The organism is Clostridium hydrogenum (assembly GCF_021432385.1).
In the GTDB taxonomy this organism is placed as follows: domain Bacteria; phylum Bacillota; class Clostridia; order Clostridiales; family Clostridiaceae; genus Clostridium_S; species Clostridium_S hydrogenum.
This window is the reverse complement of the sequence record NZ_JAEACT010000004.1, coordinates 749729-865071: the sequence shown is the minus strand read 5'-3', so window position 1 is coordinate 865071 and position 115343 is coordinate 749729. Positions and strand designations below refer to the sequence as shown.

General features: G+C 30.3%; 100 protein-coding genes, 1 pseudogene and 1 riboswitch (2 of these 102 running past the window's edge). Of the genes and pseudogenes, 72 read left to right on the top strand and 29 right to left on the bottom strand.

Annotated elements, in window-relative coordinates:
- A protein-coding gene (locus CUEA01_RS22215) for a GGDEF domain-containing protein (RefSeq protein ID WP_234124363.1) crosses the window boundary here: on the top strand, positions 1–1029 show its 3' portion. It extends 141 nt beyond the left edge of the window; only the last 1029 of its 1170 coding nucleotides appear in the window; the start codon falls outside the window, past its left edge; it ends in the stop codon at positions 1027–1029.
- A gap of 27 nt (positions 1030–1056) precedes the next feature.
- On the opposite strand, the gene CUEA01_RS22210 is transcribed toward CUEA01_RS22215, so the two are convergent.
- Complete coding sequence (locus tag CUEA01_RS22210; protein WP_234124362.1) at positions 1057–1602, bottom strand: TetR/AcrR family transcriptional regulator; 546 nt, start codon at positions 1600–1602, stop codon at positions 1057–1059.
- A gap of 154 nt (positions 1603–1756) precedes the next feature.
- Between CUEA01_RS22210 and CUEA01_RS22205 the strand changes: the two genes are divergently transcribed.
- Positions 1757–3196 carry a zinc-binding metallopeptidase family protein gene (locus tag CUEA01_RS22205; protein ID WP_234124361.1) on the top strand — a complete coding sequence of 480 codons (1440 nt, stop codon included), beginning with the start codon at positions 1757–1759 and terminating at the stop codon, positions 3194–3196.
- Here CUEA01_RS22205 and CUEA01_RS22200 read toward each other — a convergent pair.
- Positions 3193–3840 (bottom strand): TetR/AcrR family transcriptional regulator, encoded by a 648-nt coding sequence (locus tag CUEA01_RS22200; RefSeq protein WP_234124360.1) that lies wholly within the window; start codon positions 3838–3840, stop codon positions 3193–3195. The two genes, CUEA01_RS22205 and CUEA01_RS22200, sit on opposite strands and share 4 nt — an antisense overlap.
- Before the next feature lie 580 nt (positions 3841–4420).
- Here CUEA01_RS22200 and CUEA01_RS22195 point away from each other — a divergent pair.
- From CUEA01_RS22195 to CUEA01_RS22175, 5 genes are all read left to right on the top strand, one after another.
- Entirely contained in the window at positions 4421–6124 is a 1704-nt protein-coding gene (locus CUEA01_RS22195) for a molecular chaperone HscC (protein ID WP_234124359.1), read from the top strand.
- Positions 6125–6350: 226 nt separating this feature from the next.
- Positions 6351–6983, top strand: coding sequence for a TVP38/TMEM64 family protein (locus tag CUEA01_RS22190; protein WP_234124358.1), 633 nt, complete (start codon positions 6351–6353; stop codon positions 6981–6983).
- A gap of 82 nt (positions 6984–7065) precedes the next feature.
- Positions 7066–7623, top strand: a complete 558-nt coding sequence (locus CUEA01_RS22185) for a class I SAM-dependent methyltransferase (RefSeq protein ID WP_234124357.1) — start codon at positions 7066–7068, stop codon at positions 7621–7623.
- Between the two features lie 59 nt (positions 7624–7682).
- The gene (locus CUEA01_RS22180) at positions 7683–8366 is read left to right on the top strand and encodes a response regulator transcription factor (protein WP_234124356.1); all 684 of its coding nucleotides are present in this window, start codon (positions 7683–7685) and stop codon (positions 8364–8366) included.
- Positions 8363–9445 carry a sensor histidine kinase gene (locus CUEA01_RS22175; RefSeq protein WP_234124355.1) on the top strand — a complete coding sequence of 361 codons (1083 nt, stop codon included), beginning with the start codon at positions 8363–8365 and terminating at the stop codon, positions 9443–9445. The genes CUEA01_RS22180 and CUEA01_RS22175 overlap by 4 nt, the downstream gene beginning before the upstream one ends.
- A 26-nt stretch (positions 9446–9471) precedes the next feature.
- Here the strand turns inward: CUEA01_RS22175 and CUEA01_RS22170 are convergent, their stop codons facing one another.
- Complete coding sequence (locus tag CUEA01_RS22170) at positions 9472–10353, bottom strand: AraC family transcriptional regulator (protein ID WP_234124353.1); 882 nt, start codon at positions 10351–10353, stop codon at positions 9472–9474.
- A 113-nt stretch (positions 10354–10466) separates the two neighbouring features.
- Between CUEA01_RS22170 and CUEA01_RS22165 the strand changes: the two genes are divergently transcribed.
- The 5 genes from CUEA01_RS22165 to CUEA01_RS22145 all read left to right on the top strand — a co-directional run bounded on the left by CUEA01_RS22165 (position 10467) and on the right by CUEA01_RS22145 (position 17886).
- Positions 10467–11393 carry a glycoside hydrolase family 113 gene (locus CUEA01_RS22165; RefSeq protein WP_234124352.1) on the top strand — a complete coding sequence of 309 codons (927 nt, stop codon included), beginning with the start codon at positions 10467–10469 and terminating at the stop codon, positions 11391–11393.
- A gap of 67 nt (positions 11394–11460) precedes the next feature.
- Positions 11461–12801: a glycoside hydrolase family 30 protein gene (locus CUEA01_RS22160; protein ID WP_234124350.1), complete on the top strand. Its 1341-nt coding sequence runs from the start codon at positions 11461–11463 to the stop codon at positions 12799–12801.
- A gap of 20 nt (positions 12802–12821) precedes the next feature.
- On the top strand, positions 12822–13949 hold the full coding sequence (locus tag CUEA01_RS22155; protein ID WP_234124348.1) for an SGNH/GDSL hydrolase family protein: 1128 nt from the start codon (positions 12822–12824) through the stop codon (positions 13947–13949).
- Between the two features lie 635 nt (positions 13950–14584).
- A complete protein-coding gene (locus CUEA01_RS22150; protein ID WP_234124346.1) occupies positions 14585–16228 on the top strand; it encodes a glycoside hydrolase family 43 protein in 1644 nt (547 codons plus the stop codon).
- 395 nt (positions 16229–16623) lie between these two features.
- Positions 16624–17886, top strand: a complete 1263-nt coding sequence (locus CUEA01_RS22145) for a glycoside hydrolase (protein ID WP_234124345.1) — start codon at positions 16624–16626, stop codon at positions 17884–17886.
- 209 nt (positions 17887–18095) lie between these two features.
- Here CUEA01_RS22145 and CUEA01_RS22140 read toward each other — a convergent pair whose 3' ends face one another.
- The gene (locus tag CUEA01_RS22140) at positions 18096–18980 is read right to left on the bottom strand and encodes a DUF2225 domain-containing protein (RefSeq protein WP_234124343.1); all 885 of its coding nucleotides are present in this window, start codon (positions 18978–18980) and stop codon (positions 18096–18098) included.
- 414 nt (positions 18981–19394) lie between these two features.
- Here CUEA01_RS22140 and CUEA01_RS22135 point away from each other — a divergent pair, with 414 nt between their 5' ends.
- Positions 19395–20639 (top strand): hypothetical protein, encoded by a 1245-nt coding sequence (locus CUEA01_RS22135; protein WP_234124341.1) that lies wholly within the window; start codon positions 19395–19397, stop codon positions 20637–20639.
- 257 nt (positions 20640–20896) lie between these two features.
- Here the strand turns inward: CUEA01_RS22135 and CUEA01_RS22130 are convergent, their stop codons facing one another.
- Complete coding sequence (locus tag CUEA01_RS22130) at positions 20897–21778, bottom strand: DMT family transporter (protein ID WP_234124340.1); 882 nt, start codon at positions 21776–21778, stop codon at positions 20897–20899.
- Between the two features lie 154 nt (positions 21779–21932).
- Between CUEA01_RS22130 and CUEA01_RS22125 the strand changes: the two genes are divergently transcribed.
- Positions 21933–22373, top strand: a complete 441-nt coding sequence (locus CUEA01_RS22125; protein WP_234124338.1) for a pyridoxamine 5'-phosphate oxidase family protein — start codon at positions 21933–21935, stop codon at positions 22371–22373.
- 421 nt (positions 22374–22794) lie between these two features.
- On the opposite strand, the gene CUEA01_RS22120 is transcribed toward CUEA01_RS22125, so the two are convergent.
- The 3 genes from CUEA01_RS22120 to CUEA01_RS25220 form a co-directional block, all read right to left on the bottom strand.
- Entirely contained in the window at positions 22795–23571 is a 777-nt protein-coding gene (locus tag CUEA01_RS22120) for a DeoR/GlpR family DNA-binding transcription regulator (RefSeq protein WP_234124337.1), read from the bottom strand.
- Positions 23572–23767: 196 nt separating this feature from the next.
- On the bottom strand, positions 23768–24175 hold the full coding sequence (locus tag CUEA01_RS22115; protein WP_234124336.1) for a DUF3021 domain-containing protein: 408 nt from the start codon (positions 24173–24175) through the stop codon (positions 23768–23770).
- A gap of 10 nt (positions 24176–24185) precedes the next feature.
- Positions 24186–24626 (bottom strand): LytTR family DNA-binding domain-containing protein, encoded by a 441-nt coding sequence (locus CUEA01_RS25220; protein WP_234124335.1) that lies wholly within the window; start codon positions 24624–24626, stop codon positions 24186–24188.
- 568 nt (positions 24627–25194) lie between these two features.
- On the opposite strand from CUEA01_RS25220, the gene CUEA01_RS22105 reads away from it, so the two are divergent.
- The 3 genes from CUEA01_RS22105 to CUEA01_RS22095 all read left to right on the top strand — a co-directional run bounded on the left by CUEA01_RS22105 (position 25195) and on the right by CUEA01_RS22095 (position 28808).
- On the top strand, positions 25195–26592 hold the full coding sequence (locus tag CUEA01_RS22105; RefSeq protein WP_234124334.1) for a hypothetical protein: 1398 nt from the start codon (positions 25195–25197) through the stop codon (positions 26590–26592).
- Positions 26593–26658: 66 nt separating this feature from the next.
- A complete protein-coding gene (locus tag CUEA01_RS22100) occupies positions 26659–27342 on the top strand; it encodes a response regulator transcription factor (RefSeq protein ID WP_234124333.1) in 684 nt (227 codons plus the stop codon).
- Between the two features lie 2 nt (positions 27343–27344).
- Complete coding sequence (locus tag CUEA01_RS22095) at positions 27345–28808, top strand: HAMP domain-containing sensor histidine kinase (protein WP_234124332.1); 1464 nt, start codon at positions 27345–27347, stop codon at positions 28806–28808.
- Here the strand turns inward: CUEA01_RS22095 and CUEA01_RS22090 are convergent.
- On the bottom strand, positions 28805–30361 hold the full coding sequence (locus CUEA01_RS22090) for an ABC-F family ATP-binding cassette domain-containing protein (RefSeq protein ID WP_234124331.1): 1557 nt from the start codon (positions 30359–30361) through the stop codon (positions 28805–28807). The genes CUEA01_RS22095 and CUEA01_RS22090 overlap by 4 nt on opposite strands.
- Positions 30362–30640: 279 nt before the next feature.
- Here CUEA01_RS22090 and CUEA01_RS22085 point away from each other — a divergent pair, with 279 nt between their 5' ends.
- Positions 30641–32575: a Cache 3/Cache 2 fusion domain-containing protein gene (locus CUEA01_RS22085; protein WP_234124330.1), complete on the top strand. Its 1935-nt coding sequence runs from the start codon at positions 30641–30643 to the stop codon at positions 32573–32575.
- Positions 32576–33014: 439 nt separating this feature from the next.
- Here CUEA01_RS22085 and CUEA01_RS22080 read toward each other — a convergent pair whose 3' ends face one another.
- On the bottom strand, positions 33015–33350 hold the full coding sequence (locus CUEA01_RS22080) for a CD3324 family protein (protein ID WP_268906375.1): 336 nt from the start codon (positions 33348–33350) through the stop codon (positions 33015–33017).
- A gap of 315 nt (positions 33351–33665) precedes the next feature.
- Positions 33666–34700: a threonine aldolase family protein gene (locus CUEA01_RS22075; RefSeq protein ID WP_234124326.1), complete on the bottom strand. Its 1035-nt coding sequence runs from the start codon at positions 34698–34700 to the stop codon at positions 33666–33668.
- Between the two features lie 556 nt (positions 34701–35256).
- Here CUEA01_RS22075 and CUEA01_RS22070 point away from each other — a divergent pair.
- The 5 genes from CUEA01_RS22070 to CUEA01_RS22050 all read left to right on the top strand — a co-directional run bounded on the left by CUEA01_RS22070 (position 35257) and on the right by CUEA01_RS22050 (position 38934).
- Positions 35257–35934, top strand: a complete 678-nt coding sequence (locus CUEA01_RS22070; protein WP_234124324.1) for a 5'-methylthioadenosine/S-adenosylhomocysteine nucleosidase — start codon at positions 35257–35259, stop codon at positions 35932–35934.
- Positions 35935–36226: 292 nt separating this feature from the next.
- Complete coding sequence (locus CUEA01_RS22065; protein WP_234124322.1) at positions 36227–36547, top strand: PadR family transcriptional regulator; 321 nt, start codon at positions 36227–36229, stop codon at positions 36545–36547.
- Between the two features lie 17 nt (positions 36548–36564).
- The gene (locus tag CUEA01_RS22060) at positions 36565–37275 is read left to right on the top strand and encodes a DUF2812 domain-containing protein (protein WP_234124320.1); all 711 of its coding nucleotides are present in this window, start codon (positions 36565–36567) and stop codon (positions 37273–37275) included.
- Between the two features lie 222 nt (positions 37276–37497).
- Positions 37498–38031, top strand: a complete 534-nt coding sequence (locus tag CUEA01_RS22055) for a GNAT family N-acetyltransferase (protein ID WP_234124318.1) — start codon at positions 37498–37500, stop codon at positions 38029–38031.
- 111 nt (positions 38032–38142) lie between these two features.
- The gene (locus CUEA01_RS22050; RefSeq protein WP_234124316.1) at positions 38143–38934 is read left to right on the top strand and encodes a class I SAM-dependent methyltransferase; all 792 of its coding nucleotides are present in this window, start codon (positions 38143–38145) and stop codon (positions 38932–38934) included.
- A 135-nt stretch (positions 38935–39069) separates the two neighbouring features.
- Here the strand turns inward: CUEA01_RS22050 and CUEA01_RS22045 are convergent, their stop codons facing one another.
- The 3 genes from CUEA01_RS22045 to CUEA01_RS22035 all read right to left on the bottom strand — a co-directional run bounded on the left by CUEA01_RS22045 (position 39070) and on the right by CUEA01_RS22035 (position 41339).
- Positions 39070–39639 carry a 2-phosphoglycerate kinase gene (locus tag CUEA01_RS22045; RefSeq protein ID WP_234124314.1) on the bottom strand — a complete coding sequence of 190 codons (570 nt, stop codon included), beginning with the start codon at positions 39637–39639 and terminating at the stop codon, positions 39070–39072.
- 622 nt (positions 39640–40261) lie between these two features.
- Complete coding sequence (locus CUEA01_RS22040) at positions 40262–40597, bottom strand: rubredoxin-like domain-containing protein (RefSeq protein ID WP_234124312.1); 336 nt, start codon at positions 40595–40597, stop codon at positions 40262–40264.
- Positions 40598–40784: 187 nt separating this feature from the next.
- Positions 40785–41339 (bottom strand): TetR/AcrR family transcriptional regulator, encoded by a 555-nt coding sequence (locus CUEA01_RS22035; RefSeq protein ID WP_234124310.1) that lies wholly within the window; start codon positions 41337–41339, stop codon positions 40785–40787.
- 277 nt (positions 41340–41616) lie between these two features.
- Here CUEA01_RS22035 and CUEA01_RS22030 point away from each other — a divergent pair, with 277 nt between their 5' ends.
- Complete coding sequence (locus CUEA01_RS22030) at positions 41617–43083, top strand: carboxylesterase/lipase family protein (RefSeq protein WP_234124308.1); 1467 nt, start codon at positions 41617–41619, stop codon at positions 43081–43083.
- Positions 43084–43225: 142 nt separating this feature from the next.
- On the opposite strand, the gene CUEA01_RS22025 is transcribed toward CUEA01_RS22030, so the two are convergent.
- Positions 43226–43804, bottom strand: coding sequence for a Uma2 family endonuclease (locus tag CUEA01_RS22025; RefSeq protein ID WP_234124306.1), 579 nt, complete (start codon positions 43802–43804; stop codon positions 43226–43228).
- Positions 43805–43909: 105 nt separating this feature from the next.
- The gene (locus CUEA01_RS22020) at positions 43910–44941 is read right to left on the bottom strand and encodes an ATP-grasp domain-containing protein (RefSeq protein WP_234124303.1); all 1032 of its coding nucleotides are present in this window, start codon (positions 44939–44941) and stop codon (positions 43910–43912) included.
- A 306-nt stretch (positions 44942–45247) separates the two neighbouring features.
- Between CUEA01_RS22020 and CUEA01_RS22015 the strand changes: the two genes are divergently transcribed.
- The 3 genes and pseudogenes from CUEA01_RS22015 to CUEA01_RS22005 all read left to right on the top strand — a co-directional run bounded on the left by CUEA01_RS22015 (position 45248) and on the right by CUEA01_RS22005 (position 49563).
- Positions 45248–46504: an NAD(P)-dependent oxidoreductase gene (locus CUEA01_RS22015; RefSeq protein WP_234124302.1), complete on the top strand. Its 1257-nt coding sequence runs from the start codon at positions 45248–45250 to the stop codon at positions 46502–46504.
- A 1023-nt stretch (positions 46505–47527) separates the two neighbouring features.
- A pseudogene (locus CUEA01_RS22010) lies at positions 47528–47839 on the top strand (NUDIX domain-containing protein); the annotation flags it as partial.
- A gap of 551 nt (positions 47840–48390) precedes the next feature.
- A complete protein-coding gene (locus CUEA01_RS22005; RefSeq protein WP_234124300.1) occupies positions 48391–49563 on the top strand; it encodes an MFS transporter in 1173 nt (390 codons plus the stop codon).
- An 86-nt stretch (positions 49564–49649) separates the two neighbouring features.
- Here CUEA01_RS22005 and CUEA01_RS22000 read toward each other — a convergent pair whose 3' ends face one another.
- Positions 49650–50084: a GNAT family N-acetyltransferase gene (locus tag CUEA01_RS22000; RefSeq protein ID WP_234124299.1), complete on the bottom strand. Its 435-nt coding sequence runs from the start codon at positions 50082–50084 to the stop codon at positions 49650–49652.
- 377 nt (positions 50085–50461) lie between these two features.
- Here CUEA01_RS22000 and CUEA01_RS21995 point away from each other — a divergent pair, with 377 nt between their 5' ends.
- Positions 50462–51664 carry an IS110 family RNA-guided transposase gene (locus tag CUEA01_RS21995; protein WP_234124773.1) on the top strand — a complete coding sequence of 401 codons (1203 nt, stop codon included), beginning with the start codon at positions 50462–50464 and terminating at the stop codon, positions 51662–51664.
- 213 nt (positions 51665–51877) lie between these two features.
- On the opposite strand, the gene CUEA01_RS21990 is transcribed toward CUEA01_RS21995, so the two are convergent.
- A complete protein-coding gene (locus tag CUEA01_RS21990; RefSeq protein ID WP_234124298.1) occupies positions 51878–52063 on the bottom strand; it encodes a hypothetical protein in 186 nt (61 codons plus the stop codon).
- 787 nt (positions 52064–52850) lie between these two features.
- Between CUEA01_RS21990 and CUEA01_RS21985 the strand changes: the two genes are divergently transcribed.
- The 19 genes from CUEA01_RS21985 to CUEA01_RS21895 all read left to right on the top strand — a co-directional run bounded on the left by CUEA01_RS21985 (position 52851) and on the right by CUEA01_RS21895 (position 78002).
- Entirely contained in the window at positions 52851–53957 is a 1107-nt protein-coding gene (locus CUEA01_RS21985; protein WP_234124771.1) for an aldo/keto reductase, read from the top strand.
- Positions 53958–54813: 856 nt separating this feature from the next.
- Positions 54814–55551: an AraC family transcriptional regulator gene (locus tag CUEA01_RS21980; RefSeq protein WP_234124297.1), complete on the top strand. Its 738-nt coding sequence runs from the start codon at positions 54814–54816 to the stop codon at positions 55549–55551.
- 57 nt (positions 55552–55608) lie between these two features.
- On the top strand, positions 55609–56703 hold the full coding sequence (locus tag CUEA01_RS21975; protein WP_234124296.1) for a 4Fe-4S dicluster domain-containing protein: 1095 nt from the start codon (positions 55609–55611) through the stop codon (positions 56701–56703).
- A 100-nt stretch (positions 56704–56803) separates the two neighbouring features.
- Positions 56804–58183, top strand: a complete 1380-nt coding sequence (locus CUEA01_RS21970) for an MATE family efflux transporter (RefSeq protein WP_234124294.1) — start codon at positions 56804–56806, stop codon at positions 58181–58183.
- A gap of 438 nt (positions 58184–58621) precedes the next feature.
- Positions 58622–61285, top strand: a complete 2664-nt coding sequence (locus tag CUEA01_RS21965; RefSeq protein ID WP_234124292.1) for a DEAD/DEAH box helicase — start codon at positions 58622–58624, stop codon at positions 61283–61285.
- 9 nt (positions 61286–61294) lie between these two features.
- Positions 61295–63346 carry an ATP-dependent helicase gene (locus CUEA01_RS21960; protein WP_234124291.1) on the top strand — a complete coding sequence of 684 codons (2052 nt, stop codon included), beginning with the start codon at positions 61295–61297 and terminating at the stop codon, positions 63344–63346.
- A 386-nt stretch (positions 63347–63732) separates the two neighbouring features.
- The gene (locus CUEA01_RS21955) at positions 63733–64896 is read left to right on the top strand and encodes a MalY/PatB family protein (protein WP_234124289.1); all 1164 of its coding nucleotides are present in this window, start codon (positions 63733–63735) and stop codon (positions 64894–64896) included.
- Positions 64897–64915: 19 nt separating this feature from the next.
- The gene (locus CUEA01_RS21950; RefSeq protein WP_234124288.1) at positions 64916–65755 is read left to right on the top strand and encodes a DUF3737 family protein; all 840 of its coding nucleotides are present in this window, start codon (positions 64916–64918) and stop codon (positions 65753–65755) included.
- A gap of 32 nt (positions 65756–65787) precedes the next feature.
- Positions 65788–66168 (top strand): MerR family transcriptional regulator, encoded by a 381-nt coding sequence (locus tag CUEA01_RS21945; RefSeq protein ID WP_234124286.1) that lies wholly within the window; start codon positions 65788–65790, stop codon positions 66166–66168.
- Between the two features lie 42 nt (positions 66169–66210).
- The gene (gene larC / locus CUEA01_RS21940; protein WP_234124285.1) at positions 66211–67437 is read left to right on the top strand and encodes a nickel pincer cofactor biosynthesis protein LarC; all 1227 of its coding nucleotides are present in this window, start codon (positions 66211–66213) and stop codon (positions 67435–67437) included.
- Between the two features lie 17 nt (positions 67438–67454).
- The gene (larE, locus tag CUEA01_RS21935; protein WP_234124284.1) at positions 67455–68264 is read left to right on the top strand and encodes an ATP-dependent sacrificial sulfur transferase LarE; all 810 of its coding nucleotides are present in this window, start codon (positions 67455–67457) and stop codon (positions 68262–68264) included.
- A 226-nt stretch (positions 68265–68490) separates the two neighbouring features.
- Entirely contained in the window at positions 68491–69237 is a 747-nt protein-coding gene (gene larB / locus CUEA01_RS21930; RefSeq protein ID WP_234124283.1) for a nickel pincer cofactor biosynthesis protein LarB, read from the top strand.
- A 66-nt stretch (positions 69238–69303) separates the two neighbouring features.
- A complete protein-coding gene (locus tag CUEA01_RS21925; RefSeq protein WP_234124282.1) occupies positions 69304–69456 on the top strand; it encodes an aspartyl-phosphate phosphatase Spo0E family protein in 153 nt (50 codons plus the stop codon).
- A 539-nt stretch (positions 69457–69995) separates the two neighbouring features.
- Entirely contained in the window at positions 69996–70169 is a 174-nt protein-coding gene (locus tag CUEA01_RS21920) for a hypothetical protein (RefSeq protein ID WP_234124281.1), read from the top strand.
- A gap of 158 nt (positions 70170–70327) precedes the next feature.
- Positions 70328–73288 carry a type 2 lanthipeptide synthetase LanM gene (lanM, locus tag CUEA01_RS21915; RefSeq protein WP_234124280.1) on the top strand — a complete coding sequence of 987 codons (2961 nt, stop codon included), beginning with the start codon at positions 70328–70330 and terminating at the stop codon, positions 73286–73288.
- A gap of 47 nt (positions 73289–73335) precedes the next feature.
- Entirely contained in the window at positions 73336–74052 is a 717-nt protein-coding gene (locus CUEA01_RS21910) for a flavodoxin family protein (RefSeq protein WP_234124278.1), read from the top strand.
- Positions 74053–74084: 32 nt separating this feature from the next.
- On the top strand, positions 74085–74849 hold the full coding sequence (locus CUEA01_RS21905; RefSeq protein WP_234124276.1) for an ABC transporter ATP-binding protein: 765 nt from the start codon (positions 74085–74087) through the stop codon (positions 74847–74849).
- The gene (locus tag CUEA01_RS21900) at positions 74800–76368 is read left to right on the top strand and encodes a hypothetical protein (RefSeq protein WP_234124275.1); all 1569 of its coding nucleotides are present in this window, start codon (positions 74800–74802) and stop codon (positions 76366–76368) included. The genes CUEA01_RS21905 and CUEA01_RS21900 overlap by 50 nt, the downstream gene beginning before the upstream one ends.
- An 11-nt stretch (positions 76369–76379) precedes the next feature.
- The gene (locus tag CUEA01_RS21895; protein ID WP_234124273.1) at positions 76380–78002 is read left to right on the top strand and encodes an ABC transporter ATP-binding protein; all 1623 of its coding nucleotides are present in this window, start codon (positions 76380–76382) and stop codon (positions 78000–78002) included.
- 88 nt (positions 78003–78090) lie between these two features.
- Here the strand turns inward: CUEA01_RS21895 and CUEA01_RS21890 are convergent, their stop codons facing one another.
- Positions 78091–78852 carry a LytR/AlgR family response regulator transcription factor gene (locus tag CUEA01_RS21890; RefSeq protein ID WP_234124272.1) on the bottom strand — a complete coding sequence of 254 codons (762 nt, stop codon included), beginning with the start codon at positions 78850–78852 and terminating at the stop codon, positions 78091–78093.
- A gap of 374 nt (positions 78853–79226) precedes the next feature.
- Between CUEA01_RS21890 and CUEA01_RS21885 the strand changes: the two genes are divergently transcribed.
- Complete coding sequence (locus tag CUEA01_RS21885; RefSeq protein WP_234124271.1) at positions 79227–80417, top strand: YibE/F family protein; 1191 nt, start codon at positions 79227–79229, stop codon at positions 80415–80417.
- 107 nt (positions 80418–80524) lie between these two features.
- Here the strand turns inward: CUEA01_RS21885 and CUEA01_RS21880 are convergent, their stop codons facing one another.
- The 5 genes from CUEA01_RS21880 to CUEA01_RS21860 form a co-directional block, all read right to left on the bottom strand.
- Positions 80525–80887 (bottom strand): C-GCAxxG-C-C family (seleno)protein, encoded by a 363-nt coding sequence (locus CUEA01_RS21880; RefSeq protein ID WP_235699987.1) that lies wholly within the window; start codon positions 80885–80887, stop codon positions 80525–80527.
- 38 nt (positions 80888–80925) lie between these two features.
- The gene (locus CUEA01_RS21875) at positions 80926–81246 is read right to left on the bottom strand and encodes a rhodanese-like domain-containing protein (protein ID WP_234124269.1); all 321 of its coding nucleotides are present in this window, start codon (positions 81244–81246) and stop codon (positions 80926–80928) included.
- Positions 81247–81438: 192 nt separating this feature from the next.
- Positions 81439–82827: a sensor histidine kinase gene (locus tag CUEA01_RS21870; RefSeq protein WP_234124267.1), complete on the bottom strand. Its 1389-nt coding sequence runs from the start codon at positions 82825–82827 to the stop codon at positions 81439–81441.
- Positions 82828–82845: 18 nt separating this feature from the next.
- Positions 82846–83550, bottom strand: coding sequence for a response regulator transcription factor (locus CUEA01_RS21865; protein ID WP_234124265.1), 705 nt, complete (start codon positions 83548–83550; stop codon positions 82846–82848).
- Positions 83551–84173: 623 nt separating this feature from the next.
- Entirely contained in the window at positions 84174–84437 is a 264-nt protein-coding gene (locus CUEA01_RS21860; protein WP_234124263.1) for an SHOCT domain-containing protein, read from the bottom strand.
- A gap of 399 nt (positions 84438–84836) precedes the next feature.
- On the opposite strand from CUEA01_RS21860, the gene CUEA01_RS21855 reads away from it, so the two are divergent.
- The 3 genes from CUEA01_RS21855 to CUEA01_RS21845 all read left to right on the top strand — a co-directional run bounded on the left by CUEA01_RS21855 (position 84837) and on the right by CUEA01_RS21845 (position 86383).
- Complete coding sequence (locus tag CUEA01_RS21855) at positions 84837–85277, top strand: MarR family winged helix-turn-helix transcriptional regulator (protein WP_234124261.1); 441 nt, start codon at positions 84837–84839, stop codon at positions 85275–85277.
- 39 nt (positions 85278–85316) lie between these two features.
- The gene (locus CUEA01_RS21850; RefSeq protein WP_234124260.1) at positions 85317–85817 is read left to right on the top strand and encodes a GNAT family N-acetyltransferase; all 501 of its coding nucleotides are present in this window, start codon (positions 85317–85319) and stop codon (positions 85815–85817) included.
- 71 nt (positions 85818–85888) lie between these two features.
- Complete coding sequence (locus tag CUEA01_RS21845) at positions 85889–86383, top strand: DUF2127 domain-containing protein (protein ID WP_234124259.1); 495 nt, start codon at positions 85889–85891, stop codon at positions 86381–86383.
- A 32-nt stretch (positions 86384–86415) separates the two neighbouring features.
- Here CUEA01_RS21845 and CUEA01_RS21840 read toward each other — a convergent pair whose 3' ends face one another.
- Positions 86416–87642 carry an aspartate aminotransferase family protein gene (locus CUEA01_RS21840; protein ID WP_234124258.1) on the bottom strand — a complete coding sequence of 409 codons (1227 nt, stop codon included), beginning with the start codon at positions 87640–87642 and terminating at the stop codon, positions 86416–86418.
- Between the two features lie 201 nt (positions 87643–87843).
- On the opposite strand from CUEA01_RS21840, the gene CUEA01_RS21835 reads away from it, so the two are divergent.
- From CUEA01_RS21835 to arsA, 8 genes are all read left to right on the top strand, one after another.
- Positions 87844–88230 (top strand): ArsR/SmtB family transcription factor, encoded by a 387-nt coding sequence (locus CUEA01_RS21835; RefSeq protein ID WP_234124257.1) that lies wholly within the window; start codon positions 87844–87846, stop codon positions 88228–88230.
- Positions 88231–88242: 12 nt separating this feature from the next.
- Positions 88243–89295, top strand: coding sequence for an ACR3 family arsenite efflux transporter (gene arsB / locus CUEA01_RS21830; RefSeq protein WP_329604016.1), 1053 nt, complete (start codon positions 88243–88245; stop codon positions 89293–89295).
- Positions 89296–89297: 2 nt separating this feature from the next.
- Complete coding sequence (locus tag CUEA01_RS21825) at positions 89298–89714, top strand: arsenate reductase ArsC (RefSeq protein WP_234124256.1); 417 nt, start codon at positions 89298–89300, stop codon at positions 89712–89714.
- Between the two features lie 139 nt (positions 89715–89853).
- Complete coding sequence (locus tag CUEA01_RS21820; RefSeq protein ID WP_234120269.1) at positions 89854–90981, top strand: tyrosine-type recombinase/integrase; 1128 nt, start codon at positions 89854–89856, stop codon at positions 90979–90981.
- Positions 90974–92950, top strand: a complete 1977-nt coding sequence (locus CUEA01_RS21815; RefSeq protein WP_234120274.1) for a tyrosine-type recombinase/integrase — start codon at positions 90974–90976, stop codon at positions 92948–92950. Before CUEA01_RS21820 ends, CUEA01_RS21815 begins: the two co-directional genes overlap by 8 nt.
- A 1-nt stretch (position 92951) precedes the next feature.
- Positions 92952–93326 carry a DUF6262 family protein gene (locus tag CUEA01_RS21810; protein ID WP_234120276.1) on the top strand — a complete coding sequence of 125 codons (375 nt, stop codon included), beginning with the start codon at positions 92952–92954 and terminating at the stop codon, positions 93324–93326.
- Between the two features lie 103 nt (positions 93327–93429).
- Positions 93430–93807, top strand: a complete 378-nt coding sequence (gene arsD / locus CUEA01_RS21805) for an arsenite efflux transporter metallochaperone ArsD (protein WP_234124255.1) — start codon at positions 93430–93432, stop codon at positions 93805–93807.
- Positions 93807–95561, top strand: coding sequence for an arsenical pump-driving ATPase (arsA, locus tag CUEA01_RS21800; RefSeq protein WP_234124253.1), 1755 nt, complete (start codon positions 93807–93809; stop codon positions 95559–95561). Before arsD ends, arsA begins: the two co-directional genes overlap by 1 nt.
- Before the next feature lie 127 nt (positions 95562–95688).
- On the opposite strand, the gene CUEA01_RS21795 is transcribed toward arsA, so the two are convergent.
- Genes CUEA01_RS21795 through CUEA01_RS21785 form a run of 3 tightly spaced genes read right to left on the bottom strand, consistent with a single transcriptional unit; the run spans position 95689 to position 98638 of the window.
- A complete protein-coding gene (locus CUEA01_RS21795; RefSeq protein ID WP_234124251.1) occupies positions 95689–96777 on the bottom strand; it encodes a YkvI family membrane protein in 1089 nt (362 codons plus the stop codon).
- A 59-nt stretch (positions 96778–96836) separates the two neighbouring features.
- Complete coding sequence (locus tag CUEA01_RS21790) at positions 96837–98102, bottom strand: L-cysteine desulfidase family protein (protein ID WP_234124249.1); 1266 nt, start codon at positions 98100–98102, stop codon at positions 96837–96839.
- Between the two features lie 26 nt (positions 98103–98128).
- The gene (locus CUEA01_RS21785; RefSeq protein ID WP_234124246.1) at positions 98129–98638 is read right to left on the bottom strand and encodes an L-2-amino-thiazoline-4-carboxylic acid hydrolase; all 510 of its coding nucleotides are present in this window, start codon (positions 98636–98638) and stop codon (positions 98129–98131) included.
- Positions 98639–99098: 460 nt separating this feature from the next.
- Between CUEA01_RS21785 and CUEA01_RS21780 the strand changes: the two genes are divergently transcribed.
- From CUEA01_RS21780 to CUEA01_RS21735, 10 genes are all read left to right on the top strand, one after another.
- Positions 99099–99737, top strand: a complete 639-nt coding sequence (locus CUEA01_RS21780) for a GntR family transcriptional regulator (RefSeq protein ID WP_234124244.1) — start codon at positions 99099–99101, stop codon at positions 99735–99737.
- 514 nt (positions 99738–100251) lie between these two features.
- Positions 100252–102009, top strand: a complete 1758-nt coding sequence (locus CUEA01_RS21775; RefSeq protein ID WP_234124242.1) for an SUV3 family DEAD/DEAH box RNA helicase — start codon at positions 100252–100254, stop codon at positions 102007–102009.
- 157 nt (positions 102010–102166) lie between these two features.
- A riboswitch (cobalamin riboswitch) is annotated at positions 102167–102333 on the top strand.
- A gap of 250 nt (positions 102334–102583) precedes the next feature.
- On the top strand, positions 102584–103252 hold the full coding sequence (locus CUEA01_RS21770; RefSeq protein ID WP_234124240.1) for an energy-coupling factor ABC transporter permease: 669 nt from the start codon (positions 102584–102586) through the stop codon (positions 103250–103252).
- Complete coding sequence (locus CUEA01_RS21765; RefSeq protein WP_234124238.1) at positions 103249–103542, top strand: hypothetical protein; 294 nt, start codon at positions 103249–103251, stop codon at positions 103540–103542. Before CUEA01_RS21770 ends, CUEA01_RS21765 begins: the two co-directional genes overlap by 4 nt.
- Entirely contained in the window at positions 103542–104285 is a 744-nt protein-coding gene (cbiQ, locus tag CUEA01_RS21760) for a cobalt ECF transporter T component CbiQ (RefSeq protein WP_234124236.1), read from the top strand. The genes CUEA01_RS21765 and cbiQ overlap by 1 nt, the downstream gene beginning before the upstream one ends.
- A gap of 17 nt (positions 104286–104302) precedes the next feature.
- Positions 104303–105136, top strand: a complete 834-nt coding sequence (locus CUEA01_RS21755) for an energy-coupling factor ABC transporter ATP-binding protein (RefSeq protein WP_234124234.1) — start codon at positions 104303–104305, stop codon at positions 105134–105136.
- Positions 105137–105262: 126 nt separating this feature from the next.
- Positions 105263–107569: a beta-L-arabinofuranosidase domain-containing protein gene (locus CUEA01_RS21750; protein WP_234124232.1), complete on the top strand. Its 2307-nt coding sequence runs from the start codon at positions 105263–105265 to the stop codon at positions 107567–107569.
- A gap of 204 nt (positions 107570–107773) precedes the next feature.
- Complete coding sequence (locus CUEA01_RS21745; protein WP_234124231.1) at positions 107774–108343, top strand: PadR family transcriptional regulator; 570 nt, start codon at positions 107774–107776, stop codon at positions 108341–108343.
- Complete coding sequence (locus CUEA01_RS21740) at positions 108343–108795, top strand: hypothetical protein (protein ID WP_234124229.1); 453 nt, start codon at positions 108343–108345, stop codon at positions 108793–108795. The genes CUEA01_RS21745 and CUEA01_RS21740 overlap by 1 nt, the downstream gene beginning before the upstream one ends.
- A gap of 25 nt (positions 108796–108820) precedes the next feature.
- A complete protein-coding gene (locus CUEA01_RS21735; protein ID WP_234124228.1) occupies positions 108821–109588 on the top strand; it encodes an SDR family NAD(P)-dependent oxidoreductase in 768 nt (255 codons plus the stop codon).
- A gap of 5 nt (positions 109589–109593) precedes the next feature.
- Here the strand turns inward: CUEA01_RS21735 and CUEA01_RS21730 are convergent, their stop codons facing one another.
- Positions 109594–111309 carry a methyl-accepting chemotaxis protein gene (locus CUEA01_RS21730; protein WP_234124226.1) on the bottom strand — a complete coding sequence of 572 codons (1716 nt, stop codon included), beginning with the start codon at positions 111307–111309 and terminating at the stop codon, positions 109594–109596.
- A gap of 117 nt (positions 111310–111426) precedes the next feature.
- Between CUEA01_RS21730 and CUEA01_RS21725 the strand changes: the two genes are divergently transcribed.
- The 3 genes in view from CUEA01_RS21725 to CUEA01_RS21715 are tightly spaced (at most 36 nt apart) and all read left to right on the top strand, a layout consistent with a single transcriptional unit that may run on beyond the window.
- Positions 111427–112350 (top strand): AraC family transcriptional regulator, encoded by a 924-nt coding sequence (locus CUEA01_RS21725; RefSeq protein WP_234124224.1) that lies wholly within the window; start codon positions 111427–111429, stop codon positions 112348–112350.
- Positions 112351–112386: 36 nt separating this feature from the next.
- A complete protein-coding gene (locus CUEA01_RS21720) occupies positions 112387–114735 on the top strand; it encodes an excinuclease ABC subunit UvrA (protein ID WP_234124223.1) in 2349 nt (782 codons plus the stop codon).
- Positions 114735–115343: the 5' portion of a serine hydrolase domain-containing protein gene (locus CUEA01_RS21715; protein ID WP_234124221.1), read on the top strand. 375 nt of this gene lie beyond the right edge of the window; the window shows 609 of its 984 coding nt (coding positions 1–609); its start codon is at positions 114735–114737; its stop codon lies off the right edge, out of view. Before CUEA01_RS21720 ends, CUEA01_RS21715 begins: the two co-directional genes overlap by 1 nt.

Genomic DNA, 115343 nt, shown 5'->3' with positions numbered 1-115343 from the left:
GAATTATTATTAATTGTTTTTCATGATATCCCATCAATAAGTAAGAGTAATGGTAATTTATTTATTTACGTAATGTATTTCATTTTTCATTTTTTTATTCTTGTTACAAGTTCAACTGTATTTTTCATATTAAAGAATTATAGAAAAAATGAAAATAACAAAGTACCATACTTAATTACTGAAATTTCAATATTGTTTTTCATGATATTTCTAGCTTTTATAAGCGTGCTTGACCAAATTACAGTTGGGCAGATAACATCATATATTACAGGTTTGATGTTATGTGGGATTCTGGCATTAATAAAACCACCAAGAAATTACTTAGTATATTCTATACCACATGCTATTTTTATATGCTTATCCTTAATATTTCAAAAGAATTCAGGAATACTTTTAAGTAACATTGTCAATAGTACAACATTCTACTTTTGCATTTTAATTATGTCAAAGCTAATTTATGAAAGCCAGGTTAATATTATGGTAAAAAATATTGTTTTGGAAGAAACTAATAAGAAGCTAGAATATATTTCTAATTATGATGCTTTGACTAATTTATTTAGCAGAAGATATTTTGAGACCGCTATAAAAAGAGATATCATAGAAAATAAATTGTATGAAAAGAAAGAAGCAATTATAGCAATAATGGATATTGATTACTTTAAAGCTATCAATGATAAATATGGACATAAGGCTGGAGATGTGGTATTGCAAAAAACTGCAGAAATAATAGGGGAAAGTATTAGAAAAGTTGATTTGGCAGCAAGATGGGGTGGAGAAGAATTTATTATTTTATTTTCGAGTACTTCCATTGAAAATGCGGAAGTAATTACTAGCGAAATAAGAGAAAAAATAGAAAAGAATGAAATACTGTTTGATAATAATTACATTAGAATTACTATGAGTTTTGGGTTAACTAAATTTAAGGGAAGCACAGAAGAAGAGTTTGAAAAATGTTTTAAAATTGCTGATGAGGCTTTGTACTTGGCTAAATCAAATGGAAGAAATAGGATTGAAAAATTAGTCCTGTAGAAATATAGCCATATATTATAAAGGTACTTAAATGATTTTATATTGAAAACGCATGGATAATTCAACCATTTCAGCAGGAGACTCTAATCTTCCTTTTAATAACCAAGACTTTATTACAGAAACGTATCCATCTATTATGAAATTAGCATAGTATTGAAGCTCATTATTGGTTAAAGAACTTAAATGGGACGACCATAGGGAGCTATATTGAGCTTTAATTGAGTCACTTAATTTATCCCAAAAAGTGCTGCCTGTATTTGAATTAAGCAGAACTTTTAGCAATTCATAATTGTCACCTATACATTTGTAAAGTAAAAGTAAAAAGTCATATTGATTATTGATATCGTGATTTTTGTATGAAGTGAAAATTATATTAAAAAGTTCATCTTCAAGCTGAAGTAAAAAATCATGAGGAGTTTTATAGTGAAGATAAAAAGTTGCCCTATTTATATCAGCCAGTTCTGATAATTCACGAACAGAAATTTGGTTGATATTTTTTGTCTTTAACAATTCTATAAGTGCATTTTTTAACATTCGTTTGGTTCTTTTAGATCTTCTATCCTGTTCTTTCATTAAAAATTTTCTCCTTTTAATTTACAAATTTATTAATAGTGTCGCATAACTAACATTTTTCAATTAAATGGCACATTGTTAGAATTTTTATAGAATAATATAATCAATATAAATCAATTAATCAACAAATGTCAATTAAAGGATGGGGAATATTATGATAAAAAATTTAGAGAAGAAGATTTTGAGTAAAGAAGAGTTATGGAATTTTCAAAAGTTTATAAATAATCTTGGACCTAGATTAACAGGAACTGCTTCCCATAAAAAATATATTGATTTTATAGAAAATGAGCTTAGAAACTATGGATTAGAAGTTTTTCATGATGAATATAAATTTAATAAATGGGAAGCAAAAGATTGTAAGCTAACTATTCAAAAAAATAACGAAACAATAGAAGAATTGAAAACAACCTCCTATTATCCTTATTCAGGACAAACATCAAAGGATGGGGTTAGTGGTGAACTTATATATTGTGGTAAGAAAAAATGTGATTTTAAAAAGGCTAAAGGAAAAATAGCAATAGTAGAAGTAAACATACCATCAATGCCTAGTTCTGTGATTTTCAAAAAAAGAAATTCTTATCCAAAGCAAGTTAAACTTCCAGCTTTAATAACTAATCCTGTTATTGGATCTGTTTTGAAAGGTCCTAATTTAAAAAGGGCGGCAGAGGAAGGTGTGCTTGGAGTTATATGCATTTGGAGAAAATTATCTTACGACAATGCTGTGAAGCAATATTTGCCTTTCACAGTCGATTATCAAGGATGTCCAGCTATTTGGGTGGATGGAGAAACAGGAGATAGGTTAAAAAAAATTGCTAGAACTAAAGTTAGGGCAAATATTATTTTAGAGGCAAAGGTAGAAAGCAGTGCTTTATCAAAATCAATTTATGCAGTACTGCCTGGAAGTAATACAAAGGAAACAATAATTGTAAATACACATACAGATGGTCCGAATGCATGTGAAGAAAATGGGGGTATAGGGTTACTTGCTTTGGCTCATTATTTCTCTAAATTTCCACTTAGCGAGAGAAATCGAACAATTATATTTGTATTTGCTACGGGGCATTTTCAATTACCTCAGTTTGGAGTAAATAATCGCCAAGCAACTTCAAGATGGTTACAGGATCATCCTGAGTTTTGGGATGGAAAAGGTAATAATAAAAAAGCAGTGGCAGCTGTTACAATTGAACATCTAGGCTGCACAGAATGGAAGGATGATAAAAAACATTTAACTTATAGTAAAACTAATCCAATAGACCTTGAATTGGTATACACAGGGAATAATGTGATGAATGATATATACATTAAAGCTTTAGAAGGAAGAAATAAAGTTAGAACTATTACCTTAAGACCTAGGAATAATATTTATTTTGGTGAAGGGCAGCCACTTTTTCAAGAGGGCATACCAACAATTTCACTTGTTCCTGCTCCAGATTATTTGTGTAAGATATCATCAAATGTGGATATTGATAAATTAGATGCTGAAATAATGTACGAGCAAATACAAACCTTTTTAAAGGTGATTACAGGAATTGATACTATTCCTGCCGAAATTTTAGGTAAACCTCAAAAACAATCATATGGTATTTTGGGTTAAAGCATATCATTTTTATTGCGGAAAATACCTGAGAGTAAAGTAATATTAAAATGTATAAAATCATCTTCATTAAGTGAAAAGTGACTCATAAAGGTGGCGCCAGATACAGAAAGCATGTTAAAAAAGCCAGTTGTTAGAAACTCAGAGGATAGAGTTGCGCTCATTGTATCAATATCTGTACGAATGCTACCATCTGATTTACCTTCATCGATGATTTTTGCAATAGTTTGTGCTACTAAGTTTGTTATTTTGTTAAATTCCTCGTGTTTATGTATGTTTTCCTTCTTTGATTTAACGTATCCAACATAGTTCATAAGGTTAAGAGTACCAGGAAAGTCTTTATAAAATTTATAATAAGCAAAGCCAATATTTTGAAGCTTTTCAAAGCCAGTAGTTCCATTTTTTATTTCTTTTTCAAAATAAGCTAAAAGTCTAGTAAAGCCTTTGATTATAACTGCATAATATAAATCTTCTTTGTTACTGAAATACTGGTAAAGCGTTTTTCTAGTAAACTCGCATTCCTTTGCTATTTCTTCCATTGAAGCTCCACTATAACTTTTTTCTATGAATATTTTTTCTGCTGCATTTATTATATCTTCTTCTCTTGCTTGTCTTTCTCGTTCTTTTCTAGGTATGGGATTCATCAAACTTTTCCTCCTGTAATAGAGATATACCATTGTGAAACTTAAAATTTGTTTGTACCAAAACGCTGGTTTCTTGGCATTATGGTGCACATGAATTTTAATAGTTGAGCTGGTATATCTATATAGATATAATACACAATATGTATATTAAAGTTACATTGTGCAAGGTAATCGTATATTATATTTTAATATATGTCAAGAAATTTAAAGAGAAACGTTTCTATAGATAAGCAATTTAAAAAATTAAAATTACTTATACAAAATTCATACTTATAAATTACAATTTAACACAGAGTACAGAGTACAACGAAGGATGATTTTTCTCCGTTAGCACTGCGAAAAATCTGAAAACTTATTTTTTTATTGCTGCGCAATCGCGCCATACATGGTGCTCAGCGAAGCTGACAACATTAAGTTTAAGATTTACTTAAGCAAAGCAAAAGGTAAATCATCATTCACTGTACTTTGTACTCTGTACTCCGTACTCTGTGTTAAATTGTAACTTTATGGTTTACATACCAAAAACAAAACCGATATAATAAAATATAGCCAAATTAAAAAGTAATTGGGGTGATTGAGGATGGCAAAGATAGGAATTGATTTGGGAACAACCAATAGCCTAGCTGCTTATTTTACTGATGATGGACCAAAGATAATACCAAATGCTTTTGGAGAAAATCTTACTCCATCCATAGTAAGCGTAGATGAAAATGGTGAAATACTTGTGGGTAAAATTGCAAAAGAGAGACTTATTACACATCCACAGGATACAGCTTCTGCATTTAAGAGATATATGGGGACAAGTAAGCTTTATAAGTTAGGTGAGTATGTATTTTCACCAGAGGATTTATCATCTTTTGTGCTTAAATCTTTGAAAGCAGATGCAGAGGCATTTTTAAAAGAGGAGATTTCGGAAGCTGTTATAAGTGTTCCTGCATATTTTAATGATACTCAAAGAAAGGCTACAAAGCATGCAGCAGAACTTGCTGGTTTAAGTGTAGAAAGACTCATAAGTGAACCTACTGCGGCAGCAATATCCTATGGAATTCATCTAAAAGATGCAGATACAAAATTTCTTGTATTTGATCTTGGGGGAGGAACCTTTGATGTATCCATTTTAGAGATGTTTGAAGGTATAATGGAGGTTAAATCTATAGCAGGAGATAATTTTTTAGGTGGTGAAGATTTTACTAATTTACTGGTATCTTACTTTCTTGAAATTAATAAAATAGATGTCGATTCTCTTGACAATAAGGAACGTTCAGCTATATATAAGCAGGCTGAAATTTGCAAAAAAGCTGTAAGTAATAATAATGAAGGCAAAATGGAATTTACTAAAGATGATGAAACTTTTGAAAAGAAAATTATTAGAGATGAATTTGAAAGACTCGCAAATACCCTTTTAATACGTCTTCGTCAGCCAATAGAAAGGGCTTTAAAGGATGCAAATTTAGCACCGGAGGATCTTGATGCGGTAATCTTAATTGGAGGGGCTACACGCATGCCGTTTATAAAATCGGTTGTAAGTAAGATGTTTGGAAAGTTACCGTATTCTAATATAAATCCAGATGAAGCAGTTGCTCTTGGTGCAGCAATTCAAGTTGCTCTCAAGGATAGAAATGAAAATTTGGAAGAATTAATACTTACAGACGTTTGCCCATATACATTAGGCACAGAGGTTGCTCACAGGATATCTGAAAGTGATTATAAGGATGGATACTTTTTCCCAATAATAGAAAGAAACACTCCAATACCTGTAAGCAAGGTAAAACGACTTTATACTATAGTTAATAAGCAGACTAAAATAAGAGTGGATATATTTCAAGGTGAGAGCAGGTTAACTAAAAACAATGTTAAACTTGGTACTCTTAAAATAAATGTACCACCTGCACCAGCTGGAGAACAATCTATAGATGTAAGATATACTTATGATATTAATGGAATTCTTGAGGTTGAAGTTACAGCTGTTGAGACTGGCACTACAAAGAGGGTTGTAATTCAAGAAAATCCTGGAGTAATGTCTGAACAGGAAGTGGAAAAAAGGCTTGTAGCTCTTAAGGATATAAAAATTCATCCAAGGGAAAGAGCGAAAAATAGATATCTTTTGGCGAGGGCAGAAAGGTTATATGAGGAAGCACTTGGTGATAAGAGAGCATTTATTTCCGTGCTTGCTGAACATTTTGAAAAAATATTAGAAAGGCAAAATGAAGAGGAAATAAAAGAAGCTGCAGAAAATTTCAAAAATCAGTTGGATGATATTGAAAAGTGCTTTAAAACAATCTAATTAGAATAAATATAGTTAATAGTATATATAGCCAGTTAAAGTGATATGTTTAGTCACTTTGACTGGCTATATTTGTTTGTATAGGATAGCAAAATCTTAGTAAATCTTAATAATTTTATATGCAAAATCTTAAAAGAATTAATTTAGAATATCAAAATGAAAGCTACACAAAAGAATGTAGTGTGCAATTGTAGTTGAGCATATTTTTTTAACAATGGAGGTTAATATGAAAAGAAAGAATAAAATAATAATGATTTTAATTTTTTGGACAGCAGTTGTATGTGTATTACATAGGCTTGGACTGGTTACAACAGACTTAAATAAAATTAATGCCATTATAGGGAATAATCCAATTAAAATGAGATGTCTATTTGTATTTTTATCAACAGTAAGGGTAGTATTCTTTATTCCTCAAACCATTTTCATTATTTGTGGAAGTATGATATTTGGTCCATATGAAGGCTTTATTTTATCAGTCGTATCTTTGGCAATTTCACAAAGTATTATGTATGTAGTTGGAAGGTTTTTTCAAAAACAATTACTAGGAGAAGAATTTCTAGAAAAAAATAAAGAGAACTTAGCAATCATTAAAAAACACGGTTATAAAGTGTTAGCATTGGGAATAGCTTGTCCAGTAACTCCTTCAGATTTAATTACTGTTTTAGCTGCAAGTATAAAGCTAAATTATAAAAAATGCATTTTAGTTACAGTAATGGCGGATGCACCTATGATATTTTTATATGGTTTTTTAGGAAATGGGCTTCAGAATACATTTATTTTTAAAGTTTTTGCGGTTCTTGCAATTGCTTTTGTATCATACTATACGTTTTATATATGGAATAGAATTAAGGCGTCTTAATAATTCTTAATATTTATCTTGGTAAAAGCTTAATATTTGTATTTTATACTACTCACATATTAAAATAGAGGGGTAAGATAAAATGGATATTAGTAATTTTATAAAACAGTATATAAAAAATCCAAGAACAGTAGGTGCAGTAGCGCCAAGCTCAAAAAAATTAGCATATAAGATGGTTGAAGACATTGATTTTTTTAATGCTTCATGTATAGTTGAATATGGACCAGGAACAGGAGCTTTTACAGAAAAAATATTAAATAAAAAAAGAGATAATACTATATTTATTGCTATAGAATATAATGCAGAATTTTATAAAATATTAAAAGAAAAGTTTAAGGACAAGCCTAATTTCATACTCATAAATGATTCGGCGGAAAACTTAAAGCAACATTTAAATAACTATAAGATTAATAAGGTTGACTACATAGTTTCAGGGCTTCCTTTTGCAAGTTTACCTGATGCTATGAGCAGAAGAATATTATTAGTTACAAAAGAAATACTAAAAGGTAAAGGTGAATTTATAACTTTTCAATATTCTTTATTTAAAATGAAGCTTTTTAGGACATATTTTGATAAAATTATAAGAAAAAAGGTGTTTTTAAATCTACCACCAGCTTATGTCTTGAAGTGCAAAAATTAAGGCAAAAAATATTGACCATTTTTACAATGGATATTTAATTTTAGAAAAGGAACAGGTGTATGAAAGCAAATATTTTAGTTGTAGATGATGACAAGAGTATTCGTAACTTAATCAAAGTTTACCTTGAAAATGAGGGATATAATGTTAAAGAAGCTGCTAATGGAGCTGAAGCTTTAATTATAATTAATGAAAATAAATTTGATTTAGTTATTCTAGATGTTATGATGCCAGTTTTGGATGGTATAAGTGCTTGTATGAAAATTAGAGAAAACTATACTATGCCTATAATATTTTTATCAGCAAAAGATGAAGAAATCCATAAGATAGAAGGATTAACAGTAGGCGCTGATGATTATATCGCTAAACCTTTTGGTTCCATGGAGCTGATAGCTAGGGTAAAGGCGCAACTTAGAAGATATAAAAAGTTCAATACAGAACCTCAAAACAGTAGCATTGTTACTATTGAAGATTTAACTATTAATTTTGATACACATGAAGTTATAGTAAGGGGAGAAAAGGTCAAGCTTACACCAAAGGAGTTTGACATATTAGAATGCTTAGCTAAAAATAGAGGAATGGTTTTTTCGGTTCAAAAACTATATGAGAGTATTTGGAATGAGCAATTTGCAGTAGCAGACACTGCTGTTGTGGTTCATATAACAAATCTCAGACAAAAAATTGAGCTAGATCCTAAAAATCCGAAATACGTTAAAACTGTTTGGGGAGTTGGGTATAAGATATGAAAAAAATGTGGATTAATAATATAATGGTAAAATTATTAATTTTAATTCCTATTGATATTATAATAAGTTATTTTGTTACGATATCTTTAGCAAGTATAATAGAAAATGTATTTAATCTGGGTCCTAAATATTATGCTCAATATGGGGTTGCTTTGGGATTTGCATTTTTAGCATTAGGATTAGTAACTTTTGTAGTTGTTTTTTTTATTGCAATTAATGGGCGTATTAAGTATTTGAAATATATAGGAGAAAGTGTTAAAGGCATAAAAACTCAACAATACCTAAATCCTATAAAAATAAAGGGAGGAGATGAAATTGCCAGATTAGCTGAGGATGTAAATGCAATGTCCGAAAGGCTTAAAGAGAATTATGAAAAGGAAAAAAAGCAGGAAGAAGCTAAAAATGAATTGATTGTTGCAGTTTCACATGATTTAAGAACACCTTTAACATCTATAATTGGATATATGGAGCTTCTTGATAGTGATAAAGAAAACTTTACAAAAAAGCAGCAGGAGTTTTTAGGAGTAGCTTATGAAAAAAGTAAAAGTTTAAAAAAATTAATTGAAGAACTTTTTGAATACACCAAGCTTTCAAATAACTATGTAAAGTTAAATAAAGTTCCATTTAATATAGCAGTTTTAGTAAATCAAATAGTTGGGGAACATGTTTTATTTTTATCAGAAAAGGATATAAAGGTTGAAATTGAATGTACCAAAAATGAATTAATCTGTGAAATTGATATTCAAAAATTCATTAGAGTTATTGAAAATTTAATAAAAAATGTGGAAAAGTATAGTTATAAAAATTCTATTTTTAAAATTATAATGTCAGATGAAGATAAAGTTATTAAGCTTTCCTTTGTTAATGAAGGGGATAATATTAGTAAAGAAGATTTAATAAAAATGTTTGATGAAATGTATAGAATCGATAAATCTAGAAATGTTGAAATTGAAGGTTCTGGACTGGGACTGCCTATATCGAAGAAAATCATTGAGCTTCATGGGGGAAAAATTTGGGCAGAATGCAATGATAATGAAATTGCGATTAATATCGAATTACCTAAAAGTGTGCCAATTTAAAGCGGCCCAAATTAATAAATTTGATTTCACATTTTTGTTATAGTATGCTTCAACCTAAATTGCTTTGGTGTTACACCTGTCTTTTTTCTAAAAGTGCGTATTAAATGACTGCAATCTGCAAAACCTGTCTCTTGGCTTATATAGTTTAAATCAAAATTCGTAAATAATAGCAAATCCTTAACTTTGCTTATCCTTATAAATTCAATGTAATCCTTACAAGATTGTCCATATAGTTCATGAAATTTTTTCGCAAAATAAGAATAACTCATATGGCACTTTTCAGCTAAATATTCCACTTTTAAAGTCTCATGAGAATGCTCGTCTATGTATTGTAAAATCGTATACAAGGAATCCGTGTCTGATGCAACTAAAGCAGTAGTATTTGTATTAAAACCATTTCTTCTCCATATTCTAAGAATTTCAATTAACAGTGAGGACACTAAAGCTTGAAAGCGGATATCATATCCATAATCTTTATTTAATATTTCTTCAATACAGCTGTTAAGTATATTATCTAAGGAAAAGTTTTTAAATAATTTTGCAGGAAGTAAAATGGGTGCAGCGGGATCATTTATTGCAGATTTAAAAATTGCACTAAGCTTTGAAGTATTGCTGATAGTTATATTTAAACTATTTATATCAAATTTAAGCACATCATATTTTAGCGGTTCCTGTGAAGCTGTAAAAATTGCGTGCACTGCTTGAGGGTGAAATAAAATTAAGTCACCAGGTTCCAAGGTGTATTCTTCGTCATTGCAATTTATTATAGCGGTTCCTTTAATCATAAAAATAATTTCCATGAAATAATGCCAATGAGCTTTTACAGGAAAGCCATCATGTTTTGTATCAAATAAAAAGGCTTCATAAGGTGAAGTTAAAATATTATTTTCTTCAAATAAATAATTCATAGCAGCCTCCATAAAATAGATTCATTCCATTTTTAAACAATTGTATTATATCAGATGGAAAAGCAAATTGATATAGTTATATGTATATAGAATAGACTAAGGAGATGAATTTTTTGGAGTTTATTAAGGGATTTACTTTTGCACCTTTTGCAAGAAGGGGAAGCTATAAAAATAAAGAAGCTTATAAAAGTTTAGATAATTTAAAAGAGAGAGTTGGAATCAATTTTATAATACTTGTGCCAAATGGTTTGCAGGATACTCCACAGTCAGAAGAGATTTGTTATACTTCAAATTCAACAGTATCAGATGAGGAATTGGAAGATATTATAGCGTATGCAAAAAAAATAGGGCTTAGAGTAGCGCTTAAGCCAACAGTAAATTGTAAGAATGGAACCTGGAGAGCACATATTAATTTCTTTGATGAAGATGTTCATTGTGAGCCAAAATGGAGTAATTGGTTTAAAGCATATACAGATTTTCAGCTTCATTATGCAGCAATTGCGGAAAAAATGGGCTGCGAAATGTTTATTGCTGGTTGTGAGATGGTTATGTCAGAAAGAAGAGAAGAGGAGTGGCGAAAGCTTATAGCAGATATAAGGGGCGTGTATCATAACTTAATATCCTACAATACAGATAAATACCAAGAGCACAACGTAAAGTGGTGGGATTGCATAGATGTGATTTCTTCAAGCGGTTATTATCCACTTTTAGATTGGGAAAAGGAATTAGATCGTATTGAAAAGGTAGTTAAAAAATTTAATAAGCCGTTTTTCTTTGCAGAAGCTGGATGCATGTCAACCAAAGGTTCTTCTGCTGTCCCAAATGATTGGTGCCAGGAAGGAAATGTTGATTTAGCTGAGCAAGCAGAATGGTATGAAGCTATGTTTGAGGCCACATTTAAAAGAAAATGGGTTTCTGGTTTTGCAATGTGGGATTGGGCATGGAAACAGTATTCCTTAAGTAGAGCCGAAAAGGATAAGGGATACGAAGTGTATGGAAAACCAGCAGAAAAAGTTATAAAAAAGTATTATGAAAGATAAAGTATTTGAAACTTGAAAGTAAATTTGCATAAAAATACTATGAAAAATATTTAAAGAGGTGAAGATAATGAAAGTGATTAAATATATTTATAGCAATGAACAAGAATTTTGGAAGGAAGGCGAATTAAAAAGCGAAAAATACGAAGACACCTTAGAGGTTACAAGTGAGAGAAAACAAAAAGTTAAAGGATTTGGTGGGTGCTTTAATGAAGCTGGATGGGAGACCCTAAAAAAGTTAGATAACCAAACTAGAAACAAGATTTTAGATGATTTATTTAACGAGGAAGGATGTTCTTTTAATGTCGGGAGGTTACCTATGGGTGCTAGTGATTATGCTTTAGAATGGTATAGTTATGATGAAACTCCAGATGATTACGAATTAAAGAATTTTTCAATTGAAAGAGATAAGGAATATTTAATTCCATACATTAAAGAGGCAATAAAAAGAAAACCTGAAATCTCACTATTTGCTTCTCCGTGGAGTCCTCCAATATGGATGAAGACAAAACGTACATATAACTACGGAAAATTGAAATGGGAAGACAAAACGCTTAAGGCATATGCAAATTATTTTATAAAGTTTTTAGAAAAGTATGAGAAAGAGGGAGTGAAAGTAGATCAGGTTCACATTCAAAATGAGCCAATGGCAGATCAAAAATTTCCATCATGCTTGTGGAGTGGGAAAGAGCTTAGAGATTTTGTTAAATACTACTTGGGACCACAAATGAAAGAAAAAAAAGTAGCTGCTGAGATATGGCTAGGAACTATAAATGGTCCATTTGTTGATTTTCAAGTATCAATGCCTGGATGTGCTTCTTTTTCTGAATTTTATGATCAATATGTTAATACGGTTTTAGCAGATAAGGATGCTCGTAAGTATATTTCTGGAGTAGGCTTTCAATGGGGTGGAAAGCATGTAATTGAACAAACAGAATTGAGTTATCCAAAAATAAGGCTAATGCAAACAGAAAATGAATGCGGAAATGGAGAAAATAGTTGGCAACATGCAGAATATGTATTTGGACTATTCTGGCATTATTTTCAACATGGTGTAGAGAGTTATATATATTGGAACATGGTATTACCGGAAGGCGGAGTTAGTACTTGGGGATGGCAGCAAAATAGCATGATAACAGTACAAGAAGAAACAAAAAAAGTTGTTTATCAGCCAGAATTTTATGTTATGAAACACTTTTCTCATTTTGTAAAGCCAGGGGCAAGAAAAGTTGTGACAAGTGGACATTGGACATCAAATTCAGTTGTATTTGAAAATCCTAATGGTGATTTAGTAGTTATAGTTGGAAATGCCATGGATAATGATAGAAGCTTTACATTTGAGTGTAATGGGGAAAGTTTTTCGGCAAGTGTAAAATCACATTCAATAAATACGTTTTATGTAGAAAAGTAATATTATGGGGGACGGGTAAAATGAAAGAAAATGAAAGTTTAAAGCTATATATGCTGTCGGATATTAAAAACTTAAAGGTTCACGGGAGAGTAGCAGGAAGTCTTTCACCACTAACTTTATTTTGGACGGGAAGTGGTATTGAGTTAAATGTAAAGGGCTCAGAACTCTGGATTGAGGTTGAGGTAGATTATGATATGTATGAACCTTGGATTAGTGTACTTGTAGATTCTGCCCTTGTAAGCAGACAAATTTTAATTGCGGGAAGATACTGGGTTTGTATATTTAGGAATATGGATGAAAATGATGTTAAAAATCTCCGGATTGTAAGAGAGGTACAAGCCATGAATGGAGATCCTGATTGTTCTTTAAAGATACATGCAATAAAATTTAATGGTGAATTTTTGCCTGTTTCTGAAAAGCCATATAGAATTGAGTTCATAGGAGACAGCATTACTTCTGGGGAAGGAACAGTGGGAGCTAAAAAGGAGCAAGAATGGATTCCTATGTGGTTTAGTGCAATAAATAATTATACGTATATGACAGCAGAAGCCTTAAATGCGGATTATAGAGTTATTTCTCAGAGTGGATGGGGAGTTCTTACAAGTTGGGATAACAATCCTCATTATAATATTCCAGAGTATTATGATAAAGTTTGTGGTCTCCTTACTGGAGAAAAAAATAAAGCTTTAGGTGCTTTTGAGCAAAATGATTTTTCTGCTTGGCAGCCAGATGTAGTTGTTGTTAATCTTGGGACAAATGATGCAGAAGCTTTTAATTCACCAGAGTGGAAGGATGAAGTAACTGGAGAAACACATAAACAGAGATTGAGTGAAGATGGTACTTACAATGATAAAGATTTGAAGGCTTTTGAAGATGCTATTAAGGCTTTTTTAATTAAGCTTAGAGAATATAATAAAAAAGCGCATATTGTGTGGGTATATGGAATGCTCGGAATACCTGTGATGCCTTCAATCTATCGTGCCATAGATAATTTTATTAATGAAACTGGAGATAACAAAATTACAGTGTTTCAGCTTCCGAATACAACAGAAGAAACAGTTGGTTCAAGATGCCATCCAGGAGTATTAGCTCATAGGAAAGCAGCTGAGGAGTTAAGTGAATACTTAAGAGAAATTTTAGCAAAATAGTATTAAAAGCTGTTTATCTCTAGATATATTACTTCAAAAATATAAATTACTAATTCCAAATGTATCCTTATAACAATTTTTTTAATTCACAATTCACAGTTCACAATGCACAATGAATGATACACATACTAGGGGTTTGGGCGTAAAGCCCATGTAGGTTCTTTAACTTAGTATAAGTACTTTCAATAGTAGTGCAATAAAACTTTGTATATTAATAAACTTACGTCAGGTAAATCTTAAACTTAACTGTTGTCAGCTTCGCTGAAAACAGTAATTACGCGATTGCGTAAGCAATCAAAAATAAGTTATAAGATTTTCTGTAGCAAAGCGGAAGAAAATCATCCTTCATTGTGAATTGTGCATCGTGAACTGTGAATTGAAAATCATTGGCTTTAGGATAAATTTGGAATTTTTAATTTTGGCATTTCAAATTCACTATATAAATAAAATTTTATTGTAAATATTGTAATAAAATGACTCTTTTTTAGATATTAACTGTAAGAAGGAGATAATTTGATGTAAAAAAGATTATTTACTTAATATTGGGTTTTATTAGAATTGATAAAATACTACATAATACATATAATTATGGTAATGGATGTAAAGTAAAAAATTTATATAGGGGGAATTTAAAAATGATAAGAAAATCAGGAATATTTTTATTAACTGCTTCATTATTAATTAGTCTTTCTGTGAATACTTCTATAGTGAATGCAAATGAGAGTAAAAAAAGCATTGTAAATAAAAAATTTTCCAATAGCACAAATTTATTATTAGCAGGTTTAAGCAAAAATTCCATAAATAATGGTTTGCTTGAAAAACAAGTTACGGCAACAGGAGTTACAAATGCTCTTGCGAAGCTTCCAGGAGACTCCAATCCTCTTATTACACATAAGTTTGGAGCAGATCCATTTGCTATGGTTTACAATGGCAGGGTATACGTTTATATGTCTAGTGATAAATTTGAGTATGATAGAACTGGAAATATAATTAATAACGATTATAGCAACATTAAAACAATAAGTGTTATATCATCTTCTGACATGGTTAACTGGACAGATTGCGGTGAAATACCAGTTGCAGGTCCTAGTGGTATTGCAAAGTGGGCAGCTAATTCATGGGCTCCAGCAGCTGTGCATAAGGTTATAAACGGTAAAGATAAATTCTTTCTTTATTTTGCAAACAGTGGAGGGGGAATTGGAGTATTAACAGCAGATAGTCCAATTGGACCATGGACAGACCCTCTTGGACAAGCTATAGTTACTACTAACACTCCTGGAGTTGGTAATGTTCCATGGCTTTTTGACCCAGCAGCATTTATAGATGATGATGGATCTGGCTATTTATATTTTGGTGGTGGCATACCAGGTGGTCAGTATCCAACACAAGCGCAAATTGCAAATCCAAAAACAGCTAGGGTTATAAGATTAAGTAGTGATATGATCCATACTGTTGGAAACGCAGCAGTAATTGATTCACCCTTTATGCTTGAAGATTCAGGCATAAACAAATATAATGGCAAATATTATTATTCTTATTGTTCCAATTTTTCTGGAACACATCCAGCTGGAAGTCCAACTCCAGGAACAATTGCTTATATGACAAGTAACAATCCTATGGGACCATTTACTTACAAGGGGACTTTTCTTAACAATCCAGGATCATTTTTTGGAGTAGGTGGTAATAATCATCATGATATTTTTCAATTTAACAATCAATGGTATGTAGTATATCATGCACAGACTCTAGGAAAAGCTATGGGAATTACAAAAGGATATCGTTCACCTATGATTAACAAACTTTCATATAATCCAGATGGAAGTATTAATAATGTTACAGAAGATATGAAAGGTGTACCTCAGGTAGCTAATCTTAATCCATATGTAAGAACAGAGGCAGAGACAATTGGCTGGAATGGTGGCATTTCAACTGAAAAATGTCAGGCACCAGGAAGTATGGTAAGCAGTGTTAATATGGATGTTACAAATATAAACAATGGAGATTGGCTTGCCGTATCAAAAGCTGATTTTGGAAATGGCGCCAAATCCTTTAAAGCAAATATTGCATCGACAGTAGGTGGTCAAATAGAAATACATTTAGACAGTATTGATGGACAAGTTATTGGTAAGCTCAATGTAACTCCAACAGGTGGAGCACAACAGTGGAAAATAATGCAATGCAATGTACAAAGCGTTAGTGGTGTACACAATATTTTCTTTAAGTTTACAGGAAATAGCAGCCAAAACTTATTCAATATTGATTATTGGCAATTTAATTAAAAACTAATAGAGATATACAACTTGAAACTTGAAAATTGCAAGTTCCAAGTTTATCCTGACAAATTACAATTTATCGGGGAGAAGCCAAAGTACAAAGTACAGAGTACAAAGTACAATGAAGGACGATTTTTCTCCGTTAGCACTGCGAAAAATCTAAAAACTTATTTTTTTATTGCTGCGCAATGGCACCATATATGGTGCTCAGCGAAGCTGACACCATTTAAGTTTAAGATTTACCTGAGAGAAGCGAAAGGCAAATCATCATTCACTGTACTCTGTACTTTGTACTTTGTACTCTGCTTTTCAAATTGTAATTTTACAGGATGAACTTGGTAAAAGCAATTTTAACTTTTCAAATTGCTTATCTATAAATAAATTATATGGGGGATATGAAAATGAATAAACGAGTAAAAAAATTAATATTATCTTTAATGGTTGTTTCTATAACGTGCCTGCCATTTGTAGGTGGAAATACATCAATTAAAGCGGCTGCAAATAGCGTTACAGTAAATTTAACAGCTAAAGATCAGGTGATTAGAGGCTTTGGTGCGTCTAGTGCATGGTGTGGAGCTATTAATGATACTTGTATGGATGCTCTTTATAAAAATATAGGACTTAATATTTTAAGAGTCCGCATTGCGCCAAATGATGGTTGGAATAGAGGAAATTACAGTGCTTGGGCAGATGAACTTTCTAATGCAAAAAAAGCAGAAGCGAGAGGTGCTATTGTATTTGCTACACCATGGACACCACCAGCTTCAATGAAAACTAATAATTCAACGGTAGGTACAAATGGAGCATCCTTGAAACCTTCTTCTTATGGTGATTATGCAAATTACTTAAAAACATTTGTAAATTACTTTGCAAGCAATGGAGTTCCTTTATATGCACTTTCTATTCAAAATGAACCAGATTGGCCAGCTTCATATGATGGCTGTAGTTGGACAGCACAACAATTGCATGATTTTATTAAGGGTTATGGTGCTACATTATCTAAATCAGCTAGAATTATTATGCCTGAATCTTTAGGCTTTAATCACGCCCTATCAGATCCTACACTTAATGATCCAGCTACTGCACCTTACGTTTCAATTATTGGAGGCCACCTCTATGGAGCTACTATTCAGGATTATCCTTTAGCACGTAGCAAAGGAAAAGAAATATGGATGACAGAACACTATTTTGAAGGGGAAAATATATCTACTTGCATGAATATGGCTAAAGAGATTAATGATTGTATGACAGTAGGAAATATGAGTGCTTATGTTAATTGGTGGATATTTAGCAATGACAATGGTTTATACAATCCTCAAACTGGGGTTACTTCAAAAAGAGCAGATATACTTGGTCAATATTCAAAATTTATTGGTGCTGGATACAATAGAGTTGATGCTACAACTAATCCTCAAACAAGCGTTTATGTGTCAGCTTATACAGGAAATAATAAAGTAGTTATTGTTGCTATAAATCAAGGAACTTCTAATGTAAATCAAAGCTTCAATATACCAAATGCTAAAGTTTCTAAAGTTTCCTCATGGATAACTTCATCAACTGCAAATATGCTTGAATCAAATGCCAACATAAATGTTGTTAATGGAAGCTTTACAGCAGCACTTCCAGCACAAAGTATAACTACATTTGTAGGAAGTTTACAATAACACAATTCTAAAAAGCAAGACTAGTATAGATGAGCAATATGAAATTTGAAAAGCAGAGTACAGATGACAGAAGACAGTGAATTAAGAGTTACCTTTCGCTTTTCAGGTAAATCTTAAACTTAAATTGTGTCAGCGAAGCTGACACAATTTAAGTTTTCACATATAAGGAAACCTTTTCAACTATTAATATGGTTTCGCCTTAGTTATCTTTAAAACGACTTAAACAATTTGGAAAGCAATCCCTCTTTTTTCTTATTTTCAGTAGTATCTGCATCACTAATATCTTCAGTAGTTTCTGCATTTTTTAATTCTTCCCTTATTAAGTCTCTTTGATCCGCTGCAATTTCTTTTATCTTTTTATTTGCGATCCTAGAAGTTATTACATCACCTAGATACTTTAATGCTTCATCGTAATTTCCGGAACGTCTATTTAATTCACCTATTAAATACATTATAGCAAAACTATCCATACCATATATAGGAGTGGCTTCGTTAAGATAAGCATCCTTGAATCCGATAAGAGCATTTTTTCTAAATAATTCCTCATTTTTTGTATCCCCAAGTTCTCTATATAACCATGAAAGTTTTAAGCAATTCATAGCCTTTTTACTAGCTTTTGAGTCAATAATTGAATAATTTAATAGTGATAGTTTGTATCTTTCAATAGCTATGTTTATATCATATATTTGAGGATATTTTTTGCCATGCCATTTTGATGCAATGTTTTTTTGTATACCCTCTATCTCAAATTGCCTTAATTTATGAAAATCAGCCTTCATAGCAGCATAACCGCAGGTGTTACATAATATTACATCGTAAAAGTATGGGTTTATAATCTCGTAGGTTATATAAAAATCACTGTCCCTCTTTTTCATTCTATAACCACTAGTTTTTACTGTACGAGCTGAGAATGTGCTTTCACATACAGGACAAGTTATTTCTTTATCATATAAAAACATATCTTCTGTTAATTTTGGTTTATTTTTATGTTCACTTTCCTTTTCTTTTTCAGGTTTTTTATATATTTCAATGTTACTTATATCTGTAAAACCTAAGTCTTCTAATCCCGAAAAAATGTTTGAATCTTGCCCCATGATGAGTATACTTCCTTCCTTGTTCTAGTTCTAAAAATATTAATTTAGGTGCTAGTGCAGCTTATGATATCCGTTTTAAGCATTTAGTTATTTAATGTTGATTAATGCTGTTAATTTTATTATTATACTTATTTGCGCAATTATAAATGAGTAAAATTTACGTAGTATTAGGTTATTAAAATTATAATGCTTATCATAGAAAAATTTATATAAGATAATTATAGCAGGAATTATGAAATAATGTAAGATTGTGATATAGGGAAATAAGTTAGGTACAGGTATAAATTTTGAGTGAAAGCAATTGATGGAAATATATATTTTTAATAACAAAGTAATAAATTTCTAAAAAATAGTGTCGATAATATAAATGTTAATTAAATACATTATTACTAGTCTAATCAAAAGGAGATAATTATGGAAATAAATACAAACAATAGTTTTCCTAGTTTAAATAAATGTAAGCTAGATATAAATAAAATATTAAATCAAAAACAGATGAAACCAAGCGATACAACAGAAGAAGAATTATTTGAAGCTACAAAGAAAAATTATGATCAACAAGTTAAAGAAGGGGCTGCAACAAATTATTGGGCGGGCTTGTATGCAGCTGATAGTTGTGGTGATATTAGCTCAAATCAAAATGAAAAGATAATAGGTATACTTTGTTCAAAAGATTATACCATTACAGATCCTCAGTTTATGACTAATTTTGTAGCAAAGGAAAGCTTTTATGAAGACACAATTAAATCAAAATATTCAGGAAAAGAATTGCAAGACAAGCTTGACGATTTACATAAAGTTGCTGACGATGCTTTAGATAAATTATCTGATGCATTTGCCAATGGTATAGGAAATTTTATGAATGGAAATTTAGGTTGGCTTTATGGGGAATATACAAATACAGCAGGAATTAGTTCGCAAAATTTTGATGTGAAGGAATTTAAAAATCATATAGTAGATGTAGTGAAAAATGAAGAAAAGACATTTAATAATATAAAAGCACAAAATCAAGATGAATGGAAACAGGTAATAAACAATTATGGAGAAGGTCTTCAGAAATTTACTGCTAAACTTGAGAGCTTTTCTAGTTCAAATTCAACTAATAGCAATAGATTTGAGGATATGAGCTATGGCGATATTAAGGCACTTGGTACAGTAATAAATTCATTGGGTGGAGGTGAATATACTAATTCTGCAGCAGATTTAGGATCATATCTTGGGCAAATGAAGCTTAAAGGTGATATTATGATTGAAAATTCTAATATGTCGAGTAATCTAAAACAAACGCTATCAAAGGTCATTTCAAGAAATATAGCTACTAAAATTGCTAGCTTTTCTAACTCTCAGTATACAATTGGTGGAGAGAGCGAAGTACTTAATTCCTTTAGTTCTTTTGCAAAGCTTTCTAATACTAATTTACAACAATTTCGTACAGAGTACTCTAATAGCCTAAATATGCTTAAAAACTCTTTACTTCAGGGTGCTTCAAATTCAAGTGAATCACCATATTCTAATAATGTTAGATTTGCAAATGACATAATAGCATTGCAGGTGAATAATTGGAATAGTTTTGTAGATAAATTAAACTTAAGTAATGATACAAAAAAATATTTGTATGTAAATGGCTCTAGTGGAAACACGATAGACTCTACAATATAGGTATATAACTTAAAAAATTAAAATTGCAAATATTAAGTTTCTGCTCGACAAATTACAATTTAACTAAGAGTACGGAGTACAGTGAAGGATGATTTTTCTACGCGAGCGTATAAAAGTCTTAAAACTTATTTTTTATTACTTACGCAATTGCGCCATGTATGGTGCTCAGCGAAGCTGACAACATTAAGTTTAAGATTTACCTGAGAGAAGAGAAAGGTAAATCATCATTCACTGTACTCTGTCATCTGTACTCTGCTCTAAAAATTGTACTTTGTATTTTTTTCTTTTGCGAGTATAATCGTTGAAATTAGTATTAAAGTGCTCCCAAGTAATATTGCAAAGGTTAAAACTTCATCTAGAAATAATACACCTAAAATTATGCTAACAATAGGTTCAAAAGTTCCAAGGATAGATGAAGATGATACACCTATTATTTCTATTGCCTTTAAAAGTAAAATTATTGACAATATAGTTGAAATTATGGAGATTCCTAAGCAACAGCTTACAATTTTAAGGTTAACATTTAAAACTATAGAATTATTGAATGTACCACATAGAACTGTACCTATCGTTGAACCTAGGCAAAGGTACATTGTAGTAACTCTATTGTCTAAAGATTTTATAGATTTTAAATTGAGAGCAATTAAAGTAATTCCATAAGCTAGACCTGAAAATAAAGCTAAAGAAACACCAAAGATATTTATAGTAGCACTTTTAAAGCCAACTAAGGAGTAAACACCTATTGCGGCAAGTAATAGAGATATTATTTTTTTTATGCTCATTTTGGTTTTAAAAAATACAAAACTTGCTATGCAAACAACAACTGGATATATAAAATGTAGGGTAGTAGCAAGTCCAGCGCCTAAATAATTATAGGATATAAATAAAGCTTGAGTTGTTATTGTGTATCCAGTAATACCGATAAATATAAGCAATAATGCTTGACGTTTTTTCAAGTTAACATTAATGTCACTAAGTTTTAGATATGTAAATAATATTAGTGTTGAAAATAGAAATCTAAATATTAATACTGTTGTTGGATTAGAACCATTAGCATATGCAATTCTAGCTAAAATAGGCATGATACCAAAGGCTGTTGAAGATAGAAGTGCATATGCTATTCCTTTGTAATTATTCAAAATTTGTCCCCCTATTTTATACAAGAAAATAAATGTCTTTTAAAAAACAATTATATATTATAGCATAAAAATGTTTAATTGGTGAAATTGTGATACAATATGATTAAAAGTATAATAAAGGATTAATTGTATATATTTACATGGGGGTGTTAGTGTGAGAAATGCAGAAAAAACAGTAGGAAATTTGATTGATAAAGTTGGAGTAGCAATCATTAGTTCAGTAGATGAGGATGGATTTCCAAATACTAAGGCGATGTTACCACCAAGAAAAAGAGAAGGAATAAAACAATTTTATTTTACTACTAATACATCATCAATGAGGGTAGGTCAATATATAAAAAATCCAAAGGCTTGCATATATTTTTTTGACAAACGTTTTTTTAGAGGCGTAATGTTAATAGGTACTATGAAAGTATTACAGGATGAAGCATCAAAAGAAATGATTTGGCAAGATGGTGACGAAATGTACTATTCTAAAGGTGTTACAGATCATGATTATTGTGTTTTAAAGTTCACAGCAGAAAAAGGGAGATTTTATGGGAACTTTAAATCGGAAAGCTTTAATGTCGTGCAAGAAGCAGTGACTTTGGAATAAGTAAATTAAAATTATTGCGAACAAAGGTGTAGTGCAAAACAAAATAATAAGTGGAAGCTCTGCATAAAAATGATGCGATTAATGGCATCTTGAAATCTTAAATAAAATTAATAAATCTAAGAGACTAAATCGCAAAATTCTAAGAAATTTCAATAACTCGCAAGAGGCAGCTCAAACAATTGAGATTTCTAAGACTTTTGCGATTTAGTCCCTAAGATTTATAAAATTTTATTTAAATATTTCTTCAATGCTATTCCTCACATCATTTTTTTATGCAGAGCTCCCACTTATTATTTAAGTTTTTGTACTATACCCTTGTTTGGATAAGTTTTAATATATATTGAAACTAGCTCAACTATCAAAAGTTAATAACTCTAAATTTTGCACTACACCTTTGTTCGAAATGTTTATTTAGTGTACACTATTTTTCAACAACAACAACATCTACTCCAAGCTCTTCTATTTTCACCAATTCATCTTCTAAGGCATCCCAATCAGTTATTAAAGTATCAAATTTATTTACATCACAAACTTTAATAAATGCCCTAAATCCAATTTTTTGATTTGGCATTAATAAAATGTTTTTTCTGGCATTTTCAATAACAGCTCTTTGAAAAGTAGCAGTTTCATCAGTTCCATTGGATAGTCCAAATTCTGCATCAACTCCTCCACCAGTCATAAGGTTTATATCAAAATGCATGTTTTTCACAAAAGAAGTTGCAAAGCTGTCTACTATAGAGGCGGGGCCGTTTTTGCGGATTTTTCCACCAACAATATATAAAGTAATGTTATCCCAATACTTTAATTCTTCGGCTAGAGCAGCACAGTTTAATACAAGGGTGTACTTTATATTTTTTGGTAGATATTTTAGCATGATGAAACCTAGTGAAGCACTGGTAAGGTACACAATATCATTCTCTTTAATAAATTCTGCTCCTTTTTTTGCAATGGCAGCATAATTATCGTAAATCTCCATGTTTTTCATATCTCTCACTCTAGAAGGTATAGCACCAACTTGCATTAAAGGTATAGCACCTCCATGGGTTCTCTTAAGTAATAACTTTTCTTCAAGTATTCTTAAATCACGTCTTGCAGAATCAACAGAAATGTTGAATTTTTCTTGTACCTCAGCAACAGAAACTCTTCCTTTTTCACTAAGCATTTTTAAAATTTCTTGATGACGTTCTTCAATAAACATACAATATCACTCCATAATATTTATTAAAGCATGGATATACGTTAATGAATATTCATGTTTGTTAATATAATATAACATTTATTAATGCATGTCAACTAAAAAATGCAAAAGCATTAATAAACATTAATTAAATAAGAGTAAATAAGGAAAACACTAATTTTCCCAGGATGGAGTTTTTTTCTCTTTGCTATTAATTTTACCTTTGCGATAATTTCTCATTTATTTTTTTTATCTCATGTATTAAGTTCAAGTACCTAAATAAACAAATTGCAGCATAAATTAAGATGAAGTTTATGGATAAAACAATAAAGTAAACTGATTTTACATTTCCATTGCCAAAAGTTGTATACCCTGAAAAAACCTCAAATGAAGACAATATAAAACCAACAAGCACCTCTGCGGCAAGATTCCAGTCATCAGTTTTAGTTATCATTGGCAATTGTACATATAAACTACCTATTACACACCATAGTATAAGCTGGTTAATAATTAATTGATATTCTTTTACAGGAGTGAATAATAAAATTAAATGCATTATCATTGTAATAAGAGCTGCAGCTAAAATAAATAAAATTCCTTTCTGCAATACCTTTTTTAAAAACATATTCTTCACCTCACACACCTAAATAATTTTTGATTTTTTCCATATATCTTCTCGATACAAATGTTTTTTCACCAGTAGTAAACTTTAATATTATTGTACCTGTTATATTAGTATCAAGGCTTGAAACTTTACTAAAGTTTACAATTTCTGAGTTTGAAATACGTACAAAGGTGGAACTTGGAGGTTCTTTCTCAAGTTCATATAATCTGTTTTTGAGATTAAAAATTCCATTATTGCAGCGGGCAAGTATCTTCTGATTTTCACTGTATATACTTATAACATCATCGGGATTTATAATAAATATTTCACCATTATTAAATCCAAGTATTGATTTTGAAGTGTTTTTAGATAAATTACTTACTAAATCAGATATTTCTTTTGTAATTTCTTTTGTGTGAATAACAACTTTTGGATTTGTGTAGGCAGGATCGATTTTAACTTCCACATCCACGTGAGTCCCCCCAATTCATTTGAATTAATTACTTATTGATATCAGTATAAGAATTTATTTGTTTTAAATCAATACGTTATAAGTAAGTGGTGGATTTTAGCAAATAGATGGTGGCAAAATTGTAATGGATGTATTATATGAAGGCTATGTTTTAAAAGAATGTTGATATGAGCTTATGATATTAATGGACTCTAAGAATTGCTCATTTATAATTTGCTACCCATTTAGATGCATCGTCCTGATGCCTAAATGGCTTTGACCGTCCTAGTCAAAATTACGCAAATTATAAACGAGCAATCCTAAGAGTCCATAAAAATGAGCACATCACATCAACATTCTTTTAAAAATAGCTAAACTTACTAAAGGAAGCTATGTTTTAAATAAGTGTGAAAATCAACACTTATTTAAAACATAGCCAAAAATAAAAAGTTCAGATAAAGTTCAGATTCACTACAATTAAAAAACAGATAAGAGATGTAAACTAAAAACATAGAAAGAAGCAAAATAAAAAGTTAGAAATAAACTAAAAGTTAAAAATAAAAATGTTTAATGAAAGAGAGTGGTTTAAATGAAATCAAAAAAAGTGATTGCAATAATATTATCTGCAAGTTTATGTATAACAACATTCGTAGGATGTTCTTCAACAACTAGTTCAAAAAATAAAACGGCAGTAACTCAAAGCGCTAAGAAAGGCACACCTCCAGCCAAACCAGGCAATGGCAGTGCACCAGGAGGAGCGCCAGGTGGAAGCAGCAGCGGAGCAACTATTACGGGAACAGCAGCTTATTCAGTTAGTGGAACTACGGCTTCAAAGGATGGGGAAACTTACACAGCTACGAAAGCTAATGAATCTGGTGTTATTGCCGATAAAAGCAGTAAATTGACACTTACAAATGCAACAATAAACAAAACAAGTGGAGATACTACAAGTGAAGATCAAAGTAACTTTTATGGTTTAAATGCAGGATTAGTAGCTAAAGCAGGAAGTACAATTACAATAAGCGGAAGTAAAATTAATACAGCAACTAATGGTTCAAATGGTGTTTTTGCTACGGGCAGCGGTTCTGTTGTAAATGTTTCTGATACAACTATAGCTACAACAAAAGATTCTTCACGTGGACTCGATGCTACAATGACTGGTACAGTGAATGCCACTAATGTGACAATAAGTACACAAGGTAAACATAGTGCAGCAATTGCTACAGATAGAGGAAATGGTACTATTAATGTTAAAAGTGGTTCAATGACAACGACAGGTCAAGATTCACCTGGAATATATAGTACAGGTAAAATTACAGTTGAAGGAGCGACAATAAAAGCAACAGGAGCTGAAGCAGCAGTTGTAGAAGGTAAAAACTCTATAACATTAAATAACGTAAATCTTTCAGGTGAAAAGACAAATGGAGTAATGCTTTATCAAAGCTATTCTGGAGATGCTGAAACAGGAACGGCTTCCTTCTCAATGACAGGTGGTTCATTAGCTTCAAAAGCAGGTGCTTTATTCTTTGTTACAAATACTGATGCAGTTGCAAGTCTTAAAAATGTTAAAGTCACAAATTCAACTGATACACTTATTTCAGCGGGTGCTACAAGTAGATGGGGTACTAGTGGAAAGAATGGGGGAAAACTTACCTTTACAGCAGATGGTGAAACTTTAAGTGGTAAGGTTATATGCGATAAAATTAGTTCGGTTTCAATGAACTTGAAAGATAGTTCTATATTTACAGGAAGTATTAATGCATATAACAAGCTTGCAAAAGTAACAGTAAGTCTAGATTCAAGTAGTAAATGGAGTGTAACAGCAGATTCATATGTAGCAGCTTTAACTGATGCAGATTCTTCATTATCAAACATTAAGTCAAATGGACACAATGTTTATTATGATGCTTCAAACAGTGCTAACAACTGGCTTAATGGTAAAACAGTTACTTTAAATGGGGGAGGAAAGCTAATACCGATGAAATAACAAAACAGAGTACAGTGTCTGTTATCTGTACTCTGTTTTTAGTATAATAAAAAAGAGGTGAATATTATGGCAAAAATGCTTATATGCGATGATGAAAGTGGATTAAGAGCAGTACTTAAAAGATATGCTGTTTTTGAAGGACATGAGGTTACAGAAGCTAGCGATGGCATGGAGGCAGTGGATATATGCAAAAGCGAAAAATTTGATATTATAATTATGGATATTATGATGCCGGAGCTTGATGGCTTTTCGGCGGTTAAGGAAATAAAGAAAATATATGATGTTCCAGTTATTATGTTGTCTGCTAGGGGAGAAGAATATGATAAGATTCATGGCTTCGAAATCGGAATTGATGATTATGTAGTTAAGCCTTTTTCTTCAAAAGAGGTTATGATGAGGGTTAATGCAATTTTAAAAAGAGTTCAAAGCAGTGCTAAGCCAGAAGTAGACGCAGGACATGTTATATTTAAAAAAGAAGGTCTTGAAGTGGATATGACAGCTTACAAGGTAGCCATTGACGGTGTTTTAGTAGATATGGCCCCAAAGGAATATGAGTTGCTTTTTTGCCTTATTCGAAATAAAAATATAGTAATTCCTAGAGAAAAACTTCTTAATGAGGTATGGGGTTATGATTATTTTGGGGATGATAGGACACTAGATACGCATATGAAGCTTTTGAGACGTTCTCTTGGTGTGTATGCTAAATTTATTGTTACATTACGTGGACTTGGATATAGATTTGAGGGATAAGTATGAAATTAAATATTAATAAGCTGAAGTTAAAGTGGAAGATATTTGGTTTTATTTTTGGATTTTGTGCACTGCTGCTTGTAATTTTGTGGCTTTTTCAAATTGTTTTTTTGGGTGCTTTCTATAAAAGTGTAAAAGCTATTGAAGTTAAAAATGCTGTGAACACTATTGCAAATAACATAAATAATAAGCATTTATCAGACTTGGTTAAAGGAATTTCTGGCAGCGGTGAAATTTACATTGAAGTTGCTTCTTTGGATGGAACAAAAATTTTATCATCTTCAAATACAAAATATCAAGTTTCTCTTAAAGATAAGCTTGAGATGATTTCAAGTGCTAAAAGTAAGAATAACGAATATTATAAGCATGTTATAAGTTCTCCACCTAAAAAGCCATTAGGAAATAAAGAGGCTAAAGGACAATCGCCACCAGCAGATATGCAGGCAGTGGAATCTTTGATGTATGCTAAAATTGTAAAAAATAGCAGTGGCAAAACTTTGGTCATTCTTGTAAATGGAGTTATTTCACCTGTAAATGCAACGGTTACTACCTTGCGCTACCAGTTATATGTTGTTACTGCAATTATGATTTTGTTATCTATATTGCTTGCTTTGATTATTGCAAAAAGAATTTCAAAACCTATAGAAGAGATTAATAAAAGTGCAAAGATTTTGGCAGGTGGCAATTATGATATACATTTCAACGGAAAGGGTTTTAAAGAAATAGAAGAGCTTTCAGATACACTTAATACTACGGCTACTGAACTTAGCAAAGTAGAAGAATTAAGACATGAGCTTTTGGCAAATATATCACATGATCTTAGAACTCCCTTAAGCCTCATTTACAGTTATGCAGAAATGATACATGATTTTCCAGATGAAGTTACTCCAGAAGAAACTCAGGTTATAATGGATGAAGTACAGAGGTTAAAAACACTTGTAGATGATGTACTAGATATTTCAAAGCTTGAGGCTGGCATGCAGAATTTAAGCTTGTCAAGATACAATCTTACAGACAGTGTTAGAAGTATTGCAGAACGTATTGGGGAACTTGTGAAAAAGGATGGATATTCAATATCATTTAGTTATGATAAAGAAGTATTTGTTTGTGCTGATGTAAGTAAAATAACCCAAGTGATTTATAACTTAATAATTAATGCAATTAACTACACAGGTAAGAATAAAAATATAATCGTGTCACAGGTTATTTACGGAGAAAATGTTATTATTGAAGTAACAGATAATGGAGATGGAATTGCTGAAGAAAACTTGCAATATATTTGGGACAGATACTATAAGATTGATAAAAGGCATAAACGTGCGGTTATGGGCACTGGTTTAGGTTTATCTATTGTAAAAAAAGTTATTGAACTGCATGGAGGAAAATATGGTGTAAAATCAAAACTTGGAGAGGGCAGTACCTTTTGGTTTGAACTTAAAATAGATAAGAGTGGAGATGCACATTAATCATTTTGTGCGTATCTCCACTCTTCGCAATTCCATACTTCTGTTGTAATATCCTCATAAAATTCTGGCTCATGGCATACTAAAATTATACTGCCATCATATTCTTTTAAAGCCCTTTTAAGCTCAGCTTTTGCGTAAATATCTAAATGGTTTGTTGGCTCATCTAAAACTAATATATTGGTTGGTTTATTAATAACTTTACATAGCCTAACTTTAGCTTGTTCTCCTCCGCTTAAGATATTAATAGGACTATCTATATGCTGCCAAGTTAATCCGCATTTAGCAAGGGCACTTCTAATTTCTGTTTGAGTTAAATCAGGGAAAGTGTTCCAAACATCAGATAAAACTGTGTTAGTATTATCTTCAGTAAGTTCTTGCTCAAAGTAGCCTATTTTTTTATAATCACTTAGGAGTATTTGTCCATTTATAGGTTCTAATAGTCCAAGTAAACTTTTGAGAAGAGTTGTTTTACCTAGGCCATTTGCACCGGTTATTGCAATTTTTTGGCCTCTTTTCATTTTCAAATTTAGAGGCTTACTTAAAGGCTTATCATATCCAATAACTAAATTAGTAGCTTTAAAAATAATACTTTCTGGCATTTTTACGCTGTTAAAGTTAAAATGTGGCTTTATTAAATTCTTTTTAATTTCTATTCTGTCGATTTTGTTTAGCTTTTTTTCTCTACCTTTAGCTTGTTTAGCTGTTGAAGCTCTTGCCTTATTTTTTCTTATATAATCCTCAAGCTTTGCAATTTCAGTTTGCTGTTCTTTGTATTCAATTAAAAGCTGCTGTTTTCTTATTTCATGAAGCTTAACAAAAAAATCATAATTACCTTGATATCTTGTTAGAGTTTTGTGCTCAAGATGATAAATTACAGTTACTACACTATTTAAAAAACTATTGTCATGAGAGATTAGTATAAAGGCATTTTCATAATTTGTTAAATAGCTTTTTAACCATTCTATATGCTCTTCATCAAGATGATTAGTTGGCTCGTCTAATAGCAAAATATCTGGTTTTTCTAAAAGCAATTTTGCAAGTAATAATTTAGTTCGCTGTCCACCGCTTAAAGCTGAAACGTCATTATCCAAAAGCTCTTTGATTCCAAGACCAGCTGCAGTACCCTGAATTTTTGAATTAATACTGTAAAAGTCGCTTTTATCTAAAATTTCCTGCATATTAGTTATTTTATTTAGGGCTTTATTCATTTCCTCTTCTTCCATATTACCGAGTTCATTGCATAAATTATTAATTTTTTTCTCTATGTCAAATAAATCTGAAAATGCTCCTTTTAAAAAGTTTAAAGCCGTAATTCCTTCTTTTAAATCTACATGTTGATCCATATAGCCAATGCTAAATTTGCTATTCCACTGAATAGTGCCGTCGTCTGGCAGCAATTGCTTGGTAATAAGCTTCATAAAAGTTGACTTGCCTTCACCGTTAGCACCAATAAGACCAATATGCTCTCCTCTTAATAATTTAAAATTTGCTTTGTTAAATAATATCCTATCGCCAAATGAGTGGCTCATGTTTTCAATTGTTAAAATACTCATGCTATCAACTTCCTTTATAATAGATAATAGCATTATATAGAAGAAATACCAAGTTCATAAATAAATCTGTAATGTTTTTGACATATCATGCTATGAACTTACTTCCATTACTTTATATTTTTGGCTATATATTATATAATGGAAAATGTTAAAAAATATTCCTTTTATATTAATACTTATTAAACCAATTCAAGAAAATACTGATATAATATAAATGTGTGTATAAATGATAAATTAAGAATTAATATATATAGAGTTAACCAAGGAGAAGTATTTAGGATGAAAGTAAAATGTAAACTTATTATAAGTTATTTATGTCTAATTATATTTGCTGTAAGTGTATTAGGTTTTTTAATTGCCAAGAAATCTTATAAAGAGGTTTTTCATGAGGTAAATGAAAAGAATGAGCGTTTAACAGAGTCAATTAAAACAACGCTTAGTGTAAGAAATGATTTACTTATAGAAAAATCTTATGGTGACTTAAATTTTGCAGATACCATATCAAATAATCTTAAGTATTTAAGAGTAGATTATAGTAAAAGTATAAAAGTTGGACAATTCAATTTACCAATTTTATATGATGGAGAACAGAGATTGTCTTTAGATGATACTTTAGTGGAGCGGCTTAAAAAATCTACAGGTACCATTGCAACTATATTTTTATTGTATGATAACAAGCTTATAAGAGTTTCTAGCACAATTTTTGATGGTGATAAAAAAGTAATAGGTACATATATATCTAGTGAATCTGATGCTTATAAAAAAATAATTAACAAGCAAGAGTATAGTGGTGATATTACAGTTCGCGGTACTGGGTATATAACAAGATTGAAGCCACTTCAAGATAAAAATGGGAAAGTTATAGGGGCAATAGGTATAGGAAATAAGGTTATTAGTAAATACTTAGATAAAACAATAAGTAGCATTAGATTGGGAAAGACAGGTTATGCATGTGTATTAGATTCGGAAGGTAATAAAGTTATTTATCCATATGGAAAAGAAAAGAATGTAAGGTGTTCTGAAATTGTTAAAAAAATGCGTTCAAATACAAGTGGAATAATTGAATATACTTATAAAGGAGTCAAGAAGGTAGGCTACTATAAATATTTTGAACCATGGCATTTATATGTAATTACTATGGTTAATTATGAAGAATTGGCTTCATCATATAATTCAATAATAGTAACTACCATAGTTACAGGTCTTATAATAATTGCTTTTGCAGGAATTATAGCAGTGTTTTTGGCTAATACTTTGCTTAAGCCAATTAGCAAACTGAAAACATGCATGGAAATAGCTGAAAAGGGTGATTTGACAGTACGCTGTGATGTAGAAAGCAATGATGAAATAGGTATATTAGCAAAGAGTTTCAATAGTATGCTAGCAGAAAACAGTAGGCTTTTAGAAGAAACAGTACAATATGATAAGTTAAAAACGGAATTTATAGCCAATATGTCTCATGAATTAAGAACACCTTTAAACATAATATTTTCAACAGTTCAGCTATTGAATGTACTTATAAATAAGGGTGAAAATTTAAATACTGATAAAGTAAAAAATTATACAAATGGTATAAAACAAAATTGTTATAGATTAGTTAGACTAGTAAATAACTTAATTGATATAACCAAAATTGATTCTGGTTTTATGACATTGGATATGAAAAATGAAAATATAGTACAAGTTGCAGAGGAAATAACCCAATCTACTGTTGCATATGTAGAGCATATGTCTAGGAATATTATATTTGATACGGATGAAGAAGAGAAAATTATGGCGTTTGATGCTGAGAAGTTAGAGAGGATTTTACTTAATTTAATTTCTAATGCAGTTAAGTTTACTAAGCCAGGAGATATGATTAGCGTTACTTTACATTGTGAGAACGATAAAGTTACTATTTCAGTAAAGGATACAGGAAGAGGAATTCCAAAAGAAAAAATATCGCAGCTTTTTCAAAGATTTAAGCAAATAGATCCGCTTCTAAATAGAAGTCATGAAGGAAGTGGTATAGGGTTAACTATAGTTAAAGCTTTAGTTGAACTTCATAGCGGAACAATACAAGTAAAGAGTAAATACGGTGAAGGTACAGAGTTTATAATATCCTTGCCTGCTAAGCTTGTTTTAGAGAATAAAGAGGTACGAGCTAAAAAGGATTTTAAAAGTCAATCAAATGTGGAGAATATTAATATTGAATTTTCCGATATTTATAGTTAGTTCAAAAGGCTGTAGTGCAAAACAAAATAATAAGTGGGAGCTCTGCATAAAAATGATGCGATTAATAGCATCTTGAAATCTTAAATAAAATTAATAAATCTAAGAGACTAAATCGCAAAATTCTAAGAACTTTCAATAACTCGCAAGAGGCAGCTCAAACAATTGAAATTTCTAAGACTTTTGCGATTTAGTCCCTAAGATTTATAAAATTTTATTTAAATATTTCTTCAATGTTATTCCTCACATCATTTTTTTATGCAGAGCTCCCACTTATTATTTAAGTTTTTGTACTACACCCTTGTTTTTCAAAGTTTTTAATATATATTGAAACTAGCTCAACTATCAAAAGTTAATAACTCTAAATTTTGCAATACGAACTTATTTAAATATTGGAAACAAAGTTGTGGTACAAGAAAATGGTTTTTATATTAGAAAATAATTATGGTGACAAGCAATTTGTTCTTTCTTTTCTTATAATTCTTCTAATACTTCCTTCGGTTAAAAAATACTGCTCAGCTAGGATTTTAACGGGTATTCCAGAACAATACTTGCTAAAAATTTCATTGTCTCTTAGTTTGAGATAGCTTTTGGTTTCAGTATTTTCTCCCCAGGATTTTTTATTTTCATTTTTTCTAGGTATATATATATATCCACCATCAGTATAGTTTTGAATTATTTCAATTATACTTTGAGGGAGGATATTTTGTGCTTTTTCATATTTCATAAATTTTCGCTCCAATCTACATATTAAATTTAATTGTAAATTAAGAAGCAAAGACTGAATAAAATATGAAAAACTAAATAAATTTTGAAGATACTTTACGTTGGCTCCAAGCAAAAGTTTTTCATATTTTACTATCTTTGCATGGAGCTAACTACGGCAGTTATACAATCAGTTGATATCATTTGAATTCACTTCCCTTTTAAAATTAATTCATAATTCACGATGCACAATTCACAATGTAGGAGGATTTTCTGTTGAAGCAGAAAATCTTAAAAATAATAAATTATAAGATTTTTCGTAGTGTTAACGGAGAAAAATCATCAATCATTGTGCATTGTGAACTGTGCATTGTGAATTGATTAAGTATTATACTGTTTCAATTGCAGCTATTAGCTTTAATACATCATCTTTTTTAGTTGCCCAACTTGTGCAAAAGCGGACTGCACTGAACTTTTCATCAATTCTTTCCCAATAGGAGAATTGAAAATTTTGTTTTAATTTTTCAAGTACTGAGTCTGGCATAATGGGAAATTGTTGATTTGTACTTGATTCGGAAAGAAACGAATAGCCTTTCTTTATGCAAGCAGCTTTAATTAACTTTGCCAGTTCGTCAGCATGTTTAGCCATATTAAAATACAAATCATCTTCAAGGAGTGTGATAAATTGTATTCCAAGAAGCCTTCCTTTAGCTAGCATGCCGCCTTTTTGTTTAAGTATATATCTAAAATCAGATTTTAAAGCATTGTTAGTAATTACTAAAGCTTCTCCAAATAAGGCACCTACCTTAGTTCCACCAATATAAAAAGCATCACAAAGCTTAGTTATAGTCGGTAAATCAAGGTCATTTTCTTCGGAAGAAAGACCATAACCTAAACGAGCACCATCCATGTATAAGAAAAGATTATTTTTCCTACAAGTTTCGCTTAGTGCTGTTAATTCGGCTTTGGAATAGATAGTACCTATTTCTGTAGGGTTAGAGATATACACTAATTTAGGTTGAACCATGTGTTCTGGTGAACCGTCATTAAAATGGTTATCGTAAACTTTTTGTACTCCATCAGCAGTTATTTTGCCATCCTTGCTTTCTATAGAAATAACTTTATGCCCAGTGGCTTCTATAGAACCGCTTTCGTGGACATTAATATGTCCTGTTGTTGCTGAAACTACACCTTGGTGTGGCCTAAGAGCAGCTGAAATAACCGTGAGATTTGCTTGAGTTCCACCTACAAAAAAGTGAACATCAATGTCTTTACATTTGCATTTTTCTTTAATAAGACTTATGGCCTTTTTGCAGTATTCATCTTCTCCATAGCCAACTGTTTGTTCATAGTTTGTCATGGTTAGTTTTTCTAATATTTTTGGGTGTGCACCCTCATTATAATCACAAGTAAAACTTAACATAAAATTTCCTCCTGAAAATTTACAACTTCTATTTTAAAACTTGAAATTGCAAATATTATGTTTATCCTGGCAAATTACAATTTAACTCAGAGTACAAAGTACAGAGTACAAAGAATGATGATTTACCTTTCGATTCTTTCAGGTAAATCTTAAACTTAAATGGTTTCAGCTTCGCTGAACGCCATGTATGGCGCTATTGCGCAGCAATAAAAAAATAAGTTTTCAGATTTTTCGCAGTGATAACGGAGAAAAATCATCCTTCATTGTACTTTGTACTCTGTACTTTGTACTTTGGTTTCTCCTCGATAAATTGTAATTATCTTTAGTTAAGTATAATATAAATTTTTTAATTATACAATTGAGACAGGGGAATTAACTGATAATTAACGCAAATTAAAATATAGCGCGTTAATATTGGGGATATTCCTTTAAATGGTTCCTAAATATTTAGGATTATATTTCATATATAGGAATATATTGACGAAAATTAAAGAATTAATTTATAATAGTATTTTAGTATAAAACCAATAGTTCATATATATAGGAGGGGAATATAGTGAAAAAAATAGGAATGATTGTTGCTGTTGAAATAGAGGTAGCATTAAAAAAGTATGGAAAATCTATTAAGAAATTGGAATTTGGGGCATATTCAGTATATCAATATAAATTAGGTGAGAATGATTTATTTGTTATTCATAGTGGAGTAGGAGAAATTGCTGCTGCTATTGCGACGCAGTTTTTAATATTAAAATTTGATGTGGATTTAATTGTAAACTTTGGTATAGTAGGTGGTCTAACGCAGGAGATGGCAGTGTTAAAAACGTGTATTGTTGAAAGCGTTATTCATTATGATTTCGATACTTCAGAGGCTGATGGATGTGCTGTTGGGCGATATCTTGAATATCCAAGCGCATATATACCTACAACAAAAGAAATTGTGGACAAAGCTGTTGAAATTGAGCCATCCTTAAGAAAAGTAATTTGTGCTTCGGCAGATAAATTTATTTCAAGAAAAGAGAAAAAAGAAGAATTACATAATATGTATAATGCAGATATTTGTGAAATGGAGGCTGCTGGAATTGTGCTAACTTGTAATAAGAATAAAATTCCATGCTTATTGATAAAAACTATATCTGATAGTATTACTGGTGGAGCAACTGAATTTAAAAATGTATTTGATGAATCAGCAAGAATTTGCTTAGAGATAACAAATTCAATCCTTAAGGATATTTAAAGTTTAGTATAGGTAGAGAAATTGGAATATTGAAATTGCAAATACCAAGTTTATCCTGTAGTGAGTTTAGCTATTTTTAAAAGAATATTGATGTGATGTGTTGACTTTTATGGATTCTTAGAGTCCATTAATGTCATAAGCTCATATCAATATTCTTTTAAAACATAGCCATTTTTTTTAATATCCATGATTTTACAGATATTTAATTGACAAGTATATCATTAAATGATATATTGAATTAAATAATATATCATTTAATGATATAAAGTAAAAATTAGGAAAGAGGAAAGCTATGCCGAGAAAGGGTTCTATTGATATAGGAGAATTAACAGATTCAGCTTTTTATATTTTAGCAAGCGTTATAGAAGAAAAACACGGATACTTAATTATGAAAACTATTGAAGATTTAACTAACAATGAAGTGTCTATTGGACCTGCTTCGCTATATACAACACTAAAGAAATTATTAAAGGCTGGACTTATAGAAATTAATGAAGCATCAGATGAAAATAAAAAGGTGTATAAAATTACAGAAATGGGGCGTGAAATGCTAGTAAAGGAAATTGAGCGAAAGAAGCGCATGATTAGGTTTGCTGAACATTTTTTAAAGTAGGATAGGAGGGGATTTGAATGAAAAATAAGTATGTTATGGTAAGAGGCTTTGCTTTTAGTGAAAGCAGTGATATGGAAAAACTCAGAGATTACGCAAAAGAAGGATGGATATTAGAAGGTATATCAGGGCTTTTTTATAAACTGAGAAAGGGTGAAGCACAAGATATACAGTATAGTTTAGATTATCAGGAGGAGGCAACTAAAGAATATTTTGATTTATTTACAGAGGCTGGTTGGACACATGTTGTATCTTCAGGTAACTTGATGCACATATTTTCAGCACCAGTAGGAACAAAACCCATATACACCGAATGTGCATCGGAAATGGATAAATACTCTAGTATAAGGAATCAGATGAAAAGGGGAAGTATTTATTTCGCAATTGCTCTTATTACTCTTGCAGTTTTATCAGTTGTTTCAGAGGTTTTTATAAAACCTATATTTATACCTATCTTTTTATTGTTTATTTTAAGTATTTTCCCATTTACTTTTACCTTTATGCCTTATTTAGCATATGGTTCTCGAATAAAAAAAATAAGGAAAAATGGGAAAGGCAACAGCGACGTGACTTTTAAATTCTGGTTAATATGGTTAATTGTAAGCCTCCTTTTCTTGTTTGAAGGTATATATGGTTTGACTAGAAAATGGTATGTCTTTGCAGTGTGTTTTATATTGCTTGGAATGATTTATATTTATTTATCCATAAGTGATTATAAAAAGAGAAAGTAACTAAATATGTTTTCTCATTTTTATTAAATAGCTGATGTTAGAATTTTGTGGCCTTTGCTTCAACCAAAAGAATTTGCTATGCTTTAAAAGAAAGTTGATAGGAGCTTATAACATCATATCAATAGCATGATACACTTTATTTATGAATTAAATAAGCGGTTGTTTTTAATAGGAAATTAATGATACTATTAGGATAAAAACATCGATGGAGTTGATAAAATAATGGATATAAATATTGAATTAGGAGCAGTAAATGATATTGATGAATTAGAGCAGCTTTATAATGATTTAAATGATTATTTGGAAAAAGGTATAAATTATCCTGGCTGGAGGAAGGGAATATATCCTGCTAGACAAGATGCTGAGAGTGGAATTAGTGAGGGAGCGCTTTATGTTGCAAGGCATAATGGAAGAATAGCTGGTTCTATTATTTTAAGGCATAAACCTGAAGAGGCATATTACAACGTTAAATGGAGTTTTGAATCTGATTATTCAGATGTTTTTGTTATATATACCTTTGCAGTTCATCCAGATTTTTTAAAGTGCGGTATAGGCAAAGCATTAATGGATTTTGCGACTAAGCATGCTGTTAAAAATAATTGTAAAGCGCTGAGACTTGATGTTTACGAAAAAAATATGCCAGCAATTAAGCTATATGAAAGATGCGGGTTTAAATATATCGATACAGTTGATTTAGGATATGGAGAATACGGACTCGATTGGTTTAAATTATATGAAAAAAAGCTTAGTAATTGAGCTTTTACAACATTAACACTTGAAAGTAGTTCACTTTCAAAAGATGGTGAAGCGGACTATAATAAGATTGATAATAGCTTGAAATACTTAATGGATGAGGTGAAATAAGTCATGGAAAATAAAATTGATAATCCCAATTTAGTTAAGGAACAATATAAAAACTCCAGCAACTTAGATGCAAGAATAAATTTGCACAGCTTTAATATTAATAAAATTGATTGGCATGTATGGTGCTTTGAGAAGATGAACATACCAGAGGGCAGCAAAGTTTTAGAACTAGGATGTGGGAATGGATTACTATGGACGAAAAATAAGCAGGTGATAAAGAAAAATTTAGATATAACTTTATCTGATTTATCAGAAGGAATGCTCAAAGGTGCAAAAGAAAATATAAATAACCCAAATATAAAATATCAGATTATTGATGTGCAGGATATACCATATGAAGATGAGTGCTTTGATGTTGTTATAGCAAGGCATATGTTATACCATGTTCCTGATATAGACAAGGCACTTTCAGAGATTAAAAGGGTGCTTAAACCTAATGGAAAGTTTTATGTTTCTACTAATGGAAGTGAGAATATGAAAGAATTGAGGGATTTAGTTAATGGATACAATAAAGATACAAAGTATAATCCTCAAAAAGTATTTGCTGATAAATTTGGTATTGAAAATGGAACTGAAATTTTAAAGAGATATTTTAATAATGTTAAGTTAGAAAAATTTGATGGACAAATTGTGGTTGATAAAGCTGAGCCAGTAGTAGGTTATGTTACTTCGGGTATGAATACTAGAAAAGGTACATTTGATGGTTTTTATGATTATGTAAAGGCAGAAATTGATAAAGCAGGAGCAATTAAGATAAATACAAGAAGTGGCATGTTTATGGCATCAAATTCTTAATATATTAAAGCATAGCCAAAATGAAAAATTAATCTCAAAAAAGTGCTAATTTTGTGAGGATGGGGCACTTTTTTCTTTGCTATTAATTTCTATGTGAAATATATAAAAAATTTTAGCATGTTTCAAATAAGATTATTATGATTGCAGCTTTGTTTTTACTTGTCCATCTATCCATTTGTATACATTACTCATTTCTACTACATAATCATTATTAATTTCAAAAAATTTGGCATTATTTTTCTTGCAAAGTTCTTTGACTTGAGAATGAAGTTTAATAAAATTATCTTTGTTCACATAATCAGCATCAATTTCCTTTTGTTCTATCTCACTTCTATGCTCAAGAATTCCCGAATTAAAATGTTTTTCAATATAATTCTTTGAAAAACCTATATATACAGCAATTATTTGTTTTAAATAATTAGGTTCAAAATCACTAATATACTCTGGAGGTAAATAGCATCCTTCAATAATTATGTGCTGTCCATTTTCGATATTAGTCATTATTATACCCTTTATTATGGGCCATAGTTTATATGTAAGTTCATTATCATCATCAGTTGCAGAAAAGTCACAATATTTACTTCCACGAATCAACCCCATTTTTATATGGTCTATAGATAAATATGGAATCTTATATTTTTCAAGTAAATTTTGAGCCATCACTGTTTTCCCTGTGCAACTAACTCCACCAATCAAAATAACCATCGTCATACCCCTCCAATTATAAAATATTTTTACAACGCAATATTTTACAAGTCCTCATTATCAGTATACACCTTAACCCACTGTAAATGCGAAGTAATAGTGTTGTGGAACGATTTAAATAACATCATATAAATCTTAGAGGAATAATCAAGGTTTTAGTAACACATAAAATTATTACATGTTTAAAAAAAATTAACAAGCTTGGACTAATGAACTTACATGGTCTATCGCCTAAACTTTTAGTATGTGTACGTAGATGTTTCAATTGCTCCTGTACAATTCCAAAATTCCGTAGGCACGCTAATATTTTTGATTAATTTATGTCTTTGAAATGGAGCACTAGAAATTAATAATATAGGTTCAAGAATCTTAATGGGCTTACGCCCAAGCCTCTGGTATGTGTTCTTACCTTACACTACTGTAAATGCAAAATAGGTGTGTTGCAGGATGATTTAAATAAAATTGTACAAATCTTAGATGAAAAATTTTAAAAGCCTTAGATGTTTCAATTGTCTGAGCATCTTTTCAGCGAGTTATTGAAACTTCTTAGGCTTTTAAAATTTTTTGTCTTAGATTTATTAATTTTATTTAATATCCTGCAATGCACCTATTTTGCATTGCTTTACCACTTTCCTAATTTCATATGTCCAGCCAATTCTGTTTTTGATCTTTGCTTTATTATCCAAGCTTCATTCTTAGCTTGATTAAAAGCAGCTACACACTTTGGATCTAAATTGTCCTTAATACCTTCTTCACTTAAAGCTACTATTTTAGCAGCTAAAGCTATAATTTCCATATGGATATCATTTGTTCTATCGGAACGATAAATTTTTTCTGCATCTTCAGCGCTTAACTCTTCAAACTTATCAGCGCCAACTCCACATTTAGGACATTTTTCTGGAGCTGTATCTCCTTCAGCTATATATCCACAGACAGTACATCTAAATAATTTTTTCATACTCATTCACTCCTTATATATAATCAACAAATAATTTATATTTTTAATATTATGGTAAAACATTCTTTGCTTATCTTTTCTATGATTAAAGTATATAATAAAACAAAAGATAAGTCAATAATAAATATTAAATAATAATTATTATTCCTAAATAAAAGGAAAGCTAACCACCATTAGAAATAAAAAATTAAATTGAATTTGAAAGATTTCCAATTGCCTTTAAAATTATTTTAGCCATTTCAGAAGGTGATTCTCTTTTATCATTGTCCACCCACTTTGATAATACATTCCAAAGACCACCTATGTTAAAGCGACAAATATAATCTTTTTCCACGGAATTACTAAAATTATGCCACTCAGTTTTAAATTTATTTATATCAAGCATATATAAGCTTAATTGCTCCATAACTGTGTGGAATAAATAATTTTTCTTTAGTAATTTTAACTCTTCAATATGTTTGCTGCAAAACTCAAAATAAGTAATTATTGTGTTTTCAATGGTTAGATCATTAAGGCTTTCTATATTTTTCATATATTCCTCAATTAGATAATTAATATATTCGGATAATAAATCTTCTTTGATGTTAAAATTACGATAAAAGGTTCTTCTTGATAGCTGTGCTTTATCAGATATTTCTTTTACTGAAATTGCAGAATATGGCTTCTCCTTCATTAAATCAAATAAAGCCTCTACTAGCCATTTTTTAGACTGTTCAGAAATTCTATTTTTTTTCTCCTTCAAAGTGTACCTCCTAAAGTGTCACACATTTCCTTATATGTAGCACTTGCTTAAATCGTATTGATATTCTTTAGAAATGTATTATACTATATTTGAAAGTAAATGTCACACGTGTGAATTATATTCTCATGTGTGACCATAATTTTTATATATTATTTTTAATAATTACTATGTTTGGTACGAATTTTTATTTACACTTTTCTGCATAGTATAGAAAAAAATTTTGAAAATCAGTTAATTAAATATTGAAGTAATAAAGTTAGAAAGTGAGGGGAAAATCATGTTTGAAGAAACAATAGTTAATACTAGTTATGGAAAAGTTAAAGGGGAAAAGGTTGGAGGCGTATATGTATGGAAGGGAATACCTTATGCGAAGCCACCAGTTGGTTCATTGAGATTTTGTCCACCAGAACAACCTAATGAATGGAAGGGAATTTACGAGGCTACAAGATTTGGACTAAGTGCAATGCAACCTAGAAAAACAGCAATTACTGGAGATAAGGGAGATGATGTAAGTGAAGACTGTTTGTACTTAAATGTTTGGTCAAGAGGTACAGATGACAAGCGTCGCCCAGTTATGGTATGGATTCATGGTGGTGGGTATATAGTTGGCTCAGGATATGATGGACTATATGATGGTACTTCTTTTGCTGAAGAAGGTGATGTAGTTGTTGTAACTATTAACTATCGCTTAGGAGCTTTTGGATTTTTATATTTGGCAGATATTGCAGGAGAGAAATATAAAACTTCAGGAAACTGTGGTTTACTTGATCAAATAGCAGCTTTGAAATGGGTAAAAGAGAATATAAAAGCTTTTGGTGGAGATCCTAACAAAGTCACAATATTTGGTGAGTCGGCAGGGGCAGGGAGTGTAGGAAATCTTCTTGTAATGCCTGGTGCAAAGGGGCTATTTAATCAAGCTATTATTGAAAGTGCACCTAATTTAGCAATAGATACTGATAAAGCGGTTAGAGTAACCAAGAAAATTATGAATTCACTTAACATAAAATCAGGTGAATTTGAAAAATTATTAGAATTGCCAGCAGAGGAAATTTTAAATGCGTCTTTAAAGCTGCCGCGCAAATCACTTTATCCAGTGGTTGATGGAATTACAATACCTGAAGCACCCGAAAAGATGATGGAAAAAGGAGCCGCAAGTGGCATTTCGATTATATGTGGTTCAAATAAAGATGAAGTTAAACTTTTTACAGGCATGAATCCAATGTTTAATAAAATGACTGATGATGAAATTCATGATCAACTTAAAGAACAATTTGGAGAGCTATGGACAGAACTCTATGACTATTTTTCAAAAGAAGGAATAAATAAGGAGACATACATTAGAATAATGTCATACTACTTTATTATTTATCCTACATTGAAATACAGTGAGATATTATCTGAAAATTCATCTGTATATGTATACAAATTTAACCATGAACATCCTGTTCTCGGAGCTTTTCATGCTTTAGAACTTCCATATGTTTGGCACAAATTTGATACAGAAACCTCAGAACTATTTAGAGTAGCAGATGAAGATACAAAGCTAGCAGATAAAATGCACCAGGCATGGATAGCGTTTGCTAAAAATGGTAATCCAAACACAGAAGAGTTGCCATATTGGCCAGAATTTAATATTGAAAAAAGAGAAGTTATGGTGTTTGACAATGAATGCAAAGTGGAAAATGATCCTTATGAAGATAGAAAAATATGGGACAAGATATCTTTAGAAAGGCTCAGGTACTAATAAAGTAAGAAAAAGCACAATTAGAGATAACGTGTTTGAAACTTCAAAATTGAAAAGTCAAAGTTTATCCTGACAGCAATGTTTTCAATTCACAGTTCACATGAAGGATGAAATTTCTTTCCTTGAGAACTGTGAATTGCTTTTATAAATCTAAGTCATTAAAATCAATTTCAAGATTATCATATATACCGACTTTTATTGTATTTTTGAAGGTATAGGATTTTGGAGCAGCATATTCACAATTTTCATTAAGGCTATAAACTAATATGGTTTCTTCCATAGGATTTACTATCCAGTATTCACGTACTTTAAATTGATAATATAAATTTAACTTCCTAATATAATCACTATTTGAATTATATGGTGATACAACTTCAATAATCATATCAGGAGCACCAGTGCAGCCTTTATCGGTTAATTTACTTTTATCACATATAACAGATATATCTGGTTGAACTATATTTTTGCTACTAGTTACTTGTTCATCATCATTTTTTAGTATTACATCAAACGGTGCTGAATATACTTTACATGAACCATTGTTGGATTTAATATAACTATTTATTATTGTTGAAAGTTCCATAATAACGGACTGGTGTATTCTTGATGGTGCAGCAGCCACGCGATATATGTGACCATCTATAATTTCAATACGCTCACCTTCAGGATAATTTAAGTAATCAGAATAGGTATATAATTTATTTTCAGTAATATTAGCCATTCGTTGCAGCTCCTTTCTATATTTATAATTACCGAATAGGAAATTTTAATCTAGTTTTATATATATTATGAACTAAAAATATATATAAAACCAAATAGTTTAAATTTATAAATATAATTGCTCTAAGTACCTCATCATCCTTGTGCCCCATTTTACATCTACAGCTGGCAAAGGTAATCCATAAGCTAATTTTAAAGCAAGTTCTAGCATATTCACACCAGCTCCAAGGTTTGCAACAAGTGAACCTGATACACGTGGGTTTATTTCAATTAGCATTGGTTTGCCTTCACTTGAATATTTAAATTGTATGTTTATATTGTAGGAAAGGTTTAAAGCTTTTATTATTTTTTTTGACATATCCATAATTTCAGTATTTTTTTCTAAAATGGATTCAATGGCAACGCCCATAGAAGTCTCTACTCTTTGACGTGGAATACACATAATAGTTTCGCCATCTTTGCATACACAATCCACACTGTATTCAGTACCTGGTAGGTATTCCATAACAAGTATTTTGGGTAGTTTACTATATTGCTGTAATTGATTTTTTAATAATTCCCAGCTTATTTTTGCACTTCCTGGTCTTTCGTTTAATATGTCTATTTTTTCATTAGTTATTATGTGAAAACCCTTACTGCCTTCAGATTCAGCAGGTTTCATACATACTGGCTTTTTTGGATAGCCTAACTCAAATATAGCGTTTTCTAGTTCTTTTAATGTATTCACACTTTTATATTTAGGAATAAAGTTGTTGAGCGAAAAATATTCATATAAGGCGGTTTTGCTATTGGCAATAGTGAGCTTTTCAACATCTGGTGTTACTAGTACTTTTATTCCAAGGTTATTAAATAAAACAAGATTACGAGACAAGGTAACTAATTCATCTCCATATTGGGGAATTAAAGTAGTTATTTTTTCTTTTTTGCATATAGCTATGACTTTTTCTATATAATCTGGAGCAGCTCCATTTGGTATAATATATTTTTTCCCTGTCACTGCGAAACCTAGGGAAGTTTTATCCTCTCTATCTGCTGTAATTACATCTATATTGAAATCTTTTTTTATAAGCTTGAGCATCTTTAAATCGGATACTGTACCCATACTGTCAGATATTGTCCACAATACTTTTAAGTTCATAAAATTTCCTCCATATTTTCTTTTTAAATTGTAGCAAGTCATTCTCTTATATTATAACAAATTTTTAAACTTTGGCGATTAGAGTTCATAAGGCTGAGAAATAGGATATTGCTAAAAAACCAACATTGATTTATAATCGTAGAATAAAAACGATATAATGTAGTACCTAGCGAGAATGTGAAAAATATAGGTATTCTTTTTTACGGGCAGCTCATAAGGCTTTGTGTGCGCTATAGTAAAACCTATAGAATACCTTTTTTCACATCCTCCTATAAATATATGGAAAGATAAAAAGGAGAAATACTTATGGATAGAAATAATTTATTATTAGATGAAGCAAACAGATGCTTATTATGTAAAAAGCCTAATTGCAAAAAGAATTGTCCCATTGATACGCCTATTCCAGATATTATAAGTCTTTATAAAGAGGGTAAAATTAAGGAAGCTGGAGAAATTTTATTTAATAATAATCCGCTTTCAGTAGTATGTTCATTAGTTTGCATTCATGAAGATCAATGCAAGGGCAATTGTGTTAGAGGAATAAAGGGCGAGCCAATAAGATTTCATGAAATAGAACAAGAAATATCAGAGCAATACTTAAAGGAAGTTAGATTTAAAGACATAGAAAAGGATAAGGGGAGAATTGCAATAATTGGAGGTGGACCAGCAGGGATTACGGCTGCGTTTATACTTGCAAGAAAAGGCTACAATATTACTATTTTTGAAGCCCACGATAAAATAGGAGGAGTACTTAGATATGGTATTCCAGAATATAGATTACCTAAACAATTAGTAGACACGCTTGAAGAAAGGCTTTTGGAGCTTGGCGTGAAAATTAGACCGAATACAGTTATAGGACCAGTTATTTCCTTAGATAGATTATTAGAAGATAGCTATAAGGCGGTATTTATTGGAACAGGTGTATGGAATCCAAAGACTTTAGATATAAAGGGTGAAACTTTAGGGAATGTTCATTTTGCCATTGATTATTTAAAATCACCACAAACTTATAGATTAGGCGAAAAAGTAGCTGTAATAGGAGCTGGTAATGTAGCTATGGATGCTGCAAGAACAGCGAAGAGAAATGGTGCCGAAGTAACTATACTTTATAGAAAAAGCTTTGATGAAATGCCAGCATCTAAGCAGGAGATAATGGAAACTAGAGAAGATGGAGTTAAATTTGAGTTATTTAAAGCTCCACTTGAAATAACAGAAAAAGGTGTTAAATTAGCTGCAACAGAAAATGTAACAGATGCAGAAGGAAAAATAAGAACAAAGATTATTCAAGGAAAAGAAGAATTTTTTGAATGTGATTCAGTAATTGTTGCTGTAAGTCAAACACCTAAAACTAATATAGTATCCAACACAACAGAATTGGATACTAATAGATGGGGATTAATTGTCACAGATGAAAAAGGAAATACGACTAAAAAAGGAACCTTTGCATGCGGAGATGTAGTTACAGGTGCAAAAACTGTAGTTGAAGCTGCAGCGCAGGCAAAAATAGTTGCAGAAACTATTGATGAATATTGCAAAGTAAGTGCATCACAGGATATTAAATAAAATTAATAAATCTAAGAGCCTAAATCGCAAAATTCTAAGAAATTTCAATAACTCGCAAGAGGCAGCTCAAACAATTGAAATTTCTAAGACTTTTGCGATTTAGGCTCTAAGATTTATTAAAATTTTATTTAAACTATCCTGTAATGCACTTACTTTGCAAGTACAGTGGTTTAAGGTAAAAATTCCTCCGTGCCTACGGAATTTTGGGATGGTGCAGAAACAAGGGGGGATTTCCAACAAAATTGCAGCAATTTGTAGTAGTAATTTAAAACATAGACAATAAAGTTAATAAATCTAAGATAAAAAACATAAAAAGCCTAAGAAGTTTCAATAACTAAAGGGTTTCTATAGTTGAACTTTACTTGTACCTGTACCAAAATGCTAATCTTTAAAGCATTATGGTACAGGTACAAGTAAATAGTTTAACTAGAAACACTATAGCTGAAAAGAAGCTCAGACAATTGAAACATCTAAGGCTTTTTATGTTTTTTACCTAAGATTTATTAAAATTTTATTTAAATCATCCTGTAATGCACTTACTTTGCAAGTACGGTGGTTTAAGGTAAGAACACATACCAGAGGCTTGGGCGTAAGCCCATTAAGATTCTTGAACCTATATTATTAATTTCTAGTGCTCCATTTCAAAGACATAAATTAATCAAAAATATTAGTGCCTACGGAATTTTGGGATGGTTCAAAGCAATGTAGCACATTCATATATCAAAATAAAAGACTTAAAAAATAGAGAGCCAATGTATGTATTACATGTGTGATATTTTGTAAATTATGTTATAATAAGTGCTATTAAAAACTATAGTTTGATGAGCAATAGTAAATTGAGACGTAGTAAATAATATTTATATTAATAGATGTTAAAGGAGTAAAAGTATGGAAAGAAAAATACGTAATTCAGCAAAGGCATTGATTATTAAAGATGGGAAAATGTTAGCATCAAAAATCAATGATAACGGTGATATTTTTTATATAATGCCAGGCGGTGGTTAGGATACAGAAGAGTTACTTCCAGATACAGTAAAACGTGAATGTGAAGAGGAATTGGGGATAGAGGTAGAACCAAAATCACTTAAATTTATAGTTGAAGGATTGCGTGGAGAATCTTTTCACCGAGTTGATTTTGTATTCTTATGTGATTATATTGGAAAAATAGAGAATGCAAAAATACATGAAGATAAAAACCAAATTGGATTTGAATGGCTTTCTATTGAAAACTTGATGAATGAACCGCTATACCCATCAAAACTTCGTTCTCAAATAATTCGTCTTTTTAATAATGAAAAAACAGATGTTTATTTAGGAAATGAAAGTATGGAATAACCACATAAAATGAAAAAAATTCTTAGTTAAAGCAATTCACAGTGTTCTGATATTGAGTATCATAGGTGGACAATCACACCTATAATTTTTAATGCTATATTTCAACACTATATTAAAACATAGACAATAAATCTAAGATAAAAAACCTAAGAAGTTTCAATATATGAAAACAAGCGCAGACAATTGAAAATAGAAACCCCAAGATTCACAAGCTATATTTTTACATATATATTGGATAATTTAAGCTATTTTATAAGGTAAAGTGTAAGGCGGTAGGAAAATAATATATTATGAGTAATTACCATTTGGAGATTAGATTTACAAAAAATAAAAACTAGTATAATATATAATTAAAAAATCAAAAATTGTATTTTAATACCTTTTATATAGAAAAATCACGAATAATTATAAGAGATAATTAGTAAACTGGCAATAAAATATGATTCAATATATTTAAGAGTCAAATGTTAAAAAATGATTCATGTAATATAGTAGGATTTTTATTAAAAGGTGGTAAGTAAAAAATTTATTTTGTTAAGGAGTTAGAATTTATGAAAAGTAAATCCAATACTAAAAATGCTTTAATAAAATCTATTATGTTAGGATCATTTGCTTTTGGTTTAATGTCATTTGTATTACCTATTTATAGTAAGAAAATTGGTGGAAATGCATTAAGTATAGGTGGATTATTTTCAATTTTTAGTGCTGTGACTTTGATATTAAGGCCGATTATAGGAAAAGGAATAGATAAATATGGAAGAAAAGTCTTTTTTGTTTCCGCATTTTTATTTTATGCAGTTTCTATGCTGTTGTTTTCTTACTCAACTAATATTAAACTTTTATACATAAGCAGAATTATACAGGCAATAGGATCTTCGTTTATGTGGATTTCTGCATATTCTATAGCAATTGATATTTCTAGTGATGAAAAAAGAGGAAATGGAATTGGACAAGTAGATGAAGCCAGTAGTAAAGGATCACTGTATGGAGCTATATTAGGTTTTATCATATTAGGTAATATTACAATTATAACAGGATGGAGTATTTTATTTAAGGGGTATGCAGCATTGTCGGTAGTAGGTGGGTATATTGCGTATAAATATATACCAGAAACAGGTAAGGTCGATATTGAAAAGAAAGTAGAATATAATAAAGTATTAAATATGAACTTATTAAAACTATTGATTGTGATTTTTATAAGTTCAATTTCAGTATCCATGATAAGTCCCATTTTAATGATTTATCTTCAGGATAAATTCACTACAGATGTGAGAACATTAGCAAGTGCATTTGTTCCAGCAGCTCTTGTATATGCATTTTTACCAGCAAAATTAGGTTCAATTAGTGATAAGAGTGGTAGGATTGTACCTATGACAATAGGAATGGTTATTTCAGGTATAGTTTCCATAGGCTTTTCGTATTCCTTAAGCATAGAAATGTTAGTTATACTTTGGGTTTTAGAATCTGTTGGTATAGTACTAGCTTCACCAGCAGAAGAGGCATTAGTCTCAGAATTAGTAGATGAAAAAGTTAGAGGTTCTGCCTATGGAGTATATCTATTTGTATCTAGTTTAGGTGCAGTTATTGGTCCTTTACTTGGTGGCTGGGTGTATGATACTTTTGGTCACCAAGTACCATTTTATTTAAATGGATTTGCATTATTAATAGATGCTTTTCTAGTAATAATTTTATTTAGAAATTACAAAAATCAGGAGGATTGTTAATGTTTTAGACACAAAAAGTCGAACTTTTTACGCAGTTTTATAGTTTAGCTGGTATATCTATAATCCTTACCCATTAAATATTACCTTCAAGATTTCAACAATTCACAAAGCCTTGTTCTAAAGCAATGGGACCATGTTGGTAGATAACCTGCCTGAACTGCTACACGTTGAGAAATAACATTGCTGCAATCCGTACTGTAATATGGAATGTATCCACGATTAAGAACTTCAAGTGTTAATGTATTTACCAGAATAGTAGCAAGTTTATTCCCTCTATATGGTGGTAAAACATCAACACTAATCTGCCACATAGTTTTACATTCACCATTTGCGCTTGCTATGCCAACCACCATATCTTTATATTTAGCTATAACTGCTACCATTTCGGGATGCTTACTATTAACATCATATTGTAGAGCATAATTAAAACCTTTTAATTCATAAAGCTTTTGTATATCATCCTTTTCAATAAGTGAATATTCAAACTCATTATTCTTACTCAAAAGATTAATCTTGTCCAAATCTGGAAGAAAATAAGGGTTATTTCCTTAAACCAACAGTTTAGGTGAATTAATAATGTTGTAGGACGATTTAAATAAAAGTCAATAAATCTTGGAAGCTAATTGTTAAAAGACTTAGAAGTTTCAATTGTCTTGTACTATAAGTGTAGATACTTAATCTCATTTGATTAAGTAATCTGCACTTATTTTTATTATAATAAGAAATGGGCTGATGATTCAATTTGTTGGAATTTTACTTCCGTAGCTCAAACTATCACCCATTGCTTATTATGGATATTCGATTAAGCAGGTTGGAACTATAATTAGCTTCCGCGTAACGAACAAAAATGAGTAGTAATAAGTGGATGGACAAAATTTTTAACAAAGGAGTTGATATTATGATTAGCATTGGTATAGATATTTCAAAAGGCAAAAGTACAGTTTGTATTCGTAAATTACACGGTGAAATTGTGGAGAAACCTTTTGAAGTTAAACACACTTTAGAAGATCTAGGAAAATTAGCTGACAAAATTATAAGTTTTGATGAAGAAAGTAAGGTAGTTTTAGAAGCGACAGGACACTATCATATTCCAGTATTATCTTATCTACAAGAAAGAGGTATTTTTGTTTGCGTTGTTAACCCTATGCTTATGAAAAAATATGCAAGTATATCTCTTAGAAAAGGTAAAACAGATAAATTAGATTCTAAAAAAATATCAAAGTTTGGATTGGATAATTGGTATGAACTAACCAATTATAAAGTAGAAGAAGATATATATTATGAACTTAAAACTCTTTCAAGACAATATTTTCAATTTATGTCCTTAAGAATAAAACTTAAGGTAATGCTTTCAAATCTTTTAGACAAAACTATGCCAGGTATTGCAGCACTCTTAGCTTCAAACTCAACTAGTTTTGCAAAGGATAAGTTATCGGACTTTGTACAAAAGTACTGGCATTATGACAATATTGTTAAGTTAAGTGAAAATAAGTTTACTGAAAGCTATAAAAAATGGTCAAAAAAAGAAGGATACCAATTTAGTGAGAATAAAGCTCATGATATATATATTCTCGCTAAAAATAGTATCCCAACTATGCCTTCTAAGATGTCAAGCACAAAAATGATCACCTCAGAGACTATCAAAGGAATCCATTCCATTGGAATATCCTTGAATCTAATATTATCACGAATGAAGGAACTTGCCAAGTTATTGCCAGAATACGATGTTGTTTTGAACATGAATGGTGTAGGAGAAAAATTAGCACCAAGAATTATTGCAGAAGTAGGTGACGTAAGAAAGTATTACAGTTCAAAAGCTCTTGTGGCTTATTCAGGAATAGATGCTCCTCCTTATCAATCTGGAAATTTTAACGGTAACGATCGAAAAATATCCAAGCGAGGATCTCGATATCTGAGAAAAACAGGTTATGAGATAATGAAAAGTATAAAATGCAGAGTTCCTACTAAAGACACAGCAGTATATGACTATATAATAAAAAAAGAATCAGAAGGTAAAGCAAAGAAACAAGCTAAAATAGCAGGACTAAATAAATTTTTGAGGATATATTATGCTAGGGTTTCAGAAGTTTTAAAAAACTAAAAAACATAAAAATAGGGCACTTTAAAAAATCTTCTATAAGAAGGTTTTATTAAAGCTACCCTATTTTCTTAAAAAAAATTTTTAAATTTTTTTAAGAAAAACACTTGACTTTACTTAGCAGGTTTGAGCGTTCAGCGAGTTATTGAAACTTCTTAGGATTTTAACAATTAGCTTCTTAGATTTATGACTTTTATTTAATGTCCTACGATATTATTAATTCACATTTTCCATTGTAACCATTTCCAATCGTGGTGTTATCCAAGGGAAAGGTCGCCTTCCCTCATTTTGTTTTGCTTCTGTATAAATAAAGCCGTCTTTTAGAAAATCATCCGGTGAGCAATTATAGTCAATGGCAAGTTGTTTGTATACACAATCCATCATATTTTTTTTATTTATCATAAACTCATCACCCTTTTGTAAGCATAATCTTGATTTATAATTATTTACTATAGTTTTGCATAATGCTTATTATAACATGATTTGAAAAATATAACATGTGTTATACATATATAGATAGACAATCTGAAACATTAAAATTGCAGATTCCAAGTTTATCCTGACAGCAATATTTTTCAATTCACAGTTCACGATGCACAATTCACAATGAAGGATGATTTACCTTTCGCTTTGCTTAGGTAAATTTAGATATTATCAGCTTCTCTCTGCACCATATATGGCGCGATTGCGTAAGCAATAAAAAAATAAGTTTTAAGTTGTCTATCTATATATTGGGCTCCTTAAATTTTTTGGCTATGTTGAAAAAAGTACTTGACTTGGAGTTAACTCAAAATGATACAGTTAACTTAAAAGTATAAATAAAGATAAGAAATTTGAAAAGTTAAAATTGCTTGCACCAAATTCATCCTGTTAAAGGACAATTTTTAGAGAAGAGTACAGATGACGGAGTACAGAGTACAGTGAATGATGATTTGCCTTTCTATTCTCTCAGGTAAATCTTAAACTTAATGGTGTCAGCTTCGCTGAACGCCATGTATGGCGCCATTGCGCAGCAATAAAAAATAAGTTCTTAGATTTTTCGTAGCGGTAGCGGAGAAAAATCAACCATCACTCTACACTATACTCTTTACTCTGATTCAAATTGTAATTTGTCAGGATAAACTAGGCATTTGCAATTTTTAATTTTCAAGTTCTATATCTATATAAAGGTGGTATTATTATGAGTTTAATGAACGTAAAAAAATTAGGTTTTGGGTGTATGCGTCTTCCAATGCAAAGTACAAATGGTGAAGTTGATTTTGAAGAATTTAAAGCTATGATTGATAAGTTTATTTCAGAAGGTTTTAACTATTTTGATACAGCACATGGATATATTAATGGAAAAAGTGAAACTGCAATAAAGGAGTGCTTGGTTAAAAGATATGATAGGGCTTCTTATACCTTAACAGATAAGTTAACAGGTAATTTCTTTAATAAGGAAGAGGATATTAGAGTTGTATTTGAGGATCAATTAGAGAAAACAGGAGTAGACTATTTTGATTATTATTTGATGCATGCTTTGAATAGTGAATACTATAAAAAATTTAAGCGTTGCAATGCCTTTGAAGTTGCTAAGAAATTAAAAGAAGAAGGAAAAATTAAGCATATAGGTATTTCTTTTCACGACAAACCAGAAGTATTAGAATTGATTTTAAGTGAGCATCCAGAGATTGAAGTTGTTCAAATTCAATTTAATTACGCAGATTATGATAATCCAAGTATTGAAAGCTATAAAGTTTATAAAGTATGTGAAAAATATGATAAGCCTGTGATTGTTATGGAACCGATTAAAGGTGGCGGGCTTATCAATTTGCCTGAAGAAGCCAAAAATATATTGGATGAATTAAAGGGCGGAAGTTATGCAAGCTATGCAATTCGTTATGCGGCTTCATTTGATAAGATATTTATGGTATTGAGTGGAATGAGTAATTTAGTACAGTTAGAAGATAATGTTAGCTATATGAAGGATTTTAAGCCTTTTACAGAGGAAGAGTATAAGGCAGTAGAAGAAGTTAGAAGCATCCTCAAAAAGCAAGATAATATTGCATGTACGGCTTGCAGATATTGTGTAGAAGGATGTCCTAAAAATATACCTATTCCAGATTTATTTGCGTGTTACAATGCTAAAAAGCAGTATAAGGATTGGAATAGTGATGTATATTATTCAAATAATACAATTGGAAAGGGCAAAGCCTCTGATTGCATTAAATGTGGTAAATGTGAAAAAGTTTGTCCACAACATTTAAAGGTTAGAGATTGTTTAGAAGAAGTAGTATCTGTGTTTGAAAGAAGATAAGGGCTGTCACACTAAAATTATTTTATACGCAAAATTTAAACATTGCGAACAAAGGTGTAGTGCAAAACCAAATAACAAGGGACAGGTACATTAAAAATAATGTGGTCTACGAGTATCTCGAAATCTTAAATAAAATTAATAAACCTAAGTAGCAAATTTCCCCAAAACTTAAGAACTTTCAATAACTCGCTGAGAGGAAGCTCAAACAATTGAAAGTTCTAAAGTTTTCAAAAAATTCCCCACTAAGGTTTATACAATTTTATTTAAAATATTTCTTCGACACTCGTATACCGCATCATTTTTTAATGCACCTGTCCCTTGTTATTTTGATATTTGTACCACATCTTTATTTGCAATGTTTAAATAAGTTCGTATTGCAAAATTTATAATTATTAACTTTTGATAGTTGAGCTAGTTTAAATACATATTAAAAACTTACCCAAACAATGGTGTAGTACAAAAACTTAAATAATAAGTGGGAGCTCTGCATAAAAAAATGATGTGAGGAATAGCATTGAAGAAATATTTAAATAAAATTTTATAAATCTTAGGGACTAAATCACAAAAGTCTTAGAAATTTCAATTGTTTGAGCTGCCTCTTGCGAGTTATTGAAAGTTCTTAGAATTTTGCGATTTAGTCTCTTAGATTTATTAATTTTATTTAAGATTTCAAGATGCTATTAATCGCATCATTTTTATGCAGAGCTCCCACTTATTATTTTGTTTTGCACTACACCTTTGTTCTAAGATGCCTAATGTGGGAATATATGATATGATAGTTATGTAAAGTATTTTGCTTATGGTCTATTAATTTGTGGACTAGCAAAATATTTTTTTGTATATGGGAGATGATAGAATGTCAAAGATATATAAGTTTCATGATCATATGATGCTGCTAGCAGATTATAAGAATCCTGAGCTGCATAAGCATCTTGCCTCTCACATAATTGTTTCCATTGGTAAGGAAATGACCTTGCAGATTGATGGCAAAAGTGTTACTTGTCGTGGAGTTTGTATTGATTCAAATATATTACATACAGGAGGAATGACTGAAGAAGGAGCCATTGTTTTTCTATTTACTGAAACAAGTAGATATGCTGCATCTATAAGAAAAAAATTTTTTAAAGAGGCTTCTTACATGGTTTTGGAAAATAATACGGTTGATAGAATGCTTAAGGGATATTTTGAATACAAGTCAGATAAAGAAAAACTTGATGAAGTGTTGCTTGAGGAGTGTGGAGCTGATAATACAGAAGCTCATGAATATGATGTGAGAATAGTAGAAATTCTTAGTTTCATAAGCGAAATGAAAACAATTGAACATTCAGTTGTAGATGATTTAAGTAAGAAAATATATCTGTCAAAGAGTAGGTTATCTCATTTGTTTAGAGAACAGACGGGGATGTCTCTACATAGTTACCTTGCATATGAAAAACTTCGTAAGACATATCAGTACTTCCATGGTGGGAAAAATATTACTGATGCATGTATGCTGGCTGGGTTTGATAGTCCATCTCATTGTGCAGCAACCTGCAAAAGGATGTTTGGCATATCTTTAAGAGATGTTTATAAGACAGTAAAAGATAGCAACTAAATGAAAGTAATTTACCTTCATTTTTTATAAGATTAACATATGGAATGGAGGTAGGCTATGAACAATTATCCTATTATTACAAAGAAAATTATTAAAGATAATGAAGCACTTAAGAAAATTCAAAAAGAAAATAAAAAAAAGTATGGAAGAAAGATGCTGTTTGGATATCCTAAAGCAAGCATACCAAAAGTTATTATAGAAAATGGTTATATAGATATGGTAGGCAAGCAGGAACATAGAGAACCAAAAGTCTTTAAATTAAGTGAACTTTTAATTGATATTGAGAAAAGTGAACTTACAGGTATGAGTGGAAATAATTTTCCTACTTATAAAAAATTAAAATCAGCAATAGCAGCAACTGCTAAAAATAAGATAATCATCATAAATGGTGCAGAATGTGACCCTGGTTTAATACACGATGCGTGGCTTATTAGAAACAAGCTAGAAGATATTATTTTTGGAAGCAAGTTGGTGGCAGAAATGGTTAATGCATCGGAAGTTCTTTTAGCCACGAAGCTAATTAAAAATGAAGTAATTGAAGGCATAAAGGTTAAAAATCTTCCCAATCGTTATCCGATAGGAGCAGAAAGGATTTTAATAGAAGAAGTTTTAAAGGTGAAAATAGATAAAAAGGAAATACCAGTTAAAAAGGGAATTTTGGTTTTAAACGTTCAAACTATTGCAGCAATTGCTGAAATAGCACAAAACAAATTTTTAAGAGGAAGTCGATACATTACAGTTGCAGATTATTGCAGGGGAGAAGCCAAGGTTGCAAAGGTTAACTATAACATGAAAGCAAAAGAAGTGCTAGAAAAGATTTACGGTAAACAAGGAAATAAAGTAATGTATGCAGGCAGTGGTATTATGGGGGCTCATGAAATTGATCAAGATGAAAATATTACACCAGAGATTAATTTTGTGGGGTATGGTTATAAGATGAATTATGATAATGCATCAAAGTGCAAAAAATGTGGAACTTGCACAAGAAATTGCCCTATGGGGATTAAGGTTAATAAGATTGTAAGTTGTCATGAGAAAAATATAAGCGATAATATAAGTCAATATGGATTAGAAGATTGTATAAACTGTGGAACATGTTCATTCTTATGCAAAGCCGGGAAAAATACAATGGAAATTGTAAATATGTATTAAGGTATCTTAAATAAAATAACAAGACCAACTTTCGGATATTTTCTTAGATGCCTAGTTTAAATAAGTTTTAATTTTTATAGCGGAAAGGATGAATATGTTTATGCAAGAAAATAGTAAATTAATTATGATGGAAAAAGAAGAAGTATGGAAAGTACTTTTAAAACTTGGAATACCTACAACAATAGGCATGTTAGTAGCAGCTTTATTCGTATCTGTTGATGGATATTTTGTTGGTAATCTCGGAAAGGTACAAATGGCCGCCGTTACGGTTGCTTCTCCATTAACTTATGTTATTACAGGTATTGGTTTGTTATTTGGAGGGGGTTCAGTATACATTGCAAAGTTGCTTGGTGAAAAAAATTATAAAAAAGCAAACGATGCAGGTTCTGCAATTATGGACACCTCAATAATTGTTGGCTTTGTTTTTTCAGCTATATTATTGATTTTTTTACAGCCAATAGTGAAGTTCCTTGGAGCAACTGATACTGATATGGTATATGCAAAAGAATATTGTTCAATTTTTGCCATTTCATTATTTTTTAATCTTTTCAATGTAACCTTTAACAATATGCTTGCATCTGAAGGTGCGACTATGTATAGTATGATTGCTATGCTCGCAAGTGGAATTTCAAATGTTTTTTTAAATCCAGTATTTATTTATACCTTTCACATGGGAATAAGAGGTTCTGCAACTGCAACGCTTGTGGCTAATCTAATAACAACTTGTATGTATTTATATTATATTGCGGCTAAAAAAGGTGCTGTTAAATATAATTTCTTGAATTTTAAACCTGTTAGGGAATATTATATAGAAACTGCAAAGGTAGGGGTTCCTCTTATGTTTTTTCAGCTTTTATATAGTGTATCGCTAATTATTACTAATGTTTTGGCTTCAAGCTATGGCGATGCATGTATAGCTGCAATAGGAATTGAAACTAGAGTAACTTCCTTAGGCTTTATGGCAATCTCAGGTTTTACCAAAGGGTTCCAGTCTTTTGTAGGTTTTAGTTTTGGTGCAAAAGCCTTTAACAGAGTTAAGTCAGCTAAAAATATAACACTTATTTTAACGACAGCATTTTGTTTAGTTTGCAGTATTTTAATGTTTGCATTTGCAAAGCCTGTTGTTTCGGTATTTAATAGTGATTCACAAGTTGTATCCATTGGGATTAAAGCCCTTCGATATTATTCAATTACTTTTATTGGGATGGGAGTTATAATGGTGTATTCATTGCTATTTTTAGCTACAAATCAAGTAAAGTATGGTGGAATTATTTGTCTTGCAAGGCAAGGATTAATTTTAATTCCGGGATTATTTATACTTAAGGTGGTTTTGGGGATGCAGGGTATCCTTTTGGCTCAACCTATAGCGGATGCTTCAACTGTAGTACTAATTATATTTCTAGCGTATAAGGTATCTAAAAAAGAAAAAGAATTATTATTGCAGCAAGTAAAGATATACCATGAGAAACTTCAAAATTAATTTGTATCAAAATGCTATCTTCAAAGCATTATGATGCAAATTGATTTTTGTAGTTGAACTGGTATATCTATATCATGAGGCAAGTACGAGTAATCTATTGATGAACTCATTGCATTAAAAAATAAATATTGAATTAATCCAAAGAAATTAAGAGTGCACCTAAAAATGGGTGCATTTTTTCTTGTTAAATTGATATAATTATAGATAAGTTAAGTTGGAATAGATAAACCATCTCAACTAATAAAATTCATGTGCACCATAATGCCAAGAAACCGGCATTTTGGTACAAATAAATTTTAAGTTTCAAGCGGTTTATCTAAAGTGAAACTACTGCGAAACTCAAACTATTTATGTTCCAAAATACTAATCTTCAAAGGATTATGGTGCATATATAGTTTATAGTTGAGCTAGTTTCACTATAGAATAGGAGCGATATTAATGGATATACGAGAGTTAATTATATATAAAAAAACAATACCCAAAAGAGCGGCTAAGTATGCAGACTTTCCAAGCAGTCTGTCACAGGAATTATGCAATTATCTTTCGAAAAATGGAATTGAAAAACTATACTCTCATCAAGCGGAGATGTTTGAAAAAGCTATAGAGCACAATAATATTGTCATAACAACTTCTACAGCAAGTGGTAAAACACTTAGTTTTTTATTGCCAGTTCTCCAGGAAATTTTATCAAATCCACTAGCAAGAGCAATTTTTATATATCCTACAAAGGCACTTGCAAGTGATCAGTATCGTGCTCTTTTACCGTATCTAGAGTACTTTGGAGAAGGCAGAATTTCTGCTGGAGTGTATGATGGAGATACACCAGTAAATGAAAGAAGTAGAATTAGGAAAAGTGCCAATATTATTTTAACTAATCCAGAAATGATAAACAGTGCCTTTTTGCCTAATCACAGTAAGTTTGGATTTGATTTTATATTTGCTAATTTAAAATATGTTGTAATTGATGAACTTCATACATATAGAGGCGCATTTGGTTCACATCTTGCAAATGTTTTTAGAAGGCTTAAAAGGGTGTGTAGATATTATAATTCATCACCGCAGTATCTTTGCAGTTCGGCAACCATAGCAAATCCTCTTGAACTCGCGGAAGAAGTTTGCACGCAAAAATTTATTCAAATAGATAGGGATGGTTCTCCAGCTTCTGAGAGAAAGTATGTGCTTGTGCAGCCACCAAAGATTATGGGAGCTGACAAAAAATATTATGGGCAAGTACAATCCACTTCAGTAGCAGCTGATTTAATACCTAAATTGGTTGAAGGTGGTAATACCTTCATTGCTTTTGCTAAATCAAGGAGAAATGTCGAGGTAGTATTAAAAGAAGCAAGAGATAAATTAGAAACGGAAAGCTTTTTTGGAGCAGCCTTGGGGGATAAAATATCTGGATATAGGGGAGGCTATACACCAATAGAACGTAAAGAAATTGAAAATAAAATGATTACAGGTGTGTTAAAAGGACTAGTATCTACTAATGCCTTAGAGCTTGGTATAGACATTGGAAAGCTTGATACAGCAATAGTAGTTGGATATCCAGGCACAAGAGCCTCCTTTTGGCAGCAAACAGGAAGAGCAGGTAGAAGCGGGGGAAAGTGTACTAATTATTTAATCCTCGATAGCCTTCCCTTTGACCAGTATATTGGAATAAATCCAGATTGGCTTTTTAAAGGTGGAAGTGAAAATGCAGTCATAGATAAAAATAATCTTTTAATAGAGCTTTCACACATACGTGCTGCTGCAGCTGAAATACCATTGACCTTAGACGATATTTCACTTTTTCCTGATTTAGGAGAGACAATCCCTGTTTTAATAAGGGCAAATGAGTTAACTAGTCAGAATGGTAAGTTTGCCTGGTCAGGCAATTCTTTTCCAGCAGGAGATTTTAGCTTAAGAAATATAGACAAAGTTAGGTATAAACTAATCAACAAGGAAAATAACAAAGAAATAACCGAAATGGATGAAATGCAAGCCTTTAGAGAAATTCACGATGGCGCAATTTATATGCACGATGGTGTTTTGTATCAGGTCATAAAGTTTGATTTGGAAAGTAGAACTGCATTTGCAATTTCTTTTAATGGAAATTACTACACAATGCCTGGAGATAATACTGATATTACAGTTATTCAAGGCAATAAGGAGCTGGATTACAAGCGTACTCATATTACCTTTGGAGATGTAAATGTTGATCAAATAGTTTATATGTACAAAAAATTGCAGTTTCACAATCACCAGAACTTAGGCTTTGAACAGTTACAAAAACCACTGTCGAAGGCTTTTGATACGGAAAGCACTTGGATAAAAATTCCTAGTAATGTTGTTAAGGTCTACAGAAAAATGCTTCAGGAGAGTGAAAACGGCAAATTTATAAGAAATAATCATTTTGAAGGCTTATGCTATGCAATTAAAAATGCTGCAATGATGGCTACAATGACAGAGCAGGAGGATATTGGGGTTTCAATGTCAAATAATGCAGCAGAATTAAGCGGGAATTTTGAAGGAAATGTATATATGTTTATTTACGATAAGTACATAGGCGGCCTTGGTTATGCAGAAAAGGCATTTGATTTAATTGAACAAATTATAGAAAATGCTATTAAAATGGTTGGTGGCTGTAAATGTGAAAGTGGCTGTGCCGCATGTATAGGAGATTATAAATTAAATAAGGCTATGGTTTTGTGGGGATTAAAGAATTTACTAGAAGAGATAGAGGCCCCTAGAGATATCAAATTAGCTGAGTATGCACCAGTAACCTTTATTAAAAAACAATTTCAATTTAATGAGCTTCAGGGAAAATGGAAGGAATTTTGTGAGTATATGAAGGAAAATGGGGATGCATTTGCAGCATTTTTGAGTACAATTCCAGAAGTAGAAGTGGACGGCAATACTTTAACTTTAATTTTGAATAATGCTTTTTATAAAGAATGGGTAATGGAGGAAAATAACAAAAGAAGTATAATAAATATTATTTCTTTTCATACAGATGCTCCAGCAAAAATTGAACTAAGGATTAGAGTAGAAGAAGCAGCTGAGGATAGAAAAAATGTAAAGGATAAGCTTCAGAGAAGATATGAAAATCTTGTAGAATAGGAGGGCTATATGCAGTACAAAAAAGAGTTAGATAAACTAAACAAATATCAAAAGGAAGCTGTATTTGATGAAAGTAATGCTTGCATAGTAAATGCTAATGTTGGAAGTGGAAAAACAACAGTACTAATTTCAAAGATTGAATATCTTCACTATGAGAAAAATATAGATTATAAGGATATGATTGTGCTAACCTTTACTAATAAAGCCGCAAATGAAATTAAAGAAAGATTAATTAGTTTGGATAAGGGAATTCAGCTTGAGGAACTAGGCAACTTTGGAACCTTTCACAGTACTGCCCTTCATTTGCTAAAGACTGCATTACCTATTGATAAAATTGGATATACAAAGGACTTTCTAGTAATAGAGCCAGAGGAAGAATTAGATATTGCTATGCAATTAGTGCAGGAAAATAAGCTTAAGGTTAAATATAAAAACAGGCTAAAAAAAAGGCTGGAGCAAGTAGCAAAGATTAGTGAGGAAGAAAAAAAGATTTCTAGGTATAATGATGATATTTTTGAGCTTGCTAGGCTTTTAAAGGAAGAAAAAATAAAACAAAATAAAATGTCATTTTCAGATATACTTAAGAATGCAAATCTTTTATTGGATGAAGGCAGTGTAAAGCCGAGGTGGATTATTATTGATGAGGTTCAGGACAGCGATAATTTGCAGCTCGAGTTCATTGATAAATTAAAAAGTGAAAGTACAAAATTATTTGCAGTAGGTGATCCAAATCAGGTTATTTATAGCTGGCGTGGAGGTTCAATTAATGTATTTTATATCTTAAAACATAAATATGCTGCAAAAGAACTATCTCTTCCTATTAATTATCGTTCCAGCACTTCCATTTTAGAAGCAGCAAAATGTTTTCTCACGGATGGAAATAGCTTAAAGGGTATACGAGAGCAAGGAAGTAAAATAGTAGTAAAAAATCAGTACAACCCATTTAATGAAGCATGTTATTTAGCGGATAAAATTAAGGAAATACATAAATTAGGTGTACCATATAATGAAATTGCAGTTTTTTATAGACTGCAAAATCAGTCCAAGGTATTTGAAGATGTTTTTTTAAAAAATGAGATTCCATATGAAGTATCACTAAAGAAAAATATACGAGATATTCCAGTTCTAAATTGGATTATTAAATTATTAAGATTTTCTGTAAATACCAATGATTTGTCATCAGCAGAATATGTTCTTAGTAACAAAGATTATGGTGAAAGAATAACACAAAAGGAAGCAAGAAAAGTAGTTAAGGGGCAAAGGTTAGATAAACCTGAGTTATTTATAAAAATGCAGGAATTTACTTTAAAATGCTCTCAAATAGCAAAAGAAGAGGATCTTTATAATTATTTTAATTTTGATAAATATATTAGACCAACAGCAGCAACATATATGGAGGACAAAGCCTCAATTTTAACGTTACTTCACATTATCATGGAATATGTTAAGGAAAGGAAAATGACATTTCTTGATGGGCTTAAAGATTTTATTAATTCTTCTGCATTGTACGGGGTGAATATCTTAAAAAAAGATATAGATAGTAATAAAGAATCAGTTAAGATTATGACACTTCATGCTTCTAAGGGATTAGAATTTTCTCGTGTGTTTATTGTAGGCATAAATTATGGTTTAATCCCTTTGCAGGCTAGATGCATGGAAGAGGAAGAAGAAGAGAAAAGATTGTTTTTTGTTGGAATTACAAGGGCGAAGGACTGTCTAGAGCTTTCTTATTATACTAATCCAGATTACTATAGGGCAACGCCAGGTGAAAGTTTATACATTCATATGATTCCTAAGCAGTTAATTGAAAGTGATGAAGTTAAAAATTCTAATGTAAATTTACAGGAGCTTAAAAAGCAAATTCAAGAGGCAAAGCATGAGAAAAAGAAAGAAGAGACAGCAGTTGAACCAGTAAATGAAGCAGCTATAAAACAGGTTAAACATAAAAAATATGGAATTGGAAAAGTTGTTAAAGAAGATGAAATGATGCTTGAAATTGAATTTGAAAATTATGGAGTGAAAGAATTTATAAAAGCCTTTAGTGAGCTGGAATTTTTATAAGTGGATTTTTTAAAAAATCTTGACTTGGAGTTAACTCCAAGGAGTATTATATTAAATAATGATAAGAGTACAATTTGTCGAGGAGAAGCCAAAGTACAAAGTACAGAGTACAAAGTACAATGAAGGACGATTTTTCTCCGTTAGCACTACGAAAAAATCTGAAAACTTATTTTTTTATTGCTGCGCAATCGCGCCATGCATGGTACTCAGCGAAGCTGATACCATTTAAATTTAAGATTTGCCTGAGTAAAACGAAAGGTAAATCATCCTTCTTTGTACTCTGTACTTTGTACTATGCTTTTTAAATTGTAATTTAACAGGATGAACTTGGTAAAAGCAATTTTAACTTTTCAAATTGCTTATCTATATTCAATGGGGGTGTTATTTTGAGATATAACTTTGATGAAGTCATTAATAGAAGAAATACAAATAGCGTTAAATGGGATTCACAAAAGGAAGACGATGTTTTACCAATGTGGATAGCAGATATGGATTTTAAAGTGGCAGATCCAATAATTAAGACCTTAGAAAAAAGAGCTTTGCATGGAGTTTTTGGATATGCATCTATTTCAGATGCCTATTATGAAGCTGAAATTAAATGGTGGGAAAGAAGACATAATTTTAAAATAAAAAAAGAATGGATTGAACCTACTACTGGTGTTATACCATCACTTTCAGCTGTTGTACAAGCCTTCACAGAACCTGGAGATAAGGTGCTCATCCAATCACCAGTTTATAATTATTTTAATACATCCATAATTAACAACAAGTGTGAAATAGTATTGAATGAACTGAAGTACACTGGTGGGCATTATGAAATTGATTTTGATGATTTTGAAAAGAAGGCATCAGATCCTAAGGTGAAAATTTTTATTTTATGCAATCCGCATAATCCAATTGGAATAGCTTGGAGTAAAGAACAATTAGAACGTTTGGGTGAAATTTGTTTAAAGAATGAAGTTTTAGTTCTAGTTGATGAAATTCACAGAGATTTAGTATATAAGGGGCATAAATACACACCATTTGCAGCAGTCAATGAAGAATGTCTAATGAATTCAATTACCTGTACAGCCCCTAGCAAAACTTTTAATCTTGCAGGACTCAAAACTTCAAATATAATAGTAGCCAATGATGAATATAGAAAGAAAGTAGACCGCTCTTTAAATATTAATGAAACAATAGAGCCTAATATTTTTGGAATTGAAGGATTAATTGCAGCTTATAATGAAGGGGAAGAGTGGTTAGATCAACTATTAGAATATTTGGAGGGAAATTTAGATTTTTTAATTTCGTTTATCAGTGAAAATATGCCAAAATTAAAAGTTGTAAAACCGGAAGCTACTTATTTAATATGGATTGATTGCAGAAGTCTTGGTATAAGTTCAAAGGAGTTTAGTAAAAAGCTTCTTCTTGAAGGAAAATTAAGAATAAATTACGGAAGTATATATGGCGACAACGGAGAAGGCTTTATTCGAATAAATATCGCATGTCCAAGAGAACTTTTAAAAGAAGGCTTAGAAAGACTTAAAAAAGTTGTTAGCGTAGGATGAAAGAAAGAAGGATAACATTATGAAAATAATAGAACAAAAACTTATGACAGGGGAAAGGGCATTGTTTAAAAGCAATGATTTACAGATTTCCTATTCCACCTTTGCTGATGGAGAGTCACCATTAAAAGAAAGTCACGATATAAAAATAGATCACAGTACATTTAAATGGAAATATCCATTATGGTACTGTAAAAATATTGAGGTAGAAGATAGTACATTGTTTGAGATGGCGCGATCTGGAATATGGTATACAGAAAATATCTCAATACATAATAGTACGATTGAAGCACCAAAAACATTTAGACGTGCAAAAAATATTACACTAGATAATGTTACTATGCCAAATGCTAGTGAAACTTTATGGAATTGCGATGAGATTTCTTTAAAAAATGTAACAGCTAAGGGAGACTATTTTGGCATGAATAGTACAAATGTTAAGATTGATGGTTTGAATCTCGTGGGGAATTATTTCCTTGATGGAGGAAAAAACATTGAAATTCATAACGCTAAAATGCTTTCAAAGGATTCGTTTTGGAATTGTGAGAATGTTACAGTTTATGATTCATTCATTTCAGGAGAATATTTAGGTTGGAATTCTAAAAATTTAACATTTGTAAATTGTACAATTGAGAGTCTTCAAGGAATGTGTTACATTGATAATTTAGTTATGAAAAATTGTCGCCTAATAAACACTACATTAGCTTTTGAATATTCAACGGTAGATGTAGAAGTTAACAGTGTAATTGACAGCGTTATGAATCCTATAAGTGGGACAATCAGTGCAAAGGGTATAGGTGAACTGATTATGGATAAAACTAAAATAGATCCTAATAAGACACAAATTATAATAAATAGTTAATTGTATTATAAAATCAATTAGGGGGTTAACCTATGACTATTGCAGAAGTAAGTAAAAAATATGATCTTACGCAGGACACGCTTAGATATTATGAACGTATTGGACTGATTCCGGAAGTAAACAGAAACAAAAGTGGAATAAGGGATTATACAGAGGAAGATTGCAGATGGGTTGAATTTATCAAGTGCATGAGGAGTGCAGGACTCCCTATTGAAGTATTAATTGAGTATGTTACCTTGTTTAAGCAGGGGGATGGAACTATTAAGGCAAGAAAAGAATTATTGATTGAACAACGCAAACGACTTGTTGAAAAAATGGACGATATGAAGAAAACAATAGAGCGTTTGGATTATAAAATAGAACGATACGAAAAGACAAGGTGTGAAAAAGAAAAGGAGCTAAAAAGGAAATAAGTTATTGTTATTTAACGTTAAATGAATCAAGAGGTGAAACAAATGAAGGTATTGTATTACGATTGCTTTTGCGGAATAAGCGGTGATATGAATTTAGCAGCTTTAATAGATTTAGGAGTTCCTAAAGAATACTTGATTAGAGAACTTTCAAAACTTAACTTAGACTCCGAATATGAAATAAAAATTGAAAGTTCTGTGAAGCTTGGAATAACAGGCACTAGGGTAGATGTTATGTTAAGTGATAATATGCATACCCAAGAAAAAATTCTTCACGAGCACGACCACCATCATGAAGAACATGACCATGAACATCATCACAGAAATTTAAGCAATATAGAGGAAATAATAAATTCAAGCAATTTAAGCGAGAAAGTTAAAAAACTAAGTTTAAATATATTTATGAAGGTTGCAGAAGCTGAAGCGAAGGTGCATGGTAAAAATTTACATGAAGTGCATTTCCATGAAGTAGGTGCTATTGATTCAATTGTTGATATAGTTGGAGCAGCTATTTGCTTAGATTACTTAAGACCAGATAAAATTATTGCATCGCAAGTTCAAGTTGGAGGCGGCTTTGTTAAATGTGCGCATGGACTTATGCCAGTGCCAGCACCTGCAACAGCAGAAATCTTAAAGAATATTCCTATGAATACTGGAATTGTTCAATTTGAAACAACTACTCCTACAGGCGCTGCAATACTTGCGGCAAACGTAGAGGAATTTACTAAAAATATTGATTTCAAAATTGAAAAGATAGCTTATGGAATAGGTCATAGGGATTTAGAAATTCCAAATGTTTTAAGAGTATATTTAGGTGAAAAAGAAAGCAGCGAAAAAAAGGATGAACAGTATATACTTGAAACTAATATTGATGATATGAATCCAGAACTTTACGGATATGTTGAAGAAAAACTTTTTGAAGCAGGAGCTTTAGATGTATTTAAAACACCAATATACATGAAAAAAGGAAGACCAGGCATAAAGCTAAGTATATTAGTTGGTTCCGAGAAAGAAAAAGAGGTTTTAGATATTGTTTTTGAGGAAACAACATCATTAGGTGTTAGAAAATTTAGAGTGGAAAAAATAATGCTCCATAGAGAATTTTCAAAAATAAAAACAGAGTATGGGGATATTACGGTAAAGAAAGCCTACTATAAAGGAAAGCTAGTAAAATACAAACCAGAATATGAAGAATGCAAGGCTATAGCGAAAGAAAATAAGGTAGCTATAGATAAAATATATAAGGCTGTATACAAACAAGATTTAATTTAATGTGAGGGGGCTAAATCATGATAAATAATTACAAATACAATGAATTAATAAAATATCTTAAGAGTCTTGGAAAGGTAGTTTTAGCATTTTCAGGTGGAGTAGATAGTACCTTTTTACTTAGAGTGGCAAAAGAAGCACTTGGAGACAATTTGAAAGCAGTTACAATTATGTCTCACTACATTCCAAAGTGGGAGATAGCAGAAGCTAAAGAATTGGTTAGTGAATTAGGAATAGACCATGAAATCATAGAAGCTCCAATTATTGATTCAATTAAATTTAATCCTGAAAATAGATGCTATCTTTGTAAAACAGCGGTTTTTAATATGATATTAGAGGTTGCTAAAAAACAAGGGTACGATTATGTAATTGATGGAACTAACTTTGATGATACAAAAGATTATAGACCAGGACTTAAAGCCTTAAAAGAACTAGATATAAAAAGTCCTCTTTTGGAATGTAAATTAACTAAAGCTGAAATAAGAGCATTTTCTAAAGAATTAGAACTCAAAACTTGGGATAAGCCGCCATATGCCTGCCTTTTAACAAGAATACCCTACGGAAATGAACTAAAAGTAGAGGATTTTGAGAAAATTGAAAAAGCAGAAAGGTATATGATGAGTATAGGTTTTAGAGCTATTAGAGTAAGGTGCCATGGAGATTTGGCAAGAGTTGAAGTAAGCAGAGAAGACAGAAGTAAGTTATTTGATGAAGAACTTTTAGATGCTATTGATGAGAACATAAAAAAATGTGGCTTTAAATATGCTGCACTAGACTTTAAGGGATACAGAGTAGGAAGCTTTAATGAAACAATTAAAAAAACAGAGTAGAGAGTAGAGAGTAGAGAGTAGAGTGAAGGTGGATTTACCTTTCGCGCTGCTCAGATAAATCTTAAACTTAAATGTTGTCAGCTTCGCTGAGCATCATAAATGATGCAATTGCGTAAGCAATAAAAAAATAAGTTATAAGATTTTTCGTAGCGATAGCGAAGAAAAATCATCAATCACTCTACTCTCTACTCTTTACTCTCTACTCTAATAAAGTGTGGTGATAATAATGGATAAAGAAGAAATTAGAACTTTATTAGAAAGTGTTAAAGATAGCAAAATAAATATAGAAGAGGCGCTTCAAAAATTAGAAGACTTACCTTTTAAAGATTTAGGTTTTGCTAAAATTGATAATCATAGGGAAATTAGAGTTGGTTATCCAGAAGTAATATATTGTGCTGGAAAAACAGTAGAGCAAGTTAGAGACATTGTTAAGTTTATGCTTACAAAAAATAATAATATATTGGGAACTAGAGCTACCAAAGAAATGTATAAAGCGGTAAAGGAAATATGCACGGAGGCAGAATATAATGAGCTTGGGAGAACAATAACTATAAAGAAAAAGAATCAACCTATTACAGAAAGTTATATAGTTATTGTTGCGGCAGGGACGTCTGATTTGCCAGTGGTGGAAGAAGCATACGAGACTGCAAAAATATTAGGAAACAGGGTAGAAAAAGTAATTGATGTTGGTGTTGCCGGAATACATAGACTTTTTGCAAGCTTAGAGGTTATTAGAGGTGCTAAGGTTGTTATAGTAGTTGCAGGAATGGAAGGAGCTTTAGCTAGTGTTGTTGGTGGTCTTGTAGACAAACCTGTTATAGCAGTTCCAACAAGTGTTGGTTATGGGGCAAATTTTGGAGGAATATCGGCTTTATTATCGATGTTAAATAGCTGTGCCAGCGGTGTGAGTGTGGTAAACATAGATAATGGATTTGGAGCAGCGTATAATGCTAGTATGATTAATAAATTATAGACAGACAACTTGGAAATTGCAAATTCCAAGTTGTATATCCATAAATTATATTTAGGAGAATAAGCTATGGAAAAGGATAATAATTTGGAGGAACTGAGGAGTAAGTTATATGAAATGCTAGAACATAACAGCTTATTAAGTAATGCAGTCATAGAGCTAAGTAAGAAAATGGATTTAGAAATTATAAAATACATAAAGATAAACCATAGTGAAACTTGAAATTGATCTGTACGAAAATGCCGTCTTCTGGGCATTATGTTGCATATATAGTTTGTAGCCGAGCTAGTTTCACTATATATTAAAAAGTTAAGTTGATAAGTAAAACATAATATAGAATATTAGCATTAAAAAGCAATAGGAGCTTGGTTTGTTTCCTATTGCTTTTTTTGTTTCTATAAAATATTTTTTATGCACATATTTTATACAATATTTATATTGTAATAATATGGAATAATTTGCATCAAATATATATTTTAAGTTGTAAAAATTATGCATATACTGTAAAATTGTTTTGTTACGTTTTATGTATGCTTTTGAATGTTTTAGCCGATATCTATTTACTTACAACAAATATTGTCGCAATATATAATTGTAGTTATTAAGTTAAGTAAATATTTGAGTTTATCCATGATAGCAAAAGATTGCTATTTTCATAGGATTATTACCTTAAATTCATTTTAAGGATAATATATAAACTATATAGTTTAAAAATTCTAGAATTAATAAAATTAAAAAAATAAATAAAGGAGGAAATTATTATGTTAAATGAAAAGGCATTAAAAATGGTAGGACCAACTTATGAAGAAGTGGGTGCAAAGACTAAAGGAACTGTAAGTCCAGATTCTACTCCTCTTATAAGTGTTTCTTTAACAATTGCATATTCACCAGTATTTTCAACAATAACTATTCTTACTCATAGTAAAAGAAAATAATAACAAAATTAAATTTAATATGTTTTTGTGTTAATTTATTAAATTTATATTTCATTAATAATACAAAAGTAATTAAATATAGTATTAATTATTTATATTAAAAATCACCTATAATTATTTATAGGTGGTTTTTAAATATAAATATGGAAGGAGAAAAAATGGAATTAAATTTAGCTATGACTTTAACAGATGAAGAGAAAATTGATATTTATAAAGGAAATTGGGTCGAGGAAAAAAATGTAAGCAATATAATAGATGATTGGATTAAAAATGATAATCTATTAACTTATGATAATTTAATAAAAAAATTAGATATAGAAAATATTACTTTGCAACAGTTTGCTACCATAATAGGTAGAGAAAATCTAGATAATAAAGAAATAAGTCCTGCTGAATGGTATAAAATATATAAGGAAATAATTCAACAATATTCTGGAAGTAAAAGTTTTGATTTTTATAATGAAGAATCTATAATGTATTTTTTAAATAGTATGATTTATTGGTCTAAAATTCAAATAGAACAGCAGATTTGTAAATACAATAATATAAAAATTTCTCAAGACATAGTTAGTATAATTTTAAATAACATAGGAACAAACCTATTTAATATTGCTAGTAAAACTATAGTTTATGAATATTATAATCAAGAAGAAAAAAGTTTTAAAAGCTATAATGTAAATAATTTCAAAAATGTAGAAGATTTGCAAAAATTCTTTGAAAAATATCCAGTAATAGCAAAACGTTTAGTTGTAAAAGTAACATATTTATTAAAAACATATTTAAACTCTTTTTATCAAATAGATAGGGATTTCAAAAGCATAGAAGTAGCCATTGATAGGAAAATAGGAAATACAATAACTGATATAAAAGGAAATTTAGGAGACACACATGAAAAGGGGAAATTTGTAATTCAATACGAATTTGATAATAAAACTAGATTGGTGTACAAACCCAAAAAACTTACTATGGCTAAAGGTTTTTATGAAATTATTGCATGGATAAATAAAAAAAGTGATTGGGAAAAAGTTCCGATTCCAAAGAATTACTACAATGAAGAATATACCATAGAAGAATATATTGAAGCAAAGACTTGTGAAAATGAAGAGGAAGTTAAGAGATATTACAAACGAGTAGGTCAATTATTAGGAATAACATATATACTTAATGGTAATGATTTTCACCATGAAAATGTTATAGCCTGTGGGGAATTCCCCTATCTAATTGATTTAGAAACTATTTTAACACAACCGATACCTTTAGATAAAGAAGATATATTTGATCACTATAATATAATGAAAATTCAAGGCTCTGTTGATAATACATGCTTTTTGCCGTCCAATAAAGGTCTTGCCGATAAAAATGGTAATGGTGTTGACATAAGTGCATTATCTTATAAAAAACAAAAGCTACCATATAAAGTTTTAAGCTTAGTGGGGGATATGGACAATCCTAAATTTGAGTATATTGATTATGAAATCGAAACAGAAAATAATGTACCTGTACTACAAGGAAGGGAGCTAGGATACGAAAATTATAAAAATTATATAGAAGAAGGATTTATAAGTATAAGTAAGTTTATTATAAATAATAAATTTGAATTTTTAAATGAATTAAATGTATTCAAAAATATGCAAGTAAGGCAACTTATTCGAAACACTAATGATTATGCTAGAGTGTTAGAATATGCTAGTCATCCCAAGTATACAATGAAAATGGCAGGATTGGAAAAAATGCTCTATTCTATGTGGGAATATAACTTAAATGATAAAAGAGTTGTAACATCTGAAATAGAAGATTTATTAGATGATGATATACCTTTATTTAGAGCAACTACTACGAGCAAAGATTTAATAGATTCAAAAGAAAGAATAATAAAAAATTATTTTAATAAACCAGCTTTTGATCTTGTCAATGAAAAAGTTAGTAATTTTGATAAAAATGAATTGAAAAAGCAATTAGATTATCTTAATATATCACTTAGTAATAGTGAAAATGTTATAAATAGGAAATTAAGAATGAAAAATAATCTATATAAATTTAATAAGACATTATTAAAGCAGGATGATTATATGGATTTAGGTATTATCTTAAAGGATATAAACGGGATAATAGAGGAGTTTTCCATAAAATATAGAAATGAATGTATATTGGAAAATTTAATAGATGGTCAAGTAAAATTAGACCTTGGATACAAAAAAGGATTACTGGGAATATATTACTATTTATATATGAATAATAATTCAAATGATAATCTTGAAAAAATAAGAAATGTATTTTCTAATGAGAAAATTTTAGGATTAGCATTGGTTAATAATAAATTGCAAGATTTATTGGATATGTTATATATTATAGATTTTGCATTTGATAATAATTACAGTAAGGATGTTTTGAAATTAAAAGCAAATATTGTAAAAATTTTTAATGGGAAATCAGTTGATAATAAATTAGGTTTTTCAGACACAATTAAAGCTATTAAAGTTATTGGAAAACTGTATAAAATCAATAAATCTTATGAATTAAAAAAAATTGTATCTAAACTAAAAGATAATTTAGAAACTCAGTTATTAAAAGAAGGATTAACTAATTTAAAATACAACAATGATATAAGCATAGTTGATTTATTAGAATGTACTGCTTTAATAAAAGATATATATCCTAATAAACAATTTAGTTTTGATTTAGATTATATAAATAAACTTAATAGTAAATATTTTGAAGAAGTGTACAACTTAGAATCATTAGAAAAGTATAATGATAAAGAATATAGAAATATCATAAGAAATTTGAATTTAAATATAAATAACAATTATATAGATTATGATAAATTGAAGCAAAGTGTATTAAAGATAGTAAATGAAAAAGAAATTGATGAAAATATTATTTATATGATAGATATTTTAATAAATTGTTATATTAAAGGTGCAGATAAGGAAATAAAAAGTTCCTTAGATGAAAAAATAAAAAAACTAGTTGAGTATTATACTGTAACTAACAATTATCCAATTGATGAAATGAATTATTTTAAAAATTTATCGATTGAAAATGGAATATGTGGAATTGGTTATGAAATATTAAGATATCAAAACAATAAAGTACCAAGCATATTAAATTTGGCTTAGTTAATTTTCTATATAATTAAGAATAGTAAGCAGCAGGAGGTATAAATATGAAAAAAATATTAGCAGTTATAGGGAGCAGAAAAGGAGAAAACTCTGATACATATAAATTTACTAAATTAGTACTAGATAAGTTAGTAGATAAAGATAAGGATATACAATATGAAATAATGACTCCAGATAAATATAAAATTAAATCATGTCTTGGATGCAACAATTGTTTTTCTAAAGGATATTGTGTCCAAGATACAAAAGATGATATGTCTATAATTAAGAAAAAAATGATAGAAGCGGATTTAATTATTTTAGGAAGTCCAGTTTATGCTCACAACGTAAGTGGAGATATGAAAATTTTTATTGATAGAATTTCTTATTGGCTACATATTTTTAAATTAGCTAATAAAAAGTCTATTACAATTACAACTTCGGCATCTAATGGTAATATATATGTAAATAATTATTTAAAAGAAATGTTAACATCTATGGGAACTTCAAATGTATTGGATATAGAAGTTACAATTGGAGCTCCTAATTTACTTGAGGATGATGAATTTATGGAAGAGGAGGTTTTAAATTACGTCAATGTAATAGCTAGTGAATTAAATAATTTTGTTTGGATTTCAACAAAATCTCAGGAAAGGCTATTTCAAACTTTAAAAAAAGGAATATTGTTATATGATAAGGATCATTCAGAATATTTATACTGGAAAGATAAAGGATTAAAGGATTGTCAAAGTTACCAAGAATATTTGCTCAAAGCAAAATAAACTAAATTAAATGGAAGGTTGATTGAAAGCATATGATTTCTATAGAAAATGTAACAAAAAAATACAAGGATTTTACTGCAGTGGATAATCTTAATATTAAGATTAAGGATGGCAGTATTGTAGGTTTAATAGGACCAAATGGTGCAGGAAAAACCACAACAATAAGCATGATGATTGGTATTCTAGATATGTCCGAGGGAAATATTATTATAAATGGTGATTCTATAAAGGATAAACCAATTGAAATAAAAAAGCAAATTGGATATGTATCAGATGATGAAAACCAATTATTAAGTTTAAAAGCAATAGAATATTTAAATTTTGTAGCAGATATGTACAAAGTACCTGAAGCTGAAAGGCGAAAACAAATACTAAGTTTAAGTGAACGATTTGATATACAAAATGATTTAAACACTAGAATGGACAAGTTTTCAAAAGGAATGAAACAAAAAATAATGATAATAGCTTCCTTAATTCACAGCCCTAAGGTTTGGATTTTAGATGAACCTTTTACTGGCTTAGATCCTAAAATTTCATATGAATTAAAAATGTTCATGAAGGAATATGCAAGTAAGGGTAATATAATACTTTTGTCTTCCCATATTTTGGAGATTGTTGAAAATCTTTGTCATGAAGTTATTTTAATTAAAAAAGGTAAAACTCTATATTTTGGAGACTTAAAAGAATTAAAGGAAAAATATAATAATGCATGTACTTTGGAAGAAATTTATATGAAGGTGTTTGAAGATGAAAAGACTAGCAACCCCAAGAGAATTAGTTTCTCTAATAAAAAATAATTTAATAAGTGGACGTAATATAATTTTAGGTGAAGAGAAGCGAAAAAAGAGAATACTAAATATGGCACTTCTGTTTATTCTTTTTATTGCATCTACGGAAGTTTCACTAGTGAAAATATTTAATATGCTACATGCAATTAATAATGAAATATTAATTTTTAATTCAATTTTAAATATACAACTAATAATAACTACTCTTTTAATATTTACACAAATAATGAATAAATTTTATTTAGCTAGTGATTGGAAGGAAATGATGGTATACCCCATTAAATCGGGCAATTTATTATTATCAAAGGCTATTCTTTGCTATTTTTCTAGTGTATTAATTTCAATATGTGTACTGATATTATTATTTAGTTATGGAATATTAACACATGCAAGTATTATGTATTATTTACATGTAACCATATATGAAATTATTATAGCTGCTGTTCCTGTTACATACATTGTATTAATATCATTAACAATATTTTGGATTATAGCTGTAATTAAAAAATCAAAAAGCAAGGATAAAAGTAATAAGTGGTTAATTATAATTGATTTAGCAGTAATAATGTTAACGTATATGATTTTAAATCCTGCTTTAAGCAATCATATTAAAGTTAGTAGTTTGCTATTTAACGTTTTTTTTAGTGCAAATCAAAGCAAAGAAATTTTGGTGAAGTTTATGATTGTATTATTTATAGTCATATTTAGCTGCCTTGGATTTTACTTTATTGGCGGAAATGTATATTTAACAATTATGAAAAACGGAATATTTAGGTCAAAGCATTCTAAAAGAATAGAATTACAGCTAGAACAGTATGATTTTAAATTAAGAAATCCTATTGTTTCAAATATTATAAGGGATGCAAAATTAATAATGAGAGTGCCAGTACTTCGTGTTAATTGTATTACATTGAATGCTATTTGTTCAACAATTGCTGTAATTGTACTAATATTATTTAGAAAACAAGTTATTAATATTGGAAGTATATTCGCGGATATAAAAAGTTTCTTAGTGATTTTATGGTTCTTAAGCTTTGAAGTTATCAATTGTACATTTATAACATCGTTTTCAAGGGAAGGAAGGGCTTTAAATCAATTCAAAGTATTCCCGTTAGATGGTAAAAAAGTTTTATTATCTAAGTTATGTATTGGTAATTTAACTAATATTTTTACTTTTATAAATATAAATGTGCTAATGGCGTTAATCGCATCTAATTTGGGTGAATTTATTTTACTTGAAATCCTTATAGTTATCTATATTATATCCATATCAATAATTCAAATTGAAATTGATATGGATAATATAGAATTAAAATGGGTTGATATTAAAGATTTATTTCAAAATGAACATTATCTAAAAATTCTAAAGCCATATTTTATACTTACGATCTTACCTGGTATATATATTATAGTTGCTAGTAGGTTGTTTCATCAGTTCTCAGAATATTCAATTGTAGGTTTTGAAATTTTTATAGCTGTTATTTATTCTATGTATAGTTTTAAAAAGATAATTACTAATATGAAATAGGAGAATTTTCGATGAATATATTAAAATTTTCAAGCAAATATTTAAATAAATCTAAATTGATTATTTATTTATCAGTATCCTTAATATCGTGGGGCATATCAATGTATTTGCCTTTATTAAATGGTTCTCTTATAGATGTATTAACAGGCAAGAACTTAAAATTAAATCCATATAGCATTTTGTTAATTATATCAATATTAAGTGGATTGAGTATAGTATTAACATATTTTTTAAATGTTTTATACGTTAAGCTATCATCAAAAACAGCTTTTGAAATAAGTTACAATATACTAGATCATATAAAGAAACTGCCAATATTCTTTTTTTACAATCAAAATGCAGCATATTTAAACCAAAGAGTAAACACAGATTCAACAGCTGTAGCACAATTTGTTCTAGATGAGATAAAAAACTTAGCGATTAATGTTTTATCACTAATTATGAGTTCAATTATATTGATAAGGATAAATTTAAAAATAGCATCAGTATTAATAATTTTAGTACCAATATATTTAGCATTGTATTTTTTCTTTAAAAAAAGATTATATAAATTAAATTATAAATATAAGGAATCACAGAACTTATATTTTGGAGAAATTAATTCTCAACTGGAAAATATAAAATTTGTTAAATTTAATTCACTATATTCTATACTTAATAAAAACTTGAAAAGCAAGTTTAGTATAGTATTTAATGACGTTGTACAATTAACAAAGGCAAATAATATGTTTTATAATTCAGGAACGTTAATTACAGTGTTGGCAAATGTTGCAATATTGTTACTTGGAGTACAACAAATAATAAAGGGTGAACTAAGTATAGGTCAGTTTACTGTAATTGGTACATATTTTAATACAATTATAGGTGGAATAAATTATTGTTTATCGTTTCTAGAAAATTATCAAAATACCTTGGTATCTTACAATAGAATAAAAGAATTATTAGAATTAGAAAGTGAAAAAAATGGAGATAAAATTATAACAAGTATAGAAAGTATTTTAATTGAAAATTTATCCTTTAAATATCAAGATGGAAAAAATATAGTTTCAAATTTAAATTATGAGTTGAAAAAAGGCTTTATTTATAGAATAGCAGGTGAAAATGGCACTGGAAAAAGCTCCTTAATTAATATTGTAACTGGTTTATATAACGGGGATTATAATGGTAATGTTAAATATAATGGGTTAAATATATTGGATTTTAATATGTATAAAATTAGGGAGGATTTAATTGGAGTTGTTGAACAAGAACCAACTTTATTGAAAGACAGTATCATAAATAATATTACATATAATTTAAATAATTATGACTCAGAGGTGTTGGAAAGTTCAGTTAAGAAACTTAAATTAGACAAATTTGTTTCTAAATTAAAAGATGGTTTAAATACTAATATATCAGAAGGAAGCTGTAATATTTCTGGTGGTGAAAAACAGAAAATAAGCATAATAAGAACTTTATTAAAAAACCCTGATGTGATTATTTTAGATGAAGCAAATTCAGCTTTAGATTATGATAGCACAATTCAATTAAATTCAATACTGGAAAAAGAAAAGGAGAACAAAATAATAATATTAGTATCTCATAGCAATGCTTTTGATGATATTGTAGATTTTGATATCAAGTTGGAAAGTTAATTATTATGGTTAATATTCTTTTAAAAATCTTAGGAAAAGTAAATTACTTATCTTAAGATTTTTTATAGTATAATTAGGAAAAAGATTTTTAACATAATGACCTATTTTTTTTTAATTCCTCTATTATACTATTTTTAAATTTGTATCCTAATAGAGCTGTTTTAGGATGATCTTTAAAATATATAGCACCTAGTTTAAGATTTATTTTTTCCACTTTAAATATGTAATTTATATTTACAGCAAAAGCCTTATGACTTTGAACTATGTATTTGCAATTAATTAATTCAAGTATTTTTTTTAAGCTTATATTGTTATAAGTATAAACTCCATAAATAGTGTTAACTTCACAGTCTCTGTCTTTAACTTCTATAAATAAAATTTCGGATATTTTTACTAATACATGTATATTGTTTCTTATTTTTACATCAAGTTCATTATCTAAAATGCTTTTTTTATTTTCTAAATTATTGATTTTATTATTGATAAGCTTGTCTAATATAACTTGAACTTCAGCTTCGTTATAAGGTTTCAAGATATAATCATAACAATGAATTTGCTTAAAAGCTTGCAATATATAATCAAGGTGGTTTGCAAAAAAAATGATTTCACTAAATTCATATTTGTGAATACGCCTAATATCCATTGCAAGTTCTAATCCTGAAGATTCTTTTAAAGTAATGTCTATTAAAAACATATTTATAAAATTTTTTTTAGCTATTTCTAAAGCTGAATTTCTATTATCAGTTTCATAAATTTTTATAGTTTCATTTTTGGATAGAATCATTGCTTTTAAAATTTCTCTTTCCTTAGAATTATCTTCTGCTAGTATAATAGAATACAATAATATCACGTCCCTATTTTCTTATAGTTTATATTAATAATTTTAATCATAAGTTTGCCTATACTTATAAAGAATAGTAAATAAATTTTCAACTATTATTCCAAAAATAACCATAAGGTTTTGAAAATAAAATACTTGTTAATATGGCATTATTGTCTGAATTTTTACTATATTATACATCATTTTGATTATTATTACAATAAAATCTCGATAATGTAAGTATATTAACTTACAAATTAAAATAAACATGGTGGATGTACTTATGAGGAATCAACTTTTTTATATTATTTAGGCTTCCTACTATGTTATACTTAATAAATAGTATTTTTAGGTAATGTTATGAAATAAATTAAAATCAAGACAAGCATTTAAGGAGGTAATAGATGAATAAAAAAAATATTTTTTTAGGAGTTGTACTAGTTGTTATTATTCTAATATTTAGAGCATATCCGTTTTTTAATACAGATACAATGCCTATTTCACTAGAAGCTAGAAATTCTGAATTAAATTCTGGAAAAGGAAGCAACATCTCTAAGTACATGCAATCAAAATCAGCGGAAGCGAAGGTAATAGGATTAATTCCTAATAAAAGTGGAAGTGGCAAAGTAAGTAATAAAGTTAAAGTAAAAATAACGGCGGGCAAGTATAAGGGGCAGATAGTAACGGTTGATAATTTAATTGATAATACAGATACAAATAAAAATGATCTTGAGTATTACAATGTTAAAAAAAATGATGAAGTAATATTGCATTATGACGTTGATAAAGGCGGTAATATTACCAATGTATACATAAATGATTTTATAAGGTATAAAAATCTTATAACAATAGTTGGCATATTTATTATGCTACAAATAATAATTGGGGGTAGAAAGGGAGTAGTGTCGCTTTTTACTTTAATATTAACGATAATTTTTGTAGTAAAAATCATAATGCCTTTAATTTTAAAAGGAAATAATCCAGTAATACCGACAATAATAATTTGCATTATGATATTGGTGATGAATTTTTTACTGATAAGCGGATTCACCAAGAAAAGCTTAGGAGCTATTTTGGGCACATCATTGGGAATGATAATTTCAGGAATACTATTTTATATTTCTGGAAGTATATTAAGAGTTACTGGTATGAGCTACGAAGACAGTCAAACTCTTTCAGAAGTACTAATGGGTAAAACTGTTGATATTAGAGGAATATTTTTTTGCTGCATTATGCTAGGTGCTTTAGGAGCAATAATGGATATTGGTATAACAATATCGTCTACCATGTATGAAATAAAAAAAGGTAATCCTAATATTTCTGAAAAAGAATTGATTAAGTCTGGTATGAATGTAGGTAAGGATATAATGGGAACTATGTCTAATACTCTTATACTTGCATATTTGGGAAGCGCAATGATAATGTTAATAATTTTCGCTTCGGATGGTATGTCCTTTATAGAGATTATAAATCAAGATATAGTATCAAGTGAAATTTTAAAAGCACTAATTGGTGGTATTGGAATTGTGCTTACGATACCAATTACAGTGCTTATAAATACTAAGTTAGTCAACTTAAAAAAGAGTATTCATTAGGTAAAAAACTTTAAAAGCCCTAGATGTTTCAATTGTCTGAGCATCTTTTCAGCGAGTTATTGAAACTTCTTAGGCTTTTAAAGTTTTTTGACTTAGATTTATTAATTTTATTTAATATCCTGCAATGCATTTAATTCACTATAGGTATACTCGATTATATCTGCACAGCTTACTTTATTTTTCTTAAGCTCCTTACAAATTTGTGTTCCATATTTAGCAGCTATATTGTCCATTAATTCTTTCGTATATTTTCTAGCCTCATTTGTTTCTGTTTCTGATTCTCTTCCTTTAAGGTAGCCCAGTATAACAGCAGCTCCACCTATGGCACCGCATAAGCTTCCAGTTGTAAAGCCAGTTCCCATTGAACTTCCAAGTTTTACTGGAATATTTGTGTTATGCTCTTCATTAAAAGCTTTTATTACAGCTTCGCCACAAGTGTAACCTTTTTTATGATATTCAGATGGTTTCATAATATAAAATCTCTCCTTTGTTGTATGTTAAACATAGCTTATCTTTGCAAATTACCAGTATAGGAACTAGTACCGCCTTTAACATTAACCACATTGAAGCCCATAGCCGATAATTTATCACAAGTTCGCATGCTTCTCATACCAGATTGGCATATTATATGGTATTCTTTTGATTTATCAAGATATTTTTCTGGATTTTCAAGTAAAGAGTTCATTGTAATATTTTTAGCATTTGGAACATGACCATTTCTGTATTCATCTACTTCTCTTACATCTATTAGAGTTATTTTGTCATGCAAATTCACTAGTTCACTCGCAGTTATTGAATTAAATTTGGTTTTGTTTAAAAATGAAAACATAATTTTATTCCTCCTTAGGCATTCTATATTATATCCATAAAAACTTAGTTTCAATTGTATAAGTTTTATTATCACTATATTTATATATTACGATATAAGAATGCAAATGTCAAGAAATAATGTATGCTGTTGTGAGGATTTATTAGTATAGTGATTTAATGGAATGTAAAGGAGAGGTGGTAGGGGTCAAGACTAATTTTTAGGAAGAGCAATAATAAAAGTAGTTCCAACCCCTAGAGAACTTGTGACTTTAATAGTACCTTTATGAGCTTCCACAATATTTTTTACAATAGTTAATCCAATACCTGCACCACCAGTATTTTTATTACGAGATTCATCACTTCTGTAGAGTCTCTCAAAAATAAATGGTAAATCTTTTTCGGAAATTCCAATTCCGTTATCTTTAATTTCTATAATTATAGTATTTGCAAAAGCTTTTAAGGTAACTAAAACTTCACCATTTTCTTTAGAATACTTAAGGGCATTTGATAGTAAGTTGTATATTACTTGTTTAAACTTGTCTTTATCCATGAAAATTTCTAAATTTGTAGCTAGCTCTGAATATATTTTCAAGCCTGAGGTTTCATATAAAGGTTTAAAAGAATTTATAATTTTGTCTAGTTCTAAAGACAAATTAAATCTTGATTTATTTAAAAGCGTAGTTGCTTGCTCTAATTTTGCTGCATCATTAAGTCCATTTACAAGCTTTATTAATCTCTGTATTTCTTCATAAAAACCTGTAAGTATTTCATCTGTTGGTTCAAAAACTTTATCTAATAAAGCCTCTATATGTGACTTCAAATTTGTTAAAGGTGTTCTAAGCTCATGAGCCATATCGGAGGTTAGACGTTTTCTAAGAAGCTCTTGCTTTTGCAGAGTTTCTGCTAAGTAATTTATTGAAGTGGATAAATCGTCTATTTCTTTTGTTTTAGAAATAACAAGAGATCTTGCTTCTAAATCTCCAGTTCTTATTTTATTGGCAGTACTAGTTATTTTTGTTAGTGGCAATGATATTTGTTTTGAAAAAAATATGCTTATTATTAATCCCAAAATTAAAGCTATAAGGGCAGATAATAAAAAAGAATGATTAAGTGTCATTATAAAGGTTTGTGCTGAACTGTTAAAATAAGATGAATTATAATATCCAAAGGTTATAGTACCGATACTTTTATTACCTTTTTTTAAGGGATATTTGTCCTCAGAGTATTGATCAGTAGTATTTAAAGAATTATGCATCATTGATCCCATCATAGAATTCATCATTGTTTTTTGTGTTGAATTTAAATTATTTGATGTAAAAATAATTTCTCCATTAATATTTTTAATTTGTATATATAAATTTTGTGCTGAAGCATATCTTAATATTTCATCTTCACTAGCAGTTGAAAAGCCAATCTTCTCATTGTATAAATTATTTATTGTAGTGGCAGTTTTAACTTCCATAGCTTTATGTTCATTAACCAAATAATTATTGAATTTTTTACCAATCATGTAGTTTGAAATTAAACTTGCAGTTATAAGTGATATGATGACAGTAAGCAAAAAGGCTAAGGATAATTTTTTAACTAAAGATATTTTCATTATAATTACCTCGTATTTTTAATATAATTGGGTGTTAAATTTATATCCAATTCCATATATGGACACAATATATATAGGGTTTTTAGGGTCATCTTCTATTTTACGTCTGATATTTTTTATGTGAGTATCAATAGTTCTATCAAAACCATCATAATCAATTCCAAAAGCTTTATTAACTAATTGTTCTCTTGAAAAAACTTGACCTGGATTACTTAAAAGAGCAATTAAAATTTTAAATTCATTAGAAGTTAAATTAACCTCTTTTCCTTGCTTTTTTACAATAAACTTTTCAACATCTATTTCTAAATCACCATTATTTATAATCAGTAACTCTGCAAGTGGTTTATTACTCCTATAAGTTCGTCTTATAAGAGCTTTAACTCTGCTGACTAATTCTCTATTGCTAAAAGGTTTTGCTACATAATCGTCAGCACCAATAGCAAGACCTTCTATTTTGTCATCTTCCTCAATTTTAGCTGTAAGCATAATAATTGGCACTGATGAAGCTGCTCTAATTTTAGTACATACTTTTTCACCAGAAATTTTAGGAAGCATTAAATCTAATATAATTAAATGAACAAGCTCCTTTTCAAATATATTTAAAGCTTCTTCCCCATCCTTAGCTGTTAAAACTTCAAAGTTTTCTTTTATCAAATAAGCTTTAATTACATTTAAAATTTTTTCTTCATCATCTACTATTAAAATTTTAAATTTATCATTCATTTTATTCACTTCCAATTTGTTAATTAATATATAGTTTATAGCATTTGTGTGCTAATGTAAAATTAATGCGAACCTTTATTCAGAGTACAGAGTACAGATGACAGAGTACAGTTAAGGATGATTTACCTTTCCTTACGTCAGGTAAATCTTAAACTTAAATGTTGTCAGCTTCGCTGAACAACATTGATAACATAGCGATTGCGTAAGCAATCAAAAAATAAGTTATAAGATTTTCTGTAGCAAGGCGGAAGAAAATCATCCTTCACTATACTCTGTACTCTGTCAGTTGTACTCTGAATAATGGTTCGCATTTTTTACGTTTTGTGCAACAACTACTATATTATTTTTAGGCTATGGTTTAAATAAGTGTTGATTTTCACACTTAGTTAAAACATAGCTTCCTTTAGTAAGTTTAGCTATTTTTAAAAGAATGTTGATGTGATGTGCTCACTTTTATGGACTCTTAGGATTGCTCGTTTATAATTTGCGTAATTTTGACTAGGACGGTCAAAGCCATTTAGGCATCAGGACGATGCATCTAAATGGGTAGCAAATTATAAACGAGCAATTCTTAGAGTCCATTAATGTCATAAGCTCATATCAAGATTCTTTTAAAACATAGCCTATTTTTTAAGTTCAGCTTTTATTTTAGAATATTCTTCTTCATTTATTTCACCTTTTGCAAATCTTTCATTTAGTATATTTAATGATGAATTGTCTTGTTGTGAAAAATGAGGAATGGTATTTTGTTTCATCATTTTTAAAGCTACAAAAATTATTGCTAAAAATATCAATAGACCAAAACCCATCATAAAAATCATTCCTCCTCCGTTGTAAAAACCAAAATTTCTATAGATGCCGTTATTAAGAAATCCTCGACATGGCATATTAATCACCTTCCTTACACTAATTTTTTTCTATGAGTTAATTATATAGTGTAATTGTGGAGGAAAAATGAAGAGGAGCATTAAAGATAAGGAGTACAGAGTACATTGAATGATTATTTGCCTTTCGCTTCTTTCAGGTAAATCTTAAACTTAATGTTGTCAGCTTCGCTGAGCGCCATCAATGGCGCAATTGCGCAGCAATAAAAAAATAAGTTTTGAGATTTTTCACAGTGCTAACGGAGAAAAATCATCCTTCATTGTGAATTGTGAATTAGAAAAATGCTAGTAAGATAAGCTTAGAATCTGCAATTTCTAGTTTGGAAGCAGTTTCACTATTATAGTATAGAAGTGGTTGTATAATACAACTGTTTCGTGTTACAATTGTGCTGAGGTGATTTTGTGGAAGATAATGAAAGTAATTGCTTACGTGAACTAATTAGAATATTGGTAAGAGATCTTGGTATTTTAGAAAAATCTGATTCAAATTGTCACGGAGTTACCATATCTCAGTGCCATGCTATTGTAGAAATTGGTAGGACAAATGAAATTTCTTTGAATGAGCTTGCTAAGATTTTGAACTTGGATAAAAGCACAATGAGTAGAACTATAAATAAATTAGTAGACGATGATTTGGCTGTTAGGGAATCACATCCGGAGGACAGACGTTATATTGTTATAAAGCTTACCGACAAGGGATTAAGACTATTTAAAACTATAGAAGAAAACATGACTAACTACTATAAAGAAATATTTATTTCTATTCCAGAAGATAAAAGAGAACAAGTATTAGACAGTTTAAAGATACTTATTGACGTTATACATGGACATAAATGTTGTTAGAAGAATTACATACAAAAAATTAGAAAGGATTGATTAAAAGTGGATTATAGTATTCAAGAAATGAAATCTGAAAATTGGGAAGACGTAGCTAAAATATATATGGAAGGAATTAATACTGGAAAAGCCACCTTTCAATCGGAGCTTCCAAGTTTCGAAGAGTGGGACAAAGGGCATATGAAAGTATGTAGACTAGTCGCTTATGATGGTAAAAATGTACTCGGTTGGGCAGTATTAAGCCCTACTTCAAGTAGATGTGTTTATAGAGGTGTTGCAGAAGTTAGTATTTATATAGGAGAGGCATATCGCGGTAAAGGTGTAGGTAAAAGTTTATTGAATTCTTTAGTAAAAGCGTCAGAAGAAAATGGAATCTGGAGTTTATATTCTGCAATTATAATAGAGAATGATGCAAGTATAGCCATGCATAAAAGTTGTGGCTTTAGAGAAATTGGAATAAGAGAGAAAGTTGCGAAAATGCCCAATGGTATATGGCATGATACAGTTTTAATGGAACGTAGAAGCAAAGTAGTGGGGATTGAATAATTCATAAAAGCAAATACTACAATTAGTTAATTTCTTATTTAGTTTAAGTGAAGCGAGAGTAGGTGAATATTATGCGAGATTCAAAGAAGTTTAGTGCAAATAATAATATATTTCATAAAAGTTTTGAAATTGGAATATTGATAAAGGCTATTGATGGTGTTTTTGAGATTATAGGTGGAATTTTATTAATATTTTTAAATCCAAGTAGATTAAGCAAGTTAATTGCATGGTTAACACAGCATGAATTATCAGAAGATCCAAGAGATGCTGTTGCAAACTTTATGATAGCGTTAAGCTCAAAGTTTACAATAAGCACGCAAAATTTTGGCGTTTTTTATTTGATTTCTCATGGGATGGTCAAATTAATTCTTATAATACTTTTGTGGAAAAGAAAAGTTTGGGCCTATCCGCTCACTATAGTATCCTTAATTTTGTTTATTATATATCAAATTTATAGATATACACTTAGTCCTTCAATTGGGCTTGTAATGCTAACTATTTTTGATATTGTAATGATAATATTAACTTTTATAGAATACAGGAGAATACGACAATCTTGGAATTAAGGATAAACAACCTGAAAGGATGAAATTGATAATTATCCTGCTAAATTACAATTAAGTTTTTCATCTAAAACTTTGCAAAGAATTAATATCATTTTATCGGTATCTTTTTCAGTTACTATCAAAGGTGGCATTAGCCTAATTATTGATGGTCTTGGGGAATTTATTAACAAACCTTCTTTTAAACATTCACTTACAATTTCACTTCCGTTTTCGGTTGGTAAGTCAAAGGCTATAAGAAGACCCTTACCTCTAATATTTTTAAGTTTATACTTAGAGCTTATTTCTTGTAATTTAGAAGTTAAATATTTACCTTGAAGCTTAGCATTTTCTGATAAGTTTTTGTTTATAATTTCTTTTACGACAGCTAATCCAACAGCCATTCCAAGTGGTTGAGCTGAGTAAGTTCCACCTTGATCACCTGGTCCAAATATATTTAGTTTTTCTTTGGCTAATAATGCAGATAGGGGATATCCGCCACCTATGCCTTTTGCCAATGTCATGATATCTGGTTCCACGCCATAGTGTTCATACGCGAACAGCTTTCCAGTTCTTCCAAGCCCCGTTTGTACTTCGTCAACAATTAATAGGAGGTTATTTTCATCACATAAGTGCTTTATAGTTTTAAAATAATCAGTGCTTGCTTCATTTACACCGCCTTCACCTTGAATAGGTTCTAGCATTATCGCGCAGGTTTTTGGAGTTATGGCTTGTTTTAATGCATCTATATCATTTAAAGGAACATGTTTAAAGCCAGGAACTTTTGGTTCGTATAACTTATCCCATATTTTTTTACCAGTAGCAGACATTGTGGCAAGAGTTCTCCCATGAAAACTATTTATTGTAGTAATTATTTCATATGCCCCATTTAAATATTTTTCACCATATTTTCTAGCGAGCTTGATTGCTCCTTCATTTGCTTCAGAACCACTATTAATAAAAAATACTCTATCAAAACAAGAAATACTTGTAAGTAGTTTTGCAAACTCAAGCATTGGCTTATTGTAATATGCAGGACTAGCATTGATAAGTGTATTAGCTTGATCAGTTAGAGCGGTTTTTATCACATTGGGACAATGACCAAGGGAAGTTACCGCCCATCCACCCATAAAATCAAGATAGCATTTATTAGATGTATCCCATAAATACATACCTTTTCCACGTTCCATTATTATATCGGGACGATTTGTTGTAAATAATATTGAATCTTTTGCTTCAGCTAGAAGCTTGGGTACAGAATTTGTTTCTTTAGATAAGGACATGAACAACAACACCTTTCAAAAATTATATTAGATGATAAGTAATGGAAAGATTATTATAATGGATAATTATACAACTAAATGAATTAATATTCAATATATAAAGTAAATGTAGCTAATAAGTAATCAAAAAAAGTGTTGCAAATTTCATTAAAAAGTCATATGATTATAATTGAATATGTTCATATGAGGAGGTAAAGAAGAATGGATTTACTACAAGTGATGAAAGCACTATCTGATGAAACACGTATGAGAATAATAAATTTACTTGGAAATGGCGAAATGTGCGTTTGTGAAATAGAAACTGTATTAGATATAAGTCAATCTAATGCTTCACGTCATTTAACAAAACTTACAACTGCAAAAATTGTTGATTATTATAAAGTAAATAAATATGTGTACTATAAAATAAATAAGGAAACAATAAAGGAATTCCCATTCATAGATGAAATTTTAAAGTCTCATGCAGTTAAACTGGAACGGTGTAAAAAAGATTTACAAAGATTAAAAAAATATAGAGAAAGTGGTTTAACCTGTGATGATTTAAAAGAAGGCAAAGTATGTTTTGATAATAACTGTTGTACAAAATAGGAGTTGATTAGTGTGAATAATAAATCATCAAAATTATCATGGCTTGATAGATATTTAACGGTGTGGATTTTTACAGCAATGGCATTAGGGATTTTATTAGGATGGATTGCACCAAGTCTTTCAAATGTATTATCAAGTTTATCTATTGGAACAACATCTATACCTATGGCTGTAGGACTTATAGTTATGCTCTATCCACCGCTTGCTAAAGTTAACTATAAGGAGCTTGGTAAGGTTTTTAAAAATCCTAGAGTTCTTGGTTTATCGCTTTTGCAAAATTGGATTATAGGACCAATTTTAATGTTTATAATAGCAATTGTTTTCTTAAGGTCATATCCAGCATTTATGACAGGACTTATACTAATTGGGCTTGCAAGATGTATTGCCATGGTTATTGTTTGGAATAGTTTGGCGGATGGTGATACAGAATATGCGGCTGCCCTTGTAGCTTTTAACTCAATTTTTCAAGTTGTTTTTTATTCAATATATTGTTATATATTTATAACTGTTTTGCCAACAGTGTTTGGACTTACTGGTTATAAGGTTAATATTTCTATGACTAAGGTAGCTGGTTCTGTGGCAATTTATCTTGGTATTCCTTTTGCGGCAGGATTCCTTACAAGATTATTATTAGAACCTAAAATGGGGAAAGAGTGGTATGAAAAAAAGTTTGTGCCAAAGATAAGCCCGCTTGCGTTAGTGGCATTACTTTTTACTATAGTTATTATGTTTACTTACAAGGGCAAATATATAGTTGAACTTCCAATGGACGTTATAAGAATTGCAATTCCGCTTTTAGTGTATTTTATAATAATGTTTTCAGTGTCATTCTTTATAAGTTATAAATCTGGTATAGATTATAGAAAAACAACTACACTTTCATTTACTGCCGCAAGTAATAATTTCGAACTTGCAATAGCAGTTGCAGTTGCAGTATTTGGAATAGAATCAAAGGAAGCATTTACGGCAGTTATAGGGCCACTAGTTGAAGTGCCCGTTATGATAGGTCTTGTAAATGTGGCGTTATACTTTAGAAAAAAATACTTTAATAACGGAGGAAAATAACTATGAAGCCTAAAGTAGCATTTATATGTGTGCACAATTCTTGTAGATCTCAAATGGCAGAAGCGCTTTCTAAATTATTTGCAAGTGATGTATTTGAAGCTTACTCTGCTGGAACAGAATTAAGAGATACAATAAATCAAGATGCAGTTAGAATTATAAAAGCTTTATATAAGGTTGATATGAATAAAGAACATAAGTCAAAGCTTTTGAAGGATATTCCGAAGGTTGATATAGTAGTAAAAATGGGCTGTAATGTAGTATGTCCTTTCTTGCCTGCAAAGCATACAGAAGATTGGGGACTTGATGATCCAACAGGAAAAAGTGATGAAGAATTTATAAAAACTGCAAAAGCAATTGAAGAAAAGGTTAAAAATTTAGCAGAAAGAATAAAAAATAATGAATATAGTGTAGGAAATTAAATAGTATTTACAGTATTTTATGTACTACTTTTATATAAAAATATGACTTAAATTACTATATAGATAGTTAGAATAATTAAAGTTGTTATAGTAAAAACTATGATTGAAATAAGTAAATCATAGGAGTGAATATAGAAAAATGGAAGTAGTAAGAGTAAGAACAGAAGACGATAAGGAAAGATACTTTGTAGCTGATGATGAGGGGTTACCTATTGAACCAATTTTAAAATTTATAAGGTTTAAAGATAACACTAATTATGCAAGAAATACATTAAGAATGTATTGTCAACATTTAAAATTATATTTTGAATATTTAGAACAAAGGAAATTAGATTTTCAAAATATAACCATAGATGATTTATCATTGTTTGTTAATTGGTTGCAGAATCCTTATAAGAGTTTAAAAGTAATACCTACTAACAAAATAGATTCAGCAAGAAGTCCAAGGACTATAAATATTATAATAGATACGGTTTTAATGTTCTACGACTATATTTTAAGGCATGAAGAGTATAGCAATAATATTTCAGAAAGGCTTAAAAAATTCGTTTCTACTCCAAGTAGAAACTTTAAAGGATTCTTATATGGAATAGCCTATGATAAGAAAAAAGTTACAAGTAATATATTAAAACTTAAAATACCAAAATCTAAACCTAAAACTTTAACCAAAGAAGAAATTACAATGCTCATAAATACTTGCAATAATTTTAGAGATAAATTTTTGTTATTACTCTTATATGAGACTGGATTTAGGATAGGCGAAGCCTTATCCTTATGGATTGAAGATTTTGATATAAGTGATATGATAATCGACCTTAAAGATAGAGGAGAACTTGAAAATAATGCTGAGATAAAGACGGTATCAAGTCCAAGAAGAATAGATATATCTCAAAATCTTGCTGATATGTTTATGGAATATATAGCTGAATATCATACTGAGGAAGTTGAAACTAATCATATTTTTATAAAGATAAGTGGTAATAATCAATATAAACCAATGAACTATATTGACGTTGATAATTTATTTAGAACACTTAAAAAGAAAACTGGTATATACGTTACGCCACATATGTTTAGACATAGTTCATTAACCATTCTTAGAATGGCAGGTTGGCAACCAGAGTTACTTAGAATAAGAGCTGGTCATAAAAATATTTATACTACTTTAAACACATATATTCATCCTTCAGAAAAAGAAATAACGGAAGAGTTTAATAAAACTCAACCTAATTTGGACTTAGATATTTACAACGAAGGAGATGAATAGTGTGAAGATACAAGATATTAAAAGTAATCAACAAAGTAAATATGAAGAAATCATTGAGTATCTTAGTCAAGATAATGGATATTGGTTGAAAAATGATAAATGGGATTTAACTAAGGACTTTTTCGTTGGAAAAGTTATAAGAAGTTATAAAAATATTAATTTTTCTAATATAAATAATGAAGCTCTAAAGAATGAATTGAAATTTTATATTATATATAGTTTTAAAGAAAATTTACTGAAAAATTCCTATATAGTATGTTTAGCTTCAACATTAAAACATTTTAGTGATTTTCTTAATAGTTATTATTTAAGATGTATAACTTTTAATATTATAAATGGTGATGATTTTAAGTTTAAATTTAAAAATTATCTTATGAATGTAGGATTTAAGATATCAGATAAGGGAAAAATTAATGCTACTGAGATGAATAACATATTGTATGTTATAGATTTTATTCAAAATTACTATGATGACAGAGAAGAAACTGAAAAAGATATATGGTATTCAAAAAATATTAAAGGTTTAAAGATAAGAGCTACTCAAAATAGAAAGAGTTCATCATTGAACTTTAATGAAATTCCAGAGTATTATAAAGAAACAGTAAAACGGTATTTTAGACATATAATATGGAAGAAGTCGTTTGACCATTGTTTTAATATTTTAGTTTATTTAAGATATTTTTTTAAATTTTATTATTCATTGGGATATAAAGATGGATTTATAGAAAGTCTTACAAGAACAGATATTGAAAAATATGTAAGTTTTTTATATCAAGATAAAGCAAACGCCTCAACACACGAAAAACATCGATATTTATCTCAAATAAGAATTTTTTTAGAATATATTCAACTGGCTCAATTTGAAACAGCTCCACAAAAAGAAATAAATTACCTCGTATTTAAAGATGATATGCCAAAGATAGAGAAATTTGCAGATTCTTTAAATAGAACTAAATTTATCCCAGAACCTATATTAAAGCAAATAGATAATAATATTATGCATTTAGATAGACCACAGTTTATACCTATTTATATCTTGCTTAGGGAAACAGGATGGCGTGGTACTGATATATTAAATCTAAGATTTAATAATTGTTTAGAACAGATTTGGAATAACAAAGAGCAAACTTATAACTACTACCTTTGTGGTGAAATAACTAAAACAGGCATAGCACAACTTAAAATACCTATAAGAGATAAGGTTGCTGAAATGGTTCAAAAAGCCAATGATAAAGCTAAGGAATTAAGTACAGATGAAAATAATCCTAAGAAATATTTATTCAATACTTATGAAGGAAAATTAAAAGGAATCCCATTAAGTAAGCAATCTTTACTGCTTACAATTCAAAGGTTAATTAAGCAGAAAAATATATTAGATGTCAATGGTGAGTTATATCATTTTAGACTTCATTCATTAAGGCATACAAGGGCTAAAGAATATGTAGAACAAGGTATGGGCATTAGCATTATACAACAAATATTAGGGCATCAGAGTCTTCAAATGACGGTTCATTATGCAACAGTAACAGAAAATGTTCTTTATGAAAAGTGGAAGAATACGGAGGATTTAGAACTATTTAAAGTTGATACTAAAACTAATGAGCTTGAAAAAATAGATTTAAATTCTGACGCAGGTGAAAATTTAATAAGATATGAGTATGTTAAAAAGAATTTAGATGCAGTTAGAGTACCTTTTGGAGTATGTTTTAAACCTTCTAAATTACCTTGTAAACAACAAATGAATCATTGTTTAACTTGTGCTAGTTTCTGCACTACAGTTGAAAATATTCCTGAATATGAGGAAGAAATTGAAAAAGTAAAATCTCAAATAGAAGTAAGTAATAGATGTGGTAGAGAACTATGGGCAGAAAAGAATAAGACGTATTTAAAATTATTAGAAGATACATTGATAAGAGTTAAAGAGCAGAAAATTATTCATAAAAATGGTAAGTCAAGGGAGGAAGCATAAGATGGCTGGAAATACTAAAGGATTGAAAGAATATGCTCAAAATAAAACTAAAATGACATTAGAAAAAGTAGATAAAGCCATTAGAGAACTATCTCTTGGCGAACATAAAATTAATTTTAATAGTGTATCTAATTTAAGTGGAGTATCTAAAAATTTTTTATATAAAAATGAAGAAATTAAGAAAAGAATTGAAGAACTTAGATACAAACAAACTGAAAAAGTTATAAAACAAAAACTTAAATATAATAAAACTGATAAGTCGAAAGATATTATTATACTTGCAAAAGATAAAAAGATTAAGGAAATTCAAGAAGAAAACAGAAAACTTAAAGGAGAATTAGAAGTTCTCAGAGGAAAATTATATGAAAAGATATAAACAAAATATAAACTACATTGATTATATATAATCAATGTATAAATTAAATAGAATCAATCCGTGTAGCATACGCTACACGAGATATTCAATTGAGGTGATATAAATGAGTAAAATAGAGATTTTTGATCCAGCTATGTGCTGTTCAACAGGAGTTTGTGGACCTAGTATAAATAAAGAACTTTTAAGAGTAGCAACAGCTATTAACAATATGGCTAAAAAGGGAGTTAATATTACGAGGCACAATCTGTCAAGTGAGCCTCAAGCTTTTATAGATAATAAGAAGGTCAATGAACTTTTGATGAAGGATGGTGCGGAGGTGCTTCCAATAACGCTTGTTGATGGCGAAGTAGTGAAGCTTAAAGCATATCCAACAAATGATGAATTTGCAAGTTGGTCAGGATTAGCTAAAAATGATATAGCACATATAAATATAAAAAAATCTAAGGGTCAATGTGGTTGTAGTGATAAAGGAGATTTATAATGTATAAATTATTTGATCCAGAAGATATACAAATGACGAAATATATATTTTTCACCGGAAAAGGTGGCGTTGGGAAAACTTCAACAGCTTGTGCAACAGCAATTACTTTAGCTGATAGTGGAAAAAATGTGCTCTTAATAAGTACAGATCCTGCGTCTAATTTACAGGATGTGTTTAAGGTTGAACTTAATAATAAAGGAACAGCTATAAAAGAAGTGCCTAATCTTACAGTAGTAAATCTTAATCCTGAAGAAGCCGCTAAGGAATATAGAGAAGCTGTTTTAGCACCTTATAGGGGAAAACTTCCAGAATCCGTCATAGTTAATATGGAAGAGCAGCTTTCAGGTTCCTGTACTGTTGAAATAGCAGCATTTAATGAATTTTCAAGCTTCATAACTGATGAAAATATAAGAAAAAAATACGATAACATAATATTTGATACAGCACCAACTGGTCATACCCTAAGGATGTTGCAGCTTCCTTCAGCTTGGAGTAATTTTATAAGTGAAAGTACTCATGGAGCATCATGTCTAGGACAATTGGCAGGGCTTGAGGATAAAAAAGAAATATACAAGGAGGCTGTTAAAGCCTTAGCAGATTTAAAAACTACTACATTAATATTGGTTTCGAGACCAGAATATTCACCACTTAAAGAGGCAGAAAGAGCATATCTTGAATTAAAAGCTATAGGAATTAATAATCAGTTTTTGGTTATTAATGGAATCCTCCAAAAAAGCTTTGAAAATGATGAAATATCAAGTGCCTTATATGGTAGACAGCAGTCAGCTATTAAAAATATTCCTGAGAATTTAAAGAATATTAAAATTTATAAAATTCCCTTGAGATCGTATAATGTTACAGGAATTAATAATGTAAGGATGATGTTAAAGGAAGATATTAAAGAAGATAATGATAATAAGCTTTCTACAGAAGATTTGAAGGGTATTAAAAGTCTTATTGATGAACTTTATTTAAATAAAAAGAAAGTAATTTTTACTATGGGAAAGGGCGGGGTTGGGAAAACTACTTTGGCAGCAACCATCGCACTAGGTCTTTCGGAAAAAGGTGTTAGGGTTCATTTAGCAACCACAGATCCAGCTGCTCACTTAAAATTTGTTATAAGTGAAGGAAATAACATAACTTTAAGTAAAATAGACGAAAAAGAGGAACTTGAAAAGTATAAAGAGGAAGTTCTAAAAAAAGCAGAAGAAACTATGAGTGAAGAAGATCTTGCTTATATAGATGAAGATTTACGTTCACCTTGTACTCAGGAAATTGCAGTATTTAGAGCTTTTGCAGATATAGTAGATAGGGCAGAAAATGAAGTGGTAGTTATAGACACAGCACCAACTGGACACACTTTATTGTTACTAGATTCAACGCAAAGTTATAATAAAGAAATTCAAAGATCTGAAGGAGATATTCCAGAATCAGTTTTGAAGCTTCTTCCTAGATTAAAAAATGAAAAGGAAACAGAAGTAGTAATAGTAACTCTTCCAGAAGCAACGCCTGTATATGAGGCTATGAGACTTCAAGATGATTTAAAAAGAGCTGGTATTAATAATAAATGGTGGGTAATTAATTCAAGTTTATTTATTACAAATACAAAAAGTGATTTTTTGAAGGTAAAATCTAAAAGTGAGATTGAGTGGATAAATAAAGTAAATGAAATATCTCATGGGAATTTTGCAGTTGTTCCATGGAGTGGTGGTGAACTTAAAGGAGAGGGTCTTAGAAAATTAATAAATGGCTAAACTTACTAAAGGAAGCTATGTTTTAAATAAGTGTGAAAATCAACACTTATTTAAAACATAGCCTAATAAATTAATTCACGAGGCTCTCTATACTAAAAGAATAATTAAACGTTGGAGGTTTCTGCAACTATTTTGTTTTTCTTAACTTTATTTCTTTATAAAGCATGAAAACTGTGAAAACAATGGCTGAATAGCCTGCTAGTGGATATAGAATATTTACTAATTTATCAAAAGGAAGCACTCCGCCGAAAACCATGCCGATAGCTGTAAGAATAGCAGCTATTATATTAAATTTTTTAGTTTTATCAACAGCGAATTTTCTAACTGTCATTAATAAAAATGAGGCTACTGCTGAGTAGATACTTACTACTATTAGCACTGAAAAAATTAATCCCAAGACTGGAGATATGTGTTTAGCAATGGCTAGTGTAGGAACTTGTTGACCAGCAATCAATTTGCAATAAACAAGTTCTGCAGTTGTAAGTAGAATAATTGCCGCAGTGAAAGCAACAGTTCCAATAAAAGCAGCAGCTTTAGCTTCTTTTACATTTTTTGCAGATGCACCACAATCAACTTGAAATGGTATGCTAACCATGAGTGCAAGAAAAGCGTAAAGTGCTCCTGACCATGCCCAATTTGAAGATGCAGACTTAAAACCTAGAGTTGGCATAAGCTTATTGGCATTAGACAATACAGATGGATCTTTTGCGAAAGTAATTATACCAGCAATACCTACTATTGCCACAAATACAATTTTAATAGGTCCTATAACACCAATTATGTCTACAAGTTTTTCCATTCCAAGAACTGTTGTACCAAGCGCAAGAAGAGCTATAATACCAGTGCCGATATATGTTGGGGTACCATAATATTGATGAATTGTTGCACCTGCACCAGCAAGCATAACAACGAATATAGCATATATTAGTACAACACTATACCATATATAAATCTGACCTATAAATTTACCACAATAATATTCAAATACATCATATGGATTGCTAAATTTCTTTCTTTGACCTACTCCGTATAATATATATGTTAAAACAATCATTATAATTAGGAAAATAAATGCTGCTAAAATGCCTTTTGTGCCACTTGTTGCAAAGAATTGCAATACCTCTTGTCCTGTTGCAAATCCAGAACCAATCCAATAGGCACAAAGTGCTCCCGCAAGAAGTAATACTTTTTTTAAGTTAAATGATTCTTTTTCCATTTTTATCGCTCCTTGTTTTTTTATCATATGATTTTGTGTATATTATTTTAATATATAGATTAATTTCCTATCATTATGTTAAGAATTTCCACATCGGTAGATTTCATACCATAACGTCCCATGCGGCCTATATTTTCAATGGTTTTTTCATAATCATTTTCGACTAATCCTTCTCCATATGGGAAAACTAGATTATTTTTTGCCATTTCATATCCTGTTATACCAGCTTCTACTGCACTAGAAATTTTTGCTGCACATGAAGCTTTTGCACCGTCACATATAATGCCGCTAACATTACCTAAAGTATTGATTATGGTTTTTCCAATAGTATCATATCCACAACCATTTAAGTATGCAATACCACAAGCAGCTGCTGTTCCAGCCGATACAGCTCCGCAATAGGCAGATAAATTTCCTATATAACGTTTTTGATGTATGGCTAAAAGGTTTGTTAATATAAGTGCTCTATAAAGGGTATCTTCGCTTGATTTCATTTCTTTGGCGTAAACAACAACAGGCATAGTGCAAGTAATACCTTGATTGCCACTTCCAGAATTAATAACTACGGGAAGGGCACAGCCATTCATTCTAGCGTCAGAGCCAGCTGCAGCAGCTGCTTTTGCTCTAATTCTTACATCTTTGCTATTGTATTTTAGAAGCGTTTGTCCAACACGACATCCCCAGTTATTGCTTAGTCCTTCTTCAGATATAGCGGAATTATATTCGATCTGTTTGCTAATTAGTTCCCTTACATCATCTAAATTTACCGTGTTAGCAAATTCGAGGATATCTTTAATGTTGAGTTTTGATTTGTCACCAAATTCTTGGGACATAATGTCAGGCTGCTCAAATATTATTTCATTATTCTTTTTTATTTTAGCAATGTGGTTGTGTTTACTTCTAACTTCAACGGAGGCAGTTTCATTCCCGGCTGTCAATTCTGCACAAATAAAGAGATTTTCTTCGCCCTCCTTTAATTCACATCGACAGAGCCCTTTTTCATACAATATTTTTGTTTTAAGTATATCTTCTTCACTTACTTGACTTATTACTTGAAGATCAAGATCTGCATTACCTGCAACAGCACCTAGTATAGCCGCAACTTCTACTCCTTTTTGACCACCAGAATTAGGTACTATAACACCTTTTACATTTTTAATGATATTACCACTGCATTGAATAACTATTTGCTCTGGCATTTTCCCAAGGACTTCCCTTGCTTTTGCAGCTGTAAGTGCAATAGCTATTGGCTCTGTGCATCCCATAGCTGGAATTAGTTCACCTTTTAATATTTTAATGTAATTATCGTATAGAAATTTATCCATTGAAGACATCTCCTTTAACTAATTACTTATTTGCCTTTTTTGAAAAAGGAAATTTGGCAAGTTTTACATCCGTTAGCAATAGTATCGCCTAAATGAAATTCATATCCCATTGCTTTAGCAATATTTCTGTCACCATCCATGGCAATATCACATAGTTTTTCACAGGTTGAATCATCAAATCCTAAATCCTGCCATGCTTTTAATAGTGGACAATGATGAAATTCAATATCTAATCTGTCTGCATCTTTGTTCTTAAGTTCAAGCTCAAAAGTTTTTATAGTATTTGGAGTAAAAAAAGTGTCCGCAAAACATTCAACATTTTCTGGATTTTCGCATTGTGATTTGATTTCTGCACCTTGAACTTGACCTGTTTGTGAAATTGCATCACGTAGAATTTTTTCTATTACTTCTTCAGGTATTCCTGCTTCTTTTGCTTTACAGTAAGTTAAACCTGTCCATGTTGCACGATGGCCTATTGCACCCCTTTGAATATTTACTACCTCGTCATCTTTAATAGTAATTTTGTTATTAATCATATCAATCGTCTCCTTTTTAATAATTAAATATTTTATTTTTGTATTTATGAAGTTATATAGTTTTTAAGATGTAGTATGAAAAGTGAAATGTTTTGTATAAGTAATATTATTAGGCTTAAATATATTTCAATATGTTGAACGCTAATATTATCAATACAATGCCTTTATATAGACATTTACACTTCACCTTTGATATAAAGTTTTACTTTGTTAATGATGTAATCATATCACGATGTACTAAACAAATCAATAGTTATTTAATAAATTTATATAATATTGATGAAAAAAGTTATAATGTGTTAGTTTGTAAATGTTTTCTACAAAAATAGTATCATTTAATAAAGAATGTAATATGATTACGCGAAAAGGTTATTTACTGATTAGTAGAGGACAGGAATATTTATTGACTTCAAGTTTCTTTCAATGTATAATTTTAACGACAACATAAAGAGGTGATTTTATGTGCGAAAAGGGCACGGATACATTGAAGAATCAAGTTTATGATGCTTTATTTTCTGATATTATTAATGGAGTATATCCTGTAGATACTATTTTAACTGAAAAATTTCTCATGGGTAAGTATAATGTAAGCCGCGCACCAATACGAGAGGCACTTATGCAGCTAACTGCAAATTATATTTTATCCAGTATACCAAGGCAGGGATATAAAATTCTTCAACCCAGTGAACAACGGTTTTTGGAAATTATTAAATTTCGTTCTGCATTGGAATGTTCGTTTTTAGAAAGTAATTTTATGTATATTGACAAATTATCAATCAAAGAATTAACAAAGATTTGTTCGGATTATAGCAATTGTCCAGAGGGAGATTTTAAGACACACTGGAAATACAATTGTAAATTTCACTTGAAGTTATTTTCAATTTATGGTAATAATTACGCATATAAGCTTTTGGAGGACTCTGTAAATATCCAAACGATTTTTTTTGTACAAAAAAAGTATTATGCTACAATGGATTTACATTTAGCTTTAATTGATTACATAGAAAAAGGTGAAATTGCTACAGCAGTATCAATCTTAAAAGCTGATATTGAAAAACTTATGGCTTTGGTTATATCTGCGCCAACACCAATTATTTAATAAAGAACTCGTCTCATTTAAACCCCAAATGTTAGATATAAAAGTCTAATATTTGGGGTTTTTAAGGTTGTAGCTATCTAATCTCACACATGTCTTAATACAAAATGCATATTTAACGTATAATAATTTACAAAGTATCTGTATAATTATATATATACCACTTGGAACGTTGAAATTATAAATTACAATTTATCGAGGAGAAGCCAAAGTACAAAGTACAGAGTACAAAGTACAATGAAGGACGACTTTTCTCCGTTAGCACTACGAAAAATCTGAAAATTTATTTTCAGATTGCTGCGCAATCGCGCCATTAATGGCGCTCAGCGAAGCTGAGGACATCTAAGTTTAAGATTTACCTGAGAGAATCGAAAGGTAAATCATCCTTCTTTGTACTCTGTACTTTGTACTTTGTACTCTGCTTTTCAAATTTTAATTTATCAGGATGAATTTGGTATTAATAATTTCAATCTTCAAAATGGTTTATCTTTAAATACTTTATAAGGATGGTGTAAATATGAAGAAGAGTGGCAATCAAAGAGAATTTAAAAAGATAAAAGGTCAATTTAATCAAATTGAAGAAATAATATACCATTCAAAACCTGCTGCACTTGTAGAGCATGAATCAGCCGTAAGAAAAAAATTAAGGCAGCTTAAAGAATTTGAAAATGATGGTTTTAGAGATTTTAACGATACATATGAAAAGTACTTTGAACTATTGCAAGAAACAGCAAGAAGGATGCTGGAGAATTATAATAGGAAAAATGGAACTGATTTTAATTTAGATGAAGTCGTACAGGAAAATTATAATATTCTTTTAAACTCAGGGTTTATGACCTTGCTTACAAAGTACCATATACCTAAACTAATTGCTAAAGACTTTGAAGAAAATTTTCCAGACAATCCTAAAGATGAGTATACTGAAACTCGAATGATGAAGAGAAAAATTTATATTCATTTGGGTGATACAAATACAGGCAAAACTTATAACGCTATAGAACGTCTTAAAACAGCAAGAAAAGGTGTATATCTATCACCGCTTAGAATTCTTGCTTTAGAGAACTTTGAAAAGCTAAATAATGAGGGAATAGTTTGTGATTTATTAACTGGGGAAGAGGAAATATTAAAACCTGGATCAACACATATTTCTTGTACAATAGAGAAGGTTAATTTAAGGGAACATTATGATATTGCAGTTATCGATGAAATACAAATGATTAAGGATAGACAAAGAGGAATGGCCTGGAGCAGAGCCTTGCTTGGCTTAAAGTGCGATGAAATTCATATATGTGGAGCAGCTAATGCAAGATACATATTGGAAACTGTTTTGCAAGATTGCAAGGATGATTACGAAATAAAAGAATATACAAGAGCAATTCCTTTAATTGTTGAAGAGAGAAACTTTAGTTATAAGGATGTTAAAAAGGGCGATGCCATTGTGGTATTTTCCAAGAAGCGAGTTTTGGAAATTGCACAAAACTATTCTAGCAAAGGAATAAAAGTTAGCGTAATATATGGAGATTTACCGCCTGAAGTTAGAAAAGCTCAATATGAGCAATTTATAAACAAAATTACAAAGATTTTAGTAACTACAGATGCAATAGGCATGGGAGTTAATCTGCCTATTAGAAGAATTATTTTTCTAAATATAAAGAAGTTTGATGGAGAGGAAATAAGAGAACTCACCTCACAGGAAGTAAAGCAAATAGCTGGTCGTGCTGGGCGAATTGGCATTTATGATGAAGGTTATGTAGCTTGCACGGAATATAATCAAGATTTTATTATAGATAAGCTTGAGGCTAAAGATAAAACTATAGAAAGTGCTGTTATTGGTCCTTCAGATGCAATACTCAAGATTAAAGGGCTGCCTTTAAGTGAAAAACTAGCTTTGTGGAGTACTAGAGAGGAAAAATTAGATTATTATAGTAAGATGGATATTAGTGACTACTTAACAGTTCTAGAGAGAATAAAAGGATATAAACTTAAAGAAGAAATTCAATGGGAATTGCTAAAAGTACCGTTTGATATAGCAAAAGAACCTTTGATGTACACATTTTTAGCATATGTAGAAGAACTATTTGTCAGTAAGCAGGATAGCTTATCTAGACCAGAATGTTTTACAGGTGATTTAGATGATTTAGAAATTTACTATCAAAAGATAAACATGTACTATTCCTTTTCTAAAATATTTAATTTAGCCTTTGATGTAGATTGGGTTTATAGTGAGAGAAGGAATGTGAGTGAGGATATAAATGATATATTGATTGGACTGTAAAAGATTGCTTTAATAACTTATAAATGCTATAATTAACAACATATTTGTATATATAAACCGTTTTAACTAAAAAAATTAAGTTTCAGGCGGTTTATTATTATTAAAACTTAATAATAAAATATAAGGTTGACGGTGCTACAATAAATTTAAAGTTTCCTAAGAGAAGCAAAGTTCACCATCATTAAATTGGAAGCAGGTGAAAATCCTGAACTATCCCGTAGCTGTAATAGATGAATTTTAGTATATTATGCCACTTGAAAATGGGAAGGCATACTAAAATGGTGATTCTTAAGTCAGAAAACAAGCCTATATTTTGCACCATTAACTCTACGAGTGATAGGGGGGAGCGAAGAAAAGATTAAATATCCAATATAGAGATATACCATGAGAAGCTTCAAAATTAATTTGTGAGAAAATGCCGTCTTCTGGGCATTGTTATGCAAATTGATTTTGGTAGTTGAGCCAGTATATTTATAATGTATATTGGGTTTGTTTTAAAATCCTTTTAACAGCTTTGTTAAAGGGATTTTTTTATTGGTGTCATTTTAAATAACTTTTATTGGAGGATTGAAAAATGCATATTGAAGATGGAATATTATCACCATTAGCATGGGGAAGTTATTATGCTGTAAGCACAGCTTTTATAATTCCAGGCATAAAGGAAATTAAAAAAAAGTCACAGGAAAATTTATATTATAAGCCATTTTTAGCCATGGTGGGAGTAGGTGTGTTTACAATTTCTTGCATGCACATACCAGTTCCAGTTACAGGTTCTTGCTCACATCCATGTGGCACACCGCTTGCAGCAATTTTGGTAGGACCTTTTGCAACGGCTGTGATTTCTGCTATAGGTTTATTTTTTCAAGCTATATTTTTAGGGCATGGAGGAATAACAACAATAGGAGCAAATGATTTTTCAATGGGAATAGTAGGAGGAATCTCAGGATATTTATGCTTTAAAGCACTTAGATATTTTAAAAGTCCTATTTGGTTAGCTGCGGCACTGGCAGGTTTTATTGGGGATTTGCTTACCTATTTAACCAGTGCTTTTGAATTGGCGCTTAATTTGCATGGACATGCTTCTCTATTTAAAGAGTGGCTGGTATTTTTCATGGGATATGGTCCTACACAATTACCACTGGCAGTAGCAGAAGCAATATTTACAGCAGCTGTCCTTCAAGCAATGCTTAAAAGACGTCCTGATCTTTTCAAGGATATTTTAAAAGAGGGGGACTTAAAATGAAGATTTTAGACAAGTTCACAAAAATCATGTTGGCAGTAATGATATGTATATTAATATTTATTTTTGGGGCAGGAAAATACATGGACAGCCACAAGATGGAAGCAGGTGGTACGGATGATAAGGTTAATAATTTAACACAAAAAAATCACCATCCTTTTATTGAATTACCAGGAGACGCAGAAGTGGGGGCTTTTTCAGTGGCAAATTTTTTTGCAGGTATAATTATTGGACATCACTGGGAGAAGCTTTTTGGAGATAAAGATAGCAAAACTAATGAGGAGCAAGCTTAATGCAGTATAAGTTAAAGAAAAACAAATTTGATAGTAGGGTAAAAACTGTAGTTGTATTTATTGCTATATTTGTTGCAGCAGTTTTAAATAATATTTATTTACTCACGATTTTATGGCTAGTAGCCTTGTTTTTATTGTTTTCTATTAAAGTGCCAATTGGAAAAATAGCAAAGCGTTTAAGTATACCTTTTGGCATTGCTTGGCTAGTTTTTATAAATGTTATTTTTACAAATGGACATATAGTAATACACACTATGGTAGTTGGTCCAATAACATTAAAAATATATAAAGAAGGTTTAAATTTAGGTATACTGATATTAATGAGAATTTTAGCAACAGTATCATTAGTGTCAGTACTTGCTTTTAGTACGGATATGATAGAAATACTAGAAACGCTTAGGCTTTGCAAAATTCCCAGTATTATTATTGATATAGCGGCTATGATGTATAGATATTTATATATAATTGGAGAGGTAACTAATAACATGAATCGTGCAAGAGTTAGTAGAATGGGAAATAATCGCTCTTGGTTTAATAAGGTAAGTGACACTGGCAAAATTGCTGGGTATGTTTTGAGTAAATCCCTTGATAGGAGTGTTCAAATTTACAATGCAATGCTATCTAGAGGGTACAATGAAAATAGCAAGAGCCCAAATTATTTTCAAAAACCAATTCCTAAATTTGATAGGTGCATTGGAGGTTTAATTGTAATAGTACTCTTAGGTTTAGCTATAATATTTTAAAAGAGGATTGAAGATACATGGAATTAATTAATATTAAAAATGCTAGCTATAGTTATGAGCAAGGTAAATTAGCTTTAAATAATGTAAATTTAAGTATTAAAGCAGGAGAAAAAGTTGCTATTTTAGGAGCTAATGGTGCAGGTAAATCTACTTTATTTCAAATGTTTAATGGATTACTTACGCCAGCAAAGGGCACAGTAACCGTTGATGGTTTAGAAACAACGAAGAAAAATTTATTAAAAATAAGAAGCAACGTTGGTATGATTTTTCAAGATTCAGATGATCAGCTTTTTAATTCAACGGTTCATCAAGAAATAGCTTATGGCTTAATGAATATGGGAGTTAAAGGTGAAGAATTAGAAGAAAATATAAAGTGGGCATTGAAGGCTGCAGGTATAGAAGGATATGAAGATAGAAGCCCCTTTAATTTAAGTGGTGGTGAAAAAAAGAGGGTAGCCTTAGCGAGTGTCCTTTCAATGAAACCTAAGGTTTTAGTTTTGGATGAACCTACAGCTGCATTAGATCCTAGAGGAGTTAGCCAGATAGTAACATTATTAAACAAAATTAATGAGGAATTGGGGATAACTTTAATTTTTGCTACGCATGATGTGGATATCGTTCCGCTTATAGCAGATAAAGTTTATTTGCTAAACAAAGGTGAAGTGGTATTGGAAGGTACAACGAAAGAAGTTTTTAGCAACAAAAAAGTAATTAGAGATATAGGGCTTAGGCTTCCTAGAGTGGCGCATTTAGCTGAAATTTTAGCTAGAGATGGATTTATAAATATAGCTAATGGAGAATTACCATTAACTATTGGCCAAATTAGAAGGATTTTAGAAGAAAATAATTAATGTTTTTCTATACATAAACCATTTCAACTACCTAAATCAATTTGCATCAAAATGCTCAGAAGCCGGGATTTTGATACAAATAAATTTTAAGTTTCGAGGTGGCTTATCTTTATAAGGAGGAAGTTTATGTGTAATAAATGTAAAGATAATCATACAAAATTATTCCATACATTAAAAAAACAAAATGTTCAAATTACAGATTCCTATTTTGAAAATGCCTTTAATAAAGAAATTAGCTATTTAATGTGCCTAGAACCAGATAGATTGCTAAGCTCCTTTAGAGAAACAAAAGGGCTTGAACCGAAAGCAAGAAGATATGGAGGTTGGGAGGATTCAGAAATACGTGGACATACCCTAGGTCATTATTTAACTGCAATTTCTCAAGCTTATGCGACAACAAAAGATACTAAAATTGGTGAAAGAATTGAATATATAGGTAAAGAGTTAGAAGAAAGCCAATTAGATAATGGGTATTTATCTGCATTTCCAGAAGAGGCTTATGATAAGGTTGAGCAAGGAAAAAGAATTTGGGTTCCTTGGTATACCATGCATAAAATTATTGAAGGAATTGTAGCAGCATATAAATTAACAGGCTTTGAAATATACAAAAATATTGGAGAAAAGCTTGGAGATTGGGTAGCTAATCGTGTAAACGGATGGGATGAGAAAACGAAACTTCGAGTTCTTTCACTTGAATATGGTGGAATGAATGATTGCATGTATGACTTATATAACATTGTCCCAAAGGAAGCTTATTTAAAGGCGGCTCATCAATTTGACGAACTTGCATTATTTCAGGCTGTTCACGATGGAAAAGATATTCTAAATGGACTACATGCAAATACAACCATTCCTAAATTTGTAGGAGCTTTAAATCGTTATTTTACCTTAGGAAAGGCTGAAAAATATTATCTTCATGCGGCTGAAAGCTTTTGGGAGATGGTAGTAAAGCATCATTCTTATGTTACAGGTGGAAATAGTGAATGGGAACATTTCGGAGAGCCAGATATACTTGATGCTGAACGTACGACCTGTAATTGTGAAACCTGTAATGTGTACAATATGTTGAAGCTGTCAAAGGGTTTGTATCAGGCAACAGGAGAAAAAAAATATATTGATTTTTATGAAAATGCATTATTAAATGCTATACTATCTTCTCAAAATCCTGAAACTGGAATGACAATGTATTTTCAGCCTATGGCAACAGGATATTTTAAGGTTTATGGACATCCGTTTGATAATTTTTGGTGTTGCACAGGTACGGGTATGGAGAACTTTACTAAGTTAAATGATGCCTTGTATTTTAGAGATGAGAATACAATTATTGTTGCAGAATATATTTCTTCAATTGTAGAACTTCCAGATAAAAAAATAAGATTTATTCAAAAATCCTCTATTCCAATAAGTAATAATGTAAGCTTTATAATTGAAACAGAAGAGAAAGCTGAAGTTAAGTTAGCAATTAAATTTAGAATTCCAGCATGGACTAAAGAACCTACAGTGTTTAAGGTTAATGAGCATATAATTGAAGTTGTAGCTAAAGATGGGTGGATAACCTTAGATCAAAAATGGCAAAATGGTGATAAAGTTGAATTGATATTGACAGCTGGTGTTAGCTTTAAAACCTTGCCAGACAATGAAGCAGCAGTGAGTTTTTGCTATGGACCTTATGTTTTAAGCACTGGCATGGGAAAGAACGATATGGTTAAATCAAAAGTTGGTGTGGATGTATCTATTGCAACTAAGAACTTTTCAATAAAGGACTATATTGTAGTTAAGGATGTTAAGGAATGGCTAAAAGCTTTAAACAAAAATTTAGTTAGAATTGATTCAAATAAACTTGAATTTAAACTTATTGGAACTGATGAAGACGAGCATTTTTTGTTTACACCTCACTTTGCTAGGCACAATGAACGTTATGGTATTTATTTTAATCTTGTGGAGCCTAATTCTTCAAAATTAAAAAAATATCTAGCAGAACAAGAAAGTCAGGATAAATTGCAAAAAGCAACGATTGATAGTTTCCCAATAGGAAATGATCAGTATGAACTTCAGCATAATTGCATTGAGAAAAATTCTTATAATGGGAGCTGGGAAGGATTTTCCTTTAGACGTGCAGAGAAGGGTGGCTTCTTTGAATACAGCCTTAAAGTTGAAGAAGGATTACCCTGCACTTTAATATTTAGGCAAAGAATAAATGAAGAAAATCAATTTAAGGTATTGGTTGATGGAATTGAAATTGAGAAAAGCAATGAATTTAAAAAGACTAATTTGTTTGTGGCAGTAAGTTATGACATTCCGGAGGCTTTAATAAAAGGAAAAGATAAAATTACAGTTAAATTTATCCCTAAATCTAATGAAGCCTTTGGTGTTTATGGAGTTATGAAGGTTGTGAGGAAATTTGATTTATCAATGATAAAGGGAATGGTTTAAATGATAGTTATTAGCAATCCAACTTCACTAGCTACTCTGATTTTAGTCCTATAATACTGTTTGGGGTATCGTCAATATTGCCTACTTAATGTTGGTGATACCTTTATTTGTTATTAGACAACACTGTTGACAAAATAATACATATGTAATACAATACGAATATATCTAAAAGATATAACTTATAAATATAAGGAGTAAAACATTATGAAAAGTTCAGGTAATAAAACTAAGTTTCTTATCCTAGGATTATTAAGTGAAGAACAACTATCTGGTTATGAAATAAAAAAAATAGTGGATATGCGATTTTCATTCTTTTGGAGTGAGAGTTTCGGGCAGATATATCCTCAATTAAAAAGACTAAATGAAGAAGGATTAATAGAGGAAGTGGTAGTGGAGGATTCGGAGAATATTAAGAAAACTAAAAAATATTCTATAACGGATAAGGGAATTTCTGAATTAAAAGAATGGTTGGAAGAGCCAGTAGAAAAGGAATCAGTTAGATATGAGATTTTACTGAAAATGTATTTTTCTAATATTATTTCGCCGGAAGTTATGTTAGAACACATAAGAGAATTTCAAATATCTCATAGAAAACAGGCAAAACTTTTTGAAAAATTTCAACAGCAATTAGAGGAATACAAAGATGTGCACAGCAATCATAAGGATATATTAATGGTGCTTTCTTTTGGAAAAAAGGTATGGAAAGCTTACGATGAGTGGTGTGAGGAAGTTAGCGAAGTGTTAGAAAATAGAATGGAAGGAAGAGAAAAATAATGAAAGTTACTTTTTCGTATAGAGCATTGATTATATTTATATTGCTTATGCTGCCTAATGTTGTCTATTTTATATCACCTCCAACGGATGTTCCAAAAACTTTGGGTGGCAGTGTAAAATTAATAGGCGCTGCTGAAAATGCAATTAGGGCAATTTCTTTTTTATTATTATTTTTTGTACCAAAGAATCCAAATGCTAGTTTAAAAAGTCCTTGGGTAATTGGAATAGTAATTTTTATGGTATTATATTTTGTACTATGGGGAAGGTACTTTTTAGAAGGTAGTTCTTATGCAGTTTTAGGTAAAGATTTTTTAGGTATTCCTATGCCTATGGTAATTTTTCCAGTAGGTTGTCTTATTTGTACAGGATTTTGGCTGAATTGTATTCCGGCAGTAATATCACTTGTGATTTTTGGAATAGTTCATGCTCTTTCACATTTTGTAGGAAATTAAGTTTGCCGAAGGGAGAAAATTAATTATGAAGGAAACAGTTTTAATCACTGGAGCATCAAGCGGAATAGGTTACGAACTTGCAAGAGTATTTGCTTCACATAAATATAATCTTATTTTGGTTGCAAGAAGTGCTAAAAAACTTAATGAATTAGCCGAATTGCTAAGAAATCAGTATGATGTAAAAGTAGATGTAATGGCACACGACTTATCGCAGGTTGGTGCTTCAAAGAAATTATTTGATGAGGTTAAAAGTTTGCAGATAACAGTAGATGTTCTAGTAAACAATGCTGGAGTAGGCAACGTTGGATTTTTTCATGAAACCGAATTGAATAAAGACGCAGAAATGATACAATTAAATATTACTGCCCTTACTGAAATGACAAAATTATTTTCAAGGGAAATGGTAAAGAGAAAAAAGGGTAAGATTTTAAATGTTGGTTCCACAGGTTCTTTTGCTCCAGGACCGTATATTGCTGTGTATTATGCAACAAAAGCTTATGTGCTATCATTTTCTAAAGCTATTGCAAAAGAACTTAAGGCATATGGTGTCACAGTTACCGCCTTATGCCCTGGTGCAGTTAAAACAAATTTTTGTAAAACAGCAGGAAAGAGAGATGTACCTGGAGCTATGGAAGCAAGCGTGGTAGCAAAGCTTGCTTATGAAGGACTATTAAAAAATAAGGAAGTAATAGTTCCAGGAGTACAAAATAAAATATTAATAAGATTGCCTAAGGGTTTAGTAAGCAGTATTAATTTTAAAAATCAACAAAAGTTATCTCTCAAAAATCATTAAATATGCTAAATTTTAAATTTCCCAATTAGTTCTGTAAGTTTTTGAGCTAATTCAGCTTGATTTTCAGATGATTCTGCGACTTGATTAATTGCTATTGCAACATCATTAATGCTGTGAATTATTTGATTTGAACCAGTTTTTGATTTTTCCGCTGTTCCAGAAACATTTTCAGCAGCGTTTGTTACTTGTTTGATTGCTTCACTTATTTGTTTTGATGATGCAGCGGTTTCTTCAGCTATAACATTTATAAATTCAGCATCTTTTTCATATTGTAAACCTGTATTTAATAACAATTCCAGTGAAGGCTTTACATTTTCTAAAACGTATAAAAGGACGTCTTCACTGCTTTTGGATAAATTATCAAAGGCTTTACTAATTTCAGATACCATGTTTTGTATGTTACCTACCAAATCAGATGATTGCTCGGCAAGTTTTCTAACTTCATCTGCAACAACTGCGAAGCCTTTGCCTTGTTCTCCAGCTCTAGCAGCTTCAATTGCAGCGTTTAATGCAAGAAGATTTGTCTGTTCTGCTATACTGCCTATAGAATTAGCCATAGATTTAATTTCATCTACAATTTTTCCATCCTCTATTGCTTGTAAAATATTTTCATGTTTTTTAGCATATATAATATTTCCCTCTTGAATACTATTTTCTGCCTTTTGTTTTATAGTTAAGGCACGCTTTTTTATATCATTTACAGCAGTAACAGTATTTTCAGATTTTTGTGCAAGTTGAATAATAGTTTTCTCAATGCTATGGGAAGATAAATTTACATTTTCTGCAGATGTACTTAATTCTTTGGAACCACTTGCTATTGTATGGGTTGACTCACTAACAAGATCCATTGTCGATGAAATTTCCTCTGTAGTTGCTGATAATTCTTCACTTATTGCGCTAATATCGCTTGAACTATTTATGATTTCAGATATTAATTCTTTTGTATTTTCATTGGCTTTATTTAAAGCAATAGCTAATTGTCCGATTTCATCTTTAGAGTGAACCTCTATGGATTGTTTTAAATCGCCATTTTGTAAAGCTACTGCAAAATTTAAAATTTGTTTAACTTGTTTTGAAATAGCAAGGGCTATAATTGATCCTAGAAAAATTGCCATAATTAAGCCTAAAATAGTTATACCACAAGTTATGTAGAAAGAATTTTTAAAGGTAGCAATATTTGAGATATTTGAATTATTTGCTTCAGTAGTATTCATAGTTATAAGTTTATCTAAGTCAGAATAAATCAGTTTTCTTTTACTAGTCAATTTTGGAAAATTGGCATCTGCTTCAGCAAAATTACCACTCATTGCATAGCTTGTTATAATATTAATAGTATTTTCGTAATTTTCTACATCTTGTTTTAGTTTTGAAAAGGTACTTTTATAGTTATTAGATAAAAACTTTTTTTCATAATCAGAAATAAGTGTATTAGTAGTGTCAGTTAATTTGTTAATATCAGCTAAAATACTAGGATTTTGTCCATTTTTGTTATTTTGATATACTAGTTTTAGTGCATCAGCACGTATATCTGAAAAATTTTGCTTTATAGCTGTTAATGATTTTATGGAGCTAAAATTATAACTATACATTGAAATTGCATTTGTGTTTATTTTGTTCATATTAATAATGCTTATTCCGCCAACAATTCCAATAAAAATGGATATAATAGAAAATGATAATATAAGTTTTTGAGATATTTTTAAATCATTAAAGTATTTCATAAAAAGCCTCCTATATATTGTGCTATATTGATATATTCGGCGAGATACTTATGTTATTAACATAAATAATGATGGGCTAAATAGAGATAAGTGGCAATTGAGTAGAGGGAGGAAAGTATGACAAATTCTGAAAGTAGAAAAGAGTATATGAGGCGTATTTATAAAGTTCAAGATTACATAGAAACTAACTTATATTCATCTCCATCTCTTGAAGAACTTGCTTTTGTTGCAGGTTTTTCAAAGTTTCATTTTCACAGAATTTTTAAGAGTTTAGTAAAGGAATCTTTATCACAATATGTGAACCGTTTGAAGCTAGAGAGAGCAGCTTATATGCTTATTCATAGACAGGAGATGACAGTTACAGAAATAGCTTATTATCTTGGCTTTGTTGATTCAGCTGTTTTTTCTAGGGCGTTTAAAAATCATTTCAAAATAAGTCCAACCTATTATAAAAAACATTATAGCAAGAATTGCAAAGAACCTTATAAAATTTCTAAGTATAATGATTATGTAGCAAAAATTGAAGATGAGAGTAAAGGGCTTCCTGTTAAAGTAAAGGTTGAAATATTAACGATTTCTGAGGTAAAGGTTGCCTATGTTAGATATATTGGAACTTATAAAAATTTGGCGGCTCAGTATTCAAAACTTTTGCAAAAATTAATCAAATATCTAGAGGAGCAAAAGTTTAGTCAAGCTAAAGATTCAAAATTATTAACAATTTATCATGATAATCCTGAGTTTACAGAAAAGCATAAATTAAGAACTAGCATTTGTATTACTATTAACCATAATGCTGCTATAAATGAAGCTAATGATCTTGGTTGTATGCTTATACCTTCAGGAAAATATGTTGTAGGTCATTTTGATATTTTTCAAAGTCAATATAGTGATGCTTGGGATTTTATGTATGAAAAGTGGCTAACCAATAGTGGTTATAAGCCTTGTGATTCTTTCCCTTTTGAAGTATATCTTAATGATCCAAATACTAATTTAGAACATAAACATTTGGTTGATATATACTTACCCATTGAACCGCTTTAATACGCCTGCCTTTACTCTTGCAAATGGGGTGAATTAATGAAAGAAATAAAAATTCATGGAGCAAGAGCTCATAATCTAAAAAATATAAATGTATGTATTCCTAAAAATAAGCTTGTAGTTGTATCAGGCGTCAGCGGCTCTGGTAAATCTAGCCTTGCATTTGACATTGTATTTGAAGAAGGTCGCAAACAATATCTTAAAGCACTAGGTATACTTAATGAAATTGATAACGAGAGCAAGTTTGACAGTATTGAAGGGTTAGGTCCTACCATAGCAGTTCAGCAAAATATTCTTAGGCAAAGTAACCCTCGGTCAACAGTAGGATCAAGAACTGGAATTATTAATATGCTTGCATTACTTTATGCAGGGGAAGGTCAAATAATCTGTTCTTCTTGTGGCACTCCAGTAGATAATAAGCTTATTTGTAAAACTTGCGGAAATGAAGAGGAAAGGTTAAAGCCAAGTTATTTTTCATACAATTCTTCAGAGGGAATGTGCATGAAGTGTTCTGGCCGCGGAGCATATTTTGAAATTAAGCTTGAAAAACTAGTTCCAGACAAGGAAACAACTCTAGAACAGGTTTTTTATAGCGCTAAAGTTACACAAGGCTTTATGAAACTGCTTAGGAAAAGGTTTCAAGAGTATTTTTTAATGCCATTTTGGAAGCTGCCAGAAGAAGTTAGAAATGAAGTAGTCTATGGTCAGTATGAAAATGGAAAGCGAAGTTACTGTTTAATAAGGGCTTTTCAAAGTCGTTATGATAAGGGTGAAGATTTAGCTGGCAACTATACTATGACTGATTGTTCAGCTTGTCATGGTTTTCGAGTTGGCGAAGAGGCACGTAGAGTTTTTCTAAATGGGAAGCATATTGGTGAACTTGGAAAAATGACAATTTCAGAGCTGCAAAATTTTCTTGAAGCTTTCTTAAAGCAGAGGACATTAACACAATTTGGTGAAAATCTACTTAAAGATATATTAGCAAAAACAAATCATTTAATAAAATTTAGATTAGGTCACTTAAGCTTATACAGGGAAATGTCAACTTTGAGCGGCGGTGAAATCCAAAGACTTTTTCTAAATTCACATCTAGAGTCAAAGCTAAATTCACTAATTTATGTACTTGACGAGCCTACAGCAGGCTTACATGAAGCTGAAAAGCTAGAAACCTTGAAGGCAATTAAAGAATTAAAGGAATTAGGCAATACAGTTATTATAGTAGAACACGATAAAAATGCAATCAAAATGGCAGAGCACATTATTGATATTGGACCTAAAGCAGGCAATTTTGGTGGTCAATTAGTATATCAAGGCAATTTAGAAGGTTTGCTTAAAGCTAAGGAGTCAATTACTGGTCAGTATCTTTCAGGAAAAATTAGTATGCCAAAAAGAAAAACATATCAAAATATTAAAAATGATAAAGAAAGAAAAAGTTTGACTATTAGAAATGCAAACACAAATAATCTTAATAACGTAACAGTAACTGTGCCTTTAGGAGCTATGGTTGGAATAGCTGGAAAATCAGGCTGTGGCAAAAGTTCGCTTATATCAGATACGCTACTCCCGCTTATTAGAAGCTATTTTAATAGTGGTAGAACGGATAGGTTAGAGGGCATGGAGCATATAGCTGGGTATGCAGAAATTTCGCAGGCGCCAATTGGTAAAAACATGAATTCAACTCCTGCCTCTTATATAGGTATACTAGATAAAATACGTATACTGCTTGCCTCAGAGGGAGAAGCGGTGAAACGAAAATTTACTGCTGGTCATTTTTCCTTCAACTCAAAAGGAGCTTGTGCTAAATGCGGCGGAAGCGGCTTTGAAAAAATTTGGCTTACAAGTAATTTAAGCATAAATAAAATTTGCACGGAATGTCAGGGAAAAAGGTTTAATACTGAGGCTTTATCTATTAAATACAGATATAAAAATATTTATGATATCCTAGAAATGACTGTGTCTGAAGCAGTAAAATTTTTTCAAGATAACTTAAGTATAGTAAAAGCTTTAGAGGTATTAGAGAAAATTGGCATGGGATATATAAAATTAGGTCAGCCAGCACCTACCTTAAGTGGTGGTGAGGCTCAAAGAATTAAACTTGCAAAGGAGCTTTCTAAAAGGAGAAAAGGCAACATTCTTTATGTGCTTGATGAACCAACTACAGGACTTAGTTTATATGATACAGCAAAGCTTATTGAGTTATTGGATGAGCTTATAGAAAAGGAAAATTCTGTTATCGTCATTGAACATAATATAGAAGTCCTAAAGAACTGTGATTGGATTGTTGAACTTGGTCCAGAAGGAGGACAAAATGGCGGATATATTATTGCAGAAGGTTCTCCAAAGGCATTAAAGGAAAACTCAAAATCTATAACGGGGAGGTATCTGTAATGGAAGATATAAATCAGAAAAAGCTTTCGGAACTTGAAGATATAATAAGTATAGAATATAAAAATATAAACGGAATAGTGGTTTTGCATAAAGGAAATATTATCTTTGAAAAATATTATAATGGTTATGATTCTGAAGATGCCTTGCATGTGGCGTCTGTGACAAAAAGTATTGTATCTGCTCTAATTGGCATTGCAATAGACAAAGGATACATTAAGAGTGTGAATCAAAGGGTGCTGGATTTTTTTCCTGAATATGTTTATGACCATAGTGAAGTGCAAAAACGGGCAATAACTATACGTCATCTTCTTACAATGACTGCTCCATATCCTTTTAAAAATTGGCATGAGCCTTTTGATAGATTGTGCAGACAACCAGATTGGATAAAATACACCCTTGATGGTTTGGGGCAAGGGGGAAAAATTGGAGATTTTAAATATTCTTCTGAAGGAGTTCACCTGCTTTCTGCAATAATTACCCGAAGTACAGGAAAATCTGCCCGTGAATTTGCTAATGAAAATTTATTTAGGTTAATAGGAATGCGAGAAATCCCAGATTATCCAATGAAAGGTTTTAGGTGTGATGATTTATTTGGAGAAAAACTAAGA

Bases quoted from the DNA above. Each gene is read 5' to 3' on its own strand.
- CUEA01_RS21995 (WP_234124773.1), top strand. From the start codon at position 50,462: ATGATTAGCATTGGTATAGATATTTCAAAAGGCAAAAGTACAGTTTGT.
- CUEA01_RS22115 (WP_234124336.1), bottom strand. From the start codon at position 24,175: ATGTTTTTAAAAAAGGTATTGCAGAAAGGAATTTTATTTATTTTAGCT.
- CUEA01_RS21875 (WP_234124269.1), bottom strand. From the start codon at position 81,246: ATGTTTTCATTTTTAAACAAAACCAAATTTAATTCAATAACTGCGAGT.
- CUEA01_RS22020 (WP_234124303.1), bottom strand. From the start codon at position 44,941: ATGAACTTAAAAGTATTGTGGACAATATCTGACAGTATGGGTACAGTA.
- CUEA01_RS21735 (WP_234124228.1), top strand. From the start codon at position 108,821: ATGAAGGAAACAGTTTTAATCACTGGAGCATCAAGCGGAATAGGTTAC.
- CUEA01_RS22050 (WP_234124316.1), top strand. From the start codon at position 38,143: ATGGAAAATAAAATTGATAATCCCAATTTAGTTAAGGAACAATATAAA.
- CUEA01_RS22045 (WP_234124314.1), bottom strand. From the start codon at position 39,639: ATGGTTATTTTGATTGGTGGAGTTAGTTGCACAGGGAAAACAGTGATG.
- lanM (WP_234124280.1), top strand. From the start codon at position 70,328: ATGGAATTAAATTTAGCTATGACTTTAACAGATGAAGAGAAAATTGAT.
- CUEA01_RS21880 (WP_235699987.1), bottom strand. From the start codon at position 80,887: ATGAAACCATCTGAATATCATAAAAAAGGTTACACTTGTGGCGAAGCT.
- larC (WP_234124285.1), top strand. From the start codon at position 66,211: ATGAAGGTATTGTATTACGATTGCTTTTGCGGAATAAGCGGTGATATG.
- CUEA01_RS21845 (WP_234124259.1), top strand. From the start codon at position 85,889: ATGCGAGATTCAAAGAAGTTTAGTGCAAATAATAATATATTTCATAAA.
- CUEA01_RS21835 (WP_234124257.1), top strand. From the start codon at position 87,844: ATGGATTTACTACAAGTGATGAAAGCACTATCTGATGAAACACGTATG.
- CUEA01_RS21795 (WP_234124251.1), bottom strand. From the start codon at position 96,777: ATGGAAAAAGAATCATTTAACTTAAAAAAAGTATTACTTCTTGCGGGA.
- CUEA01_RS21740 (WP_234124229.1), top strand. From the start codon at position 108,343: ATGAAAGTTACTTTTTCGTATAGAGCATTGATTATATTTATATTGCTT.
- CUEA01_RS21770 (WP_234124240.1), top strand. From the start codon at position 102,584: ATGCATATTGAAGATGGAATATTATCACCATTAGCATGGGGAAGTTAT.
- CUEA01_RS21920 (WP_234124281.1), top strand. From the start codon at position 69,996: ATGTTAAATGAAAAGGCATTAAAAATGGTAGGACCAACTTATGAAGAA.
- CUEA01_RS22030 (WP_234124308.1), top strand. From the start codon at position 41,617: ATGTTTGAAGAAACAATAGTTAATACTAGTTATGGAAAAGTTAAAGGG.
- CUEA01_RS21895 (WP_234124273.1), top strand. From the start codon at position 76,380: ATGAATATATTAAAATTTTCAAGCAAATATTTAAATAAATCTAAATTG.
- CUEA01_RS21790 (WP_234124249.1), bottom strand. From the start codon at position 98,102: ATGGATAAATTTCTATACGATAATTACATTAAAATATTAAAAGGTGAA.
- CUEA01_RS22180 (WP_234124356.1), top strand. From the start codon at position 7,683: ATGAAAGCAAATATTTTAGTTGTAGATGATGACAAGAGTATTCGTAAC.
- CUEA01_RS22090 (WP_234124331.1), bottom strand. From the start codon at position 30,361: ATGAGTATTTTAACAATTGAAAACATGAGCCACTCATTTGGCGATAGG.
- CUEA01_RS21860 (WP_234124263.1), bottom strand. From the start codon at position 84,437: ATGCCATGTCGAGGATTTCTTAATAACGGCATCTATAGAAATTTTGGT.
- CUEA01_RS22170 (WP_234124353.1), bottom strand. From the start codon at position 10,353: ATGAATTATTTATTTGAAGAAAATAATATTTTAACTTCACCTTATGAA.
- CUEA01_RS22065 (WP_234124322.1), top strand. From the start codon at position 36,227: ATGCCGAGAAAGGGTTCTATTGATATAGGAGAATTAACAGATTCAGCT.
- arsA (WP_234124253.1), top strand. From the start codon at position 93,807: ATGTATAAATTATTTGATCCAGAAGATATACAAATGACGAAATATATA.
- arsD (WP_234124255.1), top strand. From the start codon at position 93,430: ATGAGTAAAATAGAGATTTTTGATCCAGCTATGTGCTGTTCAACAGGA.
- CUEA01_RS22085 (WP_234124330.1), top strand. From the start codon at position 30,641: ATGAAAGTAAAATGTAAACTTATTATAAGTTATTTATGTCTAATTATA.
- CUEA01_RS22185 (WP_234124357.1), top strand. From the start codon at position 7,066: ATGGATATTAGTAATTTTATAAAACAGTATATAAAAAATCCAAGAACA.
- CUEA01_RS21750 (WP_234124232.1), top strand. From the start codon at position 105,263: ATGTGTAATAAATGTAAAGATAATCATACAAAATTATTCCATACATTA.
- CUEA01_RS22055 (WP_234124318.1), top strand. From the start codon at position 37,498: ATGGATATAAATATTGAATTAGGAGCAGTAAATGATATTGATGAATTA.
- CUEA01_RS21910 (WP_234124278.1), top strand. From the start codon at position 73,336: ATGAAAAAAATATTAGCAGTTATAGGGAGCAGAAAAGGAGAAAACTCT.
- CUEA01_RS22095 (WP_234124332.1), top strand. From the start codon at position 27,345: ATGAAATTAAATATTAATAAGCTGAAGTTAAAGTGGAAGATATTTGGT.
- CUEA01_RS21730 (WP_234124226.1), bottom strand. From the start codon at position 111,309: ATGAAATACTTTAATGATTTAAAAATATCTCAAAAACTTATATTATCA.
- CUEA01_RS22060 (WP_234124320.1), top strand. From the start codon at position 36,565: ATGAAAAATAAGTATGTTATGGTAAGAGGCTTTGCTTTTAGTGAAAGC.
- CUEA01_RS21945 (WP_234124286.1), top strand. From the start codon at position 65,788: ATGACTATTGCAGAAGTAAGTAAAAAATATGATCTTACGCAGGACACG.
- CUEA01_RS22120 (WP_234124337.1), bottom strand. From the start codon at position 23,571: ATGTTTATTGAAGAACGTCATCAAGAAATTTTAAAAATGCTTAGTGAA.
- CUEA01_RS22205 (WP_234124361.1), top strand. From the start codon at position 1,757: ATGATAAAAAATTTAGAGAAGAAGATTTTGAGTAAAGAAGAGTTATGG.
- CUEA01_RS21975 (WP_234124296.1), top strand. From the start codon at position 55,609: ATGAACAATTATCCTATTATTACAAAGAAAATTATTAAAGATAATGAA.
- CUEA01_RS21775 (WP_234124242.1), top strand. From the start codon at position 100,252: ATGAAGAAGAGTGGCAATCAAAGAGAATTTAAAAAGATAAAAGGTCAA.
- CUEA01_RS21950 (WP_234124288.1), top strand. From the start codon at position 64,916: ATGAAAATAATAGAACAAAAACTTATGACAGGGGAAAGGGCATTGTTT.
- CUEA01_RS22005 (WP_234124300.1), top strand. From the start codon at position 48,391: ATGAAAAGTAAATCCAATACTAAAAATGCTTTAATAAAATCTATTATG.
- CUEA01_RS22145 (WP_234124345.1), top strand. From the start codon at position 16,624: ATGAATAAACGAGTAAAAAAATTAATATTATCTTTAATGGTTGTTTCT.
- CUEA01_RS21900 (WP_234124275.1), top strand. From the start codon at position 74,800: ATGAAAAGACTAGCAACCCCAAGAGAATTAGTTTCTCTAATAAAAAAT.
- CUEA01_RS21885 (WP_234124271.1), top strand. From the start codon at position 79,227: ATGAATAAAAAAAATATTTTTTTAGGAGTTGTACTAGTTGTTATTATT.
- CUEA01_RS22150 (WP_234124346.1), top strand. From the start codon at position 14,585: ATGATAAGAAAATCAGGAATATTTTTATTAACTGCTTCATTATTAATT.
- CUEA01_RS21870 (WP_234124267.1), bottom strand. From the start codon at position 82,827: ATGAAAATATCTTTAGTTAAAAAATTATCCTTAGCCTTTTTGCTTACT.
- CUEA01_RS21815 (WP_234120274.1), top strand. From the start codon at position 90,974: ATGAATAGTGTGAAGATACAAGATATTAAAAGTAATCAACAAAGTAAA.
- CUEA01_RS22025 (WP_234124306.1), bottom strand. From the start codon at position 43,804: ATGGCTAATATTACTGAAAATAAATTATATACCTATTCTGATTACTTA.
- CUEA01_RS22040 (WP_234124312.1), bottom strand. From the start codon at position 40,597: ATGAAAAAATTATTTAGATGTACTGTCTGTGGATATATAGCTGAAGGA.
- CUEA01_RS22100 (WP_234124333.1), top strand. From the start codon at position 26,659: ATGGCAAAAATGCTTATATGCGATGATGAAAGTGGATTAAGAGCAGTA.
- CUEA01_RS22210 (WP_234124362.1), bottom strand. From the start codon at position 1,602: ATGAAAGAACAGGATAGAAGATCTAAAAGAACCAAACGAATGTTAAAA.
- CUEA01_RS22155 (WP_234124348.1), top strand. From the start codon at position 12,822: ATGAAAGAAAATGAAAGTTTAAAGCTATATATGCTGTCGGATATTAAA.
- larB (WP_234124283.1), top strand. From the start codon at position 68,491: ATGGATAAAGAAGAAATTAGAACTTTATTAGAAAGTGTTAAAGATAGC.
- CUEA01_RS21980 (WP_234124297.1), top strand. From the start codon at position 54,814: ATGTCAAAGATATATAAGTTTCATGATCATATGATGCTGCTAGCAGAT.
- larE (WP_234124284.1), top strand. From the start codon at position 67,455: ATGATAAATAATTACAAATACAATGAATTAATAAAATATCTTAAGAGT.
- cbiQ (WP_234124236.1), top strand. From the start codon at position 103,542: ATGCAGTATAAGTTAAAGAAAAACAAATTTGATAGTAGGGTAAAAACT.
- CUEA01_RS21820 (WP_234120269.1), top strand. From the start codon at position 89,854: ATGGAAGTAGTAAGAGTAAGAACAGAAGACGATAAGGAAAGATACTTT.
- CUEA01_RS21780 (WP_234124244.1), top strand. From the start codon at position 99,099: ATGTGCGAAAAGGGCACGGATACATTGAAGAATCAAGTTTATGATGCT.
- CUEA01_RS22105 (WP_234124334.1), top strand. From the start codon at position 25,195: ATGAAATCAAAAAAAGTGATTGCAATAATATTATCTGCAAGTTTATGT.
- CUEA01_RS22160 (WP_234124350.1), top strand. From the start codon at position 11,461: ATGAAAGTGATTAAATATATTTATAGCAATGAACAAGAATTTTGGAAG.
- CUEA01_RS21985 (WP_234124771.1), top strand. From the start codon at position 52,851: ATGAACGTAAAAAAATTAGGTTTTGGGTGTATGCGTCTTCCAATGCAA.
- CUEA01_RS22015 (WP_234124302.1), top strand. From the start codon at position 45,248: ATGGATAGAAATAATTTATTATTAGATGAAGCAAACAGATGCTTATTA.
- CUEA01_RS21990 (WP_234124298.1), bottom strand. From the start codon at position 52,063: ATGATAAATAAAAAAAATATGATGGATTGTGTATACAAACAACTTGCC.
- CUEA01_RS21865 (WP_234124265.1), bottom strand. From the start codon at position 83,550: ATGAATGATAAATTTAAAATTTTAATAGTAGATGATGAAGAAAAAATT.
- CUEA01_RS21810 (WP_234120276.1), top strand. From the start codon at position 92,952: ATGGCTGGAAATACTAAAGGATTGAAAGAATATGCTCAAAATAAAACT.
- CUEA01_RS22190 (WP_234124358.1), top strand. From the start codon at position 6,351: ATGAAAAGAAAGAATAAAATAATAATGATTTTAATTTTTTGGACAGCA.
- CUEA01_RS21755 (WP_234124234.1), top strand. From the start codon at position 104,303: ATGGAATTAATTAATATTAAAAATGCTAGCTATAGTTATGAGCAAGGT.
- CUEA01_RS21965 (WP_234124292.1), top strand. From the start codon at position 58,622: ATGGATATACGAGAGTTAATTATATATAAAAAAACAATACCCAAAAGA.
- CUEA01_RS21825 (WP_234124256.1), top strand. From the start codon at position 89,298: ATGAAGCCTAAAGTAGCATTTATATGTGTGCACAATTCTTGTAGATCT.
- CUEA01_RS21925 (WP_234124282.1), top strand. From the start codon at position 69,304: ATGGAAAAGGATAATAATTTGGAGGAACTGAGGAGTAAGTTATATGAA.
- CUEA01_RS22195 (WP_234124359.1), top strand. From the start codon at position 4,421: ATGGCAAAGATAGGAATTGATTTGGGAACAACCAATAGCCTAGCTGCT.
- CUEA01_RS21725 (WP_234124224.1), top strand. From the start codon at position 111,427: ATGACAAATTCTGAAAGTAGAAAAGAGTATATGAGGCGTATTTATAAA.
- CUEA01_RS21765 (WP_234124238.1), top strand. From the start codon at position 103,249: ATGAAGATTTTAGACAAGTTCACAAAAATCATGTTGGCAGTAATGATA.
- CUEA01_RS22175 (WP_234124355.1), top strand. From the start codon at position 8,363: ATGAAAAAAATGTGGATTAATAATATAATGGTAAAATTATTAATTTTA.
- CUEA01_RS21745 (WP_234124231.1), top strand. From the start codon at position 107,774: ATGAAAAGTTCAGGTAATAAAACTAAGTTTCTTATCCTAGGATTATTA.
- CUEA01_RS21905 (WP_234124276.1), top strand. From the start codon at position 74,085: ATGATTTCTATAGAAAATGTAACAAAAAAATACAAGGATTTTACTGCA.
- CUEA01_RS21960 (WP_234124291.1), top strand. From the start codon at position 61,295: ATGCAGTACAAAAAAGAGTTAGATAAACTAAACAAATATCAAAAGGAA.
- CUEA01_RS21840 (WP_234124258.1), bottom strand. From the start codon at position 87,642: ATGTCCTTATCTAAAGAAACAAATTCTGTACCCAAGCTTCTAGCTGAA.
- CUEA01_RS22200 (WP_234124360.1), bottom strand. From the start codon at position 3,840: ATGAATCCCATACCTAGAAAAGAACGAGAAAGACAAGCAAGAGAAGAA.
- CUEA01_RS22140 (WP_234124343.1), bottom strand. From the start codon at position 18,980: ATGGGGCAAGATTCAAACATTTTTTCGGGATTAGAAGACTTAGGTTTT.
- CUEA01_RS21720 (WP_234124223.1), top strand. From the start codon at position 112,387: ATGAAAGAAATAAAAATTCATGGAGCAAGAGCTCATAATCTAAAAAAT.
- CUEA01_RS22135 (WP_234124341.1), top strand. From the start codon at position 19,395: ATGGAAATAAATACAAACAATAGTTTTCCTAGTTTAAATAAATGTAAG.
- CUEA01_RS22075 (WP_234124326.1), bottom strand. From the start codon at position 34,700: ATGTTAAGTTTTACTTGTGATTATAATGAGGGTGCACACCCAAAAATA.
- CUEA01_RS21785 (WP_234124246.1), bottom strand. From the start codon at position 98,638: ATGATTAATAACAAAATTACTATTAAAGATGACGAGGTAGTAAATATT.
- CUEA01_RS21970 (WP_234124294.1), top strand. From the start codon at position 56,804: ATGCAAGAAAATAGTAAATTAATTATGATGGAAAAAGAAGAAGTATGG.